This window comes from Bradyrhizobium sp. SZCCHNR1098, assembly GCF_032489375.1.
Lineage (GTDB): Bacteria > Pseudomonadota > Alphaproteobacteria > Rhizobiales > Xanthobacteraceae > Bradyrhizobium.
In genome coordinates, this window is sequence record NZ_JAUEXY010000003.1 from 173,015 (window position 1) to 285,915 (window position 112,901).

Annotated in this window: 109 protein-coding genes (1 of these 109 cut by a window edge); 58 read left to right on the plus strand and 51 right to left on the minus strand. The window is 65.9% G+C overall.

Going from position 1 to position 112,901, the window contains the following annotated elements; genetic code table 11:
* From QX135_RS08885 to QX135_RS08905, 5 genes are all read right to left on the minus strand, one after another.
* On the minus strand, positions 1 to 388 hold the 5' portion of the coding sequence (locus QX135_RS08885; protein WP_315772549.1) for a branched-chain amino acid ABC transporter permease. 449 nt of this gene lie to the left of the window's left edge; 388 of the gene's 837 nt are visible here — the first part of the coding sequence; its start codon is at positions 386 to 388; its stop codon lies off the left edge, out of view.
* Positions 389 to 450: 62 nt separating this feature from the next.
* Positions 451 to 1,611 (minus strand): substrate-binding protein, encoded by a 1,161-nt coding sequence (locus QX135_RS08890; RefSeq protein WP_316176614.1) that lies wholly within the window; start codon positions 1,609 to 1,611, stop codon positions 451 to 453.
* A gap of 46 nt (positions 1,612 to 1,657) precedes the next feature.
* The gene (locus tag QX135_RS08895; RefSeq protein WP_316176613.1) at positions 1,658 to 2,533 is read right to left on the minus strand and encodes a nitrilase family protein; all 876 of its coding nucleotides are present in this window, start codon (positions 2,531 to 2,533) and stop codon (positions 1,658 to 1,660) included.
* A 240-nt stretch (positions 2,534 to 2,773) separates the two neighbouring features.
* A complete protein-coding gene (locus QX135_RS08900; protein ID WP_315737327.1) occupies positions 2,774 to 3,397 on the minus strand; it encodes an ANTAR domain-containing response regulator in 624 nt (207 codons plus the stop codon).
* Positions 3,398 to 3,411: 14 nt separating this feature from the next.
* Entirely contained in the window at positions 3,412 to 4,587 is a 1,176-nt protein-coding gene (locus QX135_RS08905) for a transporter substrate-binding domain-containing protein (protein WP_315811616.1), read from the minus strand.
* Between the two features lie 784 nt (positions 4,588 to 5,371).
* Here QX135_RS08905 and QX135_RS08910 point away from each other — a divergent pair.
* Both QX135_RS08910 and QX135_RS08915 read left to right on the plus strand, forming a co-directional pair.
* Positions 5,372 to 6,451: an AI-2E family transporter gene (locus tag QX135_RS08910; protein WP_315772557.1), complete on the plus strand. Its 1,080-nt coding sequence runs from the start codon at positions 5,372 to 5,374 to the stop codon at positions 6,449 to 6,451.
* 300 nt (positions 6,452 to 6,751) lie between these two features.
* Positions 6,752 to 7,876: a fatty acid desaturase gene (locus QX135_RS08915; protein WP_315737331.1), complete on the plus strand. Its 1,125-nt coding sequence runs from the start codon at positions 6,752 to 6,754 to the stop codon at positions 7,874 to 7,876.
* A 192-nt stretch (positions 7,877 to 8,068) separates the two neighbouring features.
* Here QX135_RS08915 and QX135_RS08920 read toward each other — a convergent pair whose 3' ends face one another.
* From QX135_RS08920 to ilvD, 3 genes are all read right to left on the minus strand, one after another.
* Positions 8,069 to 8,365, minus strand: a complete 297-nt coding sequence (locus tag QX135_RS08920) for a hypothetical protein (protein WP_315774273.1) — start codon at positions 8,363 to 8,365, stop codon at positions 8,069 to 8,071.
* Positions 8,366 to 8,526: 161 nt separating this feature from the next.
* Entirely contained in the window at positions 8,527 to 9,492 is a 966-nt protein-coding gene (locus QX135_RS08925) for an amidohydrolase family protein (RefSeq protein WP_315774258.1), read from the minus strand.
* 216 nt (positions 9,493 to 9,708) lie between these two features.
* Complete coding sequence (ilvD, locus tag QX135_RS08930) at positions 9,709 to 11,550, minus strand: dihydroxy-acid dehydratase (RefSeq protein ID WP_315737333.1); 1,842 nt, start codon at positions 11,548 to 11,550, stop codon at positions 9,709 to 9,711.
* A 320-nt stretch (positions 11,551 to 11,870) separates the two neighbouring features.
* Here ilvD and QX135_RS08935 point away from each other — a divergent pair, with 320 nt between their 5' ends.
* Together QX135_RS08935 and QX135_RS08940 are read left to right on the plus strand one after the other, a co-directional pair.
* Positions 11,871 to 12,236, plus strand: a complete 366-nt coding sequence (locus tag QX135_RS08935; RefSeq protein WP_316176612.1) for a copper resistance protein CopC — start codon at positions 11,871 to 11,873, stop codon at positions 12,234 to 12,236.
* Positions 12,237 to 12,238: 2 nt separating this feature from the next.
* A complete protein-coding gene (locus QX135_RS08940; protein ID WP_316234034.1) occupies positions 12,239 to 13,897 on the plus strand; it encodes a copper resistance D family protein in 1,659 nt (552 codons plus the stop codon).
* Positions 13,898 to 13,903: 6 nt separating this feature from the next.
* Here the strand turns inward: QX135_RS08940 and QX135_RS08945 are convergent, their stop codons facing one another.
* Positions 13,904 to 14,410, minus strand: coding sequence for a DUF3455 domain-containing protein (locus tag QX135_RS08945; RefSeq protein WP_316162248.1), 507 nt, complete (start codon positions 14,408 to 14,410; stop codon positions 13,904 to 13,906).
* A 99-nt stretch (positions 14,411 to 14,509) separates the two neighbouring features.
* Positions 14,510 to 15,724, minus strand: a complete 1,215-nt coding sequence (locus QX135_RS08950) for an NADP-dependent isocitrate dehydrogenase (RefSeq protein ID WP_315774263.1) — start codon at positions 15,722 to 15,724, stop codon at positions 14,510 to 14,512.
* Positions 15,725 to 16,025: 301 nt separating this feature from the next.
* Between QX135_RS08950 and QX135_RS08955 the strand changes: the two genes are divergently transcribed.
* From QX135_RS08955 to QX135_RS08970, 4 genes are all read left to right on the plus strand, one after another.
* Entirely contained in the window at positions 16,026 to 17,225 is a 1,200-nt protein-coding gene (locus tag QX135_RS08955) for a TrmJ/YjtD family RNA methyltransferase (protein ID WP_316234035.1), read from the plus strand.
* A gap of 301 nt (positions 17,226 to 17,526) precedes the next feature.
* On the plus strand, positions 17,527 to 18,309 hold the full coding sequence (locus QX135_RS08960; RefSeq protein ID WP_316234036.1) for a hypothetical protein: 783 nt from the start codon (positions 17,527 to 17,529) through the stop codon (positions 18,307 to 18,309).
* A 207-nt stretch (positions 18,310 to 18,516) separates the two neighbouring features.
* On the plus strand, positions 18,517 to 19,635 hold the full coding sequence (locus QX135_RS08965; protein ID WP_316234037.1) for a DUF2336 domain-containing protein: 1,119 nt from the start codon (positions 18,517 to 18,519) through the stop codon (positions 19,633 to 19,635).
* A 39-nt stretch (positions 19,636 to 19,674) separates the two neighbouring features.
* Complete coding sequence (locus QX135_RS08970; protein ID WP_315737341.1) at positions 19,675 to 19,890, plus strand: hypothetical protein; 216 nt, start codon at positions 19,675 to 19,677, stop codon at positions 19,888 to 19,890.
* Positions 19,891 to 20,128: 238 nt separating this feature from the next.
* On the opposite strand, the gene QX135_RS08975 is transcribed toward QX135_RS08970, so the two are convergent.
* Positions 20,129 to 20,809 (minus strand): TetR/AcrR family transcriptional regulator, encoded by a 681-nt coding sequence (locus QX135_RS08975; protein WP_315737342.1) that lies wholly within the window; start codon positions 20,807 to 20,809, stop codon positions 20,129 to 20,131.
* 257 nt (positions 20,810 to 21,066) lie between these two features.
* Between QX135_RS08975 and QX135_RS08980 the strand changes: the two genes are divergently transcribed.
* The 8 genes from QX135_RS08980 to QX135_RS09015 all read left to right on the plus strand — a co-directional run bounded on the left by QX135_RS08980 (position 21,067) and on the right by QX135_RS09015 (position 28,290).
* Positions 21,067 to 21,609 carry an OsmC family protein gene (locus QX135_RS08980; RefSeq protein WP_315737343.1) on the plus strand — a complete coding sequence of 181 codons (543 nt, stop codon included), beginning with the start codon at positions 21,067 to 21,069 and terminating at the stop codon, positions 21,607 to 21,609.
* A gap of 34 nt (positions 21,610 to 21,643) precedes the next feature.
* Complete coding sequence (locus QX135_RS08985) at positions 21,644 to 22,765, plus strand: acyl-CoA dehydrogenase family protein (protein WP_316234038.1); 1,122 nt, start codon at positions 21,644 to 21,646, stop codon at positions 22,763 to 22,765.
* Between the two features lie 50 nt (positions 22,766 to 22,815).
* Complete coding sequence (locus tag QX135_RS08990; RefSeq protein WP_316234039.1) at positions 22,816 to 23,691, plus strand: sulfurtransferase; 876 nt, start codon at positions 22,816 to 22,818, stop codon at positions 23,689 to 23,691.
* A 96-nt stretch (positions 23,692 to 23,787) separates the two neighbouring features.
* Complete coding sequence (locus QX135_RS08995) at positions 23,788 to 25,173, plus strand: CmpA/NrtA family ABC transporter substrate-binding protein (protein ID WP_316234040.1); 1,386 nt, start codon at positions 23,788 to 23,790, stop codon at positions 25,171 to 25,173.
* Between the two features lie 211 nt (positions 25,174 to 25,384).
* Positions 25,385 to 26,224 carry a nitrate ABC transporter permease gene (gene ntrB, locus QX135_RS09000; protein WP_315737347.1) on the plus strand — a complete coding sequence of 280 codons (840 nt, stop codon included), beginning with the start codon at positions 25,385 to 25,387 and terminating at the stop codon, positions 26,222 to 26,224.
* A 158-nt stretch (positions 26,225 to 26,382) separates the two neighbouring features.
* Positions 26,383 to 27,285 carry an ABC transporter ATP-binding protein gene (locus QX135_RS09005; RefSeq protein ID WP_315759035.1) on the plus strand — a complete coding sequence of 301 codons (903 nt, stop codon included), beginning with the start codon at positions 26,383 to 26,385 and terminating at the stop codon, positions 27,283 to 27,285.
* A 50-nt stretch (positions 27,286 to 27,335) separates the two neighbouring features.
* Positions 27,336 to 27,824: a cyanase gene (gene cynS, locus QX135_RS09010; RefSeq protein WP_315779742.1), complete on the plus strand. Its 489-nt coding sequence runs from the start codon at positions 27,336 to 27,338 to the stop codon at positions 27,822 to 27,824.
* A gap of 112 nt (positions 27,825 to 27,936) precedes the next feature.
* A complete protein-coding gene (locus QX135_RS09015; protein WP_315798245.1) occupies positions 27,937 to 28,290 on the plus strand; it encodes a gamma-glutamylcyclotransferase family protein in 354 nt (117 codons plus the stop codon).
* A 55-nt stretch (positions 28,291 to 28,345) separates the two neighbouring features.
* Here QX135_RS09015 and QX135_RS09020 read toward each other — a convergent pair whose 3' ends face one another.
* Complete coding sequence (locus QX135_RS09020) at positions 28,346 to 28,666, minus strand: DUF1476 domain-containing protein (RefSeq protein WP_315798246.1); 321 nt, start codon at positions 28,664 to 28,666, stop codon at positions 28,346 to 28,348.
* Between the two features lie 311 nt (positions 28,667 to 28,977).
* Between QX135_RS09020 and purC the strand changes: the two genes are divergently transcribed.
* The 5 genes from purC to QX135_RS09045 all read left to right on the plus strand — a co-directional run bounded on the left by purC (position 28,978) and on the right by QX135_RS09045 (position 33,321).
* Positions 28,978 to 29,745, plus strand: coding sequence for a phosphoribosylaminoimidazolesuccinocarboxamide synthase (purC, locus tag QX135_RS09025; RefSeq protein WP_208866972.1), 768 nt, complete (start codon positions 28,978 to 28,980; stop codon positions 29,743 to 29,745).
* Between the two features lie 13 nt (positions 29,746 to 29,758).
* Complete coding sequence (gene purS / locus QX135_RS09030) at positions 29,759 to 30,001, plus strand: phosphoribosylformylglycinamidine synthase subunit PurS (protein WP_315737351.1); 243 nt, start codon at positions 29,759 to 29,761, stop codon at positions 29,999 to 30,001.
* Between the two features lie 188 nt (positions 30,002 to 30,189).
* The gene (purQ, locus tag QX135_RS09035; RefSeq protein ID WP_315779744.1) at positions 30,190 to 30,891 is read left to right on the plus strand and encodes a phosphoribosylformylglycinamidine synthase subunit PurQ; all 702 of its coding nucleotides are present in this window, start codon (positions 30,190 to 30,192) and stop codon (positions 30,889 to 30,891) included.
* 198 nt (positions 30,892 to 31,089) lie between these two features.
* Complete coding sequence (locus tag QX135_RS09040) at positions 31,090 to 32,346, plus strand: DUF1236 domain-containing protein (RefSeq protein ID WP_315798318.1); 1,257 nt, start codon at positions 31,090 to 31,092, stop codon at positions 32,344 to 32,346.
* A 237-nt stretch (positions 32,347 to 32,583) separates the two neighbouring features.
* On the plus strand, positions 32,584 to 33,321 hold the full coding sequence (locus QX135_RS09045) for a tetratricopeptide repeat protein (RefSeq protein WP_316176609.1): 738 nt from the start codon (positions 32,584 to 32,586) through the stop codon (positions 33,319 to 33,321).
* Positions 33,322 to 33,420: 99 nt separating this feature from the next.
* On the opposite strand, the gene QX135_RS09050 is transcribed toward QX135_RS09045, so the two are convergent.
* Positions 33,421 to 33,903, minus strand: coding sequence for a PaaI family thioesterase (locus QX135_RS09050; protein WP_315759029.1), 483 nt, complete (start codon positions 33,901 to 33,903; stop codon positions 33,421 to 33,423).
* Between the two features lie 196 nt (positions 33,904 to 34,099).
* Between QX135_RS09050 and purL the strand changes: the two genes are divergently transcribed.
* Positions 34,100 to 36,307, plus strand: coding sequence for a phosphoribosylformylglycinamidine synthase subunit PurL (purL, locus tag QX135_RS09055; protein ID WP_316176608.1), 2,208 nt, complete (start codon positions 34,100 to 34,102; stop codon positions 36,305 to 36,307).
* Between the two features lie 296 nt (positions 36,308 to 36,603).
* Here purL and QX135_RS09060 read toward each other — a convergent pair whose 3' ends face one another.
* Positions 36,604 to 37,800: an acyltransferase gene (locus QX135_RS09060; protein ID WP_316176607.1), complete on the minus strand. Its 1,197-nt coding sequence runs from the start codon at positions 37,798 to 37,800 to the stop codon at positions 36,604 to 36,606.
* A 434-nt stretch (positions 37,801 to 38,234) separates the two neighbouring features.
* Between QX135_RS09060 and QX135_RS09065 the strand changes: the two genes are divergently transcribed.
* Positions 38,235 to 38,408 carry a DUF1328 domain-containing protein gene (locus QX135_RS09065; protein ID WP_009031962.1) on the plus strand — a complete coding sequence of 58 codons (174 nt, stop codon included), beginning with the start codon at positions 38,235 to 38,237 and terminating at the stop codon, positions 38,406 to 38,408.
* An 81-nt stretch (positions 38,409 to 38,489) separates the two neighbouring features.
* Here QX135_RS09065 and QX135_RS09070 read toward each other — a convergent pair whose 3' ends face one another.
* A complete protein-coding gene (locus QX135_RS09070) occupies positions 38,490 to 38,855 on the minus strand; it encodes a DUF427 domain-containing protein (protein ID WP_316176606.1) in 366 nt (121 codons plus the stop codon).
* A 251-nt stretch (positions 38,856 to 39,106) separates the two neighbouring features.
* Here QX135_RS09070 and QX135_RS09075 point away from each other — a divergent pair, with 251 nt between their 5' ends.
* The gene (locus QX135_RS09075; RefSeq protein ID WP_315737357.1) at positions 39,107 to 39,346 is read left to right on the plus strand and encodes a BolA family transcriptional regulator; all 240 of its coding nucleotides are present in this window, start codon (positions 39,107 to 39,109) and stop codon (positions 39,344 to 39,346) included.
* A 38-nt stretch (positions 39,347 to 39,384) separates the two neighbouring features.
* On the plus strand, positions 39,385 to 40,587 hold the full coding sequence (locus QX135_RS09080) for a low temperature requirement protein A (RefSeq protein ID WP_315774281.1): 1,203 nt from the start codon (positions 39,385 to 39,387) through the stop codon (positions 40,585 to 40,587).
* Here QX135_RS09080 and egtD read toward each other — a convergent pair.
* A complete protein-coding gene (egtD, locus tag QX135_RS09085) occupies positions 40,563 to 41,534 on the minus strand; it encodes an L-histidine N(alpha)-methyltransferase (protein WP_316176605.1) in 972 nt (323 codons plus the stop codon). The two genes, QX135_RS09080 and egtD, sit on opposite strands and share 25 nt — an antisense overlap.
* A 53-nt stretch (positions 41,535 to 41,587) precedes the next feature.
* Positions 41,588 to 42,838 (minus strand): ergothioneine biosynthesis protein EgtB, encoded by a 1,251-nt coding sequence (gene egtB / locus QX135_RS09090; RefSeq protein WP_316176604.1) that lies wholly within the window; start codon positions 42,836 to 42,838, stop codon positions 41,588 to 41,590.
* A 306-nt stretch (positions 42,839 to 43,144) separates the two neighbouring features.
* On the opposite strand from egtB, the gene grxD reads away from it, so the two are divergent.
* Positions 43,145 to 43,483: a Grx4 family monothiol glutaredoxin gene (gene grxD / locus QX135_RS09095; protein ID WP_006609190.1), complete on the plus strand. Its 339-nt coding sequence runs from the start codon at positions 43,145 to 43,147 to the stop codon at positions 43,481 to 43,483.
* Positions 43,484 to 43,597: 114 nt separating this feature from the next.
* Entirely contained in the window at positions 43,598 to 44,818 is a 1,221-nt protein-coding gene (locus QX135_RS09100; RefSeq protein ID WP_316177241.1) for a serine hydrolase domain-containing protein, read from the plus strand.
* Positions 44,819 to 44,821: 3 nt separating this feature from the next.
* Here the strand turns inward: QX135_RS09100 and QX135_RS09105 are convergent, their stop codons facing one another.
* The 6 genes from QX135_RS09105 to murI form a co-directional block, all read right to left on the minus strand.
* Positions 44,822 to 45,889 carry a threonine aldolase family protein gene (locus QX135_RS09105; RefSeq protein WP_316176603.1) on the minus strand — a complete coding sequence of 356 codons (1,068 nt, stop codon included), beginning with the start codon at positions 45,887 to 45,889 and terminating at the stop codon, positions 44,822 to 44,824.
* A 73-nt stretch (positions 45,890 to 45,962) separates the two neighbouring features.
* Positions 45,963 to 46,517, minus strand: a complete 555-nt coding sequence (locus tag QX135_RS09110) for a hypothetical protein (RefSeq protein WP_315811605.1) — start codon at positions 46,515 to 46,517, stop codon at positions 45,963 to 45,965.
* A 204-nt stretch (positions 46,518 to 46,721) separates the two neighbouring features.
* Positions 46,722 to 47,339 (minus strand): 30S ribosomal protein S4, encoded by a 618-nt coding sequence (gene rpsD, locus QX135_RS09115; RefSeq protein ID WP_011925811.1) that lies wholly within the window; start codon positions 47,337 to 47,339, stop codon positions 46,722 to 46,724.
* Between the two features lie 213 nt (positions 47,340 to 47,552).
* On the minus strand, positions 47,553 to 48,377 hold the full coding sequence (locus QX135_RS09120) for an acyltransferase (protein ID WP_315776533.1): 825 nt from the start codon (positions 48,375 to 48,377) through the stop codon (positions 47,553 to 47,555).
* A 292-nt stretch (positions 48,378 to 48,669) separates the two neighbouring features.
* Complete coding sequence (locus QX135_RS09125) at positions 48,670 to 49,443, minus strand: HpcH/HpaI aldolase family protein (RefSeq protein ID WP_316234041.1); 774 nt, start codon at positions 49,441 to 49,443, stop codon at positions 48,670 to 48,672.
* A gap of 12 nt (positions 49,444 to 49,455) precedes the next feature.
* Positions 49,456 to 50,253, minus strand: a complete 798-nt coding sequence (gene murI, locus QX135_RS09130; RefSeq protein ID WP_316234042.1) for a glutamate racemase — start codon at positions 50,251 to 50,253, stop codon at positions 49,456 to 49,458.
* Positions 50,254 to 51,146: 893 nt separating this feature from the next.
* On the opposite strand from murI, the gene QX135_RS09135 reads away from it, so the two are divergent.
* The 7 genes from QX135_RS09135 to QX135_RS09165 all read left to right on the plus strand — a co-directional run bounded on the left by QX135_RS09135 (position 51,147) and on the right by QX135_RS09165 (position 57,449).
* Positions 51,147 to 51,476, plus strand: coding sequence for a metalloregulator ArsR/SmtB family transcription factor (locus QX135_RS09135; protein ID WP_316234043.1), 330 nt, complete (start codon positions 51,147 to 51,149; stop codon positions 51,474 to 51,476).
* Positions 51,473 to 51,952 (plus strand): SRPBCC domain-containing protein, encoded by a 480-nt coding sequence (locus QX135_RS09140; protein ID WP_316234044.1) that lies wholly within the window; start codon positions 51,473 to 51,475, stop codon positions 51,950 to 51,952. Before QX135_RS09135 ends, QX135_RS09140 begins: the two co-directional genes overlap by 4 nt.
* Positions 51,953 to 51,969: 17 nt before the next feature.
* Complete coding sequence (locus QX135_RS09145; RefSeq protein WP_316234045.1) at positions 51,970 to 52,383, plus strand: GFA family protein; 414 nt, start codon at positions 51,970 to 51,972, stop codon at positions 52,381 to 52,383.
* 303 nt (positions 52,384 to 52,686) lie between these two features.
* Positions 52,687 to 52,959 carry a hypothetical protein gene (locus QX135_RS09150; protein WP_316234046.1) on the plus strand — a complete coding sequence of 91 codons (273 nt, stop codon included), beginning with the start codon at positions 52,687 to 52,689 and terminating at the stop codon, positions 52,957 to 52,959.
* 166 nt (positions 52,960 to 53,125) lie between these two features.
* The gene (locus QX135_RS09155; RefSeq protein WP_316234047.1) at positions 53,126 to 53,887 is read left to right on the plus strand and encodes an ABC transporter ATP-binding protein; all 762 of its coding nucleotides are present in this window, start codon (positions 53,126 to 53,128) and stop codon (positions 53,885 to 53,887) included.
* On the plus strand, positions 53,881 to 56,247 hold the full coding sequence (locus QX135_RS09160; protein WP_316234063.1) for an ABC transporter permease: 2,367 nt from the start codon (positions 53,881 to 53,883) through the stop codon (positions 56,245 to 56,247). Before QX135_RS09155 ends, QX135_RS09160 begins: the two co-directional genes overlap by 7 nt.
* A 2-nt stretch (positions 56,248 to 56,249) precedes the next feature.
* A complete protein-coding gene (locus QX135_RS09165; RefSeq protein ID WP_409999167.1) occupies positions 56,250 to 57,449 on the plus strand; it encodes an efflux RND transporter periplasmic adaptor subunit in 1,200 nt (399 codons plus the stop codon).
* Positions 57,450 to 57,491: 42 nt separating this feature from the next.
* Here the strand turns inward: QX135_RS09165 and QX135_RS09170 are convergent, their stop codons facing one another.
* The 4 genes from QX135_RS09170 to QX135_RS09185 all read right to left on the minus strand — a co-directional run bounded on the left by QX135_RS09170 (position 57,492) and on the right by QX135_RS09185 (position 60,154).
* Positions 57,492 to 58,589, minus strand: coding sequence for a D-alanine--D-alanine ligase family protein (locus tag QX135_RS09170; protein ID WP_316234048.1), 1,098 nt, complete (start codon positions 58,587 to 58,589; stop codon positions 57,492 to 57,494).
* Between the two features lie 115 nt (positions 58,590 to 58,704).
* Positions 58,705 to 59,229, minus strand: coding sequence for a thermonuclease family protein (locus QX135_RS09175; protein ID WP_410053220.1), 525 nt, complete (start codon positions 59,227 to 59,229; stop codon positions 58,705 to 58,707).
* A 159-nt stretch (positions 59,230 to 59,388) separates the two neighbouring features.
* The gene (locus QX135_RS09180) at positions 59,389 to 59,574 is read right to left on the minus strand and encodes a hypothetical protein (RefSeq protein WP_315737722.1); all 186 of its coding nucleotides are present in this window, start codon (positions 59,572 to 59,574) and stop codon (positions 59,389 to 59,391) included.
* Between the two features lie 166 nt (positions 59,575 to 59,740).
* Positions 59,741 to 60,154: a hypothetical protein gene (locus tag QX135_RS09185; RefSeq protein ID WP_315759004.1), complete on the minus strand. Its 414-nt coding sequence runs from the start codon at positions 60,152 to 60,154 to the stop codon at positions 59,741 to 59,743.
* A 449-nt stretch (positions 60,155 to 60,603) separates the two neighbouring features.
* Here QX135_RS09185 and QX135_RS09190 point away from each other — a divergent pair, with 449 nt between their 5' ends.
* Positions 60,604 to 61,458: an HWE histidine kinase domain-containing protein gene (locus tag QX135_RS09190; protein ID WP_315737378.1), complete on the plus strand. Its 855-nt coding sequence runs from the start codon at positions 60,604 to 60,606 to the stop codon at positions 61,456 to 61,458.
* A 183-nt stretch (positions 61,459 to 61,641) separates the two neighbouring features.
* Positions 61,642 to 62,655 (plus strand): NAD(P)-dependent alcohol dehydrogenase, encoded by a 1,014-nt coding sequence (locus tag QX135_RS09195; protein ID WP_316176594.1) that lies wholly within the window; start codon positions 61,642 to 61,644, stop codon positions 62,653 to 62,655.
* 147 nt (positions 62,656 to 62,802) lie between these two features.
* Here the strand turns inward: QX135_RS09195 and QX135_RS09200 are convergent, their stop codons facing one another.
* The 6 genes from QX135_RS09200 to QX135_RS09225 form a co-directional block, all read right to left on the minus strand.
* Positions 62,803 to 63,720, minus strand: a complete 918-nt coding sequence (locus tag QX135_RS09200; protein WP_316176593.1) for a DMT family transporter — start codon at positions 63,718 to 63,720, stop codon at positions 62,803 to 62,805.
* A gap of 348 nt (positions 63,721 to 64,068) precedes the next feature.
* Complete coding sequence (locus QX135_RS09205; protein ID WP_315737381.1) at positions 64,069 to 65,241, minus strand: M20 aminoacylase family protein; 1,173 nt, start codon at positions 65,239 to 65,241, stop codon at positions 64,069 to 64,071.
* Between the two features lie 193 nt (positions 65,242 to 65,434).
* Positions 65,435 to 65,647, minus strand: coding sequence for an MJ0042-type zinc finger domain-containing protein (locus QX135_RS09210; protein ID WP_315737382.1), 213 nt, complete (start codon positions 65,645 to 65,647; stop codon positions 65,435 to 65,437).
* 83 nt (positions 65,648 to 65,730) lie between these two features.
* On the minus strand, positions 65,731 to 67,476 hold the full coding sequence (locus QX135_RS09215) for a CHAD domain-containing protein (RefSeq protein WP_316176592.1): 1,746 nt from the start codon (positions 67,474 to 67,476) through the stop codon (positions 65,731 to 65,733).
* A 243-nt stretch (positions 67,477 to 67,719) separates the two neighbouring features.
* Entirely contained in the window at positions 67,720 to 68,673 is a 954-nt protein-coding gene (locus QX135_RS09220) for an exopolysaccharide biosynthesis protein (RefSeq protein ID WP_315771056.1), read from the minus strand.
* 28 nt (positions 68,674 to 68,701) lie between these two features.
* Positions 68,702 to 69,679 carry a TerC family protein gene (locus tag QX135_RS09225; protein WP_316176591.1) on the minus strand — a complete coding sequence of 326 codons (978 nt, stop codon included), beginning with the start codon at positions 69,677 to 69,679 and terminating at the stop codon, positions 68,702 to 68,704.
* A gap of 566 nt (positions 69,680 to 70,245) precedes the next feature.
* On the opposite strand from QX135_RS09225, the gene QX135_RS09230 reads away from it, so the two are divergent.
* A complete protein-coding gene (locus tag QX135_RS09230) occupies positions 70,246 to 71,199 on the plus strand; it encodes a lipid kinase (RefSeq protein ID WP_316176590.1) in 954 nt (317 codons plus the stop codon).
* A gap of 65 nt (positions 71,200 to 71,264) precedes the next feature.
* On the plus strand, positions 71,265 to 73,112 hold the full coding sequence (gene ftsH, locus QX135_RS09235) for an ATP-dependent zinc metalloprotease FtsH (protein ID WP_316234049.1): 1,848 nt from the start codon (positions 71,265 to 71,267) through the stop codon (positions 73,110 to 73,112).
* 258 nt (positions 73,113 to 73,370) lie between these two features.
* Here the strand turns inward: ftsH and QX135_RS09240 are convergent, their stop codons facing one another.
* Complete coding sequence (locus QX135_RS09240; protein WP_315737388.1) at positions 73,371 to 73,904, minus strand: cytochrome b; 534 nt, start codon at positions 73,902 to 73,904, stop codon at positions 73,371 to 73,373.
* A gap of 380 nt (positions 73,905 to 74,284) precedes the next feature.
* On the opposite strand from QX135_RS09240, the gene QX135_RS09245 reads away from it, so the two are divergent.
* A complete protein-coding gene (locus tag QX135_RS09245) occupies positions 74,285 to 76,720 on the plus strand; it encodes a DUF2235 domain-containing protein (protein ID WP_316234050.1) in 2,436 nt (811 codons plus the stop codon).
* Between the two features lie 12 nt (positions 76,721 to 76,732).
* Here the strand turns inward: QX135_RS09245 and purB are convergent, their stop codons facing one another.
* Positions 76,733 to 78,043: an adenylosuccinate lyase gene (gene purB, locus QX135_RS09250; RefSeq protein WP_316234051.1), complete on the minus strand. Its 1,311-nt coding sequence runs from the start codon at positions 78,041 to 78,043 to the stop codon at positions 76,733 to 76,735.
* A gap of 280 nt (positions 78,044 to 78,323) precedes the next feature.
* Here purB and QX135_RS09255 point away from each other — a divergent pair, with 280 nt between their 5' ends.
* Both QX135_RS09255 and QX135_RS09260 read left to right on the plus strand, forming a co-directional pair.
* Positions 78,324 to 78,497 carry a hypothetical protein gene (locus QX135_RS09255; protein WP_315737391.1) on the plus strand — a complete coding sequence of 58 codons (174 nt, stop codon included), beginning with the start codon at positions 78,324 to 78,326 and terminating at the stop codon, positions 78,495 to 78,497.
* Positions 78,494 to 79,081 (plus strand): TetR family transcriptional regulator, encoded by a 588-nt coding sequence (locus QX135_RS09260; protein WP_315737392.1) that lies wholly within the window; start codon positions 78,494 to 78,496, stop codon positions 79,079 to 79,081. The genes QX135_RS09255 and QX135_RS09260 overlap by 4 nt, the downstream gene beginning before the upstream one ends.
* A gap of 212 nt (positions 79,082 to 79,293) precedes the next feature.
* Here the strand turns inward: QX135_RS09260 and QX135_RS09265 are convergent, their stop codons facing one another.
* Positions 79,294 to 79,941 (minus strand): response regulator transcription factor, encoded by a 648-nt coding sequence (locus QX135_RS09265; RefSeq protein ID WP_315771064.1) that lies wholly within the window; start codon positions 79,939 to 79,941, stop codon positions 79,294 to 79,296.
* A gap of 10 nt (positions 79,942 to 79,951) precedes the next feature.
* A complete protein-coding gene (locus QX135_RS09270) occupies positions 79,952 to 81,310 on the minus strand; it encodes a histidine kinase (RefSeq protein ID WP_316162286.1) in 1,359 nt (452 codons plus the stop codon).
* Between the two features lie 194 nt (positions 81,311 to 81,504).
* Between QX135_RS09270 and QX135_RS09275 the strand changes: the two genes are divergently transcribed.
* The 6 genes from QX135_RS09275 to QX135_RS09300 are packed head-to-tail and all read left to right on the plus strand — an operon-like array spanning position 81,505 to position 86,048.
* On the plus strand, positions 81,505 to 82,284 hold the full coding sequence (locus tag QX135_RS09275) for a MotA/TolQ/ExbB proton channel family protein (protein ID WP_316234052.1): 780 nt from the start codon (positions 81,505 to 81,507) through the stop codon (positions 82,282 to 82,284).
* Positions 82,281 to 82,952 (plus strand): hypothetical protein, encoded by a 672-nt coding sequence (locus tag QX135_RS09280; RefSeq protein WP_315737396.1) that lies wholly within the window; start codon positions 82,281 to 82,283, stop codon positions 82,950 to 82,952. The genes QX135_RS09275 and QX135_RS09280 overlap by 4 nt, the downstream gene beginning before the upstream one ends.
* Positions 82,949 to 83,557, plus strand: a complete 609-nt coding sequence (locus QX135_RS09285) for a hypothetical protein (RefSeq protein WP_315737397.1) — start codon at positions 82,949 to 82,951, stop codon at positions 83,555 to 83,557. The genes QX135_RS09280 and QX135_RS09285 overlap by 4 nt, the downstream gene beginning before the upstream one ends.
* Before the next feature lie 40 nt (positions 83,558 to 83,597).
* Positions 83,598 to 83,825 (plus strand): hypothetical protein, encoded by a 228-nt coding sequence (locus tag QX135_RS09290; protein WP_316162288.1) that lies wholly within the window; start codon positions 83,598 to 83,600, stop codon positions 83,823 to 83,825.
* Between the two features lie 21 nt (positions 83,826 to 83,846).
* On the plus strand, positions 83,847 to 84,587 hold the full coding sequence (locus tag QX135_RS09295) for a metallophosphoesterase family protein (RefSeq protein ID WP_315737398.1): 741 nt from the start codon (positions 83,847 to 83,849) through the stop codon (positions 84,585 to 84,587).
* A 3-nt stretch (positions 84,588 to 84,590) separates the two neighbouring features.
* Positions 84,591 to 86,048: a bifunctional serine/threonine-protein kinase/universal stress protein gene (locus QX135_RS09300; protein WP_316234053.1), complete on the plus strand. Its 1,458-nt coding sequence runs from the start codon at positions 84,591 to 84,593 to the stop codon at positions 86,046 to 86,048.
* A 50-nt stretch (positions 86,049 to 86,098) separates the two neighbouring features.
* Here the strand turns inward: QX135_RS09300 and QX135_RS09305 are convergent, their stop codons facing one another.
* The 3 genes from QX135_RS09305 to rpe are packed head-to-tail and all read right to left on the minus strand — an operon-like array spanning position 86,099 to position 88,175.
* Positions 86,099 to 86,929, minus strand: a complete 831-nt coding sequence (locus QX135_RS09305) for a bifunctional allantoicase/(S)-ureidoglycine aminohydrolase (RefSeq protein WP_315779801.1) — start codon at positions 86,927 to 86,929, stop codon at positions 86,099 to 86,101.
* A 43-nt stretch (positions 86,930 to 86,972) separates the two neighbouring features.
* On the minus strand, positions 86,973 to 87,458 hold the full coding sequence (locus QX135_RS09310) for an ureidoglycolate lyase (RefSeq protein ID WP_315779803.1): 486 nt from the start codon (positions 87,456 to 87,458) through the stop codon (positions 86,973 to 86,975).
* A gap of 15 nt (positions 87,459 to 87,473) precedes the next feature.
* A complete protein-coding gene (gene rpe, locus QX135_RS09315) occupies positions 87,474 to 88,175 on the minus strand; it encodes a ribulose-phosphate 3-epimerase (RefSeq protein ID WP_315737402.1) in 702 nt (233 codons plus the stop codon).
* A gap of 226 nt (positions 88,176 to 88,401) precedes the next feature.
* Between rpe and QX135_RS09320 the strand changes: the two genes are divergently transcribed.
* Positions 88,402 to 89,169, plus strand: a complete 768-nt coding sequence (locus QX135_RS09320; protein ID WP_316176580.1) for an EF-hand domain-containing protein — start codon at positions 88,402 to 88,404, stop codon at positions 89,167 to 89,169.
* Between the two features lie 2 nt (positions 89,170 to 89,171).
* Here the strand turns inward: QX135_RS09320 and QX135_RS09325 are convergent, their stop codons facing one another.
* Entirely contained in the window at positions 89,172 to 90,170 is a 999-nt protein-coding gene (locus QX135_RS09325) for a P1 family peptidase (RefSeq protein WP_316176579.1), read from the minus strand.
* A gap of 81 nt (positions 90,171 to 90,251) precedes the next feature.
* Positions 90,252 to 93,026: a PAS domain S-box protein gene (locus QX135_RS09330; RefSeq protein ID WP_316176578.1), complete on the minus strand. Its 2,775-nt coding sequence runs from the start codon at positions 93,024 to 93,026 to the stop codon at positions 90,252 to 90,254.
* A 236-nt stretch (positions 93,027 to 93,262) separates the two neighbouring features.
* On the opposite strand from QX135_RS09330, the gene QX135_RS09335 reads away from it, so the two are divergent.
* The gene (locus QX135_RS09335; protein ID WP_315750016.1) at positions 93,263 to 93,664 is read left to right on the plus strand and encodes a response regulator; all 402 of its coding nucleotides are present in this window, start codon (positions 93,263 to 93,265) and stop codon (positions 93,662 to 93,664) included.
* Between the two features lie 150 nt (positions 93,665 to 93,814).
* On the opposite strand, the gene QX135_RS09340 is transcribed toward QX135_RS09335, so the two are convergent.
* The 8 genes from QX135_RS09340 to QX135_RS09375 form a co-directional block, all read right to left on the minus strand.
* Complete coding sequence (locus tag QX135_RS09340) at positions 93,815 to 94,933, minus strand: branched-chain amino acid ABC transporter substrate-binding protein (protein ID WP_315737407.1); 1,119 nt, start codon at positions 94,931 to 94,933, stop codon at positions 93,815 to 93,817.
* A gap of 158 nt (positions 94,934 to 95,091) precedes the next feature.
* A complete protein-coding gene (locus tag QX135_RS09345; protein WP_315737408.1) occupies positions 95,092 to 95,823 on the minus strand; it encodes an ABC transporter ATP-binding protein in 732 nt (243 codons plus the stop codon).
* Entirely contained in the window at positions 95,820 to 96,653 is an 834-nt protein-coding gene (locus QX135_RS09350) for an ABC transporter ATP-binding protein (protein WP_315737409.1), read from the minus strand. The genes QX135_RS09345 and QX135_RS09350 overlap by 4 nt, the downstream gene beginning before the upstream one ends.
* Positions 96,650 to 97,978 (minus strand): high-affinity branched-chain amino acid ABC transporter permease LivM, encoded by a 1,329-nt coding sequence (livM, locus tag QX135_RS09355; protein ID WP_316176577.1) that lies wholly within the window; start codon positions 97,976 to 97,978, stop codon positions 96,650 to 96,652. The genes QX135_RS09350 and livM overlap by 4 nt, the downstream gene beginning before the upstream one ends.
* A gap of 13 nt (positions 97,979 to 97,991) precedes the next feature.
* Entirely contained in the window at positions 97,992 to 98,909 is a 918-nt protein-coding gene (locus QX135_RS09360; RefSeq protein WP_315737411.1) for an ABC transporter permease subunit, read from the minus strand.
* 601 nt (positions 98,910 to 99,510) lie between these two features.
* Entirely contained in the window at positions 99,511 to 100,590 is a 1,080-nt protein-coding gene (locus QX135_RS09365) for a hypothetical protein (RefSeq protein WP_315737412.1), read from the minus strand.
* 43 nt (positions 100,591 to 100,633) lie between these two features.
* Positions 100,634 to 102,604: a glycosyltransferase gene (locus tag QX135_RS09370; RefSeq protein WP_316234054.1), complete on the minus strand. Its 1,971-nt coding sequence runs from the start codon at positions 102,602 to 102,604 to the stop codon at positions 100,634 to 100,636.
* Entirely contained in the window at positions 102,604 to 103,809 is a 1,206-nt protein-coding gene (locus QX135_RS09375; protein WP_315737414.1) for an HlyD family secretion protein, read from the minus strand. Before QX135_RS09375 ends, QX135_RS09370 begins: the two co-directional genes overlap by 1 nt.
* 518 nt (positions 103,810 to 104,327) lie before the next feature.
* Here QX135_RS09375 and QX135_RS09380 point away from each other — a divergent pair.
* The gene (locus tag QX135_RS09380) at positions 104,328 to 104,873 is read left to right on the plus strand and encodes a hypothetical protein (RefSeq protein WP_315737415.1); all 546 of its coding nucleotides are present in this window, start codon (positions 104,328 to 104,330) and stop codon (positions 104,871 to 104,873) included.
* 22 nt (positions 104,874 to 104,895) lie between these two features.
* Here the strand turns inward: QX135_RS09380 and pcaD are convergent, their stop codons facing one another.
* On the minus strand, positions 104,896 to 105,678 hold the full coding sequence (gene pcaD, locus QX135_RS09385) for a 3-oxoadipate enol-lactonase (RefSeq protein WP_316234055.1): 783 nt from the start codon (positions 105,676 to 105,678) through the stop codon (positions 104,896 to 104,898).
* A 231-nt stretch (positions 105,679 to 105,909) separates the two neighbouring features.
* On the opposite strand from pcaD, the gene QX135_RS09390 reads away from it, so the two are divergent.
* The 8 genes from QX135_RS09390 (at position 105,910) to QX135_RS09425 (ending at position 112,837) form a co-directional block, all read left to right on the plus strand.
* Positions 105,910 to 106,356 (plus strand): carbon monoxide dehydrogenase subunit G, encoded by a 447-nt coding sequence (locus QX135_RS09390; protein WP_315759237.1) that lies wholly within the window; start codon positions 105,910 to 105,912, stop codon positions 106,354 to 106,356.
* Positions 106,357 to 106,487: 131 nt separating this feature from the next.
* Positions 106,488 to 106,973: a (2Fe-2S)-binding protein gene (locus tag QX135_RS09395; protein ID WP_315737418.1), complete on the plus strand. Its 486-nt coding sequence runs from the start codon at positions 106,488 to 106,490 to the stop codon at positions 106,971 to 106,973.
* Positions 106,974 to 107,021: 48 nt separating this feature from the next.
* Complete coding sequence (locus QX135_RS09400) at positions 107,022 to 107,879, plus strand: xanthine dehydrogenase family protein subunit M (protein ID WP_315811574.1); 858 nt, start codon at positions 107,022 to 107,024, stop codon at positions 107,877 to 107,879.
* Between the two features lie 31 nt (positions 107,880 to 107,910).
* Positions 107,911 to 108,819, plus strand: coding sequence for a MoxR family ATPase (locus QX135_RS09405; protein WP_315737420.1), 909 nt, complete (start codon positions 107,911 to 107,913; stop codon positions 108,817 to 108,819).
* Positions 108,820 to 108,989: 170 nt separating this feature from the next.
* Positions 108,990 to 110,195, plus strand: a complete 1,206-nt coding sequence (locus tag QX135_RS09410; RefSeq protein ID WP_316176573.1) for a VWA domain-containing protein — start codon at positions 108,990 to 108,992, stop codon at positions 110,193 to 110,195.
* A 13-nt stretch (positions 110,196 to 110,208) separates the two neighbouring features.
* Positions 110,209 to 110,532: an XdhC family protein gene (locus QX135_RS09415; RefSeq protein WP_315737422.1), complete on the plus strand. Its 324-nt coding sequence runs from the start codon at positions 110,209 to 110,211 to the stop codon at positions 110,530 to 110,532.
* A gap of 2 nt (positions 110,533 to 110,534) precedes the next feature.
* Positions 110,535 to 111,236 (plus strand): XdhC family protein, encoded by a 702-nt coding sequence (locus QX135_RS09420; RefSeq protein WP_316234056.1) that lies wholly within the window; start codon positions 110,535 to 110,537, stop codon positions 111,234 to 111,236.
* Complete coding sequence (locus tag QX135_RS09425) at positions 111,233 to 112,837, plus strand: molybdopterin-binding/glycosyltransferase family 2 protein (protein ID WP_316234057.1); 1,605 nt, start codon at positions 111,233 to 111,235, stop codon at positions 112,835 to 112,837. The genes QX135_RS09420 and QX135_RS09425 overlap by 4 nt, the downstream gene beginning before the upstream one ends.
* Positions 112,838 to 112,901 lie beyond the last annotated feature (64 nt).

Genomic DNA, 112,901 nt, shown 5'->3' on the forward strand with positions numbered 1-112,901 from the left:
CCGCCCCGAACAGATGGATCGTGCCTGAGATTGGCGCCTGCACGAACTGGACCTCGCGGCCGAACATCAACGTAATGAGCTGTCCGAGAACGATTCCGAGTCCCCAGGTGGCGAGGATCGCATCGAGCGGGCGCTTGTAGAGACGCCGCACGATCACGACCTCGGTGACCCCGCCGCAGACGGCGCCGGCAGCAAAGGCAAGCGGCAGGATCAGGAACCAGGGCAGGTTCAACTGCGTGCCGACCAGCGCGGCATAGGCGCCGACGGTGAGAAAGGCGGCATGGGCGAAATTGATGATCTTCATGACGCCGAACACGATCAGGAGACCGGCGGCGATGATGAAGAGCATGGCGGCCGTCGTGACGGCATCAAGGGCGACGGTCAGCATGGTCATTTCCAGTCGAGAGGTTGCGAGGCGGACGCGCGTCCGCCCCGCGGGAGCATACGCGATCAGGACTTGCCCGGGCACTGCGCGCCGGGATCGACGTTCCGGAAGCTCTGGATCACCTTCACGCTGCCGTCGGCCTGGACCTGGCCGAGATACATGGTCAGCGGCGCATGGCGCTGCTTGTCCATCTTGATCGTGCCGCGCGGGCCGTCGGCCGAGACCTCGGCCAACGCCTTCAGGACCTTGTCCTGGTCGGTGCTGCCGGCCTTCTCGACCGCCGCCTTGTAGGCGTAGACCGCCTCATATTCCGGGACCGAGAGATCGTTCGGCGTCTTGAGCTCGGCGCCGAACTTCTTGGCCATCGCCGCCAGGAACGTCTTGTTGGCGGGCGTGTCGATGCCGGTCACGTAGGAGGCGGAGAGGAAGATGCCGGCGGCATCAGCGCCCATGCCCTTGGCGGTGCCTTCGTCGACGGCGAGGTTGCCGTAAGGCAGATTCACGCCGGCGGCGCGCAGCTGCTTGGTCAGTGTCACGTTTGGCGCGCCGCCCGCGGTCGAGGTGATCAGCGCGTCCGCACCCGATGCCTTGAGCTTGGAGATGATCGACGTCCAGTCGGAGCCATCCATCGGCAGATATTCCTCGCCGACCACCTTGCCACCGGTCTTCTCGATGTAGCTCTTGGTGAAGCCGAGCATGCCGCGGCCGAAGGCGTAGTCGGAGCCGATCAGGAAATAGTTCTTCGCCTTCTTCTCCTTGTTGAAGTAGTCGACGATCGGAGGCACCTGCTGGTCCGGCACCCAGGCGTTGACATACAGATAGGGGCTGCAGGACTTGCCCTCGTAGAACGAGGTGTAGATGTAGGGCGTCTTGCCGCGGGCGACGATCGGCAGGCCGGCATTGCGGGCCGCGCTGGTCTCCATCGAGATCAGCACGTTGACCTTCTTCTGGAAGATCAGGGCGTCGAATGCCTTCTGCGCGCCGGCGGCGCCCGAGGCGTCATCGGCGACCTCGAGCGCGAGCTTGCGGCCGAGCACGCCGCCCTTGGCGTTGATCTCCTCAACTGCGAGCTCGGCCGACTGCACGACCGAGGGAGCGACGACGGAGTTGGCGCCGGACAGGCCGACGGGGACGCCGATCTTGATCGGATCGGCAGCCAGAGCAGGCGAGAGGGCTGTTGCCGCAAGGGCGAGCGCCAGCGAGGTGGTGATCAAACGCGACGTCATCGATGGTCCTCCGTGAATGGTCGAAATGAAAATTGTCGTGAAGCAGTCAGTACCACCCCCGTTTGACCTCGCTGCCGAGCATCTCGTCATAGACGTCGGAGCGGCGGTCGCGCAGGATCTGGTTGAAGGCGTTCCAGTTGCGGGCGCGGCGGGCCTCGCCGAGCGCGACGTCGGCAATCACGATCTCCTCCTTATCGCGGCTCGCGGGGCCGGCGACGGGCCAGCCGGTGTAGCTGACGATCAGGCTCTGGCCCTCGAACGGCTGGCCGCGCTCGACACCGACGCGGTCAGCGCAGGCGATGAAGATCGAGTTGGAATGCGCCGCCGCCATCGCCAGAATGTTGGCCATGGCCTCGCGGCCCGGCGCCTGGCCGGGGATCGGAACCCAGTTGGTCGGCACGCAGACGATATCGGCGCCCTGCAGCGCGTTGAGGCGATAGCTCTCCGGGAACCAGCCATCGTAGCAGATCGCCATGCCGATGCGGCCGATCTCGGTGTGGTAGACGGGGAAGCCGAGATTGCCGGGCTCGAAATACAGGTTCTCCTCGTTCCACAGATGCACCTTGCGGAACGTGCCGATGTAGCCCTTCGGCCCGATCAGCACCGCGCTGTTGTAGAGCTTTGCGCCGTCGCGCTCGCAGATCCCGGCCACGAGATGCAGGCCGTGCTCGGCCGCGATCTCGCTCCAGGCCGTCACGGCGGGACCGCCAGGGATAGTCTCGGAGGCGGCGAAGGCCTCTTCGCGCGACTTGAACACGTAGCCGGAGGAGGCAAGCTCGGGGAGCACCACGAGCTTGGCGCCTTGCGCCACCGCCTGTTGGATCAGATCGAGGCTGTGGGCGAGGTTGGTTGCCAACTCGCCGACCATCGGCTGCATCTGGATGCAGGCGATCCGCACTTTGCTGTCGTCATCCGTCGTCAAGGCACGAGTCTCCGTTGCGTTCGCGAGGTCCGCGCGCGCCAAACAAAAAGCCCCCGACTGCGCCTTGCGGCGCAATGCGAGGGCTGCATAGCCTGATGTGAAATGGCCGACCGGCCATTGGCGGACATCCGATGTCCGCGATGGCCTCAAGTAATTCCCATGCTTGATACGAAGTCAACGCCATCGGCTGCAAAAATTTCGGGCCGCGGCTGCCCAACGCATGAGCGCGGAAACACCCGCTCAGCGCGAGGCCGGCGCATCCAGCACCCCCAGTCCTCCGAGCGTCTCCTGTGCATTGATGATGGAGATTGCGATGTCGGCCATGGCGACGCGCTTCTGCGTCGCCTGCGCGCGGATCAGCTCGTAAGCCTCGACCTCGCCGACCTGCTTCAGCCCCATCAGGATCTTGACCGCCTTGTCGACGTCGCGCCGCGCCTTCAAGGTCTCCTCCAGCTTCTGCACCTTGCCCTCGAGCCGCCGCGTATAGCCGCGCAGCGAGCGCGCCAGCACCAGCGACGACAGGATGCCGAACGAGCGGATCGGCTTGTTGACGACGCCATGCGCGTTACTGTCGAGCAGTCGCTTCAGGATGGTCGGGTTCTCGTAGTCGACGATGGCGATGAAGGTGAGGGGATGATCGCTGGTGCCTTCCGGAAAGATCATCTCCTCCGAGGTCTCGATCAGCTGGAACACCGTGTCGATGTCGTGCGGGATCGCGGCCGGCGGCGGCCATACGCCGCGCACGTTGCAACCGATGCGCTTGAGCTGGTCGATCAGCGCGTCCCCCTCGGCGTCGCGTGGATGGATCACCAGCACGCGGGCGCCGCGCAGCTCCTCGATGAGGCGGCGCACGCCGGGCTTCATGCGGTCATCCGGCCTCATGCCGACAGCGCCTCTTCGCTCAGCCAGCGGCCGCCGATCGGCGACACCGAAAGATAGGGATCGGGCTTGATCGGGCTCTTGCTCTCCCAGACGATGTCGAACTGGCCGTCGGCGCGCACGCGTCCGATCCGCGGCGTCACCCAGACATGGTTATTGTCGGGATCGATCCGGATCGGTCCCTCCGGCGCATCGAGGCTGAGGCCGAGCGCAGCTTCCACCAGCTTCTGGGTGTCGAGGCTGCCCGCCTGCGCCAGCGCCAGCGCGAACAGCTTGATCTGCGCATAGGCCGAGGCGCTCCACATGCTGACCGGCTTGTCGGGGCCGAAGGCGGCGGCGAACGCCGCCTTGAAGCGGTCGTTGCTGTCGCGCGCGAGCGTACCGAAATAGCTCGCCGCGGTGAGGTGACCCGCGCAGTATTCGGCGCCGATGGCGCGGACCTCGCCTTCAGCCATTGTGAGACTGGCGATGGGCAGCCGCTTCGGATCGAAGCCCGCCTGCGCATACATCCGGTAGAAGCGCTGCGCGGTACGGCCGACGATGGTCGAGAACACCACGTCGGGCGCGGCGTTCCTGATGGAGTCGAGCCCGCGTGCGAGTTCGGCGTCTCCAGCCTCCATCGTCACATATTGCTCGCCGACGACGCGGCCGGCATAGGACTCGACGAGGTCGCGCATGATGCGGTTGGATTCGCGCGGATAGATGTAGTCCGATCCGATCAAATAGACGCGCGGGCCGTGCTTGCGCACGATGTATTCGGCGAGCTGGAACGCGTTCTGGTTCGGCGCCGGTCCCGTGTAGATCACGTTCGGCGAATATTCAAAACCCTCGTAGAGCGACGGATACCAGAGCAGGCCGTTGCGGCGTTCGATCGCCGGCAGCACCGCCTTGCGCTCGGCCGAGGTCGAGCAGCCGAAGATCACGGAAGCGCCGTCCTCGGTGAGCAGGCGGTCGGCGAGCTTGCGGAACGTTTCCGGCTGCGAGCCTGGATCATAGGCGATGACCTCGATCTCGCGGCCGAGCACGCCGCCGTCCCGGTTGATCTCCTGGATCGCCAGCGCGGTGCCGAAGAAGTGCTCGGACTCCGTGACCTCCATCAGGCCGCTGCGCGAGAACAGCACGCCGACGCGCCAGACATCCTTGTCGGATGATTTTGCGGCCGGTCTCGTCGTCATCATCATGCCTCCAGGTCAACGGGCCGGTCGGGCCGGCTCGGAAGCGCGGACTATTGCGGCTCGCCGTGCGGTTGGCAACCGGGGGCGGGGCCGCAGGCGGGGATCCCGATCAGGCAAGCCGCAGCATCGCCGCGACGCCAGGGCGTCCGGATCATGCGGCAGGCGGGCCCTCGTGAACCGATGAGGGCGCAGGGAATGCCGGGCGCTGGCCGCACCCATGGCCCGCCTGCAGAAAAAAAGCAGGCGGCAGTCACCACAGGTCAGCCGAGACATCCCGGCATTCCCTGCGCGGAGGTTTTAACGCTTATACGCGATCTCCCCGGGGACCGGCTTGATTGACCCCGTCGATCGCAGAGCTCATCAGGACTCCGCAACCTCCAGCCTCAGCACCGGGAGGCCAGGACCACGCGATTTCACGTCCGCAAGGCCATCGTTCGTCCGCACACATGATGCGCGCCGATGCCCTCGCGTCCACCGCATTGCCGGTCCAACGTCTCGTGACGACGCGTACGCCCCTCATCCGGACCGGAACGCGGATCTTATACGCCTGATTTGCTGATTTTCAGAAGCGCTTTATTTTTCGAGCAGGCTCTTGAAATCGGCGTTGTTGCTGGAACGGCAGACAAATTCGGCGTTCTGGAGCATGTTTTCGCCGGCAATGTCGCGTCGTGGCAGGGGCCAAAGTCGAATTCGAACGTTGACCATCTCGCGACCAAGCGGCAAACCGTCCGCTGTGGATGAAGGAACGGGTCCAAGTCATGGTCCCGTCCGCTAGGAAAGCCAGATGCGTAGCCTCGAAGACCGAGCCCTGCTTCTCTTGCTCGTCGCGATATCGCTGATGTTCGGGTGGATCCTGCTGCCGTTCTACGGCGCGGTTCTGTGGGGCGTCATCGGCGTCATCGTCTTCGTTCCGCTGCACCGCTGGTTGGCGCGGTCGATGCACGGCCGACACGGCCTGGCGGCGGCCGTCGTGGTGTTGATGTTCGTCGTGATCGTCATCCTTCCGCTGTCGCTGATCGGGGCGTCGCTGGCGCAGGAGGCCTCCGGAGTCTACAAACAGATGCAGTCCGGTCAGCTCGACATTGGACAGTACTTCCAGAAGATGCTGGCCGCGCTTCCGACATGGGTGGTCGATCTGCTCAATCGCTTCGGACTCGGCAGCCTCGCCGGAATGAAGGGCAAGCTGTCGGCCGTCCTGCTGAAGGGCAGCGAGGTCATTGCGAGCCAGGCGCTCGTGATCGGACAGGGTACGTTCGAAGTCTTCGTCAATCTGTTCATCATGGTCTATCTGCTGTTCTTCCTGCTGCGTGACGAAGAGACGCTATCGGAGCGCATCAAGAGCGCCATTCCGCTGCGCCCGGAGCAACGCGATGCGCTGCTGCGGAAGTTCACCGTGGTCATCCGCGCGACGGTGAAGGGCAGCCTGCTCGTCGCTCTGGCGCAAGGCGCGCTGGGCGGCCTGATGTTCTGGTTCCTCGGCATCAACGCGCCCCTGCTGTGGGCAGTCGTGATGGCCTTCCTGTCCTTGCTTCCGGCAGTGGGAGCGGGCCTCGTCTGGTTTCCGGTCGCGCTCTATCTCCTTGCCATCGGATCGATCTGGCAGGGTGTGGTCCTGATCGCCTATGGCGCCCTCGTCATCGGTCTCGTCGACAATGTCCTGCGTCCGATCCTGGTCGGACAGGACACCAAGATGCCCGACTATGTGGTGCTGATTTCGACATTGGGCGGGATCGAGGCATTCGGCCTCAACGGGTTCGTCATCGGGCCGGTGATCGCGGCAATGTTCATCGCGATCTGGGACATCTTCTCGACCTCGCGCTGTGAGAGGGCCTTGGCGCCGGATGCCACGCGCGGGACGGGATGAGGGGAACGCGGTGCACAATGTGGAGCGCGCATTTCATCGGGCGGATTAACGGATCGTAACCCGTCCTCTCCTAGCCATGAGGCGTTCGACGGGTTAAGTTCATTGATCCGCCGCATGCGCTCTTTACCCGTCTCCTGACGGGCGTCCACGTCCCAGACTTTCTCTTCCAGAGCGGTTCGTTGTCAGGCGCACGATGAACCATTTGGCTTCGACGGCGGTTAAACCGACGATAGCTCGTGATTTCGAACTCCTGCAGCCTGTTCGGCGGTCCGCAGGGGTCCATTTGGCCGCGGTCTCGCCATGCGCGATCGCCAAGAACACAAGGTGGAGACGACATTGCAGTTCGATCAGCCAGTCGCGATGGCGATTGTGCCGCCCAAGGACCGCGCCACGCTGCGCGCCGGCGATAACGAGGGCCGCGCCGCGGCCGATGCCCGCTACTGGATGCAGATTCTCAGCAGCTACCGCACGCCAAACCGCCTGCGCAGCGTGACCGAGCTGGTGATCACCGCCGTGCCGCTGGTGGCCCTGTGGACGGCCGCCTGGTTCGCGTTCTCGCTCGGCCATGCCTGGGCTTCGTTGCTCATCGCGATCCCCGCCGGCGGTTTCCTGGTGCGTCTGTTCATGATCCAGCACGATTGCGGCCATGGCACCTTCTTCGCCGGGCGTCAGGCGAACGACTGGGTCGGCCGTGTCCTCGGTGTGCTGACCCTGACGCCCTACGACTGGTGGCGGCGCACCCATGCGATCCACCACGCCACCAGCGGCAACCTCGATCGGCGCGGAATCGGCGACATCGATACGTTGACCGTGCGGGAATATCAGGCGCGGTCGGCCTGGGCGCGGCTGCGCTACCGGCTGTACCGCCACCCGCTGGTCATGTTCGTGGCAGGGCCTGCGTATTTGTTCTTCCTGCAGCACCGTCTGCCGTTCGGTCTCATGCGGGCCGGCTGGTCGCCCTGGATCAGCACGATGGCCACCAATTTCGGCATTGCCCTGGTGGTTGCCGGGCTGATGTGGCTCATCGGCATCCAGGCGTTCCTGGTCGTGCATCTCCCGATCATGCTGCTCGCCGCCATGGCCGGCGTGTGGCTGTTCTATGTCCAGCATCAGTTCGAGCACACCGTCTGGGAGCGGGACGAGCGCTGGACGATGCAGCAGGCCGCGCTCTACGGCAGCTCACACTACGACCTGCCGGGATGGCTGCACTGGCTGACCGCCAATATCGGCATCCACCACGTCCACCATCTCTCGAGCCGGATTCCCTATTACCGGCTGCCGGTCGTGCTGCGCGATCATCCCGAGCTGCGCGAGATCGGCCGCATCACGCTGCCGGAGAGCCTGCGCTGCGTCCGGCTGGTGCTGTGGGACGAGTCGCAGCGCCGGCTGGTGTCGTTCCGCGAAGCCAGGATGGCGAGGCGCTAAAGCCCCGGGAATCGTAGGGTGGGCAAAGCGACGCCGTCAGGCGGCGCGTGCCCACCAACGGCGCCGGTGCGTGACGGCGGTGGGCACGGCGCGCGATACTGCGGTGCAAGCCGAGATCGCGGTGGAGCGCGCCTTTGCCCACCCTACGATTGCTTCGCTGCGCCGCTGCGCTCGCCCGCCCTGCGGACTGATTTACTTGTCGTTGACGTCGAAGCGTGCGCCGCAGGCATGAAAATGGTTGTCCGTCGTCTCTCCATCAGCATCATAGATGTAGAGCGTGACGGGACATCGCTGTGCGTTGGCCCATTGAATGGCCTCGCAAACAGATAGGCCTTCTCTCTTGTCGTAATCTACGACCAGGGACACCGGAGCCTCGTCGGCTTGGTCGGCGTCGGCGCAGCTGTTGTCGTGCTCGACGGCCTCGACGATGGCTGTCACGAATTTCCAACGGTAGGGACGACTGCGCCGATCAATCACATTCCAAATCATGAGCACCTATGGTTCTCGGTGTGGTGTAGCTCTGAATTGCTTCGCTGCGCCGCTGCGCTCGCAATCAAAGTATGTAGGGCGGATTAGCGGAGCGTAATCCGCCAATGGGCGGCGTAGCATCGTGCGGCGGGTTACGCTGCGCTAACCCGCCCTACGGATTTTCAGAACCCATACAGCCGCGCCGGATTGTCGACCAGGATCTTCTTGCGGATCGCGGCATCGGGGGCCCAGACCGGCAGCTGGTTCATCAGGCGGCCGTCGTCGATCGGATAGAACGGCCTGATATCCGTGACCTTCAATTCGGGATGCGGCGACGAATCCGGGTGGGGCCAGTCGGTGCCCCAGACGATGCGATCGGGGTTGGCTTCGATCAGGGCCTTCGCGAACGGGATCACGTCCGCGTAGTCGGGGCCGCGGGTCGAGGCGCGATAGGCGCCGGAGATCTTTACATAGGCCTTGCCGCTGCGGACGAGCTCGACCAGATCGGCAAAGCCCGGCTGCCCGAGGCCGAGATCAGCCTGCGCGCCGCCGAAATGATCGAACACGGCCGTCACGGGCGATTGCATCACGAGGTCCTTGATGGCCGCGATCATCGCCGTGTTGGTGTAGAGCTGGACATGCCAGCCGCGCGCCTTCATCCGCTCGACCGCGACATGGAAGCGGGCGCGGCCGACATTGGGGTCGTTGATGCCACCGGTCGCGAGATTGAGGCGGATGCCGCGGAAGCCCTCGGCATGCATGGCATCCAATTGCGCCTCGGTGGTCTTGTCGTCGATGACCGCGACGCCGCGCGCGTCATTGCCGCGCGCCTTCATGCCGTACAGCGTCGCAGAGTTGTCGGTGCCGTAGACGCTCGGCGTCACGATCACCACGCGCTGGATATGTAGAGCCTTGTGCAGCGCCGCCATCTCGTCGGGCAGGGCCGGCTCCGGCGTGTAGACCCGGCTCGCCGCAAACGGAAATTTTTCGGGGTCGCCGTGGATGTGGGTGTGGCAGTCGCAGGCCTGTGGCGGCACGTCGAAATCGACCGGGGTCGAAGGTTGCGCCGGCTTGGCGCGCGCGGCTGTCGTGGTCATCGTCACTCCGGCGGCAAGCGAGGCGAGCAGCAGGCTGCGGCGGTTCAGCATGGCGATCCTTCCCAGGGCTTGGCGCGTGCATTGTGGCTGACGCGCTCATTGTCGATGAAGGGAGCCTGAACCCGCTGTCGTCAGTGGGCAAGAACGAAGTGCGGCATGGCTGTTCGCAGGACGAGAGCGAGACGAGGAAGTCTATGGTGAGGCCGCGGCCGCCGGCCGCAGCAACCGGTCGGAAAGGACCGGTGCTGCCGACCGAACAGATCGGTCTTACTCCTTGACGATGCGCACCGCGCCCTTGGCGGCGCTCGACGCGAACGCCGCATAGGCTTTCAGCGCGGTCGAGACCTTGCGGGCGCGCGTCTTCGGCTTCCAGGCTTGATCGCCCTTCGCCGCCATCGCTGCGCGCCGGTTGGCGAGCTCCTCATCCGACACTGCGAGATGGATGGTGCGGTTGGGGATGTCGATCTCGATGCGGTCGCCGTCCTGGACGAGGCCGATCAGGCCGCCCTCGGCAGCTTCCGGCGAGACGTGGCCGATCGAGAGCCCCGAGGTGCCGCCGGAGAAGCGGCCGTCGGTGATCAGCGCACAAGCTTTGCCGAGGCCCTTCGACTTCAGATAGCTGGTCGGATACAGCATCTCCTGCATGCCAGGGCCGCCGCGCGGGCCCTCATAGATGATGACGACGACGTCGCCTGCCTTGATCTTGTTGGTCAGGATGGCTTCGACCGCGGCGTCCTGGCTCTCCATGACGCGCGCAGGGCCGGAGAACTTCAGGATCGAGGCATCGACGCCCGCGGTCTTCACGATGCAGCCGTCGCGCGCGATGTTGCCGGTCAGCACGGCCAAGCCGCCGTCCTTGGAATAGGCGTGCTCGATGTCGCGGATGCAGCCTTTCTCGCGGTCGAGATCGAGCTCCTCGTAGCGGCGGTCCTGGCTGAAGGCGACCTGCGTCGGCACGCCGCCGGGCGCGGCTTGATAGAAGTTCTTCACGCTCTCGCTCGCGGTCCGGCGGATGTCCCAACGCTCCAGCGCAGCCGCCAGCGAAGTCGAATGCACGCTCGGCAATTCCGTGTGCAGCAGGCCGGCGCGGGCGAGCTCGCCGAGGATGCCCATCACGCCGCCGGCGCGATGCACGTCCTCCATGTGCACGTCGGCCACAGCGGGCGCGACCTTGCACAGGCAAGGGACCTTGCGCGAGAGGCGATCGATATCCGTCATGGTGAAGGGGATTTCCCCCTCATGCGCGGCCGCGAGCAGATGCAGCACGGTGTTGGTCGAGCCGCCCATCGCGATGTCCAGGCTCATCGCGTTCTCGAACGCCTTGAAGTTGGCGATGTTGCGCGGGAGCACGGATGCGTCGTCCTGCTCGTAATAGCGGCGGGCGAGGTCGACGACGAGATGGCCGGCCTCGACGAACAGGCCCTTGCGGTCGGCATGGGTCGCCAGCACCGAGCCGTTGCCGGGCAGGGACAGGCCGAGCGCCTCGGTCAGGCAGTTCATCGAGTTCGCCGTGAACATGCCGGAGCAGGAGCCGCAGGTCGGGCAGGCCGAGCGCTCCATCACCTCGACATCCGCGTCCGACACCTTGTCGTCGGCGGCGGTCACCATGGCGTCGATCAGATCGACCTTGCGCAGCTTGCCCGCGATGTTGACCTTGCCGGCCTCCATCGGGCCGCCCGAGACGAACACGGCCGGGATGTTGAGCCGCATCGCGGCCATCAGCATGCCAGGGGTGATCTTGTCGCAGTTGGAGATGCACACCATGGCGTCGGCGCAATGCGCGTTGACCATGTACTCGACGCTGTCGGCGATCAGCTCGCGCGAGGGCAGGCTGTAGAGCATGCCGTCATGGCCCATCGCGATGCCGTCGTCGACCGCGATGGTGTCGAACTCCTTGGCGACGCCGCCGGCCTTCTCGATCTCCCGCGCCACCAGCTGGCCGAGATCCTTCAGATGCACATGGCCGGGCACGAACTGGGTGAAGGAGTTGACGACCGCGATGATCGGCTTGCCGAAATCCTCGTTGGTCATGCCGGTGGCGCGCCACAGGCCGCGGGCGCCGGCCATGTTGCGGCCATGGGTGGAGGTACGGGAGCGATAGGCGGGCATGGTGGTTTCCTTAGGCGTTCCTCGGGATCAGGCAATGTTGGTCCGCGGGCGGAAAGGATCCCGACAACCGACGGACGGCAATGATGCGGCGAGGCATACAGCGAAGTGCTTGATGATTCGACCCTAAATTTCGCTGTTCCGGGATGCCCTCCGGGCAGGGCCGGGGCCTCGTGCCGCTCCCGCAGGTTCCGGCCGGCCCCGGTCACGCGTTTGTGGCTACGTCGGGAACAGGAAGGTCGCTTAGATTAGAACGGTCGAGTTTTGTTCGCCCCGATCCAGCCCGAATGTTCCTGCCGCAGCCTTCGCCGCCCGCGCGTCCCATGCCGTCCGTCATCCGCTTCCGCCACCTGCCGACCCTTGCCGCGCTGCTTCTGGGCGTTCCCGGCGCGGCCTCGGCCCATGCCATCATCGTCTCGTCGCAGCCCGCGGCGGGCGGGACCATCGAGACGCAGGCGACAATGATCCGGCTGCGCTTCAACAGCCGCATCGATCACGCCCGCTCGCGGCTGAAGCTGCGCGCGCCCGACGGAGCCGAGCAGGCGCTTACTCCGGCAGTCGATGCGCCGGCCGACGAGATCGACGCCGAGGCCAAGGCGCTCAGCCCCGGCGCCTGGCATCTGCAATGGCAGGTGCTCAGCGTCGATGGCCACATCACCCGTGGCGACATTCCTTTCAACGTGCGCTAGCCGTGTCGCTGTTGCTCGACATCTTCGGCTATCTCTCGGTGGTGCTGCGCGGCCTGACCCTGCTGGCACAGTCCTTCACCATCGGCGGCTTGGCATTTCTGCTGTTGCTGCTGCGCCCGCTGCAGGACAGGCTGTCCGCTGACGCGATCGTGGTCGGCAAGCGCGGCCAGCGTTTCCTGCGCCGAAGCGCATTCGGCTGGTTCGCGGTGGTGCTGGCCTCGCTCGCGGTCAACATGGGAGCGCTGATCGGGACGCTCGACCTGTCGCTCGGCGCGGCGGCGAGCGCGGATTTCGCCCGCTCCGGCATGGCCGTTGCCGCCTGCGCGCTCGGCATCGCCGTGCTCGCCCGGACCGGCAGTTGGGCCGCCTGGCGCGTCCTGGCGCTGACTGTGCTGACCATCTCAGCGCTGCTGCTGCAGCTCAACCTGACGCACGCGGCGAGCCGGCTCGAGGTGCGCTGGCCGCTGCTTGCCGCCGACTTCCTGCACATGCTCGGCGCCGGCGTCTGGATCGGCGGCCTGCCGTATTTCTTGATGGCGCTGAACGGCTGCAAGGCTGATGACGATCAGCGCCTGATCGGGCGGCGCTACTCGCTGATGTCGATGGTCTCGGTGGCAGCCATCGTGATCGGCGGCATTGTGATGGCGATCGCCTATCTCGGCGCGTTCGCGGCGATCTACGGCACCGCTTACGGCGTCATGACCTCGGCCAAGGTCGCGATGCTGCTGATGCTGCTCGCGCTCGGGGCGGCCAACTTCTTCGCCGTGGAGCGGCTGCGCCGTCGCGATCGCGCTGCGCCTCTGCTGCGGATGAAGCGCTTCGTCGAGGTCGAGCTCGGCATCGGGCTGACGGTGCTGCTCACCGCGGGCTCGCTGACCTCGCTGCCGCCGGGCATCGATCTCAGCCAGGACCGGCTGAGCTGGCAGGAGATCGTCGCGCGCGCCGCGCCGCAATGGCCGCGGCTGACGAGCCCCTCGGTCGACCAGCTCACGATCTCGCAGCTGCAGGCCAGGATCGATGCCGCCGACGCGCAGCGCGTGACCGCGCCGCAGGCCTATGTCCCCGGCGAGGGCGTGATCCTGCCGCGCAGCGCCGCCGACATCGCCTGGTCGGAATACAACCACCATTGGGCGGGCATCTTCGTCGTGCTGATCGGCGTGCTCGCGCTGATCGAGCGCTTCTCCTGGGGCCGCTGGGCCCGGCACTGGCCGCTGTTGTTCCTGGGGATGGCGGCGTTCCTGTTCCTGCGCGCCGACGAGATGGCCTGGCCGCTCGGCCCGATCGGCTTCTTCGCCTCGTTGCGCGATCCCGAAGTGGCGCAGCACCGGCTGTTCGTGGTGCTGATCATTCTGTTCGGCCTGTTCGAATGGCGGGTGCGGCTGCGCGGGCAGGCGGCGGGCCGGGCGGCGCTGGTGTTTCCGCTGACGGTCGCCGCCGGCGGCGCGCTGCTGCTGACCCATTCGCACGCCATCGCCAACATCAAGGATCAGCTCCTGATCGAGATGAGCCACACGCCCTTAGCGCTGTGCGGCATCACCGCCGGCTGGGCGCGCTGGCTCGAGCTGCGCCTGGACGGCCGCATCAGCCGCGCCGCCGCCTGGGTCTGGCCGGTGGCCTTCGTGCTGGTCGGGCTGATCCTGCTGGATTATCGCGAGGCGTAACGAGCCTCACTCCTTCCGCAGGAACACGTAATCTGCGGAATAGGCGACGCTGCGGAATTGCCCGCCGGTGTCGCAGGTGCCTTCCAGCTTGCCGCCGGCGGTGTTGATCCGCTGCACCGTGGTGACGTCGGAGAGCACGCCCTGAGCGCCGCGGTGAGAAATGACGGCGAGCTTCAGCCAGGGGATGTCGTTGTCGGTGGCGCCGATGGCGGTGCCTTGCACCCGGCCGCCGACGATCGAGCCGTCCTGGTGCTCCCAGCTCGGCCCGGCATAGTGCCGGCCGACGGTCTTGCCGTCCGCGAACAGGGTGGCAATCGGCTCACGGAAGGTCCAGGCGAGCTTGCCGTCCTTGTCGGTCTTGCAGTCGTAGACCTGCGCGCCCTCGGCATGCAGCGTCAGCACGGCCTTTTCGCCGGCGGCGACCAGCGCATCGGGAATCGTGGTCTCTGCGGCGTGGGAGGAGCCGATCTGGGCCCCGAGCAACAGCAGGGCGAGCGATGAGGTCAAGCGCATGATCAGGTTCCTCGACGGCAGGAGTGAAACAGAAACGGGCCGCGCTTGTGGCGCGGCCCGTTGATAGGTGACGAAACCAGAAGGCGAAAGTGGGGAAACTTACGCCGCCATCGCCTTGGTGAGGTTTTCCGCGATCTTGTCGAGGAATCCGGTGGTCGACAGCCAGCGCTGGTCGGCGCCGACCAGGAGCGCGAGGTCCTTGGTCATGTAGCCGGACTCGACGGTGTCGACGCAGACCTTCTCCAGGGTGGCGGCGAACTTCGCCAGTTCGGCATTGTTGTCGAGCTTGGCGCGGTGCGACAGGCCGCGGGTCCAGGCGAAGATCGAGGCGATCGAGTTGGTCGAGGTCTCCTTGCCCTTCTGGTGCTCGCGGAAATGGCGGGTCACCGTGCCGTGGGCGGCCTCGGCCTCGACGGTCTGGCCATCCGGGGTCATCAGCACCGAGGTCATCAGGCCGAGCGAGCCGTAACCCTGGGCCACGGTGTCGGACTGCACGTCGCCGTCATAGTTCTTGCAGGCCCAGACATAGCCGCCCGACCACTTCAGCGCCGCGGCGACCATGTCGTCGATCAGGCGGTGCTCATAGGTGATCTTCTTGGCCTCGAACTTGTCCTTGAACTCCTTGTCGTACACCTCCTGGAAGATGTCCTTGAAGCGGCCGTCATAGACCTTCAGGATGGTGTTCTTGGTCGACAGGTAGACCGAATAGTTCTTGGCGAGGCCCATGTTGAGCGAGGCGCGAGCGAAATCGTAGATCGACTCGTCGAGGTTGTACATCTCCATCGCGACGCCGGCGCCCGGCGCCCTGAAGACCTCCTTCTCGATCACGGTGCCGTCGTCGCCGACGAACTTCATCGTCAGCACGCCCTTGCCGGGGAACTTGAAGTCGGTGGCGCGGTACTGGTCGCCATAGGCGTGGCGGCCGATGATGATCGGCTTGGTCCAGCCGGGGACCAGGCGCGGCACGTTCTTGCAGATGATCGGCTCGCGGAACACGACGCCGCCCAGGATGTTGCGGATGGTGCCGTTCGGCGACTTCCACATCTCCTTGAGGCCGAACTCCTTCACGCGCGCCTCGTCCGGGGTGATGGTGGCGCACTTGACGCCGACGCCGACCTTCTTGATGGCGTTGGCGGCATCGATCGTGATCTGATCGTTGGTCTTGTCGCGGTTCTCCATCCCCAGGTCGAAATACATCAGGTCGATATCAAGGAAGGGGTTGATCAGCTTGTCCTTGATGTACTGCCAGATGATCCGGGTCATCTCGTCGCCGTCGAGCTCGACGACCGGGTTGGTCACCTTGATTTTTGCCATGATCGATGGGGCCTTCTTGGGAACAGCGCGCCAGGAGTGGAAAGCGCTTGTGAAATCAAGCGCGTCATAGCACTGCTGCACCGCGGGCGGAAGCGCAGCCGGTATGCGCCCGGTGCTGATTTTCGCAGCCCGCTCATGCGGTGGGCAACGGCGGCTGCCGGCCGGCCTGCAGGTTCGAGCAAACCCTAAAATTCTTGGCTAAGCCGATTATTTTGCTTGAGAATTCTCTCCGGTCAGGTCAACGGAGCGGGCAGGGCGCGCCGCGGGCGCTTCAACCGGATTCAGAGGGCGAGGATTGAGCGTGTCGGGCACCGACAAGACCAAGGTGGGATTGGAGATCGCAGGCCCGGTGGTGATCCTGGTCGAGCCGCAGCTCGGCGAGAACATCGGCATGGCGGCGCGCGCCATGGGCAATTTCGCGCTGTCCGAGCTGCGCCTGGTCAATCCGCGCGACGGCTGGCCGAACATCGCCGCCCAGCGGGCTGCCGCCGGGGCCGACCACATCATCGATCATGTCCGGCTGTTCGACACCCTGCCGGAGGCGATCGCCGACCTCGACCTCGTCTTCGCGACCACCGCCCGCGCCCACGACCAGGCCAAGCCGGTGATGGGGCCGGAAGCGGCCGCCCGCGAGATGCAGGGCCAGATCGCCGCTGGCGGCCGGGCTGGCATCCTGTTCGGCCGCGAGCGCGCGGGCCTGACCAACGAGGAGGTCGCCCGCGCCAACCGCATCGTCACCTATCCGGTCAATCCAGGCTTTGCCTCGCTGAACCTCGCCCAGGCGGTGCTGCTGATGGGCTATGAATGGTTCAAGCTGGTGACAGCGGGCGCGCTGCCCTTCGCCATGCCCGAGCGCTCGGAGCGCGCTTCCCAGGAGCAGATGGAGGCGTTCTTCGAGAACCTGGTGCGCGAGCTCGACCGGGTCGAATTCCTGCGGCCCGCCGAGAAGCGCGAGACCATGCTGGTCAACCTGCGCAACATCTTCTTCCGCATGGAGCCGTCGCGGCAGGACATCCACACCCTGCACGGCGTGGTCATGGCGATCGCCGAGGGGCGCAAGGGGCCGGCCAAGGGCGGCGTGCTCGACAGCGAGCAGGCGACGCGTCTGCGCGCCCTGATCGCCGAGCAGGGCACGGTGGCCAACCTGCCGGATTCGCGCGGCTCGCTGCGCGGGCTGGCGCGGCTGCTCCGCCGCAACCCGACCGACGCCGAGCGCGCGCTGTGGCACGCGCTGTCGCGCGACCGCCGCTTCGCCGGCCAGTTCAAGCGCCAGACCCCGGTCGGCCGCCACATCCCCGACTTCGTCTCCTTCATCCACCGCCTGGCGATCGAGCTGGTGGGCCCCGGCGAGAGCGAGGGCGTCGTCGCCGACCGCAGCGCACGGCGGGCGTGGCTGGAAAGCCGCGACTACCGCGTCACCGAAGTGAAGGCGGCGGATGTCGAAGGGAATCTCGAGGCCGAGCTGGTGCGGCTGCAGGCGCTCATCGCCGAAGCGAAGTAGCTGACGGTCGCATTGCCGGCTGCATGGCGCCGACTGCCACGCGTGAGCGCAATCGCCGATTGCGCCGTCGCGTGGCTCACACCGCCGTAGCAGTTGATCCAAACATCCAGGGCAGGCCGAGTCTGCGATCCCGTTTACACCGGCTGAAGGATGATTTGCGATCGCAATTCCAGATTGTGGTTTGCCCGATCGGTTTTGGTTAGATCGCAGCACAAAGAGCAAGACCAAGGGGGCATTCATGACTACGCGACGATGGCGCTCGTTTCTGTGTTGTGCGTTGATCATCGGTTCGATCTTCGGCTTGTCGGCAAGTGCCCACGCAGCCGGCGCGAAGCGGTGCACGACCGCGGCCGATCTCGGCGCCGAAGAGCGCATTGCCGGTTGCACCATGGTGATCGAGCACGGCAAGCCGGCGACGCCGCTGGTGATCGAGGCCCGTTTCGCGCGCGCCGGAGCCTATTTCCGCAAGGGAGACGTCGAGCATGCGATCGACGACTACAAGATCGTCATCGAGCAGTCCTCGGCCGGTCTTCTTGCCGCATTCGATCGCGCCGCTCCTGATCTGCGCGAGAGCGAGCCGCAGCCGGGGTCGGGTTTCGGGCGGGCGTTCGGGCGCAACGGCTACCGGGCGCAAGCCTATCGCGCGCTGGGGATCGCAAGCTTCCAGGCGGGTCTCCTGGAGCAGTCGCACGACGATTTCAGATGGCTCAGCGAGATCGATCCCCACGATGCCGATGCGGCCCTGTGGCTGGATCTGGCCCGCCGCCGCGCCGGCCTGCCGAGCGAGCTCGCCGACCACGCGAAGCGGCTCGACATGGGCAAATGGCCGGCCCCGATCGTCCGTCTCTTCCTCGGGCAGGAGACGACAGAGGCTGTGCTTGCGGCGGCCGACCGTGGTGCTCCCGCCACGCGCAGGGCACGGCGTTGCGAGGCGAGCTTCTTCGCCGGCGAGCTGATGCTCGACCAGAGTCGTGAGCGTGATGCCATGCAATTGATCGACCGCGCTCTCGCCGAGTGCCCGTGGACATCGCGCGAACGCTCGGTCGCCGAGGCCGAGGCGCGTGCGCTCCGCGTCATGCCGTAGGCGTCCTGCGTCGCTCGCGCGGCAAGAACGGATCGGCGCGGCGATCGCGCCGCGACCGGATCCCCGACCGCATGCTTAACGCCCACGCGCGCATTTGAGTGAAAATGCCCGGTCAAATCCGCACGGCGCGGGTTACGGAACGCTCGGGTTCGAACGCTATGATCTGCGCATTGCCCTTTCATCGTTGCAACTGTGCGGCCTTTCATCATGAACGAAACCAGATCGGTGTTGCGGGACCTCGAGGATGCGATTGCGCGGGGGACCGCCGACAGCCGCGAACGCGCGCTGTGGCATGCGACCGACCTGCTGATCGCGGGGCGCTACTGCGAGGAGGAGATCGCCACCTTCGGCGAGGTGATCGGCCGGCTCGCCGACGAGATCGAGATCGAAGCGCGCGCCAAGCTTGCGGATCGCCTCGCCAGGATCGAATATTCGCCGGCCAGCGTCATCCGCAAGCTGGCCTTCGACGACGAGATCTGGGTCGCCGGTCCAGTGCTGCGCGAGTCCGAGCGGCTCGATGACGCCACGCTGGTCGAGAACGCCAGCACCAAGAGCCAGGACCATCTGCTCGCGATCGCCGAACGCCGAACGCTGAGCCCGGCGGTGACCGACGTGCTGGCCACGCGCGGCAACCGTGACGTCGCCACGGCGGTGGCGCGCAATCAGGGCGCCCAGTTCTCCGGTGCCGGTTTCCTGCACATGGTCCAGCGAGCAGAGAACGACTCGATCCTCGCCGAGCATCTCGGCCGGCGGCTCGACATCCCGCGCCACCTGTTCCAGCAACTGATCGCCAAGGCCTCGGACAATGTCGGCAAGCGGCTGGCCGGGGAGCGGCCGGAGCTGCTTGGCGAGATCAGTAGCTCGGTCGCCAACATCGCCGGCGACCTGCAGTCGAAGTTCGGCCCCGGCTCGCGCAACTACTTCGTCGCCAAGCGCACCGTGACGATCCAGCACCGCCTCGGCAATCTGCACGAGAGCACCATTGCCAGCTATGCGACGGCACACAAGGTCGAGGAGGTGACGATCGGCCTCGCGCTGCTGTCGGGACTGCCGGTCGACGTCGTCGAGCGCGCCTTGTTCGACCGTAACCGTGAGATGCTGCTGATGCTCGCCAAGGCGCTTGGCTTTACCTGGGATACGATGATGGCGCTCGCCTTTCTCGGCGCCCGCGAACATCGCATCACGGCCGGCGAGCTGCAGGAGCTGGAGCGCGACTATGCCAAGCTCCAGTCGCAGACGTCGCGCAGCGTGCTCGAATTCTATCAGTCCCGCAAGAATCCAGGCAAAGGCGGCAAGGCGTCCGCGCCGCGCGCCGCGGCGTATTGAACCTGCAGCGACGGACGGAGGTGATCGCGGATGAGCGGCATGGGATTTCCTCTTCGCGGAGAGCAACGGCTCGGCCATCGCGAGGCGCCTGCGGACGGCGCGGCAGTCGATGCGGCCTGGCATGTGCTCGAAGCGGCCAACGAGCTCGGCGACGAGGCTGCGGTCGCCGCCTGCCGCCGCGTGATCGATTCGAGCCTGAACGGCGCAGTCGCGGATCAGGCCGACGTGAAGCTTGTGACAGACTACTTCCGCTAGTTCGACTGATGGCTTTGCACGGGGCGCTCCGCGGCGTCACGAGTTGACAGCTCCGTCCTCCCCGTCCATTCCGCCGTCATTCCGGATTCAATCGCCAACGCGCTTGCGCATTGGCGATTGAATCCGGAATCTCGAGATTGTGAGGAATGGACGCAAGACAAGATCGAGATTCCGGGTTCAAGGCCTGCGGCCTTGCCCCGGAATGACGGTGGGTGGGACTCAGGGCGAGCAGGCCGCTTCACACAGCGGCGAGCTGCGTGTCCGGCTTGCCGAGGCGCTTTCCCGTCTTGTGCTTCGCCGGCTCGATCAGCGCCTTCGCGGCCAGCCCGGCCGTGTCCGCGACCTCGGGATTGCGTGACACCATCGCCGCCACGATCGCGCCGTCGATCAGCAGTGCGAGCTGATGCGAGAAGCTCTCCGGCTCGGCAGCGCCCATCTCACGGGCGAGCTTCTCGATATGCGCCAGCACCACTTTCTTGTGGCGCATTGCAATGGTGCGAAACTGCTTCTGGTCCTTGTCGTGCTCGCCGACTGCATTGATGAAGGGACAGCCGTAGAAGCGCTCCTCGCCGAACCAGCTCTTCAGCGCCGGAAAGATGCGTGCCAGCTTGGTCTCAGCGTCACCGCCGCCGCTCTCCATTTCCGCGATGAACCATTCACGCCACTGCTTGCCTTCGCTTTCGAGCACGGCGGTGACGAGCGCGGTCTTCGATCCGAACAGCTTGTAGAGCGTGGTCTTCGCGGTGCCCGCCTCGCTGATGATCGCATCGATGCCGGTGGCATTGATGCCGTTCTTGCAGAACAGCCGCGTGGCGGCGCCGAGCAGACGGCCGCGCGCGGATTCGTCGTCGCTGGCCGCGATCGTCCTTGCGATCGCCTGCTTCTTGCCGGTTTGTTTGCCCGCAGCTGACTTGCCCATGTGTACGAGCTTAATCGCTGTGCGCGTGAGTCAGCAAGGCTGCTGATGCGGTCGAGGCAGCGTTGCGCTCAATTTGATCGCTGGAGGCGGCATTCTGCATCGCGCTTGGGCAGCGGCTGGGTCGTGGCGGGGCGCCGCTCGCCGCCCTGATCGCGTAAGCCGCGAGGATCATTCCGGCTTTTGATTTTCGGCCTCTCTGGCACGCTTCGTGCAAGATACAGACCGTTCGGTATCCTCATCCCAGGGAGAGAAATGAGATGACCGCTGTGGTTCAGAAGACGGCGCTGACGGGCTGCCTCGCACCCATCGACAAGAACGGGCTCGAACAGCTCATCGTCAACGGCAAGGCCAACCCCAAGGTCATCAAGACCCTGAAGTGCAAGACCGTGGCGGAAGGCAAGTTCCGCCACGCCAACTACATCCGCAACCTCGCGCCCTACATCGTCGACGAGCCGCCGGGCCTGCTCGGTGACGACACCGCGCCCAATCCGTCGGAGGCCTCGCTGGCCGCGCTCGGCTCCTGCCTTGCGGTGGGTTTGCACGCCAATGCCGTGCATCGCGGCTGGACCGTCAACAAGCTCGAGCTGGAGCTCGAGGGCGACCTCAACATCACCGCCGTCTGGGGCACCGGCGACGTCAGCGAGAAGCCGGTCGGCTTCACCGACGTGCGCGTCAAGGTCGACATGGAGTGCGAAGGCATTTCCAAGGAGGAGGTCCAGGCCCTGGTCGACCACGTGAAGAAGTGGTCGCCCGTCGCCAACACCTTCACGCGTCCCGTCAATCTCGAGGTCGGCGTCTGAGCCTGGCTCGAGGCCATGTGGAGCGGAGGACGTCATGGGTTCACTCGGACAGCATCTGGCGATCGACAGTGCGGGCGTGATGCCCGTGCCGTCGACCGTGGAGCAGGTCGCGGCGATCGCGCGCAACGAGCTTGCGCCGCTGGCCAGCGGAATCGACGCCGGAACGGTGTATCCGGCTGACGTTCTCCGCCGCTTCGGCGAGGTCGGTGCGTGGGGCAGCCACGTGCCTGAGAGCGGCAAGGCCGATCTCAACTGCGCCATCGATTCGATCTCGGCGATCGGCGAGGTCTGCGGCGCTTCCGCCTTCATGGCGTGGTGCCAGAACACGCTGGTCTGGTACATCGCCAATTCGGACAACAAGGCGCTCAAGAAGCGTCTGCTCGACGATGTCGCGAGCGGCAGGCTGCTCGGCGGCACCGGCCTTTCCAACCCGATGAAGAGCTTCTTCGGCATCGAGAAGCTCAAGCTGAAGGGCCGGAAAGTGGAGGGCGGCTACGTCGTGCGCGGCGTGCTGCCCTGGGTCTCGAACCTCGGGCCGGACCACATGTTCGGCACGATCTTCGAGCGCGAGGATGCGCCCGGCGAGATCGTGATGTTCATCGTCGACTGTTCGGACCCGGCGGTGACGCTGCAGCCGTGCCAGCAGTTTCTCGCAATGGACGGCACCGGCACCTACGGCATCCAGCTCCGCGACCTGTTCGTGCCGGACGAGCTGATTCTGGCAGATCCCGCTGGCCCCTTCGTGAAGAAGATCCGCGCCGGCTTCATTCTTCTGCAGGCCGGCATGGCGCTCGGCCTGATCAGGGACTGCATCAAGATCATGCAGGAGGTCGAGGCGCCGCTCGGCCACGTCAACCGCTATCTGCCGCAGCAGCCGGTCGACTTCAGCGCGCTCGCCGATGAGCTCGCACGGGAGACCATGATCCTCGCCAGCGATCCGTTCAACACGGACGAGACCACCTGGCGCAAGGTCGTCGCGCTGCGCCTCCGGGCCGGGGAGGCCAGCGTGGCTGCGGCTCACGCCGCGATGCTCCATTGCGGAGCGCGCGGCTACATCAAGGGCAATCGCGCCGAACGTCGCCTGCGCGAGGCCTATTTCGTCGCGATCGTCACCCCCGCGACCAAGCAGCTCCGCAAGATGCTCGCCGACGGCTGACGCCGGCGAGAACGGCAAACCAACAAAGTTTAGACCAGGAGAGGCCTGCCATGACGGACGTTCTGATTACTGCCGGCGAACTCGCTGATTTCATCAAGAAAGAACCGTGTGTCGTCATCGACACCCGCAATCCGGATGCCTATGGCGCGGGACATCTTCCCGGCGCGGTCAACGTGCATGAGATCTTCACCTATCTCGCGACGTCGACACCGGAAGGCATCGAGGAGCTGAAGACGAAGTTCGCCGACGCGTTCGGCGCCGCCGGCCTGTCGGGTGCCGAGACCGCCGTCGTCTACGAGCAGTCGATGAACTCCGGCTTCGGCCAGTCCTGCCGCGGCTACTTCCTGCTGACGATGCTGGGCTATCCCAAGATCAAGGTGCTGCATGGCGGCTACGATGCCTGGGTTGCCGCAGGCATGGCCGTGACCACCGATGCGCCGTCGCCGGCCAAGGCCTCGTTCGCGATCGTGCCGGAGGCGGGCAGCATCCTGATCGACGCCAAGGCCATGCTGGCGGCGGTCGGCAATCCCGCCATCGCCATTCTCGATGTCCGCGATGTCGACGAGTGGATCGGCGATTCCTCCTCGCCCTACGGCAAGGATTTCTGCCCGCGCAAGGGCCGCATCCCCGGCGCCGTCTGGCTCGAATGGTACCGCATGATGAAGCCGACCGCCGAAGGTCCGCGCTTCAAGTCGAAGGACGAGATTCTCGCCGAATGCGCCACCGTCGGCATCACCCAGGACACGCCGGTCTATCTCTACTGCTTCAAGGGCGCGCGTGCGTCGAACACCTTCCTCGCTCTGAAGAACGCCGGCGTGAAGGATGTGCGGATGTATTTCGGCTCGTGGAACGAGTGGTCGCGCGACCCGTCGCTGCCGATCGAGGAAGGTCTGCCGATGCCGGCGATGACCAGCAAGGCGGCATAGAAGCTGCATGTTATGCACGTCCGGCCGCTGAAAAATGCGGCCGGATGAGCAGTTCGAAGGCGCAGTCAGCGCAGGTGTGACAAAGGGGCGCAGCACATGTCGATTTTCGATGATCCGTTCGATGCCGAGGCCAGCGTGAATGCCGGTTGTATCTGCGGCCAGCATCGCAGTCCGGCCGAACACGAGCACGCCGTGCGGGCGCTGCGCTGCGAGCCCGTGACGGACTCCATCGAGAAGCGTTACGAGAACGTGGTCGCGTCAGCCGTGCTGCGCGCGGTGTTTCCGGAAGCGGCCACCCGTCGCGCGTTCCTGAAGTCGGTGGGCGCCGCCACCGCGCTCGCCGCGGTCTCACAATTCTTTCCGCTGAAGACGGCGACCGAAGCCTTTGCCGAAGCGGGCGCGCCCGAGAAGAAGGATCTCAAGGTCGGCTTCATTCCGATCACCTGCGCCACGCCGATCATCATGGCCGCGCCGCTCGGCTTCTATGCCAAGGCCGGGCTCAACGTCGAGGTGGTGAAGACCGCCGGCTGGGCCGTCATTCGCGACAAGACCATCAACAAGGAATACGACGCCTCGCACATGCTGGCGCCGATGCCGATCGCGATCTCGCTCGGGCTTGGCGCGCAGCCGATCCCGTTCACCGTGCCCGCGATCGAGAACATCAACGGGCAGGGCATCGTGCTTGCGATGAAGCACAAGGACAAACGCGACCCGAAGGACTGGAAGGGCATGAAGTTCGCCATTCCGTTCGACTATTCGATGCATAATTATCTCTTGCGCTATTATCTCGCCGAGCACGGCATCGATCCCGACACCGACGTGCAACTGCGATCGGTGCCGCCGCCGGAGATGGTCGCGAACCTGCGCGCCGACAACATCGACGGCTTCCTCGCGCCGGACAACATCTGCCAGCGCGCGATCTTTGACGGCGTCGGCTTCCTGCATATTCTCTCGAAGGAGATCTGGGACGGTCACCCCTGCTGCAGCTTCGCGGCGAGTCGCGAGTTCATCACGGCCGCGCCGAACAGCTTCGCCGCGCTGACCCGCGCCATCGTCGATGCCACCGCCTATGCGTCGAAGGCCGAGAACCGCAAGCAGATCGCCGAGGCGATCGCGCCGGCCAACTACATCAATGCGCCGGTGACGGTGCTGGAGCAGGTGCTGACCGGCACCTATGCCGACGGCCTCGGCGGGGTGAAGACCGATCCGAAGCGCGTCGATTTCGATCCGTTCCCGTGGCAGTCCTTCGCGGTGTGGATGCTGACCCAGATGAAGCGCTGGGGCCAGATCAAGGGCGACGTCGACTACAAGGCGGTCGCCGAGCAGATCTATCTCGCCACCGACACCCGTAAGGTCATGTTCGACATGGGCCTGACGCCGCCAAAGGACTCCTACAAATCGTTCTCGGTGATGGGCAAGCCGTTCGACCCGACCAAGCCGGACGACTACGTCGCCAGCTTCAAGATCAAGAAGGCGTCGTGATGGGGGCGACGAGGGCGACGCTGCCGACCCCACCCATGGTGATGAACACGCCGCCAACCACACCACCGGTGTCGTCCCCGCGAACGCGGGGACCCATACGCCGTGACCTGTCTTGGGGCAGGGGCGGTAGCGACAATCGTTTCCATCAACTGCCGACGGTGGTTATGGGTCCCTGCGTTCGCAGGGACGACAGCGTGGGTGGAGCGACGTCATGACCGCCTCACTCCGCCTGCGCGCCGCCGTCGTCTCGATCTTTCTGCTCGCCGTCTTCCTCGGCGCCTGGCATATCGCCACCCGCAGCACGGGCACGGCTGCCAACATGAGCCCCGAATACGCCAAGCTGATGGGCATGACAGCGACGCAAGGCAAGTCGGCGATGCCCGGACCGCTCGATGTCGGCGCCAAGCTGTGGGAGCATCTGCGGCGGCCGTTCTACGACAACGGTCCGAACGACAAGGGGCTCGGCATCCAGCTCGCCTTCTCGCTCGGGCGGGTCATGCTCGGCTACCTGATCGCGGTCGCGGTCGCGATCCCGCTCGGCTTCCTGATCGGCATGTCGCCCTTGATGAGCAAGGCGCTCGATCCGTTCATCCAGATTCTCAAGCCGATCTCGCCGCTCGCCTGGATGCCGCTGGCGCTCTACACCATCAAGGATTCCAGCCTGTCGGCGATCTTCGTGATCTTCATCTGCTCGGTTTGGCCGATGCTGATCAACACCGCGTTCGGCGTTGCCAGCGTCCGCAAGGAGTGGATCAACGTCGCCCGCACCCTCGAGGTCGGGAATTTCCGCCGCGCCTTCACCGTCATCCTGCCAGCGGCGGCGCCGACGATCCTGACGGGCATGCGGATCTCGATCGGCATCGCCTGGCTCGTGATCGTCGCCGCCGAGATGCTCGTCGGCGGCACCGGCATCGGCTACTTCGTCTGGAACGAGTGGAACAACCTGTCGATCACCAACGTGATCATCGCGATCCTGCTGATCGGTCTCGTCGGCATGGTACTGGATCAGATCCTGGCCCGCGTGTCGCGGCTCGTGACGTTTCCGGAGTAGGGCATGATCAGGCGAACTGCTGCAAGGTGCGCAACTCCGTTCCCCTCCCCCTTGCGGGGAGGGGTTAGGGGTGGGGGTGCCCCAGGCACGAGTCTTTGTGGGGAACCCCCCTCCCTGACCCTCCCCCACAAGGGGGGAGGGAACGGAAAGACCTTCCTATGACCGACAAGTTCATCTCCATCGAGGGGATCGCCAAGCGCTATGATGGGGCGCGGAGCACGACGATCTTCGAGAACCTGTGGCTCACGATGGCGCGCGGCGAGTTCGTCTGCGTGATCGGCCATTCCGGCTGCGGCAAGACCACGGTGCTGAATGTTCTTGCCGGCCTCGACGTGCCGAGCGAGGGCGCCGTCATCGTCGATGGCCAGGCGATCGAGGGGCCGAGCCTCGACCGCGCCGTCATCTTCCAGAGCCACGCGCTGCTGCCGTGGCGGACGGTGCTCGGCAACGTCGCCTATGCGGTCTCGTCGAAGTGGCGCAAATGGGACCGCGCCAAGGTCAAGGCGCATGCGCTGAAATATATCGAGCTCGTCGGCCTCGCCGGCTCGGAGCACAAGCGGCCGTCGGAGCTGTCCGGCGGCATGAAGCAGCGCGTCGGCATTGCCCGCGCGCTGTCGATCACGCCGAAGATCATGCTGATGGACGAGCCGTTCTCAGCGCTCGATGCGCTGACGCGCGGCACGCTGCAGGACGAGGTGCGGCGCATCTGCGTCGAGACCGGCCAGACCGTGTTCATGATCACCCACGATGTCGATGAGGCGATCTATCTCGCCGACAAGATCGTGCTGATGACCAACGGGCCGGGCGCGGTGCTGGCGGAGATCGTCGAGAACCCGCTGCCGAAGGACCGGCTGCGCGGCGACCTGCACCGCCATCCGCTGTACTACGCGCTGCGCAACCACATCATCGACTTCCTGGTCAGCCGCAGCAAGACCTTCACCGCCGAGACGCCCGATTACGACCCGCGCAAGGTGCCGGTGGTGAAGATCGGGCGCAGCGAGCCGACGATCGTCGCGTCCAACCCGGTCGAGAACGACGCGCCGCAGGCGATCGCCCGCTGACGCCCAGCCGGAAGAAACCCATCAACGAAGACTCTCAAGGGAGACCAAGCATGAAGCGATCCGACCTCACCGAGAAGCTGCTCGACATCAAGCGCGAGAAGGGCTGGAGCTGGAAGTACATCTGCGAGACGATCGGCGGCTATTCCGAGGTGCTGATCGTCGGCGCCATCCTCGGCCAGATGAAGCTGACCAAGCCGCAGGCCGCCAATGCGGGAGAGCTGTTCGGCCTGTCGAAGTCCGAGATCGCGATGCTGAACGAGACGCCGATGCGCGGCGAGGGCGTGCAGATGCCGCCGACCGATCCGCTGATCTATCGCTTCTACGAGCTCGTGATGATCAACGGCCCGGCCTGGAAGGAGCTGATCCAGGAGGAATTCGGCGACGGCATCATGTCGGCGATCGATTTCGACATGGTGATGGAGCGCCTGCCCAATGCCAAGGGCGACCGCGTCAAGATCACGATGTCGGGCAAGTTCCTGCCGTACAAATATTACGGCGCCAGCGGCAACGTGCCGGAATATGGATTTAAAGAGGAATAGCGAGCAGGGAATAGCGAGTAGCGAATAGAACGACATCCTATTTGCTGCTCGCCATTCACTCTGGTGTCAGATATGTCTATCCGCGATTGGCCAGATCGCGCGGAGACTGCGCTTGAGCGTCATCCAGACCACGTTCCTGTTCTCCTATGGCACGCTTCAGCTCGAAAGCGTTCAATTGAAGTCTTTCGGCCGACGTCTCGTCGGGCGTGCCGATTCGATGCCGGGCTTCAGAAAGAGCTTCATTGAGATCACGGACCCGGATGTGCTCGCCAGCAGTGGAGAGCAGTTTCACCCTATCGTCGTGCCGAGCGACGATCCTGACGATGCCGTCGACGGAACGGTGTTTGAAATCACGGCAGCCGAACTGCACGCAGCCGACCAGTACGAGGTGGCCGATTACAAGCGGGTAGATGTGGTGCTGCGCTCCGGCACTCGCGCGTGGGTGTACGTCAAAGCAGGCGAGTAGCGAAGAGGGGACGGACATCCCCATTCGCTACTCCCAAGCCGCTATTGGCCTCGCACTATCCCGCCTTGATCTGGGCGACCGCGGTCGCCAGCAGCTCGCTCATCTTGGCGCGGACCTCGGCCTCGGTAACGGAAGCGCCCTTGGCGGTGAGGTCGCCCAGCACCTTGCGCAGCACGTCGGCATCGCCCGCTTCCTCGAAATCGGCCGCGACGACCTCCTTTGCGTAGGCGTCGGCGTCAGCGCCGGACTTGCCGAGCTTTTCGGCTGCCCACAGGCCGAGCAGCTTGTTGCGGCGGGCTTCTGCCTTGAACTTCAATTCCTCGTCATGGGCGAATTGCTTCTCGAAGGCGTCCTCGCGCTTGTCGAACGTGGTCATGGTCGGAACTTCCAGTGTTGCCGAAGAGGGTTAACCGCGCAGGCGGTTGCGGGGCGGTGGCCGCACGCCTAAATAATTGGAACATCTTGCCAATACAACGGGTACGAGGCCGCAGGGAAGGGCGGTAAAACTCCGCTCCCGAGGCCCGGATCGATTGTGCTCGGGACACCAATGAGATAGGTTTCCCACAGGCCCGGTTCTCGTTCTGTTTCCTTAACATCCGGGCCCTCGCGGCAGCTCCGTCGTGGTCCTGTCCAAAGTCATCCGGAGCCCACCATTTCATGGATTTCAACAAAACACGGTACATCCCAATGAGCCGTCGGCGTCGCATTTATGAAGGCAAGGCCAAGGTCCTGTACGAAGGCCCCGAGCCGGGCACCCTGATCCAGCACTTCAAGGACGACGCCACCGCCTTCAATGCCAAGAAGCACCAGGTGATCGAAGGCAAGGGCGTCCTCAACAACCGCATCTCGGAGTACCTGTTTCAGCACCTCAACGACATCGGGGTACCGACTCACTTCATCCGCCGGCTCAATATGCGCGAGCAGTTGATTCGCGAGGTCGAGATCGTGCCGCTCGAGGTCGTCGTTCGAAATGTGGCGGCGGGCTCGCTGTCGCAGCGCCTCGGCATCGAGGAAGGCACCCAGCTGCCGCGTTCGATCATCGAATTCTATTACAAGAACGACCAGCTCAACGACCCCATGGTGTCGGAGGAGCACATCACCGCGTTCGGCTGGGCGACCCCCCAGGAGATCGACGACATCATGGCGCTCGCCATCCGCGTCAACGACTTCCTGACCGGGCTCTTCCTCGGCATCGGCATCCGCCTCGTCGACTTCAAGATGGAGTGCGGCCGGCTGTTCGAGAACGAGATGATGCGGATCATCGTCGCCGACGAGATTTCCCCCGATTCCTGCCGGCTGTGGGACATCAAGTCGAACGAGAAGCTCGACAAGGACCGCTTCCGCCGCGATCTTGGCGGCCTTCTGGAGGCCTATACCGAGGTCGCCAAGCGGCTCGGCATCCTGATGGAGAACGAGCGTCCGGTGGGCTCCGGTCCGGTTCTCGTCAAGAGCTAAAAGGGAACAAGACGTGAAAGCGCGTGTCACGGTGACGCTGAAATCCGGCATCCTCGATCCGCAGGGCAAGGCGATCGAGGGCGCCCTCAAATCGCTCGGCGTCGACGGCGTCGCGAGCGTGCGCCAGGGCAAGGTGTTCGACATCGAGCTCGAAGGCGCCGACAAGGCCAAGGCGGAGGCCGCCCTGAGGGCGGCCGCCGACAAGCTGCTCGCCAACACGGTGATCGAGAATTACCGGGTGGAGCTGCTGGGATAGGGCAATGGCCGTGACCGAGCGCGAGATCTACGAGCGACTGCTGGAGATCTCGCGTGATCTGGTCCTTGTCGAACATTCGGTCGATGAGCTCCTTGCCGGTGTGCGAGCGTTGAATTTGGAGCTCTCGTCAGACTCAAACACTCTCGCGTGGCCGCGAGGGAGCGATCCTCGAGCAAGCACGTAAGATCATGAAATCCGCCGTTCTCGTCTTCCCCGGCATCAACCGCGAGCGCGACATGGCGCGCGCGCTGCGCATGATCTCCGGCCATGAGCCGGCGATGGTGTGGCACGCCGAGACGTCGCTGCCGAAGGGCACCGATCTCGTCGTCGTCCCCGGCGGCTTCTCCTATGGCGACTATCTGCGCTGTGGCGCGATCGCGGCCAGGGCACCTGTCATGGATGCGGTGCGCGACCACGCCGCCAAAGGCGGTCTTGTGCTCGGCGTCTGCAACGGCTTCCAGATCCTGTGCGAATCCGGCCTGCTGCCGGGCGTGCTGATGCGCAACGACAAGCTCAAGTTCATCTGCAAGGACGTGCATCTGCGGGTCGAGCGCTCCGACTCGCCGTTCACGCGCGGCTACAATGCCGGCCAGGTGATCCGCGTGCCGGTCGCCCATGGCGAGGGCAACTATGCAGCCGACGAGGAGACCCTGAAGCGCCTCAATGGCGATGGCCGCGTGCTCTATCGCTACTGCTCGGCCGATGGCGAGGTCGGCGACATCAGCAACATCAACGGTGCTGCGCATTCCATCGCCGGCATCGTCAACGAGAACGGGAATGTGCTTGGCATGATGCCGCATCCCGAGAATCACGTCGAGGACATCATGGGCTGCACCGACGGTCGCGGCCTGTTTGCCGGTCTCGTCGCCCATCTCGATCGCGCGGCCTGAAGGCCGTTCATCGAAATCGTTCCGTAGCTTTTTTCTCGCGCCGCCCGGCAACACCGGGCGGCTGTTTGCGTTGTCCGCCCGATTCCATGGGGCATGAACCAAGGAGGTTCTTATATGACGACGAAACATTGGCTGGGAACTGCCGCCATCATTCTCGCGATCGGCGCGGGTGCGAATGCCGCGTCAGCGCAATCGGAAATGAAGCACGAGGGTGGCCCGGCGGCGGCCTCGCCGCGCGAGGCGGCCCGTCCGGGCGCGGAGTCGAAGGGCGGCGGCGCTGCCGCGGCGGAACGCGCCGGGTCCGATGCGAAGCAGAGCGCGCAGGATCTGCGCCGCAGCGAACCTTCGTCCTCGACCGGGCGCGAGCAGGCGCAGGAGCGAGCCTCGGAGCGCTCGGCGCATGAGACCAAGCAGGGCGCTGACAGCAAGGCTGAGCGCGGGCCGGCCTCGGCGCAGCGCGACCACGATGCCAAGGACAGCGCCGAGACCAGGTCCCAGGCTGACAGCAAGCAGTCTGACAGCAAGGGCAAGGCCGAGTCGAAGCAACAGCAGGGACGCGCCGACGAACCGCGCAAGGGCGAGGATCGCGCGGCCGAGAGCAAGTCGGGTGCAACCGACCGCAAGTCCGACCGCGAGGCCGATCGCAGCGGCATCGACAAGAGCCGGCAGAGCCAGGACGAGCGCAAGGCCGGCACGTCGGACCAGGCGGCCGACAAGCAGACCGACCGCAGCAGGCAGCCCAATCAGCCGGGCGCAACGGACAGCAAGAGCACGACCGCGCAGCAGAACCAGCAGACCGGTCCGGCCGGCGCCACCGCGGGCAAGCCGGATGCGACCGGGCAGGCCAGCAACCAGACCCAGACCAACAGCACCCGCTCGAGCACGCAGGTTTCGGTCAACGAGCAGCAGAAGACCCGCGTGGTCGACCAGCTCAAGCGTGATCACGACTTCGACCGTGCCCGCACCGATATCGACATCCGCATCAATGTCGGCGAGCGCCTGCCGGAGCGCGTGCGGCCGCGTCCGCTGCCGTCGGACATCGTCACCATCGTTCCGCAATATCGCGGCTACGAGTATACGGTTGTGCATGACGAGATCGCCATCATCGATCCGCGCAGCCGCGAGATCGTCGACGTGATCCCGCAAAACGGCATGCGCGCCGATCTCGGCTATGACCGCGGTGGCTACGGCGTAAGCTCGACCCGCATCGTGCTGTCGGACGATCAGCGCCAGATCCTGCGCCGCGCCGCCACCGAGACGGGCACGGTGGGCTCGACGACATCGCCATCGACCTCGTCCGGACCGAGCTGCCTGAGCCTGCGCCGCGTGCCCGATGAGCTCGCGCGCAGCAATCCGGAACTCGCCAACTACCAGTATCTGGCGATCGGCGAGCAGGTCGTGCTGGTTGACCCCCGCGATCAGAAGGTGGTGCAGGTCATCGACCAGCAGCAATAACGGCGCGGCGATACGACGGCGGCTCGAGGGCGGGAGCGCGACGCGCTTCCGCCCTTTTTGCGCGACAGGACCGCCTTCCGTACGGCCATTGAACAAGCCTTGCTCTGCTGTTTGAACCGGCCGTTGTCCCGATGCGTCCAACCGGCATCGTCAATTGCGCCGGCGGATGCGGGATTGTCGGCCGCGCTCGGCCACGCTATCAACGTCGGCGTGTAGGGATTGGCCGTGGGGACCGTCGTGCCGGTTGCACTCGTCATTATACTTCTTCAGATCTCGCTGATCTACCACGCCTCGCGTACCGGGCGGATGCAGCCCTGGGCGTTCATCATTTTGCTGGTCCCCTTGATCGGCGCGCTCGCCTACATCGTGGTCGAGCTGGTGCCGGAATGGCTGGGCAGCCACGACGTCCAGAAGGCGCGCAAGCGCGTCGCCAACAAGCTCGACCCGGAGAAGTACTACCGCGAGTTGTCCGATCGTGTCGCGATCACGGACACGATCGCCAACCGCGCGGCGCTGGCCGAGGAATGCGTCGCCGTCGGACGCTATGACGAGGCGGAGCAGCATTACGATCACATCCTGAGCCTGCCGATGGGCCACGAGCCGCTGTTCGCGCTCGGCAAGGCCAAGGCGCAGTTCGCGCGCCGCCGCCCCGCGGATGCGCTGACGACGCTCGACGAGCTGCAGAAGGCCTGGCCGGACTACAATTCGGCCGAGGCGCATCTGCTCTATGCGCGGGCTTTGCAGGAAGCCGGCCGCACCGACGAGGCAATCGAGGAGTACCAGGCGCTGCTGGACTATGCGCCGGGCAGCGAGGCGAAGGTCCGCTACGGCACGCTGCTCAAGCTGGTCGGCCGGATCGATGAGGCCAAGGTCGTGTTCACCGAGCTGCTGATCCAGATGAAGCGCGCGCCACGACATGTGCGCAAGGCGCAGGCCGAGTGGATCGCCCTCGCCGAGAAGCAGCTCGCGGGGTGACGCCGGAAGCCCGGGTGAGTGCAGCGATATCCGGGTTCACGGACAGCGCGCGTGAGACCCCGGATATCGCTGCGCTCATCCGGGCTACGACATCATCCGCTACGGCGAGTTCGCCGCCTCCGGCGTCCGCCGCTTGACCCGCTTGATGGTCCCAGAGAACGAGAACAGCGGCCTCGGGCCGGAATGCAGCATGCCGCGCAGGAAGATCAGCGAGGCGCCGGCGCGGGTGACCTCGCCGGTAGCCTCAATCAGTTCGCCCTCACGCGCGGCATCGAGGAACTCGGACGAGAACGACACCGTGACACCCGGGCCCTGCATGATCGGCGCGGCGAAGGCGAACAGGCAGTAGTCGGCGAAGGTCATCAGGCAGCCGCCATGGACGTTGCCGCCGCCGTTGAGGTGCTTCTTCTCGACCCGGAAGGCGCAGCGGATCGAGCCATCGTCCTCCATCCGGTGCCAGAATGGCCCGGTGTGGGATTCGTAGCTGTCGCGCATCCAGGTCCGCCAGCCGGCGAACTCGCCGTCGGTCGCGATGTGGATGCCAGGACGGTTCTCGAAGGCGGAACGGGACAGGTCGTGCACGTGTCAGGGCCTTTAACTGTTGATTTACCGTCTTAAATCCGATTGGTCGCCAATCTGCAAATATCCCTTCTGGCGGTCCGGGCCAAAGCTCTGGACAGGGCGGAATAGGGCCGTAAAAGGCCTTTTCCCGCCCTGGCGATCTTTCTATGAAGCAGGCTTCAAGGGACCAGCGGCCCACGGGCAAAGGCATTTCTCCATGCGCAATGAACCGCAGATCACCCCCGAGCTCGTCGCCGCCCACGGGCTGAAGCCCGATGAATATGAGCGCATCCTGAAGCTGATCGGGCGGGTGCCGACCTTTACCGAGCTCGGCATCTTCTCGGCGATGTGGAACGAGCACTGCTCGTACAAGTCGTCGCGCATCCATCTGCGGGGACTGCCGACCAAGGCGCCCTGGGTGATCCAGGGCCCCGGCGAGAATGCCGGCGTGATCGACATCGGCGACGGCCAGGCCGTCGTATTCAAGATGGAGAGCCACAACCACCCGAGTTACATCGAGCCGTACCAGGGTGCGACCACCGGCGTCGGCGGCATCCTGCGCGACGTGTTCACGATGGGCGCACGCCCGATCGCCTGCCTGAACGCGCTGTCGTTCGGCGCGCCGGAGCATCCCAAGACCCGGCATCTGGTGTCCGGGGTGGTGGCCGGTATCGGCGGCTATGGCAACTCGTTCGGCGTTCCGACGGTCGGCGGCCAGACCCGCTTCCACACCCGCTATGACGGCAACATCCTGGTCAACGCCATGGCGGTCGGCCTCGCCGACGCCGACAAGATCTTCTATGCGGCGGCCTCCGGCGTGAACATGCCGATCGTCTATCTCGGCTCCAAGACCGGCCGCGACGGCATTCATGGCGCCTCGATGGCCTCGGCCGAGTTCGACGATTCCTCGGAGGAGAAGCGCCCGACGGTGCAGGTCGGCGATCCCTTCGCCGAGAAGCTGCTGCTGGAGGCGTGCCTGGAGATCATGGCCGCGGACTGCGTGATCGCGATCCAGGACATGGGTGCGGCCGGCCTGACCTGCTCGGCGGTCGAGATGGGCGCCAAGGGCGACCTCGGCGTCGATCTCGATCTCGATGCCGTGCCGACCCGTGAGATCGGCATGAGCGCCTACGAGATGATGCTCTCCGAAAGCCAGGAGCGCATGCTCATGGTGCTGAAGCCGGAGAAGGAGAAGGAGGCGGAAGCGATCTTCCGCAAATGGGGGCTCGATTTCGCGGTGGTCGGCTACACCACGCCGAGCAAGCGGTTCGTGGTGAAGCATGGCGGCGACGTCATGGCCGACCTGCCGATCAAGGAGCTCGGTGACGAGGCGCCGCTGTACGACCGTCCGCATGTGGCCTCATCGGCGCTGCCGGTGATCCACGCCCGCGAGGTCAAGTCGCCGATGGACATCATCCCGGCGTTGGAGAAGCTCGTCGCAACGCCCGATCTGTGCTCCAAGCGCTGGATCTGGGAGCAGTACGACCATGTGATCCTCGGCAACACCGTGCAGCGCCCCGGCGGCGATGCCGCAGTGGTGCGCGTGCAGGATGGCCCGAAGGGGCTTGCGCTCACCGTCGACGTCACGCCGCGCTATTGCGAGGCCGACCCGTTCGAGGGTGGCAAGCAGGCCGTCGCGGAGGCCTGGCGCAACATCACCGCGGTCGGCGGCCGGCCGCTCGCCATCACCGACAATCTCAATTTCGGCAACCCGGAGCGGCCCGAGATCATGGGGCAGTTCGTCGGCTGTCTGAAAGGCATTTCGGAAGCCTGCCGCGCGCTCGACTTCCCCGTCGTCTCCGGAAACGTCTCGCTCTACAACGAGACCAATGGCCGCGCGATCCTGCCCACGCCGTCGATCGGCGGCGTCGGCCTGCTCGATGATTTCACCAAATCGGCGAGCATCGCGTTCAAGGCCGAGGGCGAGGCGATCCTGTTGATCGGCGAGACCCATGGCTGGCTCGGCCAGTCGGTCTACCTGCGCGACATCTGCGGCCGCGAGGAGGGCGCCCCGCCGCCGGTCGATCTCGCCGCCGAGAAGCGCATCGGCGATGTCGTCCGCGGCATGATCCATGCGGGCACGGCGACGGCCGTACACGATCTCTCCGATGGCGGCCTGCTGGTGGGGCTCGCCGAGATGGCGATGGCCTCCGGGATCGGCGCGCGGCTGCTGGCCGCGCCTGCGTCGATCGTGCCGCATGCGTATTGGTTCGGCGAGGACCAGGCGCGCTATCTCGTGACGGTGCCGGAGACCGAGGCTGGCCGCGTGCTCGCCAAGATGCGCGGCGCCGGCGTGTCGTGCACGCGCATCGGCACCACCGGCGGCACAGCGCTTGCCATCGCTGGCGAGGCGTCGGTCGAGGTCGCTGCGCTCAAGACCCGCTTCGAGAGCTGGCTGCCCGGCTACATGGGCGGGGCCGCCTAACTCACCCCTGTCGTCCCGGACAAGCCACGACGGCGCAAGGCGCCGTCGCGGCGCCGATCCGGGACCCAGACTCCGCGGCCGCGGTTGTCACGCACGCTGGTCGTTGAGCTCTTTCAACAACGACGCCCTGTGGTTGGGTCCCTGCTTTTGCAGGGACGACAGGGGAGTTTGCCGTGAGCGCCGCAGCCTTGCCCGGCGTCATTGCGAGCGAAGCAATCCAGGATTCCATCGGCGGATGCAGTCTGGATTGCTTCGTCGCTTCGCTGCTCGCAATGACGGAGGAGACAGGATCGTCCTTACAACACGTTCTTCGCGCCCCGAATCTGCCGCAGCACCCACGTCGCACCCCAGCTCAGGAGCACGGTGCTGACGAAGGCGATCGTGGCCTTGGCAATGGCCGGCAGATTGAGGTCGAACAGCCAGTACTGGATCCACAGCACGATCGGATAGTGCACCAGGAACATGCCATAGGCATCGGCCTGCATGCGATCGAGCACGGAGAATTCCGAGCGGCGGTTGTTGAGGAAGTAGGACAGGATCGCGAACAGGATCGCGGCGCTGAAGATGACGAACAAGAAGCCGTAGGCAGCCTCGTACCACTGCGGCAACACGGGCGGATTGCCCAGCACCTGGCGCTTGATCGTGATCAGCACCCAGAGCAGCGCATAGGGCACGAGCGTGACCACGATCCAGGCCCCGAGTCCGCGCTGCGACATCTGCCCGTCTGCGGCCAGCAGGCCGCGTTCGAAATTGGCCGAGCCGATACCAGCCCCGACGTAGAAATAGGCAGCGTAGAGCAAGACGCGGCTGGCTTGCACCGAGAGCGGTCCGGCCTCGAACCAGAAGGTCGGGCCGAAATAGAGCCGGGACGGGATGTAGAGCACGCCAGTGATCAGCAGGAAGACGAAGAAGAAGTTGCCCGGATTCTCGAAGGCGCGCTGCGACAGCCGGTTGATCGGATCCAGCAGGCGCGGCGAGACGCGGTACAGCAGGGCCGCCGAGGTGTCGAACGCCAGCAGCACCCAGATGAACCAGATCGGCCCGCTCGGCCATGGACCGACCGTGACCGTCTTCCACCAGAAGGCAGCGAAGCTGGCTTCGGGATTGGCGCGCAGCTCGATCGCGTAATAGGCAAACGGAATGACGGTCAGGGCCGCGATGGCGAAGGGCAGGCCAAGACGCAACAGCCGGTCGCGCAGGAATTGCAGCGTCGACTTGTGAGCAAGGCCCGACCACACGAACAGGCCCGACAGGAAGAAGAACATGGCCATGAAGAAGCTGTCGGTGGCCAGCACGATGGCATCGAAGCCGAGGAAGGACGTCGGATCGGTGTGCCCGAAATAGGTATAGGGAATCACGGCGTGGTGGAGCAGCACCACCAGCGTCAGGAATGTCCGGGCATGATCGAGCGCGGCGTTGCGCGCCCGGGCGCGCGGGCGGGCCTGAAGCTCGACCTTTGCGGCCGCCGCCGATTGTGTAACCGATATGACCATATGCCCCCCAAGCGTCGCTGCTGCCCGGCCCGTGCAGCGGATGTGACGTTCGCATCCCCTTCGCCGCGGGGCGTCACGCAAACGCCGTCCAAGGCTGCGCGAGCCGGAATGATTCAATGAGATCGTGTGACTGTCTGGCATCGTCATTCGCTGGAGACGCCCGCAAGCGAGCGAATGACGGCGCCAGACCCCCAGATGTTGTCGTTGGTGCTGCAAATCAGCAAGTGCCGCGGTCCGCAAGCCGGTTTCTCACACCCTCTGCCGATTTCCGCTCCCGATATCCTTACGAACCGACGACCTACGAAGTTACGGGCGGGACTGCCGTGGGTTGCGCATTTCCTCGGCGACGGGATCGATGGCCGAAGGAACCGGTTCCCCGCGGCATCGTTAGTGAGGCGCCGCGCCGGCACGGCGCAGAACCGGAGGACCATACCGTGACACTTCTCAAATGGGCGTTGCTGTTCTTCGTGATCTCGGTGGTGGCCGGTATTCTCGGCTTCACCGGCATTTCGGCAGCTTCCGCCGACATTGCGCGGATCCTGTTCTACATCTTCCTGGTGATCTTCCTCGTGCTCCTGATTCTGGGGCTTACGATTTTCAGAGTGTAGCACGCCATCAGGTCAGTGACCGAAACGACCGCCGCGCCGGTATGGCCTCGCGCCGGCCGCGCGGCGGGCTGTCACCGCAGTTCAATCAACTGCGATCTCCTCGATCCGCACCTTGTCCGGATAGAACGCCAGGTGGCCCGAGATCTCGGTCATCGCCGGGAAGGGCGCCTCGTAGCTCCAGATCGCATTGTCCAATGTCTTGCCGTTGGCGACGACGCTGAAATAGCTCGCATTCCCCTTGTACGGACAATGGGTGACACGATCGGTCTTCTGCAGGGCCGCCATGTCGACGTCGGCCCGCGGCACGTATTGAACCGCGGGGTAGCTCGCTTCCTTCAGCGTCAACGCGCGGGTGGTGTCGGCAATCACGGCGCCGTCGGCGATCACCCGCACACGTTTCGGATTGGGGGTGATGGTGATCGGGTGATCCGGTCCTGGAAGCTTCATGTCGCCCTCACGATTCAGCCTTTTGGGTGCGTCACCCGGTCCGACGTATCTCGTTTGATCCCGGTATATAGTGGTTCCGCGCGTGACCTCGAAAGCGGTTCGCGCTAGATTTCACCATCACGGTCCCGCGAGAACGCCTTGATTCGCCGTGCTCGGCGGGCCACTGATGGGAGTGCAGCCAAGCCGCGGGCCCTGCGGGCTACATCGTCCACGGGATGCGGCGCCTGCCTGACATAAGGAGATGCACCGGGATGCCCATGGATGCCCACGATATCGAGCAGATGATCAAGTCTGCCATCCCTGACGCCCAGGTGACGATTCGCGATCTCGCCGGCGACGGCGACCATTACGCCGCGACGGTGATCTCGGAATCGTTCCGCGGCAAATCCCGCGTGCAGCAGCATCAGCTCGTCTATCAATCGCTGCGCGGCCAGATGGGTGACGTGCTGCACGCTCTGGCGCTGCAGACCGGCGTGCCTGAGCAGCGCTGACCGTTCATTGCAGATCGCGCAGCACGCATCCGGGGGAGATGGCGGTGGACGATCCGCGTGGTGCGCTGTTTCGCGTCATTGAGCCGAACCGGCACAGCCGGGTCACGTTCGTCGAGCTGTTCTTCGATCTCGTCTTCGTCTACGCGGTGACGCAGATCTCGCACTATCTGATCGGCCATTTCTCGCCGCTCGGCGCCGCCCAGACAGCTGTCCTGTTTCTCGCGGTCTGGTGGGTGTGGGTCTACACCGCCTGGGTCACCAACTGGCTCGATCCCGAGAAGGCGCTGGTCCGAGGTCTCTTGTTCGCGCTGATGCTGGCGGGCCTCGTGCTGTCGATGTCGATCCCGCGGGCGTTCGACGACCGCGGCCTGTGGTTCGCGATGGCCTACGCCGCCATGCAGGTCGGCCGGACCGCGTTCTGGCTGACCGCGACGCCGCCGCAGCGATCTGCCGTCCGCCGCAACGCCGCCCGCATCCTCTCCTGGCTCAGTGCCTCCGCCGTGCTCTGGCTGCTCGGCGGCCTTGCCGAGGGCCCGGCGCGGATGGGGTTGTGGGGGGCGGCGCTCACCCTGGAATATGTGTCGCCGGCCGTCCGCTTCTGGGTCCCCGGGCTGGGTGCATCCACCGTGGAGGACTGGATGGTCGAAGGCGGCCACATGGCGGAGCGCTGTGCGCTGTTCATCATCATCGCGCTCGGCGAATCAATCGTCGTCACCGGCGCGACCTTTGCCGAGCTCGACTGGACCGGAGCCAACATTGCCGCCTTCGCCAGCGCCTTCATCGGCACGGTGGCGATGTGGGCGGTGTATTTCAACCGCGGCGCCGAGGCGGGATCGGAGGTGATTTCGCAGTCGGCGCAATCCGGGCTGATGGCGCGCTCGGCTTACACCTACTTGCACATGCCGATCGTCGCCGGCATCATCGTGTCGGCCGTGTCGGACGAGATCGTCCTGAAGCACCCGCTCGGGCATGCCGACTTGAATACGGCGGCGACAACGATCGGCGGTCCGTTCGTGTTTCTGCTCGGGACCATCCTCTTCAAGTTCAACATCCGCGGTTTCCTGCAGTTGTCGCACGGCGCTGGACTGCTGGCGCTGATCGGGCTCGGCTGGTTCGCGACCGAACTGTCGCCTCTCGTGCTCTCGGCGCTGACGAGCGCGTTGCTGGCGATCGTCGCCTTGTGGGAGACGCTGTCGCTGCGATCGAAGCCAGAGCCTCACGCCTCGGCGACGAGCGCCTGAACCGAGAACATCTTCTCCGCATCCGTCCACACGGTCCGGACTTTCCAGCCAGAACCACGGGCCAGCGCGCCGAAGCGCTCGATGCTGTATTTGTAGCTGTTCTCGGTGTGGATGCTCTCACCGGCGCGGAACGAGAGGGTGGTGCCGAGCAGCCGTATAGTCTGCGGCTTCCGCGCCACCAGATGCATCTCGATGCGGTGCTGCTCGCGATTGTAGATCGCCCGGTGGACGAAGGCGGACAGGTCGAAATTGCCGCCGAGCTCGCGGTTCATCCGCAACAGCAGATTGAGATTGAAGCGCGCGGTCACGCCGGCCGCGTCGTTGTAGGCGGCATGCAGGACGCGCTCGTCCTTCTCCAGGTCGACACCGACGATCATCAGCGCGCCGGTCCCTAAGATCTCGCGCGCCGAGCGCAGGAAGCGGCAGGCCTCGTGCGGCTCGAAATTGCCGATCGTCGATCCCGGAAAGAAGCCGACCTTCGGCTTGCCTTCGATGGCCTCGGGCAGTTTGAACGCCGTGGTGAAGTCGGCGACGACCGGGTGCACGGCGAGCTGCGGGAAGTCGCGGCGCAGGCTGTCGGCCTGTGCGGTCAGGAACTCGCCGGAGATGTCGACCGGCACATAGGCCGCAAAGCGGCAGCGTTCCAGCAGCAGCCGCACCTTGGTGGTGGCGCCGGCGCCGAACTCGACCAAGGCCGCCTCATCGGGAATGATCGCAGCGATCTCGGCGCCGCGATCCCTGAGAATGCCGAGCTCGGTGCGGGTCGGATAGTACTCCGGCAGCCGCGTGATCTGCTCGAACAGATCCGATCCCGCCGCGTCATAGAAATACTTCGGCGACAGCTGCTTGGGCTGCTGCGCGAGGCCTGCGACCGCATCGCGCGCGAATGCCGACGTCTCGGCGTCGGGAAGGTGAGCGTTGGACAACGTGTTGACATGCACGTTCATGATACTCTCCTGGACGCGCACGGGCGCGACGTCGGGCAACGAATGTGGGTTGATCAGGCGTAGTCGGCGAGCCGGAGCCCGGTGAATTGCCAGCGATGATGCGGATAGAAGAAGTTGCGATAGGTGACGCGGCTGTGGCCTGCCGGCGTCGCGAGCGATGAGCCGCGCAGCACCAGCTGATTGACCATGAATTTGCCGTTGTACTCGCCGAGCGCGCCTTCGACGGCACGATAGCCGGGATAGGGGCTATAGGCGCTGCGGGTCCATTGCCACACGGCGCCGAAGGCATCGTTGAGCTGGTTGCCACGCGCGGCGACCTCCCATTCCATCTCGGTCGGTAGGTGCTTGCCGCGCCAGCGCGCGAACGCATCAGCCTCGTAGTAGCTGACGTGGCAGACGGCTGCGTCAGAATCGACGGTCGTCAATCCGCCCAGCGTCATGATGCGCCACTCGCCCTCGACCTTGTACCAATGACCGGGAGCCTGCCAGCCCTCGCGGCTGGCGGCAGCGAAGCCGTCCATGAGCCAGAGCGTGGCGGTCCGGTAGCCGCCGTCATCCATGAAGGCGAGCCACTCAGCATTGGTGACGAGATTGCGCGCGATCCCGACCGGCCCGACGAGCGCCCGATGCGCCGGCCCCTCATTGTCGAAATGGTAACCATCGCCGGCGTGCCCGACGGTGTGGATGCCTTCGGGGAGGTGGACCCAGTCCTTGCCCCGGTCCGTTGGGGACGGAAATGTCCACGATGGATCGTAGGCCGGCGCCGTCGGATTCTGCGCGAACGCATGCAGGATGTCGGTCAGCATCAGCTCCTGGTGCTGCTGCTCGTGATTGAGGCCGACCTCCACGAGCGGCGCCACGGCTGCCAAGGTCGCGGCATCGGCTTGGCCCAGGAAGTCGACCATGGCCGCGTCGACATGCCGGCGGTACGCCGTGATCTCGGCCACCCCCGGGCGGGTGATCAGGCCCCGCTCGCCCCGCGTGTGGCGCGGGCCCGCACTGACGTAATAGGAGTTGAACAGGAAGGCATAATCGGGGTGAAAAGGGGCATATCCTCGGCAGTGCGCGCCGAGCACAAATTGCTCGAAGAACCAAGTGGTATGGGCGCGATGCCATTTGGCCGGACTGGCGTCCGGCATCGATTGGATGACCTGGTCTTCCGGGGTCAGCGGGGCCGCCCGGGCTTCGGTCTCGTTCCGGACCGCGAGATACGCCTCGATCAGACTGCCGGCCAGGCGACCCGGCCCAGGGGTTTGCGCAGCGGTGATCTGATGCGGGGCCGTGGCGGACGCTGAACTGGTCACGAGGGTCTCCGTTTGCCGGGAGAAAACGATGTTCGACGGAACAAGTTCCTTTTGGGCGGTTCGTCCTAGATAGGGGCTTGGTTACGGGATGAAACCCTCGTGGCGGCTATAATATTGCTGCCATCAGCCTATGGTCCGGCCGGGTGACTGTGTTGCGGACTGATCCTCGGCATTTTACTTTGGCTGAACAACGGTTTGCGCTACATATAAGACAGTGACGGTCGGCTCTGGACGAAATCTGTCCGGCGGCGACCCGCGCGGCACCGAGCCCCAGGCGTTCCTTGAGGCGCCCTAGAGGAAGCGAAGATGAGCATTGAGCAATTCATTGACAACGAAGTGAAGTCGAACGACGTCGTCCTGTTCATGAAGGGGACACCGCAGTTTCCGCAGTGCGGATTTTCCGGCCAGGTCGTGCAGATCCTGGACCACGTCGGCGTCGGCTATAAGGGCCTCAACGTTCTCGAATCTGCCGAGCTGCGCAACGGCATCAAGACGTTCTCGAACTGGCCGACGATTCCGCAGCTCTATGTGAAGGGCGAGTTCGTCGGTGGCTGCGATATCGTCCGCGAGATGTTCCAGAGCGGCGAGCTGCAGCAGCTGTTCACCGACAAGGGCATCCCGGTCGGCACGGCGGCCTCGGCCTGAGCTATCCGCGGACATCCCCCAACGCAGCGCTGACGGGATTGTCGGCGCCGCGTTGATGGCACGGCGCGGCAGCGTGCGATGTCGAGAGCAAGACTGACGGGCGGGGCTGGCGTCATGGACGGCCTCGTCTCGCGACGCGCGTTGCTCGGCGCACTCTTCGCGGTGCCCATGCTGCCGTGCCTGGCCCGCGCAGGCGCACAGTCGCCGCGCGATCTCGACCGGCGGCGCCTCGAGGCGGTCCCGACCTATTTCCGCGACGAAGTCTCCGCCGGCAACATTCCGGGCGCGGTCGTGCTGATTCAGCAGCACGACAGCCCTGTCCTGCTGCAGAGTTTCGGTGTTCGCGATCCCGCGACGCGCGCGCCGATGACGGAGGATGCGATCTTCCGCATCTACTCGATGTCGAAACCGGTCACGTCGGTGGCGGCGATGATGCTGGTCGATGACGGCAGGCTGAAGCTCGATGATGCGCTGGCGAGCTACATTCCCGCCTTCGCTGACGTGAGGGTCGGCGCTGCTCCGGTGGCGCGCCCGATCACCATCCGCGATCTGCTGCGCCATACCTCCGGCATCACCTACGGCTTTTATGGCGAGACGGCCGTGCGCCGGCTCTATGCGAAGGCGCCTCTGTTTGACGGCGACATCGACAACGCCACCTTCGTCGAGCGCCTCGCCAGGCTGCCGCTGGCCGAGCAGCCTGGCACGGTGTGGGACTACGGCCACTCGACCGACGTGCTCGGGCGGGTGATCGAAATCGTCTCCGGCCGCTCGCTCTATGAGTTCGAGCAGGAGCGGCTGCTCGGGCCGCTCGGCATGCGCGAGACGGCGTTCTTCCTCGCCGACCCGAGCCTGCGTAGCCGCGTCGCCGAACCGTCGCCGCGCGACTGGTTCGATCGTCCGATCGCCGGCATCGACGATCCCATTCGGCCCAGACGCTGGGAGTCGGGTGGGGCGGGAATGATCAGCACCATCTCCGACTACGCGCGCTTCGCTCAGATGCTGCTGAACGGCGGTGAGCTTGACGGCCGCTATTATCTCAAGCCTGAGACCGTCGCGGTCATGACGCGGGATCATGTCGTTGGGGCGGGAATTCGTCGTGACGACCTCTATTTTCCCGGCGCCGACAGCGGCTTCGGCTTGGGTTTCTCCGTGCGCATCACGGAGAAGCCTCCGGTGCCATCAGGCGAATATGGCTGGGACGGCGTCGGCGGGACGTTCTTCTTCATCGATCCCGCCGACGACCTGTTCGTCATCGTCATGATGCAGGCGCCCTCGCAGCGCGGCCGCATCGCGAGCGATGTGCGGCGGCTGGTCTATGCGGCGCTCGCACCATGATCCTCATGCTCCGCGTACGATCTCCCGGACATGGCCGATGGTCTCCTCGATCATGGCTGCGGTCACGTCGAGATGGGTGCAGGCGCGGATGCGGCCGTCCATCATCGCGAGCAGCACGCCGCGCTTGCGCAGCTCGGTCACCATCTTGTCGCCGGGCACACCGGAGCCGTCGGGCTTGAAGAACACGAGATTGGTCTCTGGCTCCTGGACCTCGACGCCCTGGATCTGCGACAGCCCGCGCGCCAGCGCCCGTGCATTGGCATGGTCCTCGGCGAGCCGGTCGACATGGTGATCGAGCGCGTAGATGCAGGCTGCCGCGACGATTCCGGCCTGGCGCATCGACCCGCCGAGCCGCTGCTTCCAGCGCCACACCTCGTCGATGAAGGCGGCGCTGCCGGCGAGCACGCCGCCGATCGGCGCGCCCAGCCCCTTGGAGAAATCGATCCAGGCCGAATCCCAGCCCGCGGTCATCTCCGCCGCCGGAATGCCGGTGGCGACGGTGGCATTGAGCAGCCGGGCGCCGTCCATGTGCGTCGCCATGCCCTGGGCCTTCGCGATCTGCACGATCTCGTCGAGCGCGGCCTTCTTCCAGATCGTGCCGCCGCCGATATTGGCGGTCTGCTCGACGCTGACGACGGTCTGCGGCGGCTGGTAGCGCGAGCGCGGATGCAGCGCGGCGCGGAGTGTCTCCGGCGTGAACTGGCCGTCGGGCCCCTTCAACTGCGTCACCTGGAAACCGCCGAGCGCCGCATGCGCGCCGCCCTCGCGCGAGATGATGTGCGCGGTCTCATGCGCGAGGATCTCGTCGCCCGGCCGGCAATGCACCAGCGTCGCCGCGACGTTGCACATCGTGCCCGACGGCATCAGCACCGCGGCCTCCTTGCCGAGCAGCGCGGCGACGCGGCCGCACAATTCATGCACGGTCGGATCGTCGCCGATCTGCTCGTCGCCGACCTCGGCGCGCGCGATGGCCTCGCGCATCGCGGCTGTCGGGCGGGTCTGCGTGTCCGACAACAGATTGACGCGCACGGGCGGCGCCTTGGGATCGCGCGGGGGCGGGGTGTAATACATCGGCAGTCCTCGTTCGGCTCATCACGACCCGACCTTACCCAACTCGCATCGCCCCCGCAAAACGCCTCCTCGATTACGCCGCGCGCGGCGGGTTGAGCCAGATGTCCGGCCGCCGCAACGGCCGGGTCTCGATCGGCTCGGCCACCAGCGGCGGCGCCTCGGTGCAATCGAAAACCCAGGAGTCGAGCGGGCTCTGCCGTGACGGTGAAAGCAGCAGCGCGGCGCCCGGCCGCTGCCGCCGGATGTTCCAGCCCATGTTCACCGCGGCCCAGCCGACCAGCATGGTGTGCCATTCGTCGGCGAGCTCGCGCGAATCATCGAAACAGTGGAGGAGCTCGAGCGCGTAGGGATCGTGGCGAAGCTGCGCGTCGGCAAAGGTGAGCCCGGTGCCGAGATGGCGGATCACATGGGCTGTCGCATCGGACTGGACGTGCCAGCAGGAGCGTTCGAGAATGTCGAAGACCGTCGAAGGGTAGAGGCCGTCATTGAATCGGTAACGGATCCCCGAGGGCCGTGCGCGTAACGGTGAAGCGCTGAGGGGCGGCGCCCGCAACGGCGGCAGAGGCGGGGCACCGACCGCATCGGTCGGCAACGCACCGAAGATGATATTGCGCCTGTTGAACTCCATGGCGAACGCCCCGCTACTTTACAACTGCAGACAGTGAATCACGGGACGGATTCGCTGTCAGCCCAGCTTGGGGCGATTTCGTGGCAGGTGTGGCATTCGGGAATCGGTTCGTCCCATCCGAAAAGAAGCCCAAAAAAGGAAGGCCCCGGCGCGTGCCAGGGCCTTCGGATTATCAGATGGGATCGGACCGCGGTCCGGTCAAGATCAGCGCGAGTAGAACTCAACGATCAGATGCGGCTCCATCTGCACCGCGAACGGCACGTCCGACAGCGCGGGGATGCGGATGAACTTCGCGGTCATCTTGGAGTGATCGGCCTCGATGTAGTCGGGCACGTCACGCTCGGCGAGCTGGGTCGCTTCCAGCACCACGGCGAGCTGCTTCGAGGCTTCCTTGACCTCGATCACGTCGCCCGGCTTGACCTGGTAGCTCGCGATGTTGACCTTGCGGCCGTTCACCTTGATGTGGCCGTGGTTGATGAACTGGCGCGCCGCGAACATGGTCGAGACGAACTTGGCGCGGAAAACGACGGTGTCGAGACGGCGCTCCAGAATGCCGATCAGGTTCTCGCCGGTGTCACCCTTGAGACGGCCGGCCTCGACATAGATGCCGTGGAACTGGCGCTCGGAGATGTTGGCGTAATAGCCCTTCAGCTTCTGCTTGGCGCGCAGCTGCACGCCGAAGTCCGAGAGCTTGCCCTTGCGGCGCTGGCCGTGCTGGCCGGGGCCGTATTCGCGGCGGTTGACGGGGCTCTTCGGGCGGCCCCAGATGTTCTGGCCCATGCGGCGATCGATCTTGTACTTCGCCTCACTGCGCTTAGTCATCGCGTCCTCTTCGATCAAGTTAGGGTTTGAGGAAACGCGCCCTCCTGTGTGTCCGGAAGCCCGGTCCACCGACAGGCCCATCCCCAAAGCATGAAGGGATGAAGGCCACGGGTCGCGAAACGCAACGCGGGCCGAAACCGGCCCGCGAGCAGGCGGGTTCTACGGGAGAACCTGCCGACTTGTCAAACCGCAACCGGCGCTTTTGCCGGCGAATCACCGCTGCGGCTCTCCCGCAACGGTAATTTTCTGCCGCGCAGCCGGGAATCCGGGTACGGCCTCCGCCGGCCCACGGCCGCACGGGGTTCCGGCCTTCAGCTCGGCCGCGATCTCCCCGTTCAGCACCTGCTCGAGCCGGATTGCGGTCCTGGCCATCATGGCGCCGTCGGTGACCCGGTGGTCCCAGCGGATCAGGATGGCCAGGGTATGGTCGGGCTGGATGACGTCGTAATTGACGATGAACGGTCCCGGGCTCAGGGCCAGCAGCTGGCCGCCACCGCAGGCGGCGACGCTGGTCACGGAGAAATTGCCGAACCAGTTGGCCCGCTGCCGGCCGAAGCCGAGCCCGACCCACCAGGCGAACCGGCGCAGCGGCAACGGCAGCCGGGTCGCCCGCATGATCTTGCGGAACATGGCGACGTCCTCGACCGGCGCCTCCTTGCCCTGCCGGATCACGGCATCGATCTCGGCCAGGGTCATGGTCTCCGGCCCGGAGATGCGCTGCGGCAGCACGCAATCCTCACCATGCTCGACCCGGGCGATGGTGACGGTGGCGACGCTGCGCGGCAGCTCGTAGAAGCAGGGCCAGGGCCATTTGACGTAGAGCGTGCGCAGCACCGGCTCGTCGCGGGCGACCAGGGCGAACGCCTTGACGAAGATCGCGGCGAAACCGGGCGGGCGGACGGCCGCGGCGCGGGCCTCCAGCAGCGGCCCGATCTGGATCGTGCGCGCCAGCGACACGAACGGCACGTCACGCGAGGCATGCATCAGATCGATGATCAGACGGCGGTGCAGCGAGATCGGCTTGGTTGTTCCGCGCATCGTGAGATCGATCGCTCCCGCTGTTTTCTGTCTTGGCCGTCTCGCGTGGCCGTTGCTTGGTGGCTCCCGGCCTGGCCGGTGGCGGGCCTCTGTTAGCACCGGGGCGCCGTGCAGCAAACGCCTCGTTTGGGCGTCAGGGCGCCGGCGAGGCGAGCGGCTTGGTCTTGTCGACCACCCCGAGCCCGGGCAGGGCCGGCGACAGGCCGAAAATCGTCTTTTTCATCATGGTGTTCCCCCCAACTCTTGTTCTTTGTTTGGAACGTGAAGGACCGGCCCAAGCCGGCCGCCGACTCTAGCGCTTGATCCCCTCGAAGCTCGCGGCAATGCCGCGCTGGAACAAGGACCAGTCGAAGCCGAGCGCCAGCGCCACGTAACCGCGCGCGATCATCGCATTGGCCTGATCGGCCGAGCGCGCGGCGCCGCCGATCGGCACGCCCGATCTGAGGATGCCGGCCTCGGCGCGGGCGATCAGGGATTTCACTTCGGGATCATCGAGCTGGCCGCGCTTGTTGATCGAGGTCGCCAAGTCGCCGGGGCCGATCACGGCGATGTCGATGCCGGGGGTGGCCATGATCTCGTCGATGCGCTCGACCGCCTCGACATGCTCGATCGTCACCATGCAGATCATGTCGTCGTCGGCGGTCGCCATGTAGTCGGCCATCGACACGTTCCAGTGGAACGGCGCGTGGAACGGACCCCACAACCGGTCGCCGCGGGGCGGATAGCGCACGCTGCGCACCGCCTTCTCGGCCTCAGTGCGGCTGGAAATCATCGGGAAGTTGATGCCGAGGGCACCGAGGTCCATCGGCGCCTTGGCGAGGTGCGGCTCGTTGGCGGCGATGCGCACCAGCGGCACGCAGGGCGTGCCCGCAGTGGCCGTGATCATCGCATGCGCCGTCGAGAGATCGATCGGCCCATGCTCGAGGTCGACGATGATCCAGTCGAGCGACTGCGCCATGATGCGCACGGTCTGGATGCTCGGGATGGTGGCGATGGCGCCGAACGTCAGCTGCTTGTCGCGCCAGGCCTGCTTGAGGCGGTTGAGCGGTTTGGGCGCTGCGGTCATCGGCGGTCTCCGTCAGGCCGGGACGCGGCCGCCGAAATAGGGCGTGAGCGCGCGGCCGAGCTGATGTGGCTTGTTCGAGGTGAAGATCATGGTGGCCCCGCCATCGTCGGGGCCGCTGGCCGGGGGGCCCAGCAGGTCGGCGACGCGGCGCGCGATGGCCGGTGCCGGATCGATCCAGGTGACCGGCCAGGGCGCCAAGCGTTCGAGCCGGTCGAGCAGCAGCGGATAATGCGTGCAGGCGAGCACGACCGTGTCGGTGCGATCAGCGGGATCGGCGGCCTCGCCGGTGAAGCAGGGCGCGATCTCGGCGGCAATGGCCGCGTCGCTGACCTGCGTTCCGCTGAGCGCGGCCTCCGCCAGTGACGCGAGTTCCGGCGAGCCGACCAATGTGACGGTGCAGCCTTGCGCGAAGTCGCGGATCAACGCGTGGGTGTATTCGCGCGCCACCGTGGCCTTGGTGCCGAGCACCGAGACGCGCCTGGTCTGCGACTGCGCGCAGGCCGGCTTGATTGCCGGCACGGTGCCGACGAAGGGCGTGGGGTAGGCGGCCCGCAGCGGCGCCAGCGTCTGCACCGAGGCGGTGTTGCAGGCGATCACGATCAGGTCGGGCCGGTGCGCGGCGATCAGCTCGCCCATCAGCGGCACCACGCGGGCGATCAGGGCCTGCTCGCTGTGATGGCCGTAGGGAAAGAAGGCGTCGTCGGCGACGTAGACGTAGTGGGCGTCAGGCCGCGCCCGCACCACCTCGCGCAGCACGGACAGGCCGCCGAGGCCTGAGTCGAAGACGAGAATCGTCGGGCGGTGGGTCACGTGGCGAGTCTACCGGAATGGGAGGGGTGATTCAGTCGGTTTTTCTGCAGGGTTTGGCAGGAATGAGGCGTCTGGGTGTGTTCCGGTTGCGAGCTGAGAGGTTCAAACATCCGCAATACGAGCCGCCGTGGCTGCCAGATAGTCGCGGGGCGCGGCGCCACGCCCACGCTGACGCGTTGGCGCAGCTTGTCCGGGACGACAGCGGAGACGGAGGCGTCATTGCGAGGAGCGCAGCGACGAAGCAATCCAGAGTCGGCGCGGGACTCTGGATTGCTTCGCTTCGCTCGCAATGACGCCGAGACATGAAGACCGTGAAACATGCGCTCTCATCCTCGCGCCCGCATCTTGCGTCCGAGTGTTGTCCTCTGATCACCCTCTCGAGAATGAGGGCGCGGGAAAGGCCGGGTGCCGATCGCACCCATGGCCCGCCTGCGAAAAAAAGCAGGCGGCAGGAACCACAGGTACGGGCCGGATCATCCGGCCTTCCCCGCGCGATGGCGTTACGGCTTATACGTGATCTCCCCGGGGATCGGCTTTATTGCCCCCGTCGCCCGCGCGCTCGTCGAACTTGCGCATCGGACTTGGCATCAGCACCGGGATGCCAGGACCACACGATTTCGCCGTGCGCATCGGATCGTTCGTCGGCATGATCGCTCACGCTGCAACCCGACACGCCCACAGCATCCCGCACCCAACGCTCGTGACGATCGCGAAACGCCCCTCAATCGAGGCGGGATGCGACACCATAGCATCGAATTCCGAAAAACGGAAGAAGAAAATTCGGATTTTCAGGGGTGGTCTCTCACGCTGGAGTCGTCCCGCCAGGGCGAAAGACCAGGCAGAATAATAACATTAGTATTGACTAATTGATTAGTATCGGCTATTGGTTTTGCATGATCCAGCCTGAGACCATCACCACCGTCATGCGCGCGCTGGCCGATCCGACGCGGCGCGCGGTGTTCGAGCGCATCGTCGAGGCCGACGAGATCACCGTCGTCGAGCTCACCCGCGGCAGCACCGTCACGCAGGGCGCCATCTCGCAGCATCTGAAATCCCTGAAGCAGGCCGGCCTGGTCTGCGAGCGCCCCGAGGGGCGCAAGGTCTATTACCGCGCCGAGCCACGCGGCCTGGAGCCGCTGGCCGACTGGATGAGCCATTACGGCGTGTTCTGGCGCGACCGTTTCGCCAAGCTGAAAAACCTGCTGAAGGACATCGATCCATGAACCAAGCCGTGAATGCGGACACGCAGGCCATTGTGGTCGAGGACACCTTCCCTCATGCGCCCGAGGTCATCTGGAGAGCCTTGACCAGCGGCGAACTGATCGGTCGCTGGTTGATGGCGCCGAAGGGATTTGAGGCCGTCGTCGGCACGCGGTTCACCTTTCAGACCACACCGGCGGGCGAATGGGATGGCACCATTGATTGCGAGGTGCTGGAGGTCGTGCCGAACGAGCGGCTGTCCTATGCGTGGAAGGGCGGCCACGACAGCAATGTCGGCTACGGCGCGACGCTGGAGACGGTGGTCACCTTCAGTCTTGCCAAGGCGGACACGGGCACGCGCCTTCGCCTGGTGCATTCCGGCTTCGTAATTCCAACCAACGACACCGCCTATCGCAAGATGAGCGAAGGCTGGAAGAAGGTTGTCGCCAATCTCGACCGGATCGCCGGCGAAGAGGCGTCGTCGAAACAGCTGCACTGATGCCAAAGGAGAACGGTATGACCCAGTCCTATGCCGGCGGCTGCGCCTGTGGCGCGGTTCGCTACGAGATCTCGGGCGAGCCCGCAATCATGCTGGACTGCCAGTGCCGGCAATGTCAGCGCGACAGCGGCACCGGGCATCAATCGCATTTGACCTTCGTCGCGGCGGAGGTGAAGGTCGACGGCGAGGTCTCGCATTGGCAGAGCGTCGGCGACGGCGGCACCGTCAAGAGGCGCGCGTTCTGTCCGACCTGCGGCTCGTCGATGCACCTGACCTTTCCCGACATGCCCGATGTATTCATCGTCACGCCGGCGAGTCTCGACGACCCCGGCCGCTACCGGCCGCAACTGGTGTCCTGGACCGCGGCCGGTCACGCCTGGGATCACCTCGATCCGGCGCTGCCGAAATTCGAGAAGATGCCGCCCAGGTGAGTTCGGTCGTTGGGGCGTAGGAGGGTTGACTATCGACATTGTAGACCGCCCGTGTCTTCGTCCGCGAAGGCCGACGATCCAGTGCGCGGTGACGTCTCGGTCCAATATCTTCTGCTGCGGAGTACTGGATGCTCCGCTTTCGCGGAGCATGACAGCCGTGGAGATCGTGAGATCTCGACCCAGCATCCGCCGCCGATCTAGAAAATCGGTCGTCGATTCACCAGAACCTGAGCCGTGCCACCGGGTTGTACTTGGCTGCAGTTGAGCTCTAGGATCGCAAGATCATCCCCCACTGGCGGTACGATGTCGCGATTTCTGAATTGGTTCTTCCGAAATCGCGCGACCGGCGAGATCACCATCGCACAGATGCCCAACCCGGCGCTGTGGATCGTGCTGGTGGCCAGCTTTCTGAGCTGGGTCTGGCATCCACCGGGGCCGACAGGCCTCAATCTGGATTGCCTGGTCAAAGCCGGTCTCTTCGTCTGGGCGTTCGACGAACTCCTGCGCGGCGTCAACCCCTGGCGGCGCTGCCTCGGCGCAGCCGTGCTGGTGTATATGATCGCGACCGCGGTCTGATGGACATTAGCGCGCTGGCCACGTGATGATGTGGCCCGCTTGACATGCATCAACGGATGACGATGGCTACCGACCGATGGTCGGCGATGTCATCCGATGTCGAGGATTCAGGCGTGAGACGTCTCGCACGTTCGATGCGGGCCTTTGGTGCAGGAGCCGCAGCCCGATGAGTTCGGCCGTCACCAACGACGGGGGCCCCGCCGCGCCTCCTGATCGGTCCGGCGCCACCCCGGTGTTCCGCGCCCGCAAGCTCTCGAAGACCTATCGGATGGGCGAGGTCGAGGTGCATGCGCTGCGCGACGTCGACCTCGACATCTACGAAGGCGAGCTCGTGGTGCTGCTCGGGCCGTCGGGATCGGGCAAGTCGACCCTGCTCAACATCCTCGGCGGGCTGGACAGTCCGACGTCGGGCGAGGCGCAGTGGCGCGATCATCAGCTGGTCGGCGCCAGCGATGCCGAGCTGACGCGCTATCGGCGCGAGCATGTCGGCTTTGTGTTCCAGTTCTACAACCTGATCCCGAGTCTGACGGTGCTGGAAAACGTCGCGCTGGTCACCGAGATCGCCGACAAGCCGCTCGATCCGCTTGAGGTGCTCAAGCTGGTCGGCCTCGAGCGGCGCATCGACCACTTTCCCTCGCAGCTGTCCGGGGGCGAGCAGCAGCGCGTCGCGGTGGCCCGCGCCATGGTCAAGGCGCCCGACGTGCTGTTGTGCGACGAGCCGACCGGCGCGCTGGATTATGAGACCGGGAAGGTCGTGCTCGCCGCGATCGCCCGCGCCAACGCGCAGCTCGGGACGACCACGATCATCATCACGCACAATGCGGCGATCGCCGGCATGGCCGATCGCGTGCTGCGGCTCGGCGGCGGGCGCATCGTCGGCGAGACGCGCAATGCGCGGCGCCTCTCGGCCGATGAGGTGCGCTGGTGAGCCTGCTGGACCGCAAGCTGTGGCGCGACATCGGCGCGATGCGCGGACAGGTGGTCACGATCGCGCTGCTGGTGGCGGCTGGTGTCGCCGTGTTCGTCGGCTCGGTCTCGACCTATTTGTCCCTGCGCGGCGGCTGCGAGCAGTTCTATGCCGACGGCCGGTTTCCGCAGATCTTCGTCACGCTGAAGCGGGCGCCGCTCGCGCTGGTGCCGCGGCTCAATTCCATTCCTGGCGTGGTCGCGGTCGAGCCGCGCATCGTGCGCGAGGTCATCGTCGATTGGCCTGCCGTCTCGCAACCGGTCTCGGCCCGCCTGGTGTCGCTGACCCATGCCGGCGACGAGCCCCTGGCGCGGTTGCATCTGCGCCGCGGCACCGCGCCCGAGCCGGGCGCCGCGCGCAGCGCCGCGGTCAACGAGGCGTTTGCCGACGTCAACGGCGTCAGGCCGGGCGGCGAGATCCGCGTGCTGCTCAATGGCCGGGTGCAGGGCTTCCGGATCTCCGGCATCGCGTTGTCGCCGGAATATGTCTACGCGGTGAAGCCTGGATTGCCGATTCCCGACGATCGCCTCTATGCCATTCTGTGGGTCGACCGGAGCGCGGCCGAGGCTGCCTTCGACATGAAGGGCGCATTCAACGACGCCGTGATCGCGCTCGCCCCGGGCGTCGATCCCAAGCCCGTCATCGAGGAGCTCGACCGGCTGCTCGAGCCCTATGGGTCGATCGGCGCGATCGCGCGGCGGGACCAGCCGTCGAACCGCTTTCTCGAGGACGAGCTGAACCAGCAGAAGGTGATGTCGATCACCATTCCCATCATCTTCTTCGGCGTCGCCACGTTCCTGCTCAACGGCGCGCTCGGGCGGCTGGTCGCCGCGCAGCGCGAGCAGATCGCGGCGCTGAAGGCGCTCGGCTTTCCGACGCTGCTGCTCACCTTGCACTATCTCAAGCTGATGCTGGTCATCGTGCTGATCGGATCGGCGCTCGGCATCGCCGGCGGCTTCGGCTTTGGCCGTGCCATGATCACGAGCTATCAGGGGTTCTTCCGTCTGCCCGAGCTGTCATTCCGGCTGGCGCCATGGGCGGCGGTCGCCGGTGTCGCAATCAGCATCGCGGCCGGCGCGTTCGGGGTCATCACGGCGCTTCAGGAGGTCGTCGGCCTTGCGCCGGCGGAAGCCATGCGGCCCGCGATGCCGCTGGGATTCCGCCGCTCCTGGATCGAACGCATCGTGCCGGGCAGGGCGTTTGGCGCGCGGCGGATGATGATGCTGCGCAACGTCGCGGGGCGGCCGTTCCGCTCGCTGTTCACCATCATCGGCATCGCCTTCGCGGTGCCGATGATGGTGCTCGGGATCTTCTGGCGCGATGCGATCGGCGACATGATCGAGCTGCAGTTCAACCTGGTCGAGCGCGGCAACGCCATGATCACCTTTGTCCACCCGGTCGACCGTGCGGTCCTGCGTGATCTGGCGCGCCAGCCCGGTGTGCTCGCGGTCGAAGGTCAGCGCATCGTTCCGGTGCGCCTGCGCGCCGGGCATCAGAGCTACCTGACCTCGGTGATCGGGCTGGCCGCGACGGACGAACTGCGCCGGCCGCACGATTCCGCGCGCCGTCCGATCGTGGCGGCGCCTGATGGCATTACGCTGACCCGACGCCTTGCGGAGCGCCTGGCGCTGAACGCAGGGCAGATCGTCACGGTGGAGGCGATGGAAGGCCGTCGCCGGCGGCGCGACATTCCGGTCAGCGCCATCGTCGACGAGGCGGTCGGCATGGCGTCCTACATGGATATCGACACGCTCAATCGCTTCACCGGCGAAGGCGCGGCGGTCTCGGCGGCGAGCCTCCATGTCGAGCCGGCGGCGCTGGCTGCGCTCGGTGCGAGCTTCAAGACCATGCCGGCGATCGAATCGGTGACCATGAAGGCCTATGTCATCGCATCGTTCATGGAGAAGATCGCGGGCCTCGTGTTCGTCGTCGCCGGCATCCTGACCGGCTTCGCCGCGATCATCACCGTGGGCGTGGTCTACAACAGCGCACGCATCAGCCTGCAGGAGCGGGCCTGGGAGCTCGCCAGCCTGCGGGTGCTCGGCTTCACCCGCAGCGAGGTCGCGGGCATCCTGTTCGGCGAGTTTGCGCTGGACATCGCGGTCGGGATTCCGCTCGGCCTGTTGCTGTCGCGCGGCGTCATTGCGCTGATCGCGCACCTGCATTCCAGCGAAAGCTTCCAGATTCCTGGCGTGATCGCGCTGCAGACCTACCTGATCGCCACCGCGGTGGTCTTGGCCAGCGCCGCGATCAGCGCCATCATCGTCCGCAGGAGGGTCGATCGGCTCGATCTGGTCGCGGCCCTCAAGACCAGGGAATGAGCATGCGTCCCGTGTTGCGCCGCCTCGGCATCGTGTCAGCGTTCCTGGCGGCCGCCGCCGTCATCGCCTGGATGGCGATGCCGGGCGCAGTTCCGGTGGAGACGGCCATGGTGACCAAGGGGCGGTTCGTTGCCACCGTCGATGACGACGGCAAGACGCGGGTGCGCCAGCGCTACGTCGTGGCCGCGCCGCTCGCCGGCAGGCTGGGGCGCATCCGCTTCAAGGCCGGCGACCAGGTCAAGGCGGACGATGTGGTTGCCACCATCACGCCGGGGCCAGCGCCGCTGCTCGATCCGCGCGCCCGCCGCGAGACCGAGGAGCTGCTCGGCGCGGCAGAGGCCAACGTCGAGCGGGCCAAGGCGGTCGTGGCCCGAGCGCAGGCGCAGAGCGCGCAGGCAAGCGCCGATCTGGCGCGTACCACGGCCCTGGCCGCCAGCGGAGCGGCGACCGCGCAGGCGCGGGAGCGTGCCGAGCTCGCGATGCGGATCGCCGAGCGTGACCTGCGCGCAGCCGAATATGTCGACCATGCCGCCGAGCACGAGCTCAGCCAGCTCAGGGCGATGCTGGTGCGCTACGGGAGCAAGACCGATGCCGATGCGCCGGCGGATAGTTGGAGCGTGACCGCGCCGGTCGGCGGGCTGGTGCTGAAGGTGACCCAGGAAAGCGAAACGACGGTGCAGCCGGGTGCGGCATTGCTCGACCTCGGCGATCCCCACGATCTCGAAGTGGTCGTCGACGTGCTCAGCACCGATGCGGTCGAGATCCGTCCCGGCGCTGATGTCACGATCGATCGCTGGGGCGGCGCCGGCCGACTCTCTGGGCGGGTTCGCCGGGTCGAGCCGGCGGCGTTCACCAAGATATCGACGCTCGGAATCGAGGAGCAGAGGGTCAACGTGCTGATCGACATCGTCTCGCCGGCCGAGCAATGGCAGCGGCTCGGCGATGCCTATCAGCTCGATGCGCAGATCGTCGTCTTCACGCAGGAGGATGCGACCATCGTTCCGACCGGCGCGCTGTTCAAGCGCGGTGACGACTGGTCGGTGTTCGCGCTGAAGGATGGGCGCGCCGAGTTGCGCACCGTCCGGCTCATTCGGCGCTCAGGCCGGTTCGCCGCCGTGGCCGACGGCGTCGCCAGCGGCGATGTCGTGATCATCTATCCTAGCGACCGGGTGGCCGACGGCGTCAAGGTCGCGCCGCGCTGACCTGCGGCGCCGTCGGGCCCGAGAAGCGGCCGGCGATCGTCGTCAGCGCTGCGACGCCAACTCCCTGAGCCGCGCATGACGCGCCAGCGCATGCGCGATCAGACTGTCCATCAGCGCCGGCTGGGGCAGGCCGGTGGCCTCCCACATCTTCGGGTACATGCTGATGTTGGTGAAGCCCGGCAGGGTGTTCACCTCGTTGACGTAGACCTCCTCGCCGCGGACGAAGAAATCGACGCGCGCGAGACTCTCGCAGCAGAGCACGCCGAACACCTCGGTCGCCATTTTGCGGATGCGCGCGGCGAGACCCGGCTCGACCTGTGCCGGGACGTGCAGCGAGGCACCCGATGCGTCGGTGTATTTGGCCTCGTAGGAATAGAAGCCGTGGCTGTCGGCCGGCACGATCTCGCCGAGCTCGGACGCGGCGACCTTGCCGTCGGGATGCTCCAGCACCGCGCATTCGATCTCGCGCACCGGGCTGATGCAGCGCTCGATCAGGATCTTGCGGTCGAAGCGCAGCGCCAGGCGGCAGGCGGCGTCGAACTCCTCGGCACTGCGCGCCTTGGAGATGCCGACGGAGGAGCCGAGATTGGCCGGCTTGACGAACAGCTCGGACGAGCCGACGGCATCGACCGCCGCCTCATAGGTCACCGGGGAGGCTTCCGTCATGGTGACGAACGGCACGATCGGCAGGCCGGCATCGCGGAGCAGGCGCTTGGCGACGTCCTTGTCCATCGCCGCCGCCGATCCCATCACGCGGCCGCCGACATAGGCGACATCGGCGAGCTCCAGCGCGCCCTGCACGGTGCCGTCCTCGCCGTTCGGACCGTGCAGCACCGGAAACACGACGTCGAAGGCGAGCTCGCGCGGGGCGCCGTCGCCGATGACCAGCGCGCGGCCCTGGCCGGCCGGCAGCAGCACGATCTGTGGGCCGTCGGTCGGTACGGTCAGCGCCGCGCCTGTGCCGTCATTCGCAGCGTCGGCGAGCACCCAGCGTCCGTCGGTGGTGATGCCGATCAGCGTGACGGCGTAGCGGCCGGCATCGAGCGAGCGGAAGATGTTGGCCGCCGAGGCCCGCGAGACGTCGTGCTCCGCCGAGCGCCCGCCGAACAGGATCGCCACGCGCGTCTTTGTCTCTGTCATCGTCCTCATCCAGCCTGGTCTTTGCGGTGCGCGACCGTACAGCCAGAGGCCGACACGTGGCAATTGAGGTGTTGTATCGGGTGCGGTGGAAGGCGACGCCGTCAGGCGGCGGCGCTCACCGCCAGCCGATCCCTCCGTCCGAGCACACCGACGTCGTCCCGCCGGCATGCATGCAGCCGCGATAGAGCGGCGGCTCAATGAAACGGCCGGACCAGATGCCGCGGCCGGCGCGGCGGGCGGCGCGCTGATCGGCGGTGTAAACGCCGCGCGAATATTGCGGCTCCTCGACCGCGAGCCCGCGCGACACCATGAACTGGCCGACATCCGTCGCGCCGGCTGCGCAACGCGCGACGATGCGGCCGTAGCGATCGCCGTCGACCGGCATGCAGCGCAGAACCTTGCCGCGCGTGAAGGCGTCCAGCGTGTTGGCGGCCAGCGCGCCGCAGCGATACGGCCTGCGGTCGCGGCCGCGGCAGAGCTGTGCGCTTTCGGGCGCGTCGATGCCCCACAGGCGAATCCGCTCGCCGTGAATGTCCAGCGTGTCGCCATCCACGATGCTGACGCGGCCAACGAGCTCAGCCGCTGCGGCGGGGAAAGCGAGGAGAATCGGCAGAACGAGGCAGGGGAGGAAACGTCGCAAGATCGGCACCTGACGCTGGGAGGGGCGTGATCGCTCGCTGCGCGAATCGATCGCGGATCATCCCGATCTATAGCGAAGTGGAGTTGCGCGATTGTGTGGCGAGCGCAGCGACAGCAGGGGAGCGTGAATCCGCGCAGCTCGTCCAGGGAGCTTCGCGGTTCAGCGAAGGCTCGCTTTCTCTGTGCGCCCATCCTGCGCGCGGGCCGCGCGCTCGACCTCGGCGGCGAGCATGCTCAGATGCTCGGCCAGACGCGCGAACAGCTCGCGCTTGTCGCGGTCGGTGGCGAGATCACGAATGAGGGCGCATTCCGCCGCGTCGGCCCGCAGCTTGTCCGGCTGAGTCATCAACTCTGACATGTTCCGCTTCCCTGCCGCGCCGGCAAGTTTTCGAAACAACGGATCGTCATGATTGTTCCGAGTATCCACGTATTTTTCGAGCGGGCGCAGTCAGCGCCTGATCGGAGTACCTCTGCACGGATCCGAGGGGACGCGACGCTGGGTATTCGACCGCCTATCGCTCACCGGGCCACCATGTCGAGGCCGGATGCGCGGCCGAGATCTTGGTCTCGCGCAACGCCACCAGCGCGCTGCGCTTGTAGGGATGACCGCGAAGCCGCGAGCAATCCTGGCAGCGCATGTAGCGCTCGAGCTCATGGATTGGCGTCGTCTTGGCGCGCCTGATGATGTCGAGCGCGACGGTCTGATTGGTGTCGCAGCCGAGGCAGCGCACTTCCAGATAGTAATAGCCGGCGTTGAGCGCATCGCCGAGCAGCGGTGACGGCTGCGCCGGCCCCTTGTAGCCGAGCATGCGCTTATTCCAAGCGTCGCAGGCCAGACGATCCGCTTCCTTACGCGCACGCGCGGCCTGCTCCTGCGCGATGCGGATGCCGGCACCGTAGAGTCTCTCGCGCGATTTCGTCGTCATGGCCGCGATGATCGACGCTGCGGCGCTCAGCGGCAAGCCGCTAGGGTTAGCGCAGCGAGAAGCGCCGGATACAAGCTCTTTCGCGTGCAGCGTTCCGATACCGTTGTCTTTTCAGTTCGTCGGCGAGCCTGCGACGAGCTCATCGTGCAACGTCCGGCATTCGTGCCGGCGCAGACGCGACGCGGAGTGCGTGCCCGTGGCGGCGGAGCGGTGGCTTCTCCCACCGCGCGGCATGATGCGTTCCGTCTGGCGCAACAGGGGTAGCCAAACGCAACGGCGCGGCAAAAGTTCCTAAAATATTTGCGCCCCGGCGGCAGTTCCTTCAGCTTGTTCCAGTCGGCATCCGGCGATAGACGTTGCCTTCGGGGTCAATCGTGCGCGCGGGTCGGAGTTTCTCAGATTGGATCGTTCGGAGCAGACGGTGGTCGGCGACCACGTTTCTGCTCACCATGCTCGCCGTCGCGATTTCGACCGCGGGCCGGATCGGGTTGGATTATGCCGGCGCGACGCTGCCCTACGCGACCTTCTACCCGGCGGTGGTGTTCGCCGCGCTGCTCGGCGGCATTCCCGCGGCCATTTTTGCCGCCTGGCTGTCCGCCACCGTGGTGCTCGTCGGCTTCACCGATCGTCCTGATCATGCCGAGGCGATCAACCTCGTTGGATTCCTGAGCACCGCGGCGCTGATCATCTGGCTCGGGCATCTCTGTCGCGGCGCGCTCGTGGAGCTGAAGCGCAGCGAGCATGCGCGCGAATTGCTGCTCGGCGAGCTGAGGCATCGCGTGAACAATCAGCTCGCGTTGTTTCAGGCGATCGTCAGATCGAGCCTGTCGGGCGAGGATCGCGCCAAAGGGGAGGCGATCGCGCTGCGGCTCGACGCCGTCGCGCGCGCCAACAGTCTCGCCTGGTCGGACCACCGCCTGATGACCTTGCGCATGCTGCTCGACGTCGAGCTGCAGCCGTATCGCGCCTCCGGCGCCGTGACGGTGGACGGGCCGGACATGCCGTTGGGGCCGGAAGCGGTGCGCAATCTCGCGCTGGTGTTCCACGAACTCGCGACCAACGCCGTCAAATACGGCGCGCTGCGCGGTCAGGGCGGACGGCTCGAGGTCCAGATCGCGCAGGAAGGCGGCCGCGGCACCGTGGCCTGGCGCGAGCTCTGTCCGCACGCGATCGAGCCGCCTGGGAGCGAGGGATTTGGCGCGCGCATGATCCGGGCGAGCCTTGCGGCGATCGGCGGCAGCATCGAGCAGGATTTTCGCGACGAGGGTCTGGTCTGTCGGATCAGGTTCGAAGCGGCGATGTGACGGCGTGTCGGCGGTCGGTACGCGCGGTCGCGGTGATCTCCGGACTCCAGCGCGGAGCATGCGCGTGTTTGCGTTGTTTGTCCGTCGCATGGAACGACGGTCGGCTTGATCGCCGGCACGAAACGCTTCACCATTCCCGGCAGAACAATGAAGCGGCGGCGCCGCAGGGGCGGGAGACATCGGATGCAATGCTACGAGCTGCAGGGGCCCGGCGGAATCGATGCGCTGGCGCTGGTCGACAAGCCCGTGCCGCAGCCGGGCAGGGGCGAGGTGCTGGTGCGGCTGACGGCAGCGAGCATCAACTACCGCGATCTCCTGACCGTGAGGGGCGGCTACGGCTCACGGCAGAAATTTCCGCTGGTGCCGCTGTCCGACGGCGCAGGCGTGGTCGAGGCGGTCGGCGATGGCGTGTCGGCGTTCGCAGCCGGCGATCGTGTCGTCGGCAGCTTCTTCGAGAGCTGGACGGGCGGCGAGCCGAGCGAAGCGAAGATGCGTGGGGCGCTCGGCGGCGGCGTCGACGGCACGTTGACCGAGTATCGTGTCTTTCCGGTGCAGGCGCTGATCAGGACGCCCGCGCATCTCAGCGACGTCGAGGCCGCGACCTTGCCCTGCGCCGGCGTCACCGCCTGGAGTGCCGTGATTAAGCTCGGCGGCATCAGGCCGGGCCACACCGTGCTGACGCAAGGCACCGGCGGCGTCTCGATCTTTGCGCTGCTGATCGCGAAAATCGCGGGCGCGCGGGTGATCGCGACGTCGTCGAGCGAGGCCAAGATCGCGCGGCTGAAGTCGCTGGGTGCGGACGTGACGTTGAACTACAAGACGACGCCGGACTGGGGCAAGAAGGCGCGCGAGATCACGGGGCAGGGCGTCGATCTCGTAGTCGAGGTCGGCGGCGTCGGTACCTTGAACGAGTCGATCCGCGCCACCCGGATCGGCGGCACCATCGCCTTCATCGGTGTGCTCGCCGGCGCGCCGGCCTCGGAGCTGCGGCTGCCGTTGATGGTGATGCAGCAGCAGCGGCTGCAGGGCGTCACGGTCGGCTCGGTCGACGATCTCCAGGCGCTGGCGAACGCGCTGACGCTGCATCAGGTGAAGCCGGTGGTCGATCGCGTGTTTGCGTTCGGCGAGGCGCGCGAGGCGTTCCATTACATGGCGAGTGGCGCGCATGTCGGAAAGGTAGCGATCGCGATCGGGTAAGGGCGCTGCATCAATTTTCTCGTCATTGCGAGGAGCCGAAGGCGACGAAGCAATCCAGACTTGTTTGCTCGCCGCCCTGGATTGCTTCGCTGCGCTCGCAGTGACGGCGTGAGTTGCGCTTGTTTTGAGCCCTGCCGGGATATGCGGTCAGCGGACCGTCTCTCTGCCATCCATCGCCCCCTTGCGCGAGGGCAGCGTCATCGCGATCACACCAAGGACGACGCAGGCGAGCCCGATCCAGGCGGTCGGCGCGAGGCGCTCGCCGAGGCCGGCAACGGCAATTGCAACGCCGATCGGCACGCGCAGATAGGATTGCGCGGTGGCGCCGATCGAGCCGAGCGTCTGCACCAGGCGGAAATAGATCACCATCGCAGCCGTGGTCGAGACGGTCGCGAGCGCGGCCAGCGCCAACACCGAGCGCAGTGACGGTGCCAGCGTCCACGGATGGTCGACGACCAGCGCAAGCGGGATCAGGACCAAGGCGCCAGACAGCAGCGATCCCGCCGCCGGCAGCATAGGGTTGAGTCCCTTGAAGCTCTTTCCCATGATCGCGGCGCCGGCATAGCAGATGGTGGCGGCGACGATCGCAATCTGCGCCCACAACTCGCGGCCAAGCCCGCCCAGCGCCTCGGTGCCGATGATGAGGCAGGTGCCGGCGAGTCCGGCGGCGACGCCGACCAGCTTGCGCAGGGTGACGGGCTCGTGGTGCGTCACCAGCGCGGTCAGCAGGAAGGTGAAGATCGGCGAGGTGGCGTTGAGGATCGTCGCAAGGCCCGCCTCGACGGTGCGCTCGGCCCAGGCGATCAGCGTGAACGGCACGACGCTGTTGAGGCCGGCCTGGATCATGAAGCGACGCCATATCGTCCGGTCACGCGGCCAAGCGAGGCCGCGGCTGCGGATGATCGCGGCCAGCAGCAAGCCCGCGATCAGCGTGCGTGCCGCGATCAGGGTCAGCGGCGGGATGGTCTCGACGCCGATCTTGATGAAGGTGTAGGAGGCGCCCCACAAGGTCGAGAGCAGAACCAGGAGGGCGATTTCGCGGCTGAGGTCGGAGCGGCGTTGCATGGGGGACTCGCGGCGGAGAAGGACGCCTTCTCATAGCGGCCCGGCAGCGCTCGACGTTTCGATGCGGAACGAAACGTTCCGGCTCCGAACGAAGTAGCCATTCCGGTTCGTGCGCTGCGCCCCTGGATCGCTTCGCTGGCGCTCGCGATGGCGGAGCTTGGAGGAATTCCGGTGCCCGCCACGCCCGTCATTGCGAGCGAAGCGAACAATCCAGAATGTGGGGTGGGCGAAGGCGCGACCGCGCCGCGTGAGATCGTGATGGCACCGTGCCCACCATCTCGTTGCGAAGAATGACGCGCTACGGTGGGCACACTGCCGCTTTGCCCACCCTACGTTTTTATCAGCTCATCAGTTCGCCGGCATGCTCTTCTCGACCAGCTTCACCCAGTACGATGCGCCGGCGCTGAGGATGTTGTCGTTGAAGCGATAGGCCGGGTGGTGGCACTCGTTGCCGGGGCCCATGCCGAGGAACACGAACGCGCCGGGGCGGGCCTCCAGCATGAAGGCGAAGTCCTCGCCGCCCATCAGGGGAATGGCGCGGTCGTTGACGCGCTCGTCACCGGCGACGTCGCGGGCGACGTCGGCGGCGAAGGCGGCCTGGGCCGGGTGGTTCATCGTCACCGGATATTTGCGCTCGTAGATCGCCTCGGCCGAGCCGCCATAGGCACGGGCGGTGGCCTCCGTGACCTCGACGATGCGCTTCTCGACGAGGTCGCGGATCTCCGGATCGAGCGTGCGGACGGTGCCGAGCATCTCGACGGTCTCGGGGATCACGTTGAAGGTGGTGCCGCCATGGATCGAGCAGATCGAGATCACCGCGGATTTCAAGGGATCGACGTTGCGCGCGACGATCGACTGCAGTGCGTTGACGATCTGCGAGGCAATCAGGATGCTGTCGACGGCCCGGTGCGGGCCGGCGCCGCCATGGCCGCCCTTGCCGGTGACCTTGATGTGGATCGCATCGGCCGAGGCCAGCATCGCGCCCGGCGAGATTTCGAAATGGCCTTCGGGGACGCCCGGCATGTTGTGCATGCCATAAACCTCCTGGATGCCCCAGCGCGTCATCAGGCCGTCGTCGACCATCGCCTTGCCGCCGGCGCCGCCTTCCTCGGCCGGCTGGAAGATGACGACAGCGGTGCCGTCGAAATTGCGGGTCTCGGCGAGATATTTCGCAGCGCCCAGCAGCATCGCGGTGTGGCCGTCATGGCCGCAGGCGTGCATCAGGCCCGGGGTCTTCGAGGCATAGGGAACGCCGGAGGTTTCCTCGATCGGCAGCGCATCCATGTCGGCGCGCAGGCCGATGGTCCTGCCGGAGCCGGACTTGCGGCCGCGGATCACGCCGACCACGCCGGTGCGGCCGATGCCGGTCACGACCTCGTCGCAGCCGAATTCGCGCAAGCGGTCGGCGACGATGCCGGCGGTGCGATGGACTTCGTACAGCAGCTCGGGATGTTCGTGGAAATCGTGGCGCCAGGCGGCCATTTCGTCGGAGAGCGCGGCGATGCTGTTGAGGATGGGCATGAGGACCGGATGACTCGCTGAAGTGAATCGGAACGCTGCAGTGATGCGGCCAGGCCAGCCGACAGCACCGCGCAACGACCGACTATGACCCGGTCAAAAAAGCGAGGCAAGTTGCGGCCGGCCATGGCGCCATGCGCGGATGCGCGGTCACCTCGACGGACGATGCCGGGCGTTCCGGATTACGGAACGGGATTCAGGCGAGCGGGGCGGGGGCGGGCACGCGGGGGTATTTGCGCTCGGGCGGCACCTCCAGGCGGAAGGCCCGCAGCTTCGGCTCGTCCCACGCTGCCAATGGCGTGCCGCAGACGCCGCAGTCGAACCGCCCGGCAGCGCCAACGGCGGATGTCGATTCCGCGATCTCGTAGGCGGCACGGCAATGCGGACACGTCACGCTGGATATCTTCATGAGATCACGCTCCCAAACAGCTCGACCAGACACCTTGAACCGGATCAATGCGCTCCATGAACCGACGTCATCGCGTCCGATCGTCACGCCTCCTCGGCCTGCCACGGCGTCGGCGCCTTGGTGAAGGCGCGCCACGCCTCGCGCAACGGCTGCTCCACGCCGGCCATGGCATGCGTCTGCCAGCCGGTGATCGCGGCGGCCGCGATCGCCGCGTCGGTGGAGGTGGTGCCGAGGGTCTCGATCACGCCGGCGGTGACCGCCATGTCGTTGTAGTGGCCAAGCTGTTCCTGGAAACCGGCGAGCGTCCTGGCATATTTCTTCGCCGATTTGCTCGCGCCGTAGAGCGGCAGCAGGAAGTCGATGCTGTAGCGCAGCTTCTTCAGCGCGAGACGCAGCCGGTGGCGCCGCTCGGCCGGCAGCTTCTTGAAGCGGCGGCCGCGCCTGAGCACCTTCTGGTGGCGCTCCGACAGGACGGGCCCGGCGAAATCGATCGCGGGCGCCGCGAGGCGTCGGAGATCGTCGGGGGAGACGTCGTTGCGCCAGCCGCGGGTCTCGATCCATTCGCCGAGGCCGAGCACGAAAGCGGCGCAGCGGCGCTCGGCAAGCGCGATGCGCAGCGTGCGATAGGCGAGTTCGCGCCGCCGCTCGGCGAGCGACCGGAGCGAGTCGAAGCCTGCAACCGTGGGGCACGCCTCGGCGATCTCGGGCAGCGTATCGGTCAGGAACACGTCGAGGTCGCGCGCCGCCGAGAGGCTCTGTGCCAGCCAGCGCGCATCCGCCTCGAGACCGTCGAGCGTCGCCGAGGTCCCGAGCGGCCGCATCAGGTGCAACGCGGCGCGCAGGCGGCGCAGCGCTACCCGCAACTGATGCACGCCTTCCGTATCGCGTCCGTCATCTGCTGCAGGCATTGCCTGCAGCAGATGACGCAGGCTGCCGCGCAGGACGACGGCGAAGCTCTCGTCGAGAGACACCGCCGGATCGAGGCGCAGCTTGCGCGGCTTTTCGGCCCCCGGCGCTGCTCCTGCTGCGAGGTCGAAACCGCGCGCGGATTTGCTGCGGATCGAAGGTCTGATCGGTCCGTGATCGGCGATGCGCAGCGCGATCTCGTAGATGGCGGCGGGGTTGCCGCTTTTGAGCTCCAGCTCGATCTCGCTCACGATCTCACGGTGCTCGCCGGCCTTGATGACACCGCTGTCGAACGCGATCTCGATGGTCGCGCCGGGCACGTCGAGCATGCGCGCGTGACGATGCACGTCGGCCGTGAACACCGCCTCGAGCGTTGCATCGGCCAGCGCGGAGCGAAGCTCCTCCGGCAGCAGCGCGGCCGCCAGCAGCGGATCGGGCGCCAGCGAGCTGACGCTGGCCTCCCACTCTCCGCGCTTGAGCGGGTCGTCGCTGTGCTGCTCTTTCACGGTCTGCACGAAGCGCGAGCCGCTCTGGCGCACCCGCAAGGTGAAGCCGTTCTTCCACAGCATGCGCTTCGGCGTGTCGTAGTAGACCGATGTCAGATGCTTGCGCGAACCCTTGTTGCGCGCATGCGCGGTAACGACCGGTGCGTTGTTGAAGCCGGCGAGTTGATCGGGCGCGACGAGGAGCTTCAGTTCGATCTCATGGCCGGCGCCGGCCGCGGGATCCGGCAAGGACGGCGTCACGACCTCCACGCCCGGCGCCACGGCATCCCCCCGTGTGACCGCGTGATCGGCAAGGTGCTGTGCAGTCAAGCTATCGGCGGCGCCACCGGGATCGCTGCTCGCCGAGTCACCACTATCCCGCACGCCGACCACATGGCCACCGCCGTGGATCGACGCCGTTGCGTTCGAATCGGGCATGTGTCGATTCTGTAACCGTTTAGTGACAGTCATCTCTCGTATAGCTGCAGCCGGCACAAAGGGACAGTGGCATTTCTCGCAGGCGGCTGACGATGCTCGACGCGCCTGCGCTTATCGGTCGCATTTTTTGTTGCTACTTCAATGACAAGTGCTCGCGCTTGCGGCCGGCGGGCGCTCACGAAGATATGTCCCTCGTAGCCGCGCAATGCACCGTCGGCCCGGCCGCGCTGCCACAGCGGGAACTCAGATCGAGCCGGTCAGCATGAAACGCGTGGCGATGAAGACGGCGGCTGCGGTGGTCGCAATGCTCGCGGCGGCCACGAGACCGCGGCCGCGTCGCGCCAGCGCGCGGGAGCGTTCGCGCGGATCCTGCGTCGGATCGATGGGTATGCGCCGGCTGCGCCGGTGGCGCACCGCCTGCACCCAGAAGGCAAGCGCGGCGATGCCCGTTGCGACCGCAAACACGGTCGTCACGCCGGCGGCAAAGCCGAGATCGACACCGACGCTCTCCAGCATGGCCCGCAGATGCACCGCAAAGCGTGCCAGGAGAGTTGCGGCATAATCGGCGGCCGCGGCACCCGTATAGAGCAGAACCGCCGTCCACACGACCGCGGCCATCGCAATCAGGATCGACAGCAGGACTGCGAGCCCGTCGCCGGCCATGAAGCCGATCGAGGCGGCGATCAGCGCCAACGCCGGCATCACGTTGCCCATGGGGATCGGAAGGATGATGGTGACGGCCATCAGCAGCAGCGGCAGCGCGAGCAGCATCCGCGCCGGCCGGCCGGTCAGCCAGACCAGCCGGTCCTCACGCAGGCCGCGCTCGGCAAAGCCCGCCCAATCGAGTCCGGCGCGGATCACCTTGCGCAGCAGCCGCTGCGGCACCGGCCGGCGGCGCAGCGGCTCGGGCAGCCATAGCCGCTCGGCGCCGAGCAGGATCTGCAGTGCGACGAGAGCCACCAAGGTGCCGAACACCATGCCGAACGGGCCGGGCAATGGGATCAACGCCGGCAAGGTCAGCAGCAGCAACGTCAGGCCGAGACCTTCCGACTCCAGCCGGTCGAACAATTCGCCGATGGACGGCTCCTCGGACCGCACCGTGCGGGCGATCGCGAGCAGCCGGCGGCTGATCGGCCCGTTGTGACGGCGCGGCGCCGACGAGTCCTCATCGTTGGATGCGACATCATTCATCACCACGCGGCAACCTCATGTCCTCTGGCCTGCGTCACTTCATCTGCTCGACGGCAGGCCGCGTCTTCCACAGCGAATAGGCGATACCCGCGCCGAGCAGACCGAAGGTGATGCCGAGCGAGAGGGCGGGCGGAAACTTCTCAAGCCCGAGCAGGTCGGCAAGGAAGATCTTCGAGCCGATGAAGATCAGCACTGCCGCCAGCGCCAGCTTCAAATACTGGAAGCGATCGACCATCGCGGCAAGCGCGAAATAGAGCGCGCGCAGGCCGAGGATCGCGAAGATGTTCGAGGTGTAGACCACGAACGGGTCGGTCGAGATCGTGAAGATCGCGGGCACGGAGTCGACGGCGAAGACGACGTCGGCGAACTCGATCAGGATCAGCGCCAGGAACAGCGGCGTCATGAACCAGGTCGGCCTGCCGCTTGCATCCGGCTGGCGAACGAAGAAACGCTCCTCGTGCAGGCGGTCGGTGACGTCGAAGCGACGGCGCACCCAGGCCAGTGCCGGGTTGGAGCCGATGTCGTGCGGCTTGTCCTTGAACACCAGCATCTTGATGCCGGTCGCGACCAGGAACAGCGCGAACAGATACAGCACCCAACTCGCCTGGGCGACGATCACGGCGCCAAGGCCGATCATGATCGCGCGCAGCACGATGACGCCGACGATGCCCCAGAACAGCACGCGGTGCTGATAGGCGCGCGGGATCGAAAAGTAGCTGAAGATCATGGCGATGACGAAGACGTTGTCCATCGCCAGCGCCTTCTCGATCGTGAACGCGGTGAGATAGGCGGTGCCGGCCTCGCCGCCGAGCTGCCACCATACCCAGCCGCCGAAGGCCAGGGCGAGCATGATGTAGATGGCGCTCATGACGAGGCTCTCGCGTACCGAGATCTCGCGCGTCTTGCGATGGAGGACGCCGAGATCGAAGACGAGGAGGGCGAGCACGATTGCGAGGAAGGCGAGCCACATCCAGACGGGCTTGCCGGCAAACGCGATGAGCAGGAATTCCACGACGGGTCCTCTTATCTAGCCGGTGAAATTGATGTCAGGTCCGACATCGTGAGCGCACCGGCAGCTTCACCAGAGGGGCCCGGACCAGGAGTAGGGAACGGACGTATGTGTGTCCCGATCGGTTTTCAAGAGCCAGCGCCTTGCGTCCACGTTCAGCAAGATGAACGTGAAGGTGCGACAGAGTGTCTGCTGCCGCGGCAGCCGTCTTGCGGGCGTGCGGCTGCAAACTAATTCCAGAGGGCCGGAGATCCGGGCCCCTCTGATAGTCCATGCGACTATGATGTCGGACTCTCTTTCATGACCGATGCCGCTGGCAGTGATCCCGCTGGCGGTATTGCGCGCTTCGGAGCGCTCCTGAGGAGTTTGACCAGATGCGGCCACACGCGTCGCTTGTTGCTATCAGCCCTTGCGGCTCTCGCCCCAGACATCACCAGCCCAACAATCACTCCCCGCTCATACCCCTCGGATGGCGGCCCTGATCGTGATGGAACCGGAGCGCCTGCTCGTCGCTTGGTATGGAACCGGTGCGCTGATGCGCACGGGCATCTCGTATACGGGAGACAATCGTGACCACGGGGGGTGACCAGATATCGATCGCGAAGGCGCCGCCGTCGCGCTCGGCCGTCGCAACGCGCCGTCTCTTGATGATCATCAACCGCGGCAGCCGCTCCGGCGGCGAGGCCGCGGGCATTGCCGTGTCGCGGCTGAGTGCGGCCGGCTATGATCTCGTGATCTCGGCGCCGCATAGTCCGCGCGAGGTGGCGCCGTGGATCGAAGCCCATGCCGACGATGCGGAGGCGGTCGTCGTCGCCGGGGGGGACGGTAGCCTGAACGCGGCTGCGCCCGCACTGGTCAGGACCGGCCTGCCGCTCGGCATTATTCCAGCCGGCACCGCCAATGACCTTGCCCGCACGCTCGGCCTGCCTGATGAGATGGAGGCCGCGGTCGACGTGATCGCCGCCGGCCACCGCCGCCAGATCGATCTCGGCGAGGTCAATGGTCATCCATTCTTCAACGTCGCAAGCCTCGGCTTGAGCGCCGAGCTCGCGCGGCAACTGACCAAGGAGACCAAGCGCCGGTTCGGCCGGCTCGGCTACGCGATCACGGCGCTCAAGGTGCTCACCAATGCGCGGCCGTTCCGGGCCATGATCGTGTCGTCCGACGGCGCGGCGCGCGTCAAGACCTTGCAGATCGCGGTCGGCAACGGCCGCTATTACGGTGGCGGCATGGCCGTCCAGGACAGCGCGGAGATCGACGATTCCCATCTGGATCTCTATTCGCTGGAGATCGGCCGCGTCTGGAAGCTGCTGGCGATGGCCTATGACTTCCGCAAGGGTCGCCACGGCCTGTGGCAGGAGGTGCGGGCCACGCGCGACACATCCTTCGAGATCCGCACGCAGCGTCCGCGCCCGATCAATGCCGATGGAGAGCTCGTCACCTTCACGCCGGCGCGCTTCGGCGTGCTGCCGCGCGCCGTCTCCGTATTCGTCCCCAAGGCCGAAGGGCAGGACCGCGCCTGACGCGATGCGCTTGATCCGCCGTTTGCGGCCGCTCGTTTTCGACTGATCACCCGATTGAGAGACCCATGACCAAGCAGACCCGCTTCAATTTCTGGTACGCGATCGTCGCGATCTTCGTCGCGATGATGATCCACAATGCGTGGACGAGCTATCGCCAGGTCGCCGTCATTCCCTACAGTCAATTCCAGGATCTCCTGTCCGCCGGCAAGGTGAAGGAGGTCGGCGTCTCCGAGAACTATCTGGAAGGCACGCTGAAGGAGCCGCTGCCCAGCGGCCAGTCGCGCTTCGCGACGACGCGCGTCGACCAGGAGTTCGCCAAGGAGCTCAGCAAGGCGAACGTGACGTTCACCGGCCGCGTCGAGAGCAACATCCTCGGCGACATTCTCTCGCTGGTGATGCCGATCGCACTGTTCTTCGGCGTCTGGTACTGGCTGTCGCGCCGGATGATGGGCGGCGCCGGCGGGCTCGGCGGCGGCCTGATGCAGATCGGCAAGAGCAAGGCCAAGGTCTACGTCGAATCCAACACCGGCGTCCGCTTCGACGACGTCGCCGGCGTCGACGAGGCCAAGGACGAGCTGCGCGAGATCGTCTCGTTCCTGAAGGATCCGAAATCCTATGGCCGTCTCGGCGGCCGCATGCCGAAGGGCGTGCTGCTGGTCGGCCCGCCCGGCACCGGCAAGACGCTGCTCGCCAAGGCAGTGGCCGGCGAGGCCGGCGTGCCGTTCTTCTCGATTTCCGGCTCGGAGTTCGTCGAAATGTTCGTCGGCGTCGGTGCGGCGCGCGTGCGCGACCTGTTCGAGCAGGCCCGCGCCAAGGCGCCCGCCATCATCTTCATCGACGAGCTCGATGCGCTCGGCCGCGCCCGCGGCATGGGCCCGTTCGCCGGCGGCCATGACGAGAAGGAGCAGACGCTCAACCAGCTGCTGGTCGAGCTCGACGGCTTCGATTCCTCGACGGGTCTGGTGCTGCTGGCGGCGACCAACCGGCCCGAGATTCTCGATCCGGCGCTGCTGCGCGCCGGCCGCTTCGACCGCCAGGTGCTGGTCGACCGGCCCGACAAGCCGGGCCGCATCCAGATCCTGCAGGTGCATCTGAAGAAGGCCAAGCTCGCCGCCGACGTCGATCCGGAGAAGGTGGCCGCGCTGACGCCGGGCTTCACCGGCGCCGATCTCGCCAACCTCGTCAACGAGGCGACCTTGCTGGCAACGCGGCGCGGCGGCGACGAGGTCAGGCTCGACGACTTCAACAACGCGATCGAGCGCATCGTCGCCGGCCTGGAGAAGCGCAATCGGCTGCTCAATCCGAAGGAGCGCGAGATCGTCGCCTATCACGAGATGGGGCATGCGATCGTTGCGATGAGTCTGCCGGGCACCGATCCCGTGCACAAGGTCTCGATCATTCCGCGCGGCGTCGGCGCGCTCGGCTATACCATCCAGCGTCCGACCGAAGATCGCTTCCTGATGACGCGCGAGGAGCTGGAGAACAAGATGGCGGTGCTGCTCGGCGGCCGCGCCGCGGAGCTCGTGGTCTACGGCCATCTGTCGACCGGCGCCGCCGACGATCTGCGCCGCGTCACCGACATCGCGCGCTCGATGGTGACCCGCTACGGCATGTCGGAGCAGTTGGGCTCGGTCGCCTATGAGCGCGACAACCAGTCGTTTCTTGCGCCGGGCGTCTCACGCAGCGCCGAGTATGGCGAGGCCGCAGGGGATGCGATCGACGCCGAGGTGCGTGCGATCGTGACATCAGCGTTGGAGCGGACCCGCAAGCTGCTGCAGGACAAGCGCGACGTGCTGGAGCGCGCCGCGCGCCGCCTGCTGGTCAAGGAGACGCTCGACGAGACCGAGCTGGCCTCGCTGATTAAACAGGACCAGCGCGCCGGCGATCTGGTTGCGGCGGCGAAGCCGATGTAGTTGGTGCTGTGTAGGGTGGGCAAAGGCGCAGCCGTGCTCATTCTACGAGCGAGATCGTGAAGGCGCCGTGCCCACCATCTGATCGCTTGCTCTGCCGCACGACGGTGGGCACGCTGCCGCCTGACGGCGACTGCTTTGCCCACCCTACGAAGGCGCAGCGCGTTGACCTCGTAGCCCGGATGAGCGGAGCGATATCCGGGGTCTCCAACGCTGCCTGCGATGAACCCGGATGTCGCTGCGCTCATCCGGGCTACGCGCTCACCGCCGCGGCCACATCCGGGCCAATGTCTCGTCCTTCTTGACGAACTCATGCCAGAGCGTGGCGGCGATGTGCAGGCCGACGACGAGATAGACCACATAGGCCAGCGCGTCGTGCGTGATCTCGCCGGCCTGCGCGATCGTCTTGTCGCCGGCGAACAGGCGCGGCCAGCTGAACGTCCAGAAGTAGCGCAGCGAGTAGCCGCCGGCCGACGAGAACATGTAGCCGGTGACGGGCATGACCAGAAGCAGCGCATAGAGCGTCCAATGATTGAGCTGCGACAGCGCGCGGACGATCGGGCCGAAGGCGGCCGGAGCTGCCGGGGCCGTCGTGCGAGCCCGCACGATCAGACGGAGAATGGCGAGCAGAAACAGCGTGACGCCGAGCGACTTGTGGATTTCCAGCAACTCGCGCCGCGGCGATGTCCCGGCCGGCTGCAGGCCGCAATAGAGTCCGATCAGCATGGCTGCAATGAACAGCAGCGCCGTTGCCCAATGGATCCGTCGCAGCAGAGGATCATAGGTCGCCGGCATGTGGGTGTCTCGTCGATGGGGGAGCAGGACGACCTGCATAGGCGCTCGTCTGGTCGGTGTCGAAGGATCGGAGGTCGACGACGAGATGTCGGACAACCGCACAAAGGTATCTGCTGATCATTTTTGAGTGATTCCATGCGTGCCGCTCTGTCAGTCGTGCCTCCGGTGATCCCTGGGGCGCGCCGACCCGGCCTGCGGGGGGCTCGATACGCCGTCCCCCGTTCGATGTCTGCATCGGATCAAGCGACGATGTTGCCTTGCGGATGACGGGCGGTGCTGAAAACTGAGCGGGTGTCCTGCAGGCTCGCGCAGGGATTGCGCCTTGATTTTCTTGCAATTGCGGACCAATCTCCCTGCCGGCATTCTGGTCGGGGGGCCTCGTGTCCAATCCTGTTGCAAAGAACATCGTGCTGTTGTCGGACGGGACCGGCAACAGCGCCAAGGCCGTGTTCAAGACCAATGTCTGGCGCCTGTTCCAGCTGCTGGACCTGCGCGATCCGCGCCGGCAAGTCGCCTTCTACGACGATGGCGTCGGAACGTCCTCCTTCAAGCTGTTCGCAGCCCTCGGCGGCATCTTCGGCTTCGGCCTGAAGCGGAATGCGATTGCGATCTACAGCTTCTGCTGTCGCAACTACAAGCCGGGCGACCGCATCTATTGCTTCGGCTTCAGCCGCGGCGCGTTCACGATCCGCATCGTGGCGGCGATGATCGCGGGTCAGGGCCTCGTCGCTTACAACAACAATGAGGCCGACCTCGCGCGCTTCGCTGCGGACGCCTATCGCCGCTATCGTCGCCGCTACAACACTGGACTTCTCAGATATCTCGGCAAGATCGGCCTGGACCTCCGTAAATGGCGCGATGGGGGGATCAAGCTGCTGCGCAGGCTGCAGGGCGTTGCGCCCGAGGCTCCGCCAGCAGTCGAGGTCGAGAGCGTGCATTTCGTCGGCATTTGGGACACCGTTGACGCCTACGGCGGGCCGATCGAGGAGATGACCCGCGCCATCGACTATTGGATCTGGCCGCTGTCGATGCCGGACCAGTTCATGAATTCCAAGATCCATCGCGCCTGCCACGCCCTCGCGATCGAGGAGGAGCGCGACGCTTTCCGCCCGGTGATCTGGGACGAGCGCTATGTGTGGGGACGGGACGATGCGGTCCCGGGCCGGAGTGACAAGAAGGACTGGCTGTTCGGCATCGATTACGATCCGCGCAGCGAAGCTGCGAAACTCGCCGACCCGCCGCCGCATCTGCGCACCGACCTGCCGCCACGTGACCGCGAGCGCATCAGCCAGGTGTGGTTTACAGGCGTGCATTCCGACATCGGCGGCGGCTATCCGCAGGATGGCCTTTCCTATGTGACGCTCGATTGGATGCTCGACCGCGCCCAGGCCTATGGTCTCGTCTATCTCGACGGGCGGCGCAGGCTGCTCTACGATCCCGAGATCGATCCGCTCGATACGCTGAACGACTCGCGCAAGGGGCTGGCTGCCTACTACCGCTACAAGCCGCGCAATCTGCGCGAGATCTATGACGCGCCGCCCTACAAGCTATCGCTCCGGTACGATGTTAGTCGCATCAAGTGGCTGCTTCATTCGCCGTTCAAGGCCCAGACCGGGCTTCTTGCTGAAGATCTGCATCCGAGCTTGCCGCAGCCACCGCTGCCGCCGGTGAAGCCGACCATCCACCGCACCGTGTTCGAACGCATTAGGTCGGGTCCCGATCACTATGCACCGGTGGTCGTACCCGCCGCTTACCGCGTCACGGATGAGACCGATACGCCGGTCGATGCGCTGCATCCGCTCGATCGCGGGCACGCGCGGACGCGGGTGCAGGACGATGTCTGGAATTGGGTCTGGCTGCGCCGCGTGGTCTATTTCGCCACCATGTTCGCGCTACTGTTCGTCGCGGCGATCCCATATTTCGTCATCTATTGGCCGCGCGTGCTTTATGAGCCCTTGCATGGGCTGGTCAATCCGCTGGTCAACGGAGCGGCAGCCTTCCTGCCAAAATTTCTCGACCCATGGTTCGTCGCGTTTCGGGATTCGCCGGGTTTGCTGGTGGTCGGTGCGGCCGCTGCGCTCGGCTTGACGGCGTGGGGCACCTCACTGCAGCGAACAATCCGCGACGCCGCACGCATCGCCTGGAACGATCCATCCCGGCACAAGCCGGTGACCGGCTGGCGCGCGACGGTTTATTCGCTGCGACGCCAGGGCTGGTACATCGCCGGTTTCTACGTCCTGAAATCGTGGATCTTCCCGACCGGCATCATGTTCTGGCTGTTCTGGTGGCTGGCGTTCGGCGCGGCCAACACGGCCGGTCTGTTCTGCAAGGCAACACTGAGGCCGACCGAGGTCAACGAGACAGAGATCGGGGCATGGCATAATGGAAGTATCCGGCCGTTGTTCGAGACGCGCCACCATTGCTATCCGACAGCGCTTAGCGTGGCGCAGGACGAGACGTATCAGATCACGCTCGATGTCGGAGAGGGATGGAGCGACGGCAGCATCCCTGCATCCCCGGCCGGCTTTGGTTACGGGACCTGGACGCAGCTACCGGGCCTGCCGTTCAAGCGGCTGATCTGGTCGAACTGGTTCGCGCCCATCGTGCGGGTGGGCAGCACGGGATTGGAGGAGCATCTTCCCACCTTCCGACCCGAAGCCCCCGGCAGTAGCCGCTGGACGGCCGAGTTCACCGCACGCAGCGATGGGGAGGTGTTCGTCTACGTCAACGACACCTCCATCCTGTTTCCTTGGTTGTTGTATCGATTCTATTTCAACAACAAGGGCAATGCGGCCGTCTCGCTGAAGAAGCTGTAACGGCGCGCGCCGTCACTCGGCGCTGCCGAACACGCGCCGGAAGATCGTGTCGACGTGCTTGAGGTGGTAGCCGAGGTCGAATTGCTCGTCGATCTCGGCGTCGGTGAGATACTTCTTCACCTCGGCGTCCGCCTTGAGCAGGGTGCGGAAGTCGCCTTCGCCGCGCCATACCGGCATCGCGTTGCGCTGGACCAGCTTGTAGGAGTCCTCGCGGCTCGCCCCCTTCTGGGTCAGCGCGATCAGCACGCGCTGCGAGTGCACGAGGCCGCCGAGGCGGTCGAGGTTCTTTTCCATGTTGGCGGGATAGACCAGCAGCTTCTCGACCAGGCCGGCGAGGCGCACCAGCGCGAAGTCGAGCGTCACGGTGGCGTCGGGGCCGATCATGCGTTCGACCGAGGAGTGCGAGATGTCACGCTCGTGCCAGAGCACGACGTTCTCCATCGCCGGCGTCACATAGGCGCGCACCATGCGGGCGAGGCCGGTGAGGTTTTCCGACAGCACCGGGTTGCGCTTGTGCGGCATCGCGGAGGAGCCCTTCTGTCCCTCCGAGAAGAATTCCTCGGCTTCCAGCACCTCGGTGCGCTGCAGGTGGCGGACTTCGGTCGCAAAGCGTTCGACCGAGGAGGCGATCACGCCGAGGGTGGCAAAGAACATCGCGTGGCGGTCACGCGGAATCACCTGGGTGGAGATCGGCTCGGGCGACAGGCCCATCGCCTTGGCGACGTGCTCCTCCACCCGCGGATCGATCTGGGCGAAGGTGCCGACGGCGCCGGAAATCGCGCAGGTCGCGACCTCCTTCCGAGCGGCGACCAGGCGCTCACGCGCGCGGGAGAATTCCGCATAGGCATAAGCGAGCTTGAGGCCGAACGTCACCGGCTCGGCATGGATGCCGTGCGAGCGGCCGATGGTCGGCGTCATCTTGTGCTCGAAGGCGCGCGTCTTCAGCGCCGCCAGCACGCGGTCGAGATCGGCGAGCAGCAGGTCGGCGGCGCGGGTGAGCTGGACGTTGAGGCAGGTGTCGAGCACGTCCGATGACGTCATGCCCTGGTGCACGAAGCGCGCCTCGGGGCCGACGATCTCGGCGAGATGGGTCAGGAAGGCGATGACGTCGTGCTTGGTCTCGCGCTCGATCTCGTCGATGCGGGCGACGTCGAAGGTGGCGTCCTTGGCCTTGGCCCAGATCGTCTTGGCCGCGTCCTTCGGGATCACGCTGAGCTGCGCCAGCGCGTCCGCCGCATGCGCCTCGATCTCGAACCAGATCTTGAACCGGGTCTGCGGCTCCCAGATCGAGGCCATTTCGGGACGGGTATAGCGGGGGATCATCGACGGCGCTCCGAGGCGGGAGGGAAGGTGGGCGGGACCGGGCGTCCACGCCAGCATTTTACGCCGCGCTTTACCAGAGCGGCCGGATCGACACAAACGGCGGTCTTTCCGCTCGGCCGGTGCGATCGAGGTGGATTATGATACCGTTCAAAAAAATCGCGCTGACAGATATTGAAATCTGTCAGCGCGATGGTGTATGTCTCTGCCGCTGTCATGCTGAAGATCAACTTGCACTGTCTGACCATGGGTTCAGCGGTTTCAACTGCGAAGGACCGCTTCGATGAAGATTGAAAAGCGATTGTTGCACTCACAATTTCAGGACTGGCTGAATCACCAGGTCGCGCGTCACCTGGAGACCCAGGCAGCCAAATTCCGCGCGCCGTCGTCCGCCGATCGGGCCGAGACGATCCAGATCAAGGCGCATACGTCCGACACCGATATGGTGCACGCATGAATGAGGCCGTGGTTCTGACATCCGAGCGCATCCTCGAAGTCACCGAGGACGTGTTGCGCCGTTACGGGCTCGCCAAAGCGACGGTCGTCGACGTCGCGAGAGCGCTCGATGTCAGCCACGGCTCCGTTTATCGTCACTTCCCCAGCAAGGCGTCGCTGCGCGAGGCGGTTGCCAGGCGCTGGCTCGAGCGGGTCAGCGCGCCGCTGGCGCAGATCGCGGCCGAGCCGGGACCCGCGCCGGCGAAACTGGAGCGCTGGCTGCGCGAGCTGTTCGGCGCCAAGCAGAAGCGGGTCTGTGAAGATCCGGAGATGTTCGCGACCTATCTCACCCTGGCGCGCGAGGCGTGCTCGGTGGTCAAGGCGCACAAGCAGCACCTGATCGCCCAGGTCGAGGGCATGATCGCGGAGGGGGTCGCGCAGGGGACGTTCCACGTCACTGATCCCAAGACCGCGGCCGCGGCGATCTTCGACGCGACGAGAAGTTTTCACCATCCCGCCCATGCCGACGAGTGGGGCGAGTGCACCTGTCAGGCCCGGGTCGATGCCGTGCTGACCCTGCTGCTCCGTGGACTTCAGGCGCGCTAGGCGCGCCTAGCCCGCATGAGCGCAGCGACATGCGGGTTCACACAGCTCGTAGGTGGGCAAAGGCGCGTTGCACGACATCGGCTTGGGCCGAGATCGCGCGCGCCGTGCCCACCGTCGATCAGCGAACTCATCAGTTTGATGGTGGGCACGGCGCCACTGCTGGCTCGCATGCGGCGACAGCACGGCAGCGCCTTTGCCCACCCTACGGCAGCCTACAGATTCGTCAGCCCGCTGGTCACCGCCAGACGCACCAGCTGCGCATCCGTCTGCAATCCCGTCTTGGCCTTCACCAGATAATGATAGTTCTGCACCGTCTTGACGCTGAGGTGCAGGTTGGCGGCGATCTGCTCGGTGGTCAGGCCCGACGCGAACTGGCGCAGGATTTCGATCTCACGCTCGCCGAGCCGGTCGAGCACGGTCTGCTGCGGATCAAGACTGTCAGCGGCCAGCACGTGGGCGACGTCGTCGCTGAGCGCGCGCTCGCCGTTGATGACCATGCGGATGGCGCGGACCAGCGCCGACGGCTCGCTGCTCTTGGTGACGAAGCCGCTCGCGCCGGCGGCGAACGCCGCCTTCACCAGCGGCGCCTCGCCATGCATCGAGAACACGAGGATGCAGGCGCGGTTGTCGCGGGCGCGGATGTTGCGGATCGCCTCCAGCCCGCTGGCGCCCTTCATTGAGATGTCGAGCACGACCACGTCGGGCGCATGCGCCTTGAACGCGGCATAGGCCGCCGCGGCGCTGTCGGCCTCTGCGATGACTCGAAACCCGTCCTGGCTCTCCAGCACGCGGCGATAGCCTTGCCGGACCACCGGGTGGTCGTCGACCAGCAGGATCGAAATGCCTGTGCGCTCGGGCATCCCGGTTGTCTCAGGCGGCCAGTGGAATTGTCGCGGAGACGCTGAGCCCGCGCGCGGCCGGTCCGATCGACAGCGAGCCGCCGACCGCGGCGATGCGCTCGCGGATTCCGGTCAGGCCGAAGCCGCTCGATTGCGCCAGCAGGGTCGCATCGCCGCCGCCGTCGTCCTCGACCGAGATCACGAGCGCACTGTCTGGACCCTGACGGCGCTCGACCCGCAACGACACCTCGCTCGCACTGGTGTGGCGCAGGGCGTTGGTCAGGCACTCCTGCGCCATGCGATAGGCGGTGACCGCGACCGGGCCCTGGATGTCGGCGAGGTCGCCGTGGAGGTCGAGCCGGATCGCGGGCCGCGCGGCATGCTGATAGTTCTCGGTCAGCGCGATCAGGCCTGCGGCGAGGCCGAGCTCCTCGGTGAGCGGACGGCGCAGCCGGCTCAAGGTGCCGCGCAGGCACGCCATCAGATGGCTGACGGACTGCGTAATCATCCGTGCATCCTGGGCGACCTGATCGTTGCGGCCGCTGCCGGCGCTCTCGATCGTCGAGGCAAAGGCGAGGATCGCCGTGAGGTTCTGCCCGAACTCGTCGTGCAGCTCGCGCGCCAGCGCCCGCCGCTCCTCGTCGCGGATGTCGAGCAGGCGCTCGGTCAGCGCGGCGCGCTGCTCGTTGGCCTGCGCCAGCCGGTCGCCGAGCTCGCCGACGGCGCGGCCGATCATGGCGAGCTCCATCGAGCGGAAGCGCGGCAGCGCGGGGCGGTGGTCGCCCTCGGCCATCCGCTGCAGCGCCTGGACGATGCTGCGCGCCGGCGCCAGCGCATGCGCGATCGCCAGCGAGGCCAGCACGCCGATCGCGATCGCCATCGCCAGCGCCACACCAAAGCTGTCCTGGATGCGCAGCCAGGCGAGCTGGATCGCCGCATCGGGATCGGCGATCGCCGAGACGGTTCCCGCTGTCGTGGCGCGCGCGCTGATCGGCTGCGCGACCGCGGCGTGATCGCCGAGGATGGCTTCCACGGCGCCTGAGAACCAGCGCGGCGGCGCGGCGCCGAGGCCCTTGCTCTGGCCGCACAGCGGCTTCTCGAACGCTGCCTCGGGCTTGAGCTGGACGCAGATGCCGGGCGCGATCAGCTTCATGGTCTCGGTCGTGCGCCAGTCGGGCAGCGGCAGCAGCCGCTCCCGCGACCGGTTGCTGCGCAGCAGCAGCTCACGCCAATACAACGCCTCCAGCGCCTGGGAGACCCGGTCGGCCGATGCCGCGGTGGCGCGGTCGACGCTGCGATAGGCGTCGACGGTGACCCATACGGCCGCGGCGGCCAGACACAGCAGCACGATCAGCGCGAGGCGCGCAATGAGCTGGAGCACGAGACGCATGCGATCCTCTCCACGGCTTTTGCCGCAGCGTAACAATGGGATGGTGCTCCGCCAAGCAAATGCACTGCAGCAAGCGACAGGTTGGGAAATTTTCCCGAGAGCCTCGAGGCAGATGTCTTTGGACGCTGTTCCGCCGCTCTGCTTAACTCCTCTGCGAAGCGCCGAACGAAACGGCGCGCATCGGGAGTTCATGCATGAGCGTGGTCAGCAGTGCCGAACGAGTGGAACCTGCGCGCGACGCAGCCGAGCGCGGGCCGCTGCTGCTCTGGATGATCTTCACCGGCCTCACGATATTCGCCGCCGTGGTGCTCGCCCGCTACGGCTATTTCCACCTGATGGTCGCCTCCGACCGCACCTACATCTCCAGCGTCATCGCCGTGCTCTACGTCGCCACGTGCTGCCATTGCTTCTGGCGCACCAGAGCGATCGCGCGCGAGGCGGATGCAGCGCGGCGCTGCCGCGCCGTGCTGATCGGACCCGACGCGGCGCGCTCGCTCGAACCTGATGCACAACTGCTCCCCAAGGGGCTCGTCACCAACCACATCCGCAGCCTCGTCACCAAGGCGCAAACGCAAGGAGCAGGGCGGCTCGACCAGACGCTGCTACTGCGCACCTTGGCCGACCGCCTGCGCGGCTCCAACGGCTTCGGTGGCTTCGCCTCCGACACGCTGATGAAGCTCGGCCTGCTCGGCACCATCATCGGCTTCATCATCATGCTGGCGCCGATCGCCGGCCTCGACGTCAACGATAAGCTCGCGATGAAATCGTCGATGGGGCTGATGAGCGACGGCATGGCGATTGCCATGTACACGACGCTCGCCGGGCTCGTCGGCTCGATTCTGGTGCGCATCCAGTACTACATGCTCGATGCGGCGACGGGACGGATGTTCTCGGACGCCGTCATGCTGACGGAGACGCGGGTGACGCCGCGGCTCGAGCGCGCGATGGATCTCGCGCCGGAGCAGGTCGCATGATGGACGATTTCGGACTCTATCCGCGCGAGGAGCAGTTCGACCCGTTCAGCGTGATGCTGTTCAAGGCGCTGCAGATCGTCGCGTTCTTCTTCTTCATCGCGGTGCTCGCGATCTCGCCGGACGCCAAGGACGGCAAGGTCGACAGCAAGGCTGAATTCCTGATCACGATGGACTGGCCCGACAACCATCCGGATGATCTCGACCTGTTCGTGCAGGATCCCGTCGGCAACATTGCCTGGTATCGGCATCGCGAGGCCGGCTTCCTCACGCTCGACCGCGACGACCGCGGCGGCGCCAACGATTTCATCCTGGTCAACGGTCTGAAGATCCCGTCGCCGATCCGCGAGGAGATCGTCACCGTCAGAGGCATCGTCGCCGGCGAATACACGGTCAACATCTCGCATTTCCAGAACGTCAGCGGCGCGCCGGTCGAGGCCACGGTGAAGGTGCAGAAGCTCAACCCGACCGCGCAGGTGATCTTCGACGACAAGGTCGTGCTCGACCATTCCGGCGACGAGAAGACGGCGCTGCGCTTCAAGCTCAATGCCGAGGGCAAGGTGATCGACGTGCAGCGCCGGCCGAAATCGCTCTTGGAGACGTTCCGCAGCAATTGGCGCAACGGCGCCGATATCGATCCCAAGACCGGCGTCAGGATGCTCAGGCCATGACGAGCAATCTGCAGACCGTCATCGTCACCCTGTCCGTGTGCTACGCGCTGATCGGCGCGCTGCTGCTGCTGGTGCTGGTCTATGCCCGGCTGCCGTGGCAGGCCAAGGCGGTCGCCGTGGTCATCACCAGCGCGTTCTATGTCGGCAGCTTCGTCGGCGCCCGCGGCCTGCTCGGCTGGGCCAGCGTCGACCGGCTGCCGAGGAGCTTCAAGGTGCTGCAGGTGCGGATCGTCGATCCGCACTCCGTCGAGGGCGATCCCGGCACGGTCTATCTATGGGTCGAGGCGCTCGACGACGACAACCGTCCGAGCGGCGTGCCGCGCGCCTATCGTATCCCCTACAGCGACACACTTGCCGACAAGGCCCAGCACGCCGCCGACCAGATCGCGGCCGGCCATCCGCAGGGCGGCCGCGCCGCCGATTTCGGCACCGGCGACGGCGGGGTCATCGATGCCGCGCGCGAATACATTCTGCCGAAGACGATCATCGAGACCGCCGGCGGTGATCCCTCCACCGGCGAGTTCAAGGCCGCCAAGACCGCCGGCGACGGCGTCTCGTTCACACCACTGCTGCCGCCGCGCATGCCGCCGAAGGACGAGCAGTAGGCGGCTGCAGCCGTATCCTCCGCGTGAAGCGAGCGCGCGAATGATGGCGGGCATCGAGACGTTCCTGGCACGGCGCCTCGAGCTCAAGGTCAACAAGGCCAAGAGTGCGGTCGCCAGACCGAACCACCGCAACGTCCTGGGCTTCAGCTTTACCCAGGGAAGGAAAGCCGCACCGGCGCATCGCAGGGGACCTGCAACGCTGACATTCCGCATCTCTCCGCCTATCTTGTTTGATGTTCCTCAAGTCTCGTGCGACCACGGCCGCTAGCTTGACAACCGGAGGAAACGGGTGCTGCTGGCGATTTTGACCGACATCCATGCCAATCGGCAGGCCTTTGCAGCCTGCCTCGAGGCGGCGCGTGCGCGTGGCGCGGACCGCCTCATCTGTCTCGGCGACATCGTCGGCTATGGCGCCGATCCGGAATGGTCGGTCGACACCGTCATGGAGATCGTCGCCGGTGGCGGGCTGGCGGTGCGCGGCAATCATGACAATGCGGTCTCGGTCGCGAGTGAGACCATGAATGCCGAGGCGCAGGCGGCGATGGAGTGGACGCGCGGGCGGCTCAGCGCCGAGCAGCGCCGCTTTCTCGCCGAGCTGCCGATGAGCATCGGTGACGACGACCGGCTGTTCGTGCATGCGGAGGCCTCGAGCCCGCCGCGCTGGCGCTATGTGCAGTCGTCGGCCGACGCGGCCCGCAGCATGATCGCGACCGAGGCGCAGGTGACGTTCTGTGGCCACATCCATCGTCCCGCGCTGTATTCGATGTCCGCGACCGCGAAGATGACGAGCTTCACCCCGACCGCCAACATGCCCATTCAGCTGTTGCGCGGCCGGCAATGGCTGGCCGTGGTCGGCTCGGTCGGCCAGCCGCGCGACGGTGATCCTGCCGCGTCGTTCGTGACCTTCGACACCAAGACCCGCGAGCTGACCTATTGCCGTGTGCCCTATGACGTCGAGGCTGCGGCGCAGCGCATTCGCGACAACGGCCTGCCGCCCTGGCTGGCGCAGCGGCTCTCGATGGGGCGATAGAACATGCCGAGGTCAAAGCTTCAGCCGGGCGTCGTGATCGACGGCTTCACGGTCGGCGAATGCGTGCATTCCGGCGGCATGGCGACGTTGTGGAGCGTCACCCGTCCGGATATCGACCGGCCGATCCTGATGAAGGTGCCGCGCGTCTCCGAGGGCGAGGACCCCGCGGCGATCGTCAGCTTCGAGATGGAGCAGATGATCCTGCCAAGACTGTCGGGACCGCACGTGCCGGCCTGTTTCGGCACCGGCGATTTCGCCACCCAGGCCTATGTGGTGATCGAGCAAATTCCGGGCGAGACGCTGTACAAGCGGCTGCCCGAGCTGCCACTGGCTTACGAGGAGACGCGGGTGCTGGTCGCGAAGATCGCGACGGCGCTCGCCGACATTCACCGGCAGCACGTGATCCATCACGACATCAAGCCATCGAGCATCATGTTCCGGCCGTCAGGGGAGGCGGTGTTGATCGACTACGGCCTGTCCTGCCATAGGCACCTGCCGGATCTCTTGCAGGAGGAATTCCGCCTGCCTTACGGCACCGCGCCCTACATGGCGCCCGAGCGCATGATGGGGACGCGCAGCGATCCGCGCAGCGACATTTTTTCACTCGGCGTGCTGCTCTATTTCTTCACCACCGGCGTGCGGCCGTTCGGCGAGAGCGAGACCCTGCGCGGCATGCGCCGGCGTCTCTGGCGCGATCCCTATCCGCCGCGACAATTGAAGCCGGACTATCCACCGTGGCTGCAGGAGATCGTGCTGCGCTGTCTCGAGATCGAGTCGGTGTGGCGCTACCCGACCGCGGCGCAACTCGCCTTCGATCTCGGCCATCCCGACCAGGTCAAGCTCACGGCGCGTTCGGCGAAGGTGACGCGCGATCCGATCACCACGGTGTGGCGCCGCCGCTTCAACCGCGGCCTGGTGCAGCCGGAACAGAAATCATCCGACGTCGCGGTGCAGATCGCCTCCAGCCCGATCGTGGCGGTCGCGATCGACACCGTGGAAGGCGGCGAGGAGCTCAACGGCGCGCTGCGGCTTACGGCGCAGCGCATCCTCGCCACCTTGCCCGCGGCGCGGCTCGCCTGCGTCAACGTGCTGAAGCTCGGGCGCCTCACCATCGACCGCACCCTGGACGAGGAGGGCAACAACAAGCACATCGACCGCATGGTCGCGCTGAAGCACTGGGCGACGCCGCTCAAGCTCGACACGAGCCGGCTGACGGTGCACGTGCTGGAGGCCGTCGATCCGGCCGCCGCCATCATCGAGTTCGCCGAGGCCAACCAGGTCGACCACATCATCATCGGCGCCCGCCGCGATTCCGTACTGCGCTCACTGCTCGGCAGCGTCTCGGCGAAGGTCGCCGCGGAGGCGGGCTGCACCGTCACGGTGGTGCGCACACGCCACGTGGTGCGCGAGGCGGATGAGGAGGATGACGACGCGCCGGCGAAGGTCGTGTCGGGGACGTGAGACGTTAGAGTTGAGATTGAAGTCCGGGTCCGATTGCGCGACCGCGCCTCTCACCTGAACGGTCGCAGCTTCATGTGCCGGTTGGCGTCCTTGTAGAGCAGATAGCGGAAGCGGCCGGGGCCGCCGGCGTAGCAGGCCTGCGGGCAGAAGGCGCGCAGCCACATGAAGTCGCCGGCCTCGACCTCGACCCAGTCGCGGTTGAGCTTGTAGACCGCCTTGCCCTCGAGCACATAGAGGCCGTGCTCCATCACATGCGTCTCCAGGAACGGGATCACGGCGCCGGGCTCGAAGGTGACGATGTTGACGTGCATGTCGTGGCGGACGTCGAGCGGATCGACGAAGCGCGTGGTGGCCCAGCGGCCCTGCGTCTCCGGCATCGCGGCAGGGGCGATCGTCGCCTCGTTGGTGACGAAAGCCTCGGGCACGGGGATGCCGGGAACGGCCTCATAGGCCTTGCGGATCCAGTGGAAGGTCGCGGGCGCCGGGCTGTCGTTGCGCAGCGTCCATTTGCAGGCCGGCGGCAGGAAGGCGTAGCCGCCATGGCCCAGGGGATGCTCTTTGCCGGCGATGGTGAGCAGGATCTCGCCGCCGACCACGAACAGCACGCCCTCGGCGTCGGGATCGGGCTCGGGCTGGGAGCTGCCGCCGCCGGGCGAGACCTCGACGATGTATTGCGAGAACGTCTCCGAGAAGCCCGACAGGGGGCGCGCGATCACCCAGGTCCGCGTCTTGTCCCAGAACGGCAGCGCCGAGGTGACGATGTCGCGCATCACGCCCTTGGGAATGACCGCGTAGGCTTCAGTGAACACGGCGCGCCCGGTGAGCAGGTCGGTCTGCGGCGGGTGGCCGCCCTGCGGCACGAAGTAGTTCGGCTTGTCCATCGTCGTCTCTCCTGCGCACGGATCAGCCTGCGCGCGCCACCATTCAGGGGATGCTTAGAAACAGCGGCTGCTCGAGCCACAGCTCCTCGAGATTGTCGGGGCTGATGCGGTCGATCACCACGAAGCGCGAGCCCTCATCGAACACCAGCAGCGGATGGTGCCAGACGTTGCGGGCGTAATTGACGCCCTGGCGTCCGCTGGCCGTGAAGGCATGGTAGCTCGCGGGATCACGCGGGTCGTCGCAGACCAGCACCAGCCAGGGCCGGTCCTGCAGCGGCATGAACAGCTGGCTGCCGAGCGGATGCCGCTCCATCAGCTTGATCTCGATCGGCTGCGGCCGCGGCTTGGCCTCGAACAGGCTGATGTTCACGTCTGCGCCGCCCGACGTCACGTCGATCGCGGCGAGGCCGTTGCAGCGGCGGGCGAAGCCCTGGTTGATCTCGATGGGTTGGGCGCCGTCGGTCTCGACGACGTCGCCGAAATCAGCAAAGGCCGCCTTGGTCAGCGGCTGCGGCGTGAGCGTGTGCATCCCGCCCCGCGTGCCTCAGATCGCTTCGCCGCGCGCCGACGCGGCGGCGCTGCGGATCGCGGAGATGTTGCTGCGGTAGGCCTCCGTCGTGCCGCCCTTGAATACGGCGGAGCCGGCGACGAAGGCGTTGGCGCCGGCCGCGGCCAGCGCGCCGGCATTGTCGCGGCCGACGCCGCCATCGACCTCGATATCGATCGGCCGGCCCGCGGTCATCGCGCGCAGATCCTGGATCTTGCCGATCGCCGAGGGAATGAAGGCTTGGCCGCCGAAGCCGGGATTGACCGACATGATCAGCACGAGGTCGACGAGGTCGAGCACGTATTCGATCACGCTGAGCGGGGTCGAGGGGTTGAGCGAGACGCCGGCCTTCTTGCCGAGCGCGCGGATCGCCTGCAGCGAGCGATGCAAGTGCGGACCGGCCTCCGCATGCACCGTGATGTGGTCGCAGCCAGCCTTGGCGAAGGCTTCGAGATAGGGATCGCACGGCGTGATCATCAGATGCGCGTCGAAGATCTTGGTCGTATGCGGGCGCAGCGCCTTGATCACGTCGGGGCCGTAGGAAATGTTCGGCACGAAGTGGCCGTCCATCACGTCGAGATGGATCCAGTCGGCGCCGGCGGCATCGACGGCGCGCACCTCCTCGCCGAGCTTGGAGAAATCCGACGCCAGGATCGACGGCGCAATGACGAGCGGGCGCGGCGTGAAGGACTGTGTCATGGGCGGCTGTTCCAGTGCGATCGGGATTGTCGCCGTATCATGCGGGCGCGGTTGCGGCAACGCGAGCGGGAAAAATCTGCCGAGCGCGGCATGAACTGCCGGGTTTGGGCATCCGCAACATCGCGAAATATCCGGACATATCAGCGGTTTGGCGCTGGCACGGGGATTGCCACGGAGAGATCCGACGTTGTTTCGCCGCGCATTGCGGCCACCTCGGAGTTTCGCCATGTGGTTTGCATTGGGGGCCGCCTCATCGGCCCTGGAAGCCCTGCAGTCGCTTGGGTCGACGAAGTCCGGTTCCGGCAAATCGGGCAATGCCGGCGGCGGCGTGTTCAGTCTGAACGGCGGCAGCTCGAGCAGCTCCGGCAATTTCAGCCCGTGGTCGAGCTCCGGCAGCAGCAGTTCGGGGCAGATCGCGCCGGAGACGATGAACGCGCTGCTCGCAGCGCAGAGCCAGTCCGGCACATCGGGTGCGAACGCCTCGACCAGCCCGCTGCAGGACCTGTTCTCGCAGATCGACGGCGACGGTGACGGCAAGATCACAAAGTCCGAATTCGAGACCGCGCTCGGCGCCGGCGGCACCAACCTCGCCAATGCCGACAAGGTGTTCGGCAAGCTCGACAGCAACAGCGACGGCAATGTCAGCATGGACGAACTGATATCGGCGCTGCAGGGCGCGCGCGGCCGCCGTGGTCATCATCATCGTGCTGGAGCCGGGGAGGCTGGCAGCTCCGGCAATTCGTCAGGGGCAGGGGCGGACGCGCTGATGCAGGCAATGTCAGGCGCGTCGAGCTCCTCGTCGACCAACAGCGACGGCTCGACGACGACCACCATCACCTATGCCGACGGCTCCAAGGTGACGCTGACGACGCCGACGGCTACCACCGCGTCGAACGCCGCCACGTCGTCCTACAATCTGATCGAGAAGCTGATCCAGCGGCAGTCGAAGATGCTGTCGGCCTCGACGTCCTCCACGACCGCGGTGAGCGCCTAGGCTCAGCCGCCGAAGCGGCCTTGCCAGGACGGCAGCGCGCCGGCGAACGGCAGCGGTCTCGCGTGATAGACGCCGCGTGCGATCGCGCGGGCCAGCACATTGGCCGCGACCATGCCGAGCTCGCTCAGCTCGACCAGCGGCTCGATCGGCTTGGCGCAAGTCGCCGCCGCGAACACGATGTCGCCGTCGAGCGGCAGATGCACCGGATAGATCGCGCGCGCCATGCCGGTCTGCGCCATCATCGCGAGCCGCTTGGCCTGCGCCTTGGTCAAGACGGCGTCGGTCACGACGAGGCTGATGGTCGTGTTCTCGGAGGCTGACGCCGCCGGGCCGCCCTTGATGCGCATCGCCAGCATGTCCGGCGTGAACGCGGCCGGCAGGCCGCGGCCGCCGAACTCGCCGTCGACCTCGTACGGCGCCGCCCAGAACCACGGGCCGTCGCCGACCGTGACGCTGCCGACGGCATTGACCACCGCGATGGCAGCGACCTTGATCCCGCCTGTCGTCGTCGCCGCCGCCGAGCCGAGCCCGCCCTGCAGGTTGGCCGTGGTGGCGCCGAGCCCGGCACCGACGCTGCCGAGCGCGAAGCTGGTATCGGCGGCCGCTGCGGCCGCATAGCCGAGCTCGCGATAGGGCGCGTAGCGGCCCCAGGCCTTGTTGCCACCGTTCAAGAGGTCGAACACGATCGCGCCGGGGACGATCGGGATCAGCGCGTCGCGCACGGCAAAGCCGCGGCCCTGTTCCGCCAGCCAGGCCTGGATGCCGCTCGCGGCCTCCAGCCCGAACGCCGAGCCGCCGGACAGGGCGATGCCGTCGACCCGCTCCACCGTATTCGCAGGATCGAGCAGCGCATCCTCGCGCACGCCGGGTCCGCCGCCCCGGATGTCGATCGCGGCCACCGCCGGCTGATCGAACAGGATCGCGGTCACGCCGGACGCGAGCGCTGCGTCCTGGGCATGGCCCACGCGTACGCCCGCGATGTCGGTGAGGAGGTTTTGCACGGTCGCCCTCGCGGCAGGTGATGATGCTGGATGGATAGCGCGGCTGGCGCGAGGGCTCAATGCAACACCCGGGCTACGGCCTCACGCCTCCAGCGCAATGCGGATCATGCGGGCCAGTTCCGGCTTGCGGTAAGGCTTGGGCAGCAGCAGCACGCCGGCGTCGAGTCGGCCGTGGTGCACGATCGCGTTCTCGGTGTAGCCCGAGGTGAACAACGTCCGCAGCGCCGGCCGCCGCACCCGTGCGGCGTCGGCGAGCTGGCGGCCGTTCATGGCGCCGGGCATGATGACGTCGGTGAACAGCAGGTCGATCTCTGGATGGCGCTCCAGCACGTCGAGCGCCTCGACGGCATTGGCTGCAGCCAGCGTGGTGTAGCCGAGGCTGCCGACCTGGGCGATCACGTGCTGGCGTACCAGCAGATCATCCTCCACGACCAGGATCGTCTCATTGCCGCCGCGCGCGTCCGGCGCCTGCAAGCCCGCGCTGGTCGCCGGAGCGGACGCCGAGCGCGGCAGATACAGCTTGATCGAGGTGCCGTGGCCGACCTCGCTGTAGATCTGGATGTGGCCGCCCGACTGCTTGACGAAGCCGAATACCATGCTGAGGCCGAGCCCCGTGCCCTTGCCGGTGCCCTTGGTCGAGAAGAACGGATCGAACACCTTCTCGAGATAGGCCGGCGGAATGCCACAGCCGGTGTCGCTGACGGCGATCATCACGTAGTCACCGACGATGACCTCGCTATGGGCGTCGGAATAGTCTTGGTCGAGCGTGACGTTCGCGGTCTCCAGCATGAGCTTGCCGCCTTGCGGCATTGCATCACGCGCATTGAGCGCGAGATTGATGACCGCGGTGGCGAGCTGGTTCGGATCGGCGAGCGCGGTGCAGGGATCGGCGCCGAGGATGCGCTCGATCTCGATCTGCGCGCCGAGCGTCGGCCGCAGCAAGGCTGCGGTCTCGTTCAACAGCGCATTGATGTCGAGATCGGTCGGCTGCAGCGGCTGCTTGCGGGCGAAGGCTAGCAACTGTCGCGTGAGCTGCGCGCCGCGGTCGGCGGAGTCGTCGATCAGCTTGGCGACGGAGGCGAGCTCCGGCCGGTCGGACACGGCGTCGGCAAGAATGCCGATGCTGCCGGTGATGACGGTGAGGATGTTGTTGAAGTCGTGGGCGACGCCGCCGGTGAGCTGCCCGACCGCCTCCATCTTCTGCGCCTGGCGGAATTGCGCCTCGGCGGCGCGCTTCTCGGTGAGGTCGCGGCCGACGAAGAAGTGGCGCTGCACCGGGTCCGACCAGCTCGCCATCCAGTTCAGGACGACGCCGCGGCCTTCCTTGTGCAACAGCTGCGCCTCGAAATTGTGGACGTCGCGGCCGCGGCGGCAGGCGCGCATCTGGCTACGGACCGCCTCGAGCTCGGGCGGATAGACGAAGTCGCTGGCATTGCGGCCGACCATCTCCTCCGGCCGGTAGCCGAGCACGTCCACCGCGCTCGGGCTGACCTGCATCAATTGTCCGTAGGAGTTGGCAACCAGGATCAGGTCCTGCGAGGTCTCGAAGATGCGGCGGCGCTCCTCGGTCTCACGGGTCAGGGCGGTTCGGGTGCGCTTGCTCTCGGTGATGTCGCGCGCCACCTTCGAGGCGCCGATGACCACACCATGCGCGTCGAGGATCGGCGACACGCCGAGCGATACTTCGATCTCGCGGCCGTCCTTGTGGCGGCGGATCGTCTCGTGATGCTCGATCTTCTCGCCGCCGCCGATCCGGCTCAGGATGCGATCGACCTCGCTGCGCCGTTCGGCGGGCACGATCAGGCCGATGTCGTTGCCAAGCGCCTCGTCTGCGCCGTATCCGAACAGGTGTTCGGCGGCGCGATTCCAGGACGTGATCTTGCCTTGCAGGGTCAGCGTGATGATGGCGTCGTTGGAGGATTCCACGACGGCGCTGAACAGCCGCTCGCGCGCGATGAAGCGTGCCCGCTCGCTTTCGCTCTGCCGGCGCTGCTGCTGCAGCAGCCGCGTGAGCCTCGCCTGCAGGCTGACATTGTCGGCGAGCAGGACGCCGAGTACGAAGCTCGCGGCCAGCAAGCCATAGATGCGGCCCGCGTAGTAGCCGAGGTCGAACCGGGCGGCGTTGAGCAACGAGGAGAGCGAGAGGTCGAACAGCCAGGCGCACAGCACCACCATGACCCAGAGGTCGAGAATGCTGTGCGGCCTGCGCAACGCCAGGACGAGCAGGGCAGCCGATGTCACGCACCAGATGGCGCCGACCACGACTTTCAAAGCCGGCGTGGCAGCGTCATCGCGGACGAGCGCGGGCAGCGCCGCGTCATGGGCGATCACCGCCCAGGTGAGCGCCGCAAGTGCAATCGCCACGCCGAGCACGGCGACCGATAGCGACAGCGCAACCGACCCAACGGGCGTCGGACGGCGACGGTCGTCCAGCGCATAGGCCAGAACGAACAGGGGGAACGCGCCGTGCCAGATCATGTAGATCCAGACTGCGGTCTGCGGACCTGCATCGAGCAGGCCGGTCTGAGAATACAGGCCTGGGAACACCAGCGTGTGCAGTAGCGAGGCCGGCGCGGTGAACAGGTAACCCGAGGCCAACCACAGCAGCGGTCGCGAACGCAGCAGCACGAACTGCGAGAACAGCAGGAACGCGGTGATGAGATCGTTCAGCGCCAGCGCCGACTGGTAGCTCGCGACGAACGCAGGCACCGCCGGCAACTCCACCTTGGCAAAGGGAGCGGCGGCGGCAAACAGCAAGGTCGAGATCGCAACCGCAGCGAGTGCTGCGATCTGGTCTCGGCGCGTCGCGGTGGACGTCGACAGCAGGACTTCGCGGTGATCCTCGATGCTCTGCATCTCCGGGAATCCTGCGCAACGGGAGCCAACATGCAAAAACAAGGAGTCGGTGACTGGCGCGCGAAAAGTTTCTATTTTCTAATAAAGGTTGTATGGTACCAGATCGCGACGTTCTGTAGAATGAGTCGATAGTTAAAGTAACTGCACCTTTACCCCAATGGGATAAATATACCGGTAGTTGTGTTCGATTTCCTTCTAGGTTGTAGGTTGTCCAACGGAAAATTCTGGAGAAGTTGATGCCACGGATTCTGGTGGTCGACGATCAGAAGGATGTGCGCGCCATGATCTGTATGGTGCTGCGCGTCAATCAGTTCGACGTGGTCGAAGCGGGAACTGCTGCGTCCGGACTGCAGTTGTTCCGCGACCAGGCGTTCGATGCCGTCATCGTCGACATCTATCTCGATGATTCCAACGGGCTCGATCTGGTCAGCAGTATGCGCGCGCTGGTTCCCGACGTGCCGGTGGTCGCAGTCTCCGGCATGACCGCCTTCGATGGCGCGTCGATGTCGGACGAACTGACCCGTGTCGTTTACCTGCAGAAACCGTTCCGCCCGGCCGAACTGATGCGTGCCGTCGAAACGGCCCGTGCGGCGGTGGCGGCGAAGGGAGCCCCATCGCTTTCGGCCTGTGCCGGCTGAGCCGGCCTGTTACTTACTCTCCGTACGACGTGGCTCCCCACTGTCCTGCAGGCGCTTCAACGAAGAACCAAGCTCTCAGCAGAACGCCCCGGTCCAGGACCGGGGCGTTTGCATTTTGCTGATGATGATCGAAGCGGATCAGGAGTTTTGTCAGGAGCCCTTGCCGCCGAGCTCGGCGTAGCCGCCCTTGGCGTCCCACTTGTAGACGACGTAGTCGATCTGCTTGATGTCGCCCTTGGCGTCGAAGCCGAGCTTGCCGAGAACGGTGTCCCACTCGCCGGCCTTGATGGTGTCCATCACCTTCTTGGCGTCAGTGGTGTTGGCCTTCTTCACCGCCTGCGACCAGACCTGGATCGCGGCGTAGGTGTAGAGCGTGTAGCCCTCGGGATCGATGTTCTTGGCCTTGAACTTGTCCACGATCGCCTTCGCGGTCGGCTTGTTGCGCGGCTCGGGGCCGAAGGTGAACAGCGTGCCTTCCGCGGCCGGGCCGGTGATCGAGGCGAACTCCTTATCGTTCATCGCGTCGCCCGCCATCAGGATGGTCTTGAGACCCTGGTCGCGCATCTGGCGCAGGATGAGGCCGGCTTCCTGATGATAGCCGCCGACATAGACGAGATCGATGTTGTCACGCTTCAGGCGGGAGACGATCGCGTTGAAGTCCTTGTCGCCCTTGTTGTAGGACTCGAACATCTTCTCGGTGACGCCGGCCTTGTTGAGCGCCTTCTTGGTCTCGTCGGCGAGACCCTTGCCGTAGGTGGTCTTGTCGTTGAGGATCGCGATGTTCTTGCCCTTGAAGTTCTTCGCGATGTAGTTGGCGGCGACGAGACCCTGCTGGTCGTCGCGGCCGCAGACGCGCGCCACGTTCCACAGCTTGCGCTCGGTGAACAGCGGGTTGGTCGAGGCCGGCGTGATCTGCAGGACGTTGCTGTCGGCATAGGCCTCGGAGGCCGGGATCGACGACGATGAGCAGAAATGGCCAGCGACGAACGGAATGCCGGAGCCGGCGAGCTTTTCGGCAACCGAACGCGCCTGCTTCGGATCGCAGGCATCGTCACCCACCTGCAGTGCGAGCTTTTTGCCGAGCACGCCGCCGGCAGCATTGAGGTCGGCTACCGCCATCTCGGCGCCGTTCTGCATTTGGCGGCCGAAGGCCGATTCACTGCCGGTCATGGGGCCGGCCACGGCGATGTTGATGTCTTCGGCGAAAGCAGCGGTCGAGAGCGCCAGCGATGCGCCCAGAGCCAAGCCGATGAGTTTGAGTGGTTTCATGAGAAATCCTCGCGGGGGGTAGGTCGACACGGAACGGCCCGAACGGCGGGCCGCAGACCGCGCGCATTGTGGCTGATTTTCCGGCGAAGTCACCGGCAATTTTCGACGACACCTACGAAGGACTAATGTCATTTCGGCCGGATTTTGAGGGCTCCGCCTCAGTGGCGGCCGCCCTCCAGATAGGCAGCGCGGATCTCCGGCCGCTGCAGCAGCTCGGTGCCGGTGCCCGACAGCGTAATCAGGCCGTTGACCAGCACGTAGCCGCGATGGGCGAGCTTCAGCGCGTGATTGGCGTTCTGCTCGACGATCAGCACGGTCAGACCGTCTTGGCGGTTGAGTGTCCGAATGGCGTCGAAAATCTGGCGCGCGATCAGCGGTGCCAGGCCGAGCGAGGGTTCGTCCAGCAGCAGCAGACGCGGCCGGCTCATCAGCGCGCGCCCGATCGCCAGCATCTGCTGCTCGCCGCCGGACAGCGTGCCGCCGCGCTGGTCGATGCGCTCCTTCAGGCGCGGGAACAGCGCGAACACGCGCTCCAGCATGCTGGCCCGTTCCGCGTCGGTCGTCTCGCCGGCGTCGGCGCCCATCTGCAGGTTTTCCGCGACGCTCATGCGCGGAAAGATGCGGCGTCCCTCCGGCGACTGCGCGATGCGCAGCTGCGCGATCTGATGCGTCGGCACCTGTGTGATGTCGTTGCCGTCGTAGACGATGTTGCCGGAGCTCGCGCGCGGCCGCCCGAAGATCGACATCATCAGGGTCGACTTGCCGGCGCCGTTGGCGCCGATCAGCGCGACGATCTCGCCGGGCTTGATGTCGAGATCGACGCCCTTGAGCGCTTCGATCTTGCCGTAGGAGGCACGCAGGCTGCGGATTGCGAGGAGGGACGCGCTCACGCCTCGGCCTCCATCACGGCTGCGGCCTCTTCCTCGTCGGTGCCGAGATAGGCCGCGATGACCTTGGGATCATCCCTGATCTCGCGCGGCGTGCCTTCCGCGATCTTGACGCCGTAGTCCATCACGACGATCCGGTCGGAGATTTCCATCACGACGCTCATGTCGTGCTCGATCAGCAGGATCGACGTGGCGTGATCGGCTCGGATCGACAGCAGCAGCTCGCTGAGGGCCGCACTCTCGCGCGCGTTGAGGCCGGCGGCCGGTTCGTCGAGGCAGAGCAGGGCCGGCGAGGTGCACATCGCGCGCGCGATCTCCAGCCGGCGCTGGTCGCCATAGGCGAGATTGCCGGCCGCGTCGTCGGCGCGGTCGATCAGCCCGACGCGCTTCAGCCAGAACACGGCCGCATCGATCGCGTTCCGCTCGGCCGCGCGCCACGAGGGCACGCCGAGCAGCCCGAGCACCGTCATGCCGGACGCGCGCATCAGCGCGTTGTGCTGCGCGACCATCAGGTTCTCGAGCGCCGTCATGCCCGGAAACAGCCGGATGTTCTGGAACGTCCGCGCCACCTTGGCCTGCTTGGAGATGTTGAAGTCCTTCAGCTTCTGCATCTCGAACTGCGCACCGTCATCATGGGTCAGGCGGATGACGCCGGAGGTCGGCTTGTAGAAGCCGGTGATGCAGTTGAACACGGTGGTCTTGCCGGCGCCGTTGGGGCCGATCAGGGCCGTGATCTGCGTGCGTTGCGCGGTGAACGACAGCGCATTGACGGCGACGATGCCGCCGAAGCGCATGGTGAGGTTTTCAAGTGCGAGAATGGGAGCGGAGCTCATCCGTGGCCTTCCTTGACGAGGTCCGAAGAGATGCTCTTGGATTTTTCCAGGAATACGGTTGGCGCGCGATGGCCGACAATGCCGCGCGGCCGCCAGATCATCACGAGCACCATGGCGAGACCGAACACCAGCATGCGGTAGCCCTCGAGGCTTCTGAACAGCTCGAAGCCGCCGATCATGGCGAGCGCCGCCAGCGCCACGCCGAGCTGCGACCCCATGCCGCCGAGCACGACGATGGCGAGTACCAGCGCCGATTCCTGGAAGGTGAAGGATTCCGGGCTGATGAAGCCCTGGCGCGTGGCGAAGAAGGCGCCGGCGAAACCGCCGAACATCGCGCCGGTCGCAAATGCGGTCAGCTTGGTGGTGGTGATGTTGATGCCGAGCGCGCGGCAGGCGACCTCGTCCTCGCGCAGCGCTTCCCAGGCCCGGCCGATCGGCAGCCGGCGCAGCCGGATGGTGACCCAGTTGGTCAAGAGTGCCAGCGCCAGGATCAGATAGAACAGAAACACGATGCGATGCGTCGGCGAGAACGGGATGCCGAGCATCGATGCAAGGCCGCCTTCGCCCGGTGTGAGCGGAATGCCGAACAACGTCGGTCGCGGAATCCCGGAGACGCCGTTGGGACCGCCAGTCACGTCCTGCCAGTTGATGAGGACGAGGCGGATGATCTCGCCAAAGGCCAGGGTCACGATGGCGAGGTAGTCACCGCGCAGCCGCAGCACCGGAAAGCCGAGCAGCACGCCCCAGAATGCGGCGAGAATGCCGGCGAGCGGCAGGCAGACCCAGAACGACAGGCCGAAGGTGGTCGAGAGCAGGCCGTAGGAATAGGCGCCGACGGCGTAGAAGGCGACGTAGCCGAGGTCGAGCAGGCCAGCGAGACCGACCACGACGTTGAGGCCCCAGCCCAGCATGACGTAGGTGAGGACCAGGATGCCGAGGTCGAGAATATAGCGCTGATTGTAGAAGATCACCGGCACCAGGAAGGTGAAGATCAGCAGCGCCGGCGCGAGATAGCGGCCGGCTACCGACATGCCGCTCTGCACGGACGGCGGCACGAAGCTGCCGAGGCCGCCGCGCGGTCCGAGCCACAGCCGCAGCAGCTGGACCGCGATCGAGCCGACGAACACCGCCGCAACCAGGCTGGCGAGGTCGCCGAAGCGGGTCCAGTATACGAGCTGGCCGCTCTGGCCCGCTTCGGTGCGGACGCCGACCATCAGGGAGAACAGACCGAGAGCGACCAGCGCACTGAGAAAGGCCTTCTTGAGGATGAAGGCGGCTCCGACCGGTTCGGAGCCTTTCGACGAGGCGGGAAGGGACGCGCTCACGCGGACTCCATCTTCAGACTTTTTCGACTTCGGGCCGGCCGAGCAGGCCGGTTGGCAGGAAGATCAGCACCACGATGAGGATCGAGAATGCCGCGACGTCCTTGTACTCCACCGAAAAATAGGCCGACCAGAACGTCTCGATCAGTCCGATCGCGAGGCCGCCGAGCATCGCGCCCGGCAGCGAGCCGATGCCGCCGAGTACCGCCGCCGTGAACGCCTTGATGCCGGCGACGAAGCCCATGAAGAAATCGACCAGACCGTAATACAGCAGGTACATCATGCCGGCGACGGCAGCGAGCGCCGCGCCGATCACGAAGGTCATCGAGATGGTGCGGTCGACGTCGACGCCGAGCAGTGCCGCCATGGTCTGGTCCTGCTCGCAGGCGCGCATGTCGCGCCCGAGCCGGGTGCGGGATACCAGCCAAGTGAACAGCGCGAGCAGAACGATGGTGGTGATGACCACCACGATCTGGATGTTGGAGAGCTGGACGACGAAGCCGCCCGCACCCTCGTGCAGGGTATAGCCGCCGGTGATGATCGGCGGCACCGGCTTGACGCGCGCGCCCTGCGACACCTGCGAATAGTTGGTGAGCACGAACGACATGCCGATGGCGGACAGCATCGGCGCCAGGCGGAACGAGTGCCGCAGCGGGCGATAGGCGATGCGTTCGACGGTCCAGCCATAGAGCGCCGTGATGGCCATCGAGACCAGCAGCACGATCAGCAGAATGACCGGAACCGCAGTCAGGCCCAGCGACACCAGGACCAGGAACGAGATCAGCGCGATGAAGCCGCCGATCATGAAGATGTCGCCATGGGCGAAATTGATCATGCCGACGATGCCATAGACCATGGTGTAGCCGATGGCGATCAGGCCGTAGATCGAGCCAAGGACGAGGCCATTGATGAGCTGTTGCGCGAAATAATCCATGAACTGCCGTGAGTGAGACTGCCGATACCGGTTCGCAACGCGGCGGGGGCCTTGCAGAGCAGGTGCTGGTATGCCTGGAGATCGCACCCGCGCCCAAGGCGACGCGTGGGCCAGTACTAACAGCTAGGAACCGGGTGCCGCAACAGCGTGCAGTGCCACAATTGCGGGCTTATCCCGCCTCCTTTGACGGCGCGGTTCCCATGCCATCCTCGGGTCCGGCCATCGCCATCAAATGACCACCCCGGAACAAAGTACCTAGCGCCGAAGGAGGTGTTCTCGCATTGGTTGCGCGCGGTAGCGAACCGAGAACCCCATGAGCAGGCTGGCGGACAAGAACCAGGGGCACCAGAGTCCGGCCGGGAGACCGATCCGGCAAGATGAGGGACACGGAGGGGCAGCCGCGTCCCGGCCAGCAATACCAGGACCCGCGTCTGCAGGACCGCTCGTTGGCGTGGACACTGGAGGATTCGCTTTCAGCTCGGATTCTCTCGCCGCCGCTCGGGCTAGCCGCTGAGGCCAATGATGGCGAAGGAGGCGCGAGCGACGAGGGCCGCGACCTTGGACGTCGAGCGCATCGAGCTGATCTTGTCGCTGGCGCCGCTCATATGCCGCTACCGCTGTCTTCCGTCGAACCAGGCACTTTTGCCATCAGCTTCGACTGGAGCCTGACCAAGGCGTCGCGCAGCCGCGTCGCCTCATCGTACCGGGTTTCCCGAGCCACCATGCCGGAAAACGGATCTTTCACCATGGTCTCGGCGGCCTGGGCAAGACGGCGCATCGGCGTCGCCACCCATTTCGCGGCGAAATTGAGCAGCACCAGGATCGAGAACACGCCACCGGCAACGTTGAACCAAAACGAGCGCACAAGCTGGCGGGTCGGCAGCATCGCGGCAACGGCGTCCTGCCGGATCAGAAGGGACCAGCCGAAGCTCGGCAGATCGGCGTACTTCACGGTGGGGAACGTGACGGTGAAATAGTCCTTGCCGTCGGGCCATCGCTCGATGAGCGCGACCGGGGCCCCGCGGCTTGCGGCCTGCGCCGAGCCGATCGTCAGTTGCTTGCCGACGAGATCCGGCGGGCCGAACAGCACGATGCTCTCGCGCGACAGCAACACCAGATCGATGTCGCGCGACGCCAGCGCCGCGACGGATTCGATCACCCATTTCCAATCGATTTGGGCCCCGATGACACCGGCGGGGGCGCCGTCGTGCATCAGCGGAGCCGACATGGCGATCAAGCGGTCCGGTCCCGAAGCGGCCTGCAACATCCGGCCCAGGGTCTCTGGTTCGCGATCATCGACCGCCGTCGGCACCCCGAGTCCATGCCGGAACCAGCGCAGGTCGGCGACGCTTTGTCCTTCCAGCATCCGGTCCTTGCTCGCGATGACCTTGCCGCCGGGGTCGGCGATGCCGAGCCAGGCATAGCGCGGCTGGAACTGGCTCACGAACTGGATCTGTCGGCGCGCCTCGGCGACGTCGGCGGGGTCGATGATCGCGGCGAGCCGCGACACGTCGATCCACGTGCCGTACATCTGTCGCGCCAGCAGGTTTGCGCTGAGCTCACCGCGCGTCCTCAGCTGCTCGATCGCGAGCTCCTCGCCGCGCCGCTGCAGCGACGCCGAATAGAGGATGGCAACGGCCAGCGCCGTCACGACGATCAGTGTCGTGCCGCCGAGGAACACCGCTGTCTGTAAGCTCCACCGTCGCCTCGTCATCGTCTTCTCCTCAATCGGCCACGGCTCGCGCGAGTTCTTTCATCATGCGGCCGAGATCGCCGCTGTCGGCGCCGGGCACTCCGCTCGCGGTGTGCAGCCGCTCGATGATCTGGGCGCGCTGCTGCGGCGTCACCGTAAATATGAGCCGGTAGCCGTCGTTGGTCGGCGCCGCGACCTTGGTCGGGATATCGCCGATCAGGGGCAAAGTGAGCGTGCCGATGGCGCCGGTCGCAAGGCCGACCGGACCGCTGACGCGTGCGCCGCCGGGGCCGAGATTGACGATCCAGCCGCGTTGCGGCTCGCCGTCGACCGTCAGGGTTATCGGCTCGACGATCTGGCGTTGCGGCCGGTTGTAGCGTGGACGGTCGATGCACACGGCGATCGCCACCGACAGGACCAGAATGTTGTAGATCGTCCAGAACATCACGACGATGACGCCGTCTCCCGCGGTCCCCGTGGTATTGAAGACAAAATCGGACGTCAGCGACACGATCATGCCACCGATCGTCAGCGCCATCAGGATCAGGAAGGGCCGCATCAGCGGCCATTGGACGATGATCTTGGCGCGATCGCCGCCCTTGGCGGTCACCGAGAATTTGTGCGGACCGGGGGAGAGCAGGCCGAGAGCGGCGGCGCGGAGCACGGGCCAGGCGGCGACGATCTGCGAGACATCGTTGACGATCGGTATGAACAGTCCCTTGGACAGCCAGTTCAGCGTGTACATGATCGAGAGATAATAGGGGCCGTAATACCGGATGATGTCGGCGATCGAGGCGTTCACCACCGTCACCCCGCCCCACCAGTAGAGCAGTGGACAGATCAGCGCGGCGAGGCGGAACGGATAGGTCGACGTCCAGTAAAGCAGCGAGTCGAGCACGCTGAGCCGGTGGAAGAAGTCGAGACCATGGGAGCCGAATGGATTGTAGACGTTGCGCACGATCTGCATGAGGCCGAGGCACCAGCGGCCGCGCTGCGTGACGTATTCCGCAAGGCCTTCCGGCGCCAATCCCTCCGACAACGCCTCGTTCAGGTACACGGTCTGGTAGCCGTGCGCGGACAGGCGCAGCGTGAGCAGGAAATCCTCGGTGACGCTCTCGGTCGGCACGCCGCCGATCATCTCTACGGCGTAGACGCGGAATATCGAGGAGGTGCCGCAGCACATTGCGATGCCCCAGGCGTCGCGCGCCGGCTCGACGTTGTCGAAGAAGTGGCGCTGCTCGTCGGGATAGGACGCGCCGATGCCGAGATTGTGCTGGATCGGGTCCGGGTTGAAGAAGTGCTGGGGTGTCTGTACGAGGCCGACAGCCGGATCGTGGAACAACGCGAGCGTCCGCTCGACGAAGTCAAGATGAGGCACGAAGTCGGCGTCGAGAACGGCGACGAAATCCGGCCGGTCCGCATCCGCCGCGCGCAGCCGCAAGGCATTGTTGATGTTGCCGGCCTTGGCGTGCGACTTGTCGGTACGGGCGACATAGCCGATGCCGTGCTCGGTGCAGTAATCCCGGAGCCAGGCCCGGCTGCCGTCGTCGAGGACGAAGACGCGCAATGCCGCATAGGTGATCGCCTTGGCGCCGACAATGGTTCGCTCCAGGACCTCGAGCTGCTCGTTGTAGGTGGTGATGAAGATGTCGACACGAGGCGGCGGCCTCGGAAGCCACCAGCCGGCATGGCGATCAGCCTCCGTCGTCCGCTCCTTGGTCCTGGTCAGGATCAGGAAGGCGAAGGACGACGAAACAACGGTGAGCGCTTCGAGAATGGCGAAGCCCCAGCTGAGGATCCCATCCGGCGTGAGGCCGGGCGGAGCAAGGGTCTCGGTGAAGCGCCAGGCGACATAGCGCCAGGCCAGCAGGATCGAGCCGCTGAGGAGCAGGGTCCGCCAGTACCATATCTTCGGGTCCAGGAGGGGCAACACCAGGACGCGCAGCCCTACGATGATCGCAACGACTGCGAACGCGGACAGGAATGGTGACAGCGTCGGCATCAGTAGCCGTACCGGGCGACGAAGCCGCGCAATGCCGCGATCGGTCCGCTGGTGAAGATCACCCGGCCGGTGCGCCCGATGGCGCAGGACAGATCCGGCTGCTTGGCGAGATCTGGCACCGCAACGGTGACGTCGAAGCGCTGCAAGTGCTGCGGCGTCGGGCCGACGGCGAGATTGGCGTAGAGTTGCGAGGCGCCCGAGCCGCCGAGACGTGTCACCGTCCCATCGAATATCCGGTCGTCTCCGAACAGACGGAACTGCACCGGGGCGCCGATCGACAGGCTGGCGTAGAGACTTTCGGGAACGCTCGCGGTCACCACGAGACTGTTGCAGTCCACCAGCTTGGCGAGATCCTGACCGCGACGGGCATATTCGCCGTCGTCGACGAGGAAATCCCAGGCCATGCCCGGGACGCGGGCCCTCAGCGTCGCCGAGGTCAGTCGGTTGATCCGGACGCGTTCGGCGTTGATCTGCTGCTCGTATTGGACCAGGCGGGATTGGATCTGCTGCTCGTCCACGGCAAGTTCGGCGAGGCGCAGGTCGAGCTCGTGAATGCGCTGCATCGAGAACGGCACGTCGTTGTAGGAGTCGCCGATGAAGACCCCCGATTGCGCGGAGCCGAGCTCGGTCTCGACATAGTTGGTGCGCTGTTTCGCGCTTTCCAAATCCTGCTTGGCGATATCGAGCGAGGCGCTGGCCTGGTCGAGGCCGGCGACCGTCTGGACCCCGCGTTCCTTCAGCTCGTTGGCCCGCGTGAAGGTGAGATCCGCGAGCTTCAGCCGGGCGGCCGCGGCATCCTCCGCCGCCTTGGCCTCGGCGATGCGTGCCGCGATCTGGCGGACGCGGCCGGTCTTGTAGTTGGCCGACTGGGCCGCGAAGGCGGCCCGCGCTTGCTCGAGCGCCGAACGCTGCGCCGGAACCCGCTTGAGCGCGATCTTCTGCTCGTCACGGTCGCGCTCGAGATTGAGCAGGCGCGTGGTGTCGAACCGGTCGTCGACGATCTCGGCCATGAGTTCCCCGGCGTTGACCCTGACGCCGATATGGCTCACCCCCAGCGTCACTCGGCCTTCGATCGGCGCGCGCACGACGTAAAGCCGGGCATTGACGGTCGCGTCGCCTGAAGTTCCGGCGAAATGCTCGCCGACCAGGATGTAGAGGCCGCCGGCCAGCAGGAGGATGCCGATGAAGATCCGAGCCAGTCTCATGCAGTACTCCCGCTCGGCGGCTGCTTGCCGCATCACGATCGAGCTGTGCGAAACGCAGCAGCGCTCATCTTAAGATAGTATCACATTGTCTAGCTACTTTGACGCTAGTCAAAAGCAATGATGGCGCGGCGCACATAATTGCGGTGCAGCGGCCATCGACGCGATCGGACTGCCGGCGCATCGATCGTGACCCCGATGCAGGCGTCGGTTACGGCGATCATTCAGCGGAGCAGCCGCATCGCGGTGCTGAAGACGAAGCGGGCGCGCAATGTCGGATGCGATGCAGATGTTCGAGGAGGCGTTGATGGCCGGGAAGGCCGCCGTCACGCGGGAAGTCGAGGCCTGATCGGCGAGGTCATCGGCACGGCCTCTTGGACGGTGACCGTTAGTAGCTCGCGCCCGTCGCCACCCTGTTAAGGTAAACGAATGGTTTAAATTGCCGGGCGCGTTTGCCGCGCGTTAGCTCGTCTGGAAGTCGGTCGGGCGGGCGGTTTGTGGGATGGAAAGGTGGGCGTGACATGATCAAGGATTGCGTGATCAGGAATTGGCGGCTCAGTTGCGTCAACGGTGTGCTGCTGGCGCTCTATTTCGTGCCCGCCTGGACCATCATCGCGTTTCAGATCATGGTGTCGCCGATCCAGGGGCTGTTCGCGCGGCCCAATATTGCGGTGGCATTGTTCATCAGCGACTACCTGCAGCTGTCGGGCATCGAGACGGTCCGCGCCGCCTGGCTGCTTGCGCTGGCGCGACTGACGGTCGCAGGCTTCTTCGCGATGTTTCTCGTCCTGATCCTGGTTCCGCGGGTGCGAAAGGTGGCCGGCTATGTCGAGGCGCTGTCGATCGGGCTCGCTTTCGGCAGCATGCTCGCCTTCTTCAGCATGATCATGGCCGCCAAATTCGGGGAGCCCCAGGCACTGCGTCTGCATGCCACGGAACTCCTGATGCTGCTCGGCACGGCCATCGTCATGCTGGTGGAGAAGCCGTCGACGCAAGCCTCGCCGTCCTCCGCATCCGCTCCGCCGAAGATGGGGCCCACGGCGACGCCGGCGCCGCAGCAGGCGTAACGCCCTGATCCATCGCGGTGCGTCAGCGCTGGGTCAGAAAGCCCAGCACGGCATCGTTGAACTGGCCCGCCGCTTCGACATTCGAGATGTGCGCGGCATCGACGATGGTCATGCTGGCGCCGGAGATGCGGCTGCGGATCGCTTCCGCCATCGCGATCGGCGTCGATTTGTCGTAGCGGCCGGCCACGACGAGGGTTGGGCTTTTGATGGCCGGCAGGTCCTCGCGCAGGTCCAGCGCCCGCAGTGCTTTGCAGCAAGCGAGATAGCCCTCGACCGGGGTGGCCACGAGCATTGCCTTCATCCGGTCGGCAACGTCGGGATTGTGATCACGAAACTCCTGAGTCAGCCAGCCGGCGATGACCGTGTCGGCGATTCCAGCGAGTCCGCTGTCCTCGACCGCCTTGATGCGGGCGTCCCAGATTGCCGGATCGGGGTAGTAGCAGGTGGTGTTGGCGAGCACGAGTTTGCCTACACGTTCAGGAGCGTGGGCCGCGAGCCACTGCCCGACCATGCCGCCCATCGACACGCCGCACCAGTGCACCTTCTCGATGTTGAGGTCATCGAGAATCGCCAGCGCATCGCGGCCGAATCGCTCGATCGAGTAGGGCCCGGGCGGCACTTGCGACTTGCCATGACCGCGCCGGTCATAGCGGATCACGCGGAACACCTGCGTGAAGGCGCGCATCTGCGGCTCCCACATCTGCAGCGTCGAGCCGAGCGAGTTCGAGAGCATCAGGGTCGGTCCGCCGTCGCGGCCCTCGACGGTGACATTCAACAGACAGCCGTCGGCATCGATCATCGGCATGGGCGGAATCCTTGTCGCAGGCGGACGCGCCGCCGGAGGAATCGTGCAGATTCGATGGCGAACTAACCACCCCCACCGCCGTCTGCCAATCAAAACCCAACGGCGGCGAGATCCGGAATGCTGCGGTGCTCCGGCTTTTCTGCAACGCTTCCGGTCGCTGCTCGCCCTTCCTTTTGGACGTTCGGTGCTTTACTTGAATGCCTCTAACCGCGCCAATCGGGGGAGATGCACATGGCAATGACGATGACGGGCGAGGTCCAGCTGGCCGCTCCGCGAGAGCAGGTCTGGGCCAAGCTGAATGATCCGGAGGTGCTCAAGGCCTGCATTCCCGGCTGCGAGGAACTGGAGAAGACCGAGGATGGTGGCTTCCGTGCCGTCGCCAAGATGAAGGTCGGACCGGTTTCCGCGCGCTTCAAGGGCAAGGTCACCTTGAGCGATCTCGATCCGCCGAACGGCTACAAGATCTCCGGCGAAGGTGAGGGCGGCGTCGCGGGATTCGCCAAGGGCGGTGCGGTCGTTGCGCTGGCGGACAAGGACGGCGGCACGCTGTTGACCTACAATGTCGAGGCACAGATCGGCGGCAAGCTGGCGCAGCTCGGCCAGCGGCTGATCAACGGCACCGCCAAGAAACTCGCCGACGAATTCTTCGCCAACTTCGCCAAGGCCGTTCAAGGCTGACCGCAACCGACCCATGCGCGGCCGGGGGCGAGGTTGCCCGCCGCCGGGAGCGCCCATATGATGGTTTTCGACTGATTTTGCTGGGCTGCGCTGCAGTGCAACGCTGTCGCGCGGATAATAGAGAGTCCTGAATGGCCAAGATTTCCATGATTGTGAACGGTAATCCCGTCACGGCGAACGTCGACCCGCGGACGCTGCTGGTGCAGTTCCTGCGCGAGAATCTGCGCCTCACCGGCACCCATGTCGGCTGCGACACGTCGCAATGCGGCGCCTGCATCGTCCATCTCGATGGCAAGGCGGTCAAGTCCTGCACGACATTGGCCGTGATGGCCGATGGTCATGAGGTCAGGACGATCGAGGGGCTCGCCGCCGACGGCGCGCCGCTGCATCCGATGCAGGAAGCGTTTCGCGAACACCATGGCCTGCAATGCGGCTTCTGCACGCCCGGCATGATCATGACCGCGGTCGATCTCGTCCATCGCAAGGGACATGAGCTCAGCGAAGAGACCATTCGCGAGGAGCTGGAAGGCAATCTTTGCCGCTGCACCGGCTATCAGAACATCGTGCAATCGATCGCCGCCGGCGCCAAGGCGATGGCCAAATCGGACCTCGCCTAAACGTCTGACCTCGCCCCAGTCGGCCCGCTGCGCACAGGACATTTCCCCATGTACGAATTCAAATATCATCGGCCGGCGACCGTGCGCCAGGCCGCCAATCTCCTCACCAAGAACGAAGACGCCAAGCTGGTCGCCGGCGGCCACACGCTGGTGCCGGTCATGAAGCAGCGGCTCGCGAGCCCGCCGCATCTGGTCGATCTCTCCCATGTCGAGGGGCTCGATACGATCGAGGTGAAGGGCCGCAACCTGGTGATCGGCGCGATGGCGCGTCATGCCGACGTCGCCAACTCCGCAACGGTCGGCGAGGCCATTCCGGCGCTCGCACATCTGGCGAGCCTGATCGGCGATCCCGCGGTGCGCCATCGCGGCACCATCGGCGGCTCGATTGCCAACAACGATCCGACCGCGGACTATCCGGCAGCATGCCTCGCGCTCGGCGCCACCATCGTCACCAACAAGCGCAAGCTGAAGGCCGAGGAGTTCTTCCTCGGGCTGTTCACGACCGCACTGGAGCCGGACGAGATCATCACCAAGGTGAGCTTTCCGCTGGCGAAGAAGGCCGCTTACGTGAAGTTCCGCAACCAGGCCTCGCGCTATGCGCTGGTCGGCGTGTTCGTCGCCCGTCGTCCCTCGGACGTGCGCGTCGCCGTGACCGGCGCCGGCGGCAATGGCGTGTTTCGCGTCACTGCTTTCGAGGAAGCGCTGCAGAAGCGTTTCTCGCCGAAGGCGCTGGAGGGAATTTCGGTCTCGGCCGAAGGCCTCAACAGCGACATTCACGGCAGCGCCGAATATCGCGCCCATCTGATCGGTGTGCTGGCGCGCCGCGCGGTGGATGCGGCCAATGCCGGCGCCAAGGCCTCAACCGCATCGGAGGGAGCCGCCGAACCGGAGGCTCCGGCTTCGTGACGGACGCGTGAGGAAGGAAGCGGTCTCGCCCATGAGTGCTCCGGCCCTGCCAGCATCGGTCGACGCGATGCTCGAATTGTTGTCCTCGCGCGGCTATCTGGCCGAGCGATCGCTGGCGACGGTGACCTATCTGTCGCTGCGGATGGGCCGGCCGCTGTTCCTCGAGGGCGAGGCCGGCGTCGGCAAGACCGAGATCGCCAAGGTCTTGTCGGCCGCGCTCGGCCGCAAGCTGATCCGGCTGCAGTGCTACGAGGGTCTCGACGTCGCCTCCGCCGTCTACGAATGGAATTCAGCGGCGCAGATGATCGCGATCCGGCTGGCGGAAGCGGGCGGCGAGGTCGACCGCGATCAGTTGACGTCGGACATCTTCGCCGACCGCTATCTGATTAAGCGCCCGCTGCTGCAGGCGCTGGAGCCGGATGTCGCAGGCGCGCCGGTTCTTCTCATTGACGAGCTCGACCGCGCGGACGAGGCGTTCGAAGCCTATCTGCTGGAGATACTCTCCGACTTCCAGGTCACGATCCCGGAGTTCGGCACCGTCAAGGCGCCGCATCCGCCGATCGTCATCATCACCTCGAACAGGACTCGCGAGATCCATGACGCGCTGAAGCGGCGCTGCCTGTATCACTGGGTCGATTATCCCTCCGCCGAGCGCGAGCTCGCCATCGTCAAGACCCGGCTGCCCGGCATCTCGCAGCGGCTGTCGCAGCAGATCGTGCGCTTCGTGCAGGCGCTGCGCGACCAGGACTTCTACAAGTCGCCAGGGGTCGCCGAGACCTTGGACTGGGCCACGGCGTTGACCGAGCTCGATGCGCGTTCGCTGAATGCCGAGGTCGTCGGCGACACGCTGGGCGCGCTGTTGAAGTATCAGGACGACATCGCCCGTATGCAGGGTGATGCGTTGCAGAAGGCGATCAAGGACGCGACCAGCGAGACTTGAGCCGCGGTCGCGTCACAACGTAGGTCGTGATTCCGGGATGCGTGCGCAGCACGCAGGCCGGAATCCATAACCACGACCGTGAGTATGGATTCCGGGCTCGGCCCTTTGGGTTGCCCCGGAATGATGAACTCAGTTTGAGGCACGTCCCGGAATGACGAGGGGATAGACCGATGCCCACGCCCATCAATCACCTCGCGCCGCCGACCGGCGGCATCGCCGACAACATCGCGGGCTTCGCGCGGGCGCTACGCGCCGCCGGCCTTCCGGTCGGTCCGGGTGCTGTCATCGATGCCATGACCGCGCTCGAAGTGATCGACATCGGCAAGCGGGCGGACGTCTTCACCACGCTCGAATCGATCTTCGTCAAGCGCCACGAGCATGCGCTGATCTTCGCCCAGGCCTTCGACCTGTTCTTCCGTCCCGCCGAGGAATGGAAGTCGATGCTCGATTCGGTGCCGCTGCCGGACCACGCCAAGAAGAAGCCGCCGCCGGCCTCGCGCCGGGTGCAGGAGGCGATGTCGCAGCCGCAGATGCATGAGGAGCCGAAGGCCCAGGAGCAGGACCTGCGGCTCGCGGTGTCCGACCGCGAGGTGCTGCAGAAGAAGGACTTTGCGCAGATGAGCGCGGCGGAGATCGCCGAGGTCGCACGCGCCATCGCCAAGATGCGGCTGCCGCAGGCCGAGCTGAAAACGCGCCGCCACACCGCGGACCCGCGCGGCCACCGCATCGACATGCGCAAGACGCTGCGCCAGGCGCTTCGCACCGAAGGCGAGATCATCAACTTCCATCGCCTGGGGAGAATTGAGAAGCCGGCACCGATCGTGGCGCTGCTCGACATCTCCGGCTCGATGAGCGAGTACACCCGCCTGTTCTTGCATTTCCTGCATGCCATTACCGATGCGCGCAAGCGCGTCTCGGTATTCCTGTTCGGCACGCGGCTGACCAACGTGACGCGGGCGCTGCGCCAGCGCGATCCCGACGAGGCGCTGGCGAGCTGCTCGGCCAATGTCGAGGACTGGGCCGGCGGCACGCGGATCGCCACCTCGCTGCAGACCTTCAACAAGCAGTGGGCGCGCCGCGTGCTCGGGCAGGGCGCGATCGTGCTCCTGATCTCCGACGGGCTCGAGCGCGAGGCCGACAGCAAGCTCGCCTTCGAGATGGACCGGCTGCACCGCTCCTGCCGGCGGCTGATCTGGCTCAATCCGCTGCTGCGCTATTCCGGCTTCGAGGCGAAAGCGCAGGGCATCAAAACCATGCTGCCCCACGTTGACGAATTCCGCCCGGTACATAACTTGACCTCGATCGGGACGCTGATCTCGGCGCTGTCGTCGCCGCTGCCGCCGCATCAGCGCAGCGCGATCCGGCCCGCCGCCTGAGAAGGAGATAGTCATGCTCAACCGCGACGAAGACATCCTCAAGGCCGCCGAGGATTGGCACAAATCCGGTCACGGCGTGGCGCTCGCCACCGTGGTCGAGACCTGGGGCTCGGCGCCGCGCCCGGTCGGGTCCAACCTCGTGATCAACGACGAGGGCACGTTCTTAGGGTCCGTGTCCGGCGGCTGCGTGGAGGGCGCTGTCGTTACCGAGGCGCTCGACGTGATCACCAGCGGCCAGCCCAAGATGCTGGAGTTCGGCGTTGCCGACGAGACCGCCTGGAATGTCGGCTTGTCGTGCGGCGGCACCATCCGCGTCTTCGTCGAGAAGGTGGGCTGATCATGCAGCTCGCCACGCTGGCCGAACTCAATGCCGAACGCGCCGCGCGCCGCGCGGCCATTCTCGTCACCGACGTCGCCTCCGGCGAGCAGCGTCTGGTCAAGGCCGCCGACATCGCCGCCGATCCCTTGCGCAACGAGCTCGCAACGCAACTGCGGATGGGCAAGAGCGGCATGGTCGAGGTGGGCGGCAAGCGGTTGTTCCTCAACGTCTACGCGCCGACGGCGCGGCTCGTCATCATCGGCGCCGTCCATATCAGCCAGGCGCTGGCACCGATCGCCAAGTCGCTCGGCTATGACGTCACCGTCGTCGATCCGCGCACGGCCTTCGCCAGCCCCGAGCGCTTTCCCGACGTGCCGCTGATCGCCGAATGGCCCGACGTGGCGCTGCCGCCGCTCAACGTCGATCACTACACGGCCTTTGTCGCGCTGACGCATGATCCGAAGATCGACGATCCGGCGCTGCTGCACGCGTTCTCGCGCGACTGCTTCTATATCGGCGCGCTCGGCTCACGGAAGACGCATGCCAAGCGCGGCGACCGCCTGCGCTCCCAAGGCGCCAGCGACGCCGACATCGCCCGCATCCATGCGCCGATCGGGCTCGCCATCGGCGCTGTGTCGCCGTCGGAGATCGCGGTCTCGATCATGGCCGAGATCACCGCCACGTTGCGGCTGCCGGCCAAGGAGAAAGAGCAGGCGGCATGAAGTTCGGTCCTGCCAGTCCAGCCGAGGCGATCGGCGGGGTGACCGTGCACACCCTGCGCAAGGGATCGTTGGTGCTGAAGAAGGGCACGCTGATCGGTCCCGCCGAAGTCGAGGCGCTGGTCCGGGAAGGCGTCAATGAGATCGTCGTCGTTCGGCTCGAGGCGGGCGATGTCTCGGAGGACGAGGCGGCTGCCGACGTCGCGAAGGTCGTCGCAGGCAAAGGCATTCACGTCGATCGCGCCTTCACCGGACGCGCCAATCTGTTCGCGGCGCAGGCCGGCGTGCTGATGATCGACCGCGCCGCCGTCGAGCGCATCAACGGAGTCGACGAGGCCATCACCTTTGCGACCTTGCCGGCCTTCAAGCCGGTGGTCGAAGGCGAGATGGTCGGCACCGTCAAGCTGATCCCGTTCGGCGTCGAAGGCCGTCTGCGCGATGCCGCTGTCGCTGCGGCGGGCAGGGGCGCGCTCAGCATCGCCTCCTATGTGATCAAGCGCGTCGGCGTCGTCTCGACGCTTCTGCCTGGGCTCGCGCCCAAGGTCATCGACAAGACGCTGCGCGTCACCGCAGAGCGGCTCGCGCCGGCCGGCGCCACCATCATCGCGGAGCGCCGCGTGCCGCACGAGCAGGCCGCGCTGGCCGCTGCGATCAGGGAGCTGTTGGCGCTGGGCGCCGAGCTCGTCATCGTGTTCGGCGCGTCCGCGATCGCCGACCGCCGCGACGTCATTCCCGCCGCGATCACCGGCATCGGCGGTGAGATCGAGCATTTCGGTATGCCGGTGGATCCCGGCAATCTGCTCTTGATCGGTAGCGCCGCCGGTGTGCCGGTGCTCGGCGCCCCCGGTTGCGCCCGTTCGCCGGCGGAGAACGGTTTCGACTGGGTGCTGATGCGGCTGCTCGCCGGCATCAAGGTCACCCGCGCCGAGCTCACGGCCATGGGCGTGGGCGGACTCCTCATGGAGATCGTGACACGGCCGCAGCCGCGCGCCAAGCCGGAGGCCGAGGGCGAACGCAAGGTTGCCGCGGTCGTGCTGGCTGCGGGACGCTCGACCCGCATGGGAGGGCCGAACAAGCTGCTGGCCGAGCTCGACGGCAAGAAGCTGGTGCGCATCGTGACCGAGCAGGCGCTGGCCTCCAAGGCCGGTGAGGTCATCGTCGTCACCGGTCATCAGGCCGAGCTGGTCGAGCAGGCGCTGTCCGACTTGAACGTTCGCTTCGTCCGCAATCCCGACTTCGCCGGTGGGCTTGCCAGCTCGGTGAAGGCCGGCATCGCCGCGGTGCCTGACGGCGTCGATGGCGCGGTCGTGTGCCTGGGCGACATGCCGATGGTGTCCTCGGATCTGCTCGACCGTCTGATCGGCGCGTTCGCGCCCGATCGCGGCAATTTGATCGTCGTGCCCGTGTCCGAGGGACGCCGCGGCAACCCGGTGCTGTGGTCACGCCGCTTCTTCGCCGAGCTGATGACGCTGGACGGTGACGTCGGCGCGCGGCACCTGATCGCCAAGCATACCGAGGCCGTCGCCGAGGTGCCGGTCGACGGCAACAGCGCCTTCCTCGACATCGACACGCCGCAGGCGCTGGAAGCCGCCCGGCGCGGCTGAGCCAGCGTAGCCCGCATGAGCGTATGCGACATGCGGGGACAGTCTCTCTCCACGGATGCAGCGC

What these genes read in the sequence shown, in the direction of transcription:
- QX135_RS09140 (WP_316234044.1), top strand. Translation starts at nt 51,473, where the DNA reads ATGAACCAAGCCGTGAATGCGGACACGCAGGCCATTGTGGTCGAGGAC.
- QX135_RS09390 (WP_315759237.1), top strand. Translation starts at nt 105,910, where the DNA reads ATGGCAATGACGATGACGGGCGAGGTCCAGCTGGCCGCTCCGCGAGAG.
- QX135_RS09260 (WP_315737392.1), top strand. Translation starts at nt 78,494, where the DNA reads ATGAATGAGGCCGTGGTTCTGACATCCGAGCGCATCCTCGAAGTCACC.
- ilvD (WP_315737333.1), bottom strand. Translation starts at nt 11,550, where the DNA reads ATGCCCGCCTATCGCTCCCGTACCTCCACCCATGGCCGCAACATGGCC.
- QX135_RS09380 (WP_315737415.1), top strand. Translation starts at nt 104,328, where the DNA reads ATGATCAAGGATTGCGTGATCAGGAATTGGCGGCTCAGTTGCGTCAAC.
- QX135_RS09185 (WP_315759004.1), bottom strand. Translation starts at nt 60,154, where the DNA reads ATGACGACGAAATCGCGCGAGAGACTCTACGGTGCCGGCATCCGCATC.
- QX135_RS09275 (WP_316234052.1), top strand. Translation starts at nt 81,505, where the DNA reads ATGAGCGTGGTCAGCAGTGCCGAACGAGTGGAACCTGCGCGCGACGCA.
- QX135_RS09240 (WP_315737388.1), bottom strand. Translation starts at nt 73,904, where the DNA reads ATGCCGGCGACCTATGATCCTCTGCTGCGACGGATCCATTGGGCAACG.
- QX135_RS09310 (WP_315779803.1), bottom strand. Translation starts at nt 87,458, where the DNA reads ATGCACACGCTCACGCCGCAGCCGCTGACCAAGGCGGCCTTTGCTGAT.
- QX135_RS09405 (WP_315737420.1), top strand. Translation starts at nt 107,911, where the DNA reads ATGAGTGCTCCGGCCCTGCCAGCATCGGTCGACGCGATGCTCGAATTG.
- purB (WP_316234051.1), bottom strand. Translation starts at nt 78,043, where the DNA reads ATGATCCCCCGCTATACCCGTCCCGAAATGGCCTCGATCTGGGAGCCG.
- QX135_RS08920 (WP_315774273.1), bottom strand. Translation starts at nt 8,365, where the DNA reads ATGATTTGGAATGTGATTGATCGGCGCAGTCGTCCCTACCGTTGGAAA.
- QX135_RS08980 (WP_315737343.1), top strand. Translation starts at nt 21,067, where the DNA reads ATGACCGCTGTGGTTCAGAAGACGGCGCTGACGGGCTGCCTCGCACCC.
- QX135_RS08910 (WP_315772557.1), top strand. Translation starts at nt 5,372, where the DNA reads ATGCGTAGCCTCGAAGACCGAGCCCTGCTTCTCTTGCTCGTCGCGATA.
- QX135_RS09080 (WP_315774281.1), top strand. Translation starts at nt 39,385, where the DNA reads ATGGCGGTGGACGATCCGCGTGGTGCGCTGTTTCGCGTCATTGAGCCG.
- purQ (WP_315779744.1), top strand. Translation starts at nt 30,190, where the DNA reads ATGAAATCCGCCGTTCTCGTCTTCCCCGGCATCAACCGCGAGCGCGAC.
- QX135_RS09210 (WP_315737382.1), bottom strand. Translation starts at nt 65,647, where the DNA reads ATGAAGATATCCAGCGTGACGTGTCCGCATTGCCGTGCCGCCTACGAG.
- QX135_RS09320 (WP_316176580.1), top strand. Translation starts at nt 88,402, where the DNA reads ATGTGGTTTGCATTGGGGGCCGCCTCATCGGCCCTGGAAGCCCTGCAG.
- QX135_RS08950 (WP_315774263.1), bottom strand. Translation starts at nt 15,724, where the DNA reads ATGGCAAAAATCAAGGTGACCAACCCGGTCGTCGAGCTCGACGGCGAC.
- QX135_RS08935 (WP_316176612.1), top strand. Translation starts at nt 11,871, where the DNA reads ATGCCGTCCGTCATCCGCTTCCGCCACCTGCCGACCCTTGCCGCGCTG.
- QX135_RS09360 (WP_315737411.1), bottom strand. Translation starts at nt 98,909, where the DNA reads ATGGATTATTTCGCGCAACAGCTCATCAATGGCCTCGTCCTTGGCTCG.
- QX135_RS08995 (WP_316234040.1), top strand. Translation starts at nt 23,788, where the DNA reads ATGTCGATTTTCGATGATCCGTTCGATGCCGAGGCCAGCGTGAATGCC.
- ftsH (WP_316234049.1), top strand. Translation starts at nt 71,265, where the DNA reads ATGACCAAGCAGACCCGCTTCAATTTCTGGTACGCGATCGTCGCGATC.
- QX135_RS08965 (WP_316234037.1), top strand. Translation starts at nt 18,517, where the DNA reads ATGAACGAAACCAGATCGGTGTTGCGGGACCTCGAGGATGCGATTGCG.
- QX135_RS09155 (WP_316234047.1), top strand. Translation starts at nt 53,126, where the DNA reads ATGAGTTCGGCCGTCACCAACGACGGGGGCCCCGCCGCGCCTCCTGAT.
- QX135_RS09370 (WP_316234054.1), bottom strand. Translation starts at nt 102,604, where the DNA reads ATGCCGACGCTGTCACCATTCCTGTCCGCGTTCGCAGTCGTTGCGATC.
- QX135_RS09290 (WP_316162288.1), top strand. Translation starts at nt 83,598, where the DNA reads ATGATGGCGGGCATCGAGACGTTCCTGGCACGGCGCCTCGAGCTCAAG.
- QX135_RS09300 (WP_316234053.1), top strand. Translation starts at nt 84,591, where the DNA reads ATGCCGAGGTCAAAGCTTCAGCCGGGCGTCGTGATCGACGGCTTCACG.
- rpsD (WP_011925811.1), bottom strand. Translation starts at nt 47,339, where the DNA reads ATGACTAAGCGCAGTGAGGCGAAGTACAAGATCGATCGCCGCATGGGC.
- QX135_RS08900 (WP_315737327.1), bottom strand. Translation starts at nt 3,397, where the DNA reads ATGAAGCCCGGCGTGCGCCGCCTCATCGAGGAGCTGCGCGGCGCCCGC.
- QX135_RS09410 (WP_316176573.1), top strand. Translation starts at nt 108,990, where the DNA reads ATGCCCACGCCCATCAATCACCTCGCGCCGCCGACCGGCGGCATCGCC.
- QX135_RS09255 (WP_315737391.1), top strand. Translation starts at nt 78,324, where the DNA reads ATGAAGATTGAAAAGCGATTGTTGCACTCACAATTTCAGGACTGGCTG.
- purC (WP_208866972.1), top strand. Translation starts at nt 28,978, where the DNA reads ATGAGCCGTCGGCGTCGCATTTATGAAGGCAAGGCCAAGGTCCTGTAC.
- QX135_RS08945 (WP_316162248.1), bottom strand. Translation starts at nt 14,410, where the DNA reads ATGCGCTTGACCTCATCGCTCGCCCTGCTGTTGCTCGGGGCCCAGATC.
- QX135_RS09270 (WP_316162286.1), bottom strand. Translation starts at nt 81,310, where the DNA reads ATGCGTCTCGTGCTCCAGCTCATTGCGCGCCTCGCGCTGATCGTGCTG.
- QX135_RS09070 (WP_316176606.1), bottom strand. Translation starts at nt 38,855, where the DNA reads ATGAAGCTTCCAGGACCGGATCACCCGATCACCATCACCCCCAATCCG.
- QX135_RS09280 (WP_315737396.1), top strand. Translation starts at nt 82,281, where the DNA reads ATGATGGACGATTTCGGACTCTATCCGCGCGAGGAGCAGTTCGACCCG.
- QX135_RS09150 (WP_316234046.1), top strand. Translation starts at nt 52,687, where the DNA reads ATGTCGCGATTTCTGAATTGGTTCTTCCGAAATCGCGCGACCGGCGAG.
- QX135_RS08975 (WP_315737342.1), bottom strand. Translation starts at nt 20,809, where the DNA reads ATGGGCAAGTCAGCTGCGGGCAAACAAACCGGCAAGAAGCAGGCGATC.
- QX135_RS09330 (WP_316176578.1), bottom strand. Translation starts at nt 93,026, where the DNA reads ATGCAGAGCATCGAGGATCACCGCGAAGTCCTGCTGTCGACGTCCACC.
- QX135_RS08985 (WP_316234038.1), top strand. Translation starts at nt 21,644, where the DNA reads ATGGGTTCACTCGGACAGCATCTGGCGATCGACAGTGCGGGCGTGATG.
- purL (WP_316176608.1), top strand. Translation starts at nt 34,100, where the DNA reads ATGCGCAATGAACCGCAGATCACCCCCGAGCTCGTCGCCGCCCACGGG.
- QX135_RS09165 (WP_409999167.1), top strand. Translation starts at nt 56,250, where the DNA reads ATGCGTCCCGTGTTGCGCCGCCTCGGCATCGTGTCAGCGTTCCTGGCG.
- QX135_RS09005 (WP_315759035.1), top strand. Translation starts at nt 26,383, where the DNA reads ATGACCGACAAGTTCATCTCCATCGAGGGGATCGCCAAGCGCTATGAT.
- QX135_RS09190 (WP_315737378.1), top strand. Translation starts at nt 60,604, where the DNA reads ATGCTCGCCGTCGCGATTTCGACCGCGGGCCGGATCGGGTTGGATTAT.
- QX135_RS09110 (WP_315811605.1), bottom strand. Translation starts at nt 46,517, where the DNA reads ATGGAGTTCAACAGGCGCAATATCATCTTCGGTGCGTTGCCGACCGAT.
- QX135_RS08890 (WP_316176614.1), bottom strand. Translation starts at nt 1,611, where the DNA reads ATGACGTCGCGTTTGATCACCACCTCGCTGGCGCTCGCCCTTGCGGCA.
- QX135_RS09100 (WP_316177241.1), top strand. Translation starts at nt 43,598, where the DNA reads ATGGACGGCCTCGTCTCGCGACGCGCGTTGCTCGGCGCACTCTTCGCG.
- QX135_RS08915 (WP_315737331.1), top strand. Translation starts at nt 6,752, where the DNA reads ATGCGCGATCGCCAAGAACACAAGGTGGAGACGACATTGCAGTTCGAT.
- QX135_RS09120 (WP_315776533.1), bottom strand. Translation starts at nt 48,377, where the DNA reads ATGCGCGGAACAACCAAGCCGATCTCGCTGCACCGCCGTCTGATCATC.
- QX135_RS09335 (WP_315750016.1), top strand. Translation starts at nt 93,263, where the DNA reads ATGCCACGGATTCTGGTGGTCGACGATCAGAAGGATGTGCGCGCCATG.
- QX135_RS09040 (WP_315798318.1), top strand. Translation starts at nt 31,090, where the DNA reads ATGAAGCACGAGGGTGGCCCGGCGGCGGCCTCGCCGCGCGAGGCGGCC.
- QX135_RS09020 (WP_315798246.1), bottom strand. Translation starts at nt 28,666, where the DNA reads ATGACCACGTTCGACAAGCGCGAGGACGCCTTCGAGAAGCAATTCGCC.
- QX135_RS08990 (WP_316234039.1), top strand. Translation starts at nt 22,816, where the DNA reads ATGACGGACGTTCTGATTACTGCCGGCGAACTCGCTGATTTCATCAAG.
- QX135_RS09340 (WP_315737407.1), bottom strand. Translation starts at nt 94,933, where the DNA reads ATGAAACCACTCAAACTCATCGGCTTGGCTCTGGGCGCATCGCTGGCG.
- QX135_RS09060 (WP_316176607.1), bottom strand. Translation starts at nt 37,800, where the DNA reads ATGGTCATATCGGTTACACAATCGGCGGCGGCCGCAAAGGTCGAGCTT.
- grxD (WP_006609190.1), top strand. Translation starts at nt 43,145, where the DNA reads ATGAGCATTGAGCAATTCATTGACAACGAAGTGAAGTCGAACGACGTC.
- pcaD (WP_316234055.1), bottom strand. Translation starts at nt 105,678, where the DNA reads ATGCCGATGATCGATGCCGACGGCTGTCTGTTGAATGTCACCGTCGAG.
- QX135_RS09415 (WP_315737422.1), top strand. Translation starts at nt 110,209, where the DNA reads ATGCTCAACCGCGACGAAGACATCCTCAAGGCCGCCGAGGATTGGCAC.
- QX135_RS08970 (WP_315737341.1), top strand. Translation starts at nt 19,675, where the DNA reads ATGGGATTTCCTCTTCGCGGAGAGCAACGGCTCGGCCATCGCGAGGCG.
- QX135_RS09135 (WP_316234043.1), top strand. Translation starts at nt 51,147, where the DNA reads ATGATCCAGCCTGAGACCATCACCACCGTCATGCGCGCGCTGGCCGAT.
- QX135_RS09195 (WP_316176594.1), top strand. Translation starts at nt 61,642, where the DNA reads ATGCAATGCTACGAGCTGCAGGGGCCCGGCGGAATCGATGCGCTGGCG.
- rpe (WP_315737402.1), bottom strand. Translation starts at nt 88,175, where the DNA reads ATGACACAGTCCTTCACGCCGCGCCCGCTCGTCATTGCGCCGTCGATC.
- QX135_RS08925 (WP_315774258.1), bottom strand. Translation starts at nt 9,492, where the DNA reads ATGCTGAACCGCCGCAGCCTGCTGCTCGCCTCGCTTGCCGCCGGAGTG.
- QX135_RS09400 (WP_315811574.1), top strand. Translation starts at nt 107,022, where the DNA reads ATGTACGAATTCAAATATCATCGGCCGGCGACCGTGCGCCAGGCCGCC.
- QX135_RS09215 (WP_316176592.1), bottom strand. Translation starts at nt 67,476, where the DNA reads ATGCCCGATTCGAACGCAACGGCGTCGATCCACGGCGGTGGCCATGTG.
- QX135_RS09350 (WP_315737409.1), bottom strand. Translation starts at nt 96,653, where the DNA reads ATGAGCTCCGCTCCCATTCTCGCACTTGAAAACCTCACCATGCGCTTC.
- QX135_RS09425 (WP_316234057.1), top strand. Translation starts at nt 111,233, where the DNA reads ATGAAGTTCGGTCCTGCCAGTCCAGCCGAGGCGATCGGCGGGGTGACC.
- QX135_RS09180 (WP_315737722.1), bottom strand. Translation starts at nt 59,574, where the DNA reads ATGACTCAGCCGGACAAGCTGCGGGCCGACGCGGCGGAATGCGCCCTC.
- QX135_RS09285 (WP_315737397.1), top strand. Translation starts at nt 82,949, where the DNA reads ATGACGAGCAATCTGCAGACCGTCATCGTCACCCTGTCCGTGTGCTAC.
- QX135_RS09105 (WP_316176603.1), bottom strand. Translation starts at nt 45,889, where the DNA reads ATGTATTACACCCCGCCCCCGCGCGATCCCAAGGCGCCGCCCGTGCGC.
- QX135_RS09200 (WP_316176593.1), bottom strand. Translation starts at nt 63,720, where the DNA reads ATGCAACGCCGCTCCGACCTCAGCCGCGAAATCGCCCTCCTGGTTCTG.
- QX135_RS08905 (WP_315811616.1), bottom strand. Translation starts at nt 4,587, where the DNA reads ATGACGACGAGACCGGCCGCAAAATCATCCGACAAGGATGTCTGGCGC.
- ntrB (WP_315737347.1), top strand. Translation starts at nt 25,385, where the DNA reads ATGACCGCCTCACTCCGCCTGCGCGCCGCCGTCGTCTCGATCTTTCTG.
- QX135_RS09205 (WP_315737381.1), bottom strand. Translation starts at nt 65,241, where the DNA reads ATGCCCATCCTCAACAGCATCGCCGCGCTCTCCGACGAAATGGCCGCC.
- egtD (WP_316176605.1), bottom strand. Translation starts at nt 41,534, where the DNA reads ATGAACGTGCATGTCAACACGTTGTCCAACGCTCACCTTCCCGACGCC.
- cynS (WP_315779742.1), top strand. Translation starts at nt 27,336, where the DNA reads ATGAAGCGATCCGACCTCACCGAGAAGCTGCTCGACATCAAGCGCGAG.
- QX135_RS09075 (WP_315737357.1), top strand. Translation starts at nt 39,107, where the DNA reads ATGCCCATGGATGCCCACGATATCGAGCAGATGATCAAGTCTGCCATC.
- QX135_RS09395 (WP_315737418.1), top strand. Translation starts at nt 106,488, where the DNA reads ATGGCCAAGATTTCCATGATTGTGAACGGTAATCCCGTCACGGCGAAC.
- QX135_RS09305 (WP_315779801.1), bottom strand. Translation starts at nt 86,929, where the DNA reads ATGGACAAGCCGAACTACTTCGTGCCGCAGGGCGGCCACCCGCCGCAG.
- QX135_RS09375 (WP_315737414.1), bottom strand. Translation starts at nt 103,809, where the DNA reads ATGAGACTGGCTCGGATCTTCATCGGCATCCTCCTGCTGGCCGGCGGC.
- QX135_RS09145 (WP_316234045.1), top strand. Translation starts at nt 51,970, where the DNA reads ATGACCCAGTCCTATGCCGGCGGCTGCGCCTGTGGCGCGGTTCGCTAC.
- QX135_RS09420 (WP_316234056.1), top strand. Translation starts at nt 110,535, where the DNA reads ATGCAGCTCGCCACGCTGGCCGAACTCAATGCCGAACGCGCCGCGCGC.
- QX135_RS09265 (WP_315771064.1), bottom strand. Translation starts at nt 79,941, where the DNA reads ATGCCCGAGCGCACAGGCATTTCGATCCTGCTGGTCGACGACCACCCG.
- QX135_RS09125 (WP_316234041.1), bottom strand. Translation starts at nt 49,443, where the DNA reads ATGACCGCAGCGCCCAAACCGCTCAACCGCCTCAAGCAGGCCTGGCGC.
- QX135_RS09170 (WP_316234048.1), bottom strand. Translation starts at nt 58,589, where the DNA reads ATGACAGAGACAAAGACGCGCGTGGCGATCCTGTTCGGCGGGCGCTCG.